Source organism: Paenibacillus curdlanolyticus YK9, from assembly GCF_000179615.1.
In the GTDB taxonomy this organism is placed as follows: Bacteria; Bacillota; Bacilli; order Paenibacillales; family Paenibacillaceae; genus Paenibacillus_T; species Paenibacillus_T curdlanolyticus.
On record NZ_AEDD01000013.1, the window covers coordinates 57,672 to 173,014 of the forward strand.

Consider the following 115,343-nt stretch of genomic DNA (forward strand, 5'->3'; position numbering starts at 1 on the left):
TAATTTCTGCCAATGGGACAAGACGTTTTGATTGATGCTGTTCCAATTCATGTCGGAACGCGTTCCCTGCTGCGGATCGGAACCGCCGTTACCGAGCGCTCTTGCCGTTTCATCCCCATAGAACGTCTGCACGCCGCCAGGCAGCAGCAGCATGGCCGTCCCTGCTTGGATCAGATTGCCGCGATCATACAGCGACGTATCATGCGAGGACAGGTAACTTAGCATGTTGTAGTTCGGCGCACTGCCGTTCAATTCCGTTGCATATCTGGAGAACAGCCCCTCCAAATCCGTCATCGATGATGTTTGGAAGGAGAAGTTGATGACCGAATCAAATCCGTTGTCAAAATAGCTGCTTCTGCCGAGGCCGTGCCCGAATACTTCAGCCGTCATCCAGAAGTTGTCTTTCCACTGCGCACCCGGCTTGGTCGGGTTATTCTGTCTCCACTTCTGGAGCGCCGCGCTCGCCTCTACCTTCAGCTGTGCCCAACGGTTCGTTTCGATATGCTTAGCGGTATCCGCGCGGAAGCCGTCAATACCGAATTCCTCGACCCAAGAGGATAACCATTTCACCATGTAATCTTTAGGCGCGATGTTCAAATCTTTGCGGTACTGTTTCGCCGCCGGAACGATCCAATTGTCAAAGCCCGTGCTCTCCGCTGCCCATTTGTTTTTCAACAATGGCGGCAGCGCCACGCCGCTCGTCGACTCCGTCTTGATGTCCGGCAGGAAGCCTACGCACATCGTCAGATCACCGCCGCCGCAGCTGTCATAGCCGGCGATGTTCGATGCGCGAATCCAGTCCTTGCCCCACCAGGAAGCCCAAGCTGTGGCATTTTGCGTATTCATGATTTCGTTGTGGGTATGAAAGTTCTGTCCCTTGCTCTTATCCGGTGTCCATGTTCCCGTTAATCCGCCCATGTCGCCGTAATGGAAGTCGGACATATCCTTCAATGTTGGATAGGCTGTGTGATTCATGATCACGTCAAGAATAACGCGTATCCCTTTGGAATGGGCGAGATCGACGAACTCCCGCATTTCATCGATGGTCCCCATATTTTTATCCATTGCCGTAAAATCAAGCCCGTAGTAGCCATGGTAGCCGTAATGGGCGAAATCGCCGTCCTTACCGCCGACCCAGCCATGCATCTGCTCCCAAGGCGCTGAAATCCAGATCGCATTCGTGCCAAGCTCGGTAAAGTAACCTTCCTGCAGCTTCTTGGTCAAGCCTTTAATATCGCCGCCATGGAAGGTACCGATGTCAGTCCCCCATGCATCCTTGTTCGATCTGCCGTACGAATTGTCATTGCTCGTATTTCCATTGTTAAAGCGGTCCGTAAGCACGAAATACACATTGGCATTATCCCAACTGAACGGCTTATCCACCAATTCAGCTGCCTCAGCCCGCTGGGCTGGAATGAACGACATTGTGCCAATCGCGGAGAAGAATACGATTAAACTAAGCAAAGCATAAACTGAGCGTCTGAACTTATTAACCATTTTGAATGAATTCCTCCTACTTCTTCATCGTATTGCTTTGGACCCCATTGCATCCGAAGCGAAAGCTTGCAAACGTGTAAAACGCGCCTCCTTCCGATTTTCGATAACGCTTTCATCACAAACATCAGTTATCTTATCAGCCCAACTTAAAGCGCTGTTAAACTTTGCAAATTTAATTTTCAGGTCAATATTTTCCACATTTTCGTTCAATATTGTCCCATGTTATTCCAATCGGTTGAACTCTATAATAAAAGTTGGACTGTTAGGAAAGCGGTTTCCTACTTGGCTGGATTGCAGGCTTGCAATTAGGGGTGGGGAAGCTGTACATGAATGTGAAAACGTTTGCACAAAAGGTGGTGCGTTCATTGCGCGAGAAAATAATCGTGATCGACGATAACCGTGAGGTGTGTCACCATGTTGCCCGTTATTTGACCCGCCATGGATTTGAAGTCATATGTGAAACGTACAGCAATCCCGTTCTGTCCAACGTGTTTCATCAGCATAAGGCGGATCTGCTTCTGCTCGACCTCAAGCAGCCGCATTTGGCCGGAATCGAATTATGCGAGGAGCTTCGCAAGTCTACCGATACGCCTCTGCTTTTTATTAGCAGCCATCATGAGGATCAGCTCAAAATCCAAGCGCTCACGTCCGGCGGGGATGATATTATAACGAGGCCGTTTAACCAGGACGTGCTGCTCGCCCGCATCCGGGCGCATATCCGAAGAAATAAGCGTGCATTTCCGACTCATCAGCAGCATCTGCTCGTCTTGCCCGATCTGGAGATTGATCTATTAAGCCAGCGCGTGCTCGTAAGCGGGAGCGAGGTGAGCCTCTCCTCCAAGGAATTCGGACTGCTTGCTGTTTTGGTGAAAAACCCGAATCGCATTTACTCCGTCGAATCGTTATACGAGCTCATCTGGACGGAGAGCCGCATGAGCAGCTTGCAGACCGTGATGGTGCACATCTATAACCTGCGCCGCAAAATTGAAGCCGACCCGCATAAGCCGCGATACATTCACACGGTGAGAGGAGCCGGCTATAAGTTTCAATTTGAGCCATAACAAGCAGCAATCCAGCCTGACAGGCATGCTCCGCCCGCCGCATCGTTAGCTATGGAAAGCTCGCCTCCATGCCGTCTAACGATTTTCCTCGCGATCGTAAGCCCCAAGCCCGCTCCGCCTGTTGACCGGTTTCTGGATTGCTCGCCGCGGTACAACGGCTCGAACGCACGCTGCAGGTCCTCCGCCGAGAAGCCTGGACCCGCGTCCCGAATCGCAAAGGTGACGTTATCGCCATCCTTGCCGCATTGCACGCGAATCTGTCCATGCGCTGGCGTATGTCGGATCGCATTGTCCAACAGATTAGCTATCGCACGCTCCAGCAAATGCGCATCGCCAGCAACAGCAGCATCACCTTGGGCGAAATCCGTCATGATGGACAGTTGCTTTTGACGCGCTAGCGGCAGCAAGCTGTCGATTGTTGTCTGCAGGATGACTTGGAGGTCAACCCTGCTGCAGGGCAGCTCCGCTTCCACATACTCGATCTTCGTGAACGTGAACAAGTCCTCGACAAGCCGATCCAGCTGCACGGATTTTTCCTTGCAGACCGCAAGATACTTCTCCAGCTTTTCAGGCGAATTCGCGATTCCCTGTTCAATGCCGTCCAAATATCCCCGCAATGCGAATAACGGCGTCCGCAAATCATGCGCGACCGCCGCGATGACGAACCGCCGTTCCGCCTCAAGCTCCGCTTGCTTCTGATTGGACGCTTGCAGTCCCTTCACCATCACATGAAAGCTGTCTCGCACTTCGGCGATTTCTTTAATTCTGGACAAGGGAAGCTGCTGCTCCCAAGCTCCTCCGGCGATTTCCCTTGCGGCCGCGCTCATTTGCTCAAGGGGCTGAAGCAGCCGCCTGCGCATGGCGCCTCCGACGAGTACGAAAGCAAGCACCAATCCTGCAACGGCCGCACTTATGGGCACTATCAGACGCTCCCCCGGGGAACGCTGCTCTAGATTCAACGTACCGGTTACCGTAAAGTGGGCCGCAACATAAAACAACCACGGAATCGTCAGAATCAGAAACAAGCTGAATAAGGTAAACGTACGAATGCGTACCGTTCTCATGTTAACCCTCCCTCAAAGCGGTACCCGACGCCCCATACGTTAATCAAATAGCGGGGCTGCGCCGGGTCCGATTCGATTTTATCCCTAAGCCGACTAAGATGGACGCGAACGGTATGCTTGTCGCCCACGCCTTCCCACAGCTTATCGATCAAATGGTCATAGGAAAAAACTTGCCGTGGGCGCTCCACGAACAATTGCAGCAGCTCAAATTCCCTAGGTGTTAGCGAAATGCTAGTCCCGTCAACGAATACTTCGCGCGTGGACAAATTTATCTGAAGACGCCCCTCATCATAATCCAGCACAGCGAGGCTTCGCTCCTGCTCCTGCTGAGCGCTTGAGCGCCGCAGCACGGCCTTGACTCTGGCAACAATTTCGCCGGGCGAAGCCGTCTTGACGATATAATCGTCGCCGCCGAGGGTCAACCCTCGGATCTTGTCTACATCCTCGCCGCGCGCGCTCAGGAACAGAATCGGAACGCTGCTTGACGATCGGATGGTTCGGCATAATTCAAAACCGTTTTGTCCCGGCATCATCACGTCAAGGACGATGCCATGCACGGGATGCTGCTGAAATAAGGCAAGCGCTTGCGCTGCATCGCAGGCCGTTAGAACCTGAAAGCTTTCATATTCCAAAAAGTCTCTTAATAGCTCAACGATGCTCGGGTCATCATCTACGACTAGAATCGTTCTCCATTCACTCACGACTATTCCACCTTCAACATCTGATCTTGCGATATGCATCTTAGTCTATCATCTTTACTTCAGGAAATAACATCGTCACGCAATCTGTGATCGTTTGTTTATTGTTTTGTGATGTTTGTATGCCCTCGTTTGTGAGCTTCCCTCGTTATGATGGCAGCAGAGCCTGACTCACAAGGAGGATTCATTCATGTTACCTGTTCAAATCGTATTGTTTGACGGCTTCGATCTGCTGGACGCCATCGCGCCATATGAAGTGTTTAGCGCCGCCGAAATATCTGCCCCCGGCGCCCTTCGCGTAACATTCGTCACCGCCGAAGGCCCGCGAGCCGTGACCAGCGGGATCAACGGCGTAAAGCTTGAAGCGAGCGGAAAGCTGGCTTTGGAGCATCCCGGCATCCTTGTCGTGCCTGGCGCAGCAGGCGGCATCGAAGGGGACGGCCCCGATTCGATCCCGGCTATTCTAGCTCGCACAGCCAACACCGAGTTAACCCCGCTGCTTCAGCAAGCACTGGGACAACCCGATGCGATCGTCGCCACCGTTTGCGGAGGGTCCCTCGTGCTGGCGATGGGAGGACTAATCGAAGGCCGACCGGCAGTAACGCATCATCTGGGCATGGAGGCGCTGGCGGCCACTGGCGCGGTTCCGATCCAAGCGCGCGTCGTGGACGACGGTAATTTGGTGACGGCAGGCGGCGTAACATCGGGGCTTGATCTTGCGCTTTATTTGGTCGAGCGAGAGCTTGGGCCTCGTATCGCGCATGCCGTAGAGCAGTTGTTCGAATACGAACGAAGAGGCACCGTTTGGCGCGCACAGGGCATTACCCCTCACCAGCCAACGGCTGTCGAAAAGCCGCAGCATGCAACAGCTCCTCCTGTCGCCCAACTAGACGACGCCATGCAGCCCTCCGCCTTCGACGGCGAATGGGACACGAGCATCGCTACACCGGTCGGAAAAATGCTGGTCAAGCTGCGGATCGCAACGACCGATGGAGCCATTCATGGCACGGCAACGCAAGGGGACGATGTGTCCGAGCTGCTGAATGCGGAGCTGCGGGGCAACCTGCTCTGCTGGTCGCTGCGCATTGCCAAGCCGATGCACTTGAACCTGAAGTTTGAGGTTAGCGTCGATGGGGATCAGATGAGCGGCATTGCCAAAGCCGGATTGCTGCCAGCATCCAAATTAACCGGCATGCGGATTTCATAATCGCATGATGGATAATCGCAAATGGCTGTACCGTTTACTGGCGTGCGTAACGATTCTGTTTATCCTTTATGCTTTAGTGGACAATTATATCCTCGACCCCCAAGCCGAAAGCTTTCTAAGCCATAAGGCCGGTTTAACGCGTCAGCCTGCGCTGCCCGTCTGGCTAAACGTGATGCGCGTTCATGTGGCATGCGCGTGCATCGCCATGGCGTCGGGATTACTCAACTTTTCATCGCGCATTCGCGAGAAAAGCCATCGGTTCCATCGCAGCAACGGCTACGTTTATGCAGGGGCCGTCCTGCTCGTCGTGCTGACTTCCGGATACATGGCGCCTTACGCCACCGGAGGTAAAATCAGCAGCATGGGCTTCAATGCGTTGAATCTCATTTGGCTGTTCATCACGATAACGGCAATTGTCCAAATCAAAAGGAAACGAATCGTCGCGCACCGTCATTGGATGATTCGAAGCTACGCCTTTTGCTTTACCAATCTGTTGATCCATCTGCTTACGACGATTCTCCATCAAGGATTTGGGCTCGTTTATGCAAGCAGCTACACGATTGGCATCTACGGCTCAATTGCGCTGCTGCTCATCGTGCCTGCTCTTTATTTAAAAAATAATAGATCACATGTCAAATAGCGGCGAAAAATGGAAAGGAATTCGGTCTTCCATGTCGAATTCACCCCGAACGAACGCTACAGCGAGCATTCGCCGTATTTAAAGTAGCCGTTCATACACATTACGGGTTGGGAGAGATTTTACGTGTCACAATTTGATTCGATTCAACAATCCATTCAAGCTGCAAATGTCCAAATTGCAGAGCTTAATCAGCTGCTGGCCCAGCTTCGGGCAATCTGCCCCTCTGATGATCGTACCGTCGTAGACGTACCGGAAGATCTTCAAGCCGAGTTGCAGGCTGCGGGGATCGTGATCGATCCGACGCAGGATATAACGGGCACTGTCATCAAGACGTGGATCGATCAAATCAAAGATCAAATCGATGCGCTCAACAGCGCACAGCAATTAAGCATGATCCAGCTGCAGAGCCAAATGAATAAACAAAATGAAGCCTACGATCTGCTATCGAGACAAATCAAACAGATGCAAGATGCGACGAATAGCGTGATCAACAATATGCGATAAGCAGTAGTAGGCCCGGTAAATAACGAAAACCGCATTGCCATGACGGCAATGCGGTTTTTGAAACATCATCAACCTAATGGTCTTGTAGCAGCCTCTAGATCACCCTGTTCATCCAAATGTTTCAACATTTGTTCTACGTTGCTTACTTCAAGCGATCTCATGATCATCAAATGCTTGGAACTTAGGTAATCGTCACCTCAACAAAATTGTTCGTAGCAACATCATCATCAAATTTCCATGCTTTCATGATTAAATTGGAACTTGCCCTAACTCAAAATACGATTTGCCAATCCATATGCGTCTACCATGGTAGCCAATAATGCGATATTTATCGGCATCCATTCCAACAATTTCATACGTTTGGCCTCGGGTTAATGCGTGTTTATACACGCCAACGCAGTTACACGTGACGACCTGATCTTCCATCCTACAAATCCAACCAAATCAGCTCTACAACAGCGAGACATACGCCCACCGCGTTCGCAACGATGAAGAACCACTTCCGCGCCGTCTTGCTTACTGGCTCCGATGACCAGAACCATTCCCATAACACGATTCCGTTCAATACAGCGATAATAATAAGAGCTAACCACCAATTGGCTGCCATGTCTCTTATCCACCTCATTATTATATTTATTTGTTGTAATTCTCATCTACGATCGTGCGAAATTGATGAAATGGAAGCAAGTCTTTCTCTTTTTCTTTATATAAGTTATAGCTTATTCCCCCTACTCTAGTTTCCACCTCATATTCTCCTATAGCGTTATCCATTAACAAAAATAAAGCAGACTCGATATCGTCATTCATCTCGTTAACCCCTGAAACGAATGTTTCTATTCCAATCTTTCCACCCTCTTCTTCTTCCCATCTGAAATAAACTTGCTCGCTTTTTAAAGTAATATTTCTATACTTCACTTCTGTTATTTCTGTTCTTGGCCTAAAGGCAATAACATTAAGCTTATCAACCCCGCTGGCTTTTTCAACGATTCTCTTCACATATGGAAATGCAGTCAAAATGCCATCGGCCGAAATGATGAAATCTCTCTTACCTTCCCTTAAAGGGCCGATCATAAAAGTTAAATCGGGATCAAAGCTTTCAAGCTTCGAAGATAATTGAATACGTGTAGCTTCATTATCCGGATCCCTATCATAGTTATAGATCTTATCTTCATGCTCGGAAACCCACCGCCAAAAAGCTGCTAGTTTCTTTTCATCCAATTTTATTTCAACATTCTCAGGTCTAACCTCTTCTTTCTCAAGTTTAGTTTCCGAAGCTATTTTTTCAGTTTCACGATTTGAGGTACAGCCGATAATAAATAACAGACTACTAATCAAACAAAAGACAACCACTATTTTCTTCAAAAGACATCCTCCCATACCTGCAATAATCAACTGTTTTAGTCAAAGCATTTCTAAATCATACCAGTGTATCACTGTTCCATACAGATATTTCTTGTCACTTGAACGAAATATAAAAAGTCCACGATCTTCATCGTGGACTTCTCACTTGCCAACCCCTACATTAAAACTTACCCAAATAAAACTACGATTGCAGCAGCGATCAGAAGGTTCAAAATGGCCGGGAACGTTTTTCCAATCGGATGCTTGACTCTGAAATGCGAAAGGCACGCCAGCAGCATCATAATGCCAATCATTACGCCAGTCCAAGCGGCAACTTCTGGATACCAGTAGCCGATAACGAGGCCTACGGCTCCAGCGATTTGCACATAGCCCGTCACGATGCGGAACCATTGCGGAAGCTTAATTTCCTCGAACAGGTCGACTTGATGTTTTGCTCCTGCAATTTTGCTTCCCCCGAAAAATGCCATGGAGAAAAGCAGCCAGCTTTGAAGAATGATAGATAAGATATACATAATAAACTCCCCTTTTCTCATTCGCTTTACTAACAGGACACCATTAGGTGTCCTATTACATGATAGGACACCTAATGGTGTCCTGTAAAGCAATAATTATGTTGATTTTGAAAAGGAATAGGCAGGGTTTTGTCGAATCTAGTAGTTTGTTGTCGGAGCCTTACATTATAACTAAAGGTGGATCTAGAATGGCTGCGCTACCCCGATCTAAAAACAATGCGCTTCAACCTAAGCGAAGCATTAAGCATCTCATCATTACGGCGTTCTGTATCATTATCGGGATGGTTCTGTTAATTGGCGCCAGCGCTTATTACGGAATGGACCGATTAAACAGCGTCAATGAGCGCAATAACGACTCGAACATGGTGCTTCTTCATATGAATGGGATCGAATCCGCCATTAAAGAAGCGGAGGATACCCTCACTTACTATTACTCGGGCAACGGCTGGAAAACTTACGTGGATAACGGAACCAGCGGCTCTGCTTTCTTTAATATGGCGGAAGGACAGCTGATGACGAATGTGATCTATAACGGGACGCAGTTTTGGACGATCCAAATTATGCAAGGTTCTTTCAGGCTGATCCACAACAACACCTATACACTTACCTTCGAAGCCAGCTCGACGATTGATCGCGATATCGAGGTCCTGCTTGAGAGCAGCGTCGATTATAACAAGCACCTCGTGCATCAATTCCATTTGACGAAAGAGCTGAAGACGTTCAGCTTGCCATTCCGCATGGACAACGCTACGGATAAGCTGGCACACATCGTCTTTGCGCTAGGAAATGTGAATAATGCTGCATCCGGCCTGCCCGAGCACAATGTTGTATTGCGCAACGTCTCGTTGATGCATGTGGATTCAGGCCAAGAATTAATTAATAATGGCCAATTCCTTCGACAGGACATTGACGGCATTCTGGCGGATGTAAAAAACAAGTTCGATCTAGCTACGAATACATCGCGAATGCTGACTGCCGATAGTCAGGAGCAATTGGATGCGTTAAAAAAGCTAGCGGATTTGGAGAAAAAGTGGCTGGACGAAATGCAAGGCATGATCACGGAATTAAATTATAAAATCAAAATTTCCGGCGTGACGAACACTGACACGGAGCTTCAATCCTATCAATCCAATCGGGATATCGAAACAGCGATGAAGTCGGTCATCAGCCAAATCAAACAAACGGAAGCAGCTCGGCTGGAAATACGCAAGAAAGAGTCGCACAGCATCTCTCACCTGATTTATATCGCGTTCGGCGTCGTTGTCGGCCTCTCGGTCGCGCTATCCGTGGCCATTTATGTATATTTCAATAAAGCCATTACACGGCCAATCATCCGAACCTCCATCCTGCTCAAGGAGATGGCAGAAGGCGACCTCTCCCGCAGCAAGGGACTAGAGATCAAGCAGGAGCAGGTGTCCCTGGCCATCCAGGAGGTAAGCGAGCTCTACACCCACGTTGTGCAGGTGCATCAATCGTTCCAAACCCAAATCCGCCATGACAGCTTGACCGGGTTATTTAATCGAAGGATGTTCGATAACGTCATTCAGGATTGGGTGGATCAACGGCTCCCCTTCGCGTTGCTCTTGCTCGATGTCGACAACTTCAAGACGATTAACGATACGTTTGGCCATCTGACAGGGGATGAAGTGTTAAAAAAACTGGCGGAGACGATGCTCGCAGCTTCGCGAGAAGAGGATGTTTGCTTCCGATACGGAGGCGAGGAGTTCGGCATTCTGCTGCAGCGCGATACGGCGGACGAGTTGTATGCGCTGGCGGAGCAGCTTCGCCAAAATGTCCATGGGCTGCGCGGGAAGGATTTGGATTTGCCGCCTATTACGGTTTCTATTGGCATTGCCAGCTTGCATGTGATGGATGAGAGCCCTTCTTCGGTTATTGAGAGGGCGGATGCGGCGTTGTATGAGTCGAAGGCTCGCGGGAAGGATCGGGTGACGTTGGCTTAGCTATATACTAAAACCATTTGTCTTTAACTTGAAGTGCCCCCTTGCAGTAGACATCGGAAACCACCTCAGGTGTAGACCGATGAACACTTTAGGGGGTCTTTTCAATTACGACATGCTGCTCGTCTAAATGATTACGGATTGCGTATGACATTGATCTCATCCGCCACAAGATATTTATTTATATGATTAGCTGGCTCGGTATGCACTTGTTTCTGCTCTGCGAGATATGCCCAGAACTCGACTGACGCCTCCTTGTTTTCCGTTAAGTATTGAAGAAACTTTTCGATATCAACTGCATCTTTTTGTTTCTTATCATTTGATAATATGAAAAATCTCGTTTCTTTTGTAACCGTTAATATTCTATCCTTCGTGCTTTGATCATACTGTTTGTTATATAACTCAAATTCTGATTCTGAAACAACAAATCCCCTTAATATCATCGTATAATTCTCTTCTAAATTATTTTCCAGCTGTATAGGTTTTTTTTGATGAACTGCATCACCTATAGTACCTGAGAAGGAATAATAATGGGATACTGAACTTCCTTCGAGATTCTTTTCTTTGCTGGAACATGCGGAACATAAAAGAAAAATACAGATACACGTGAGAAAAATAATGCTTTTCATCCTATACCTCCTATTAAATAATAATAATCGCCCCCTCCTTAACAGGGACGATTACCATATATTTTGTATTAAATTAGTGCTAGCTTACAAAATTGTCTTGGTGCTCGTTTATGAATTTCAATTGGAGCTCTAATAAATCCTCTTTATATTCATAAAACTTGTCATCCAACTCATCTAATCTCTCTCTTTGTATTTCTGTATATTCGTCATCTTCATCTTCTTTTGTACCCGGTGGATTCGGATCCTCGACGATCCTTATTGCCTCTTCCAATAAACTAGCTGTATAACTGGCACCAATTTTTTTCAATGATTCTAATGTTTCGAGTTTATACTCACCTGCGCTATTCAAGAAAAATTGGTCAAATCCACCGTTATTAACTTCTCTCTCTATTCCCATCAGACACAAAATTACTTGTTCACTTTCTGTGAGTACGTGAAACCCTGCTTCATAGTATTTTTTATTTATTTCATCTCCTACTGCAAACAATAGTTCTAGATCTTCCTTTGTCTTCAAAAACTCTGTGGCGTATTTCTGCATTGCGAATGCCTCCATTATTATAAATGATTTTCATGTAACTATATGATATGCGAATTGCACGATGAATTTTTTACTTTCTTTACTGATTCGATCAACTGAAGTCCCGCCAAACAAAAACGCAGCCCCGAGGGACTGCGTTTTTGTTTTTGATAAGCCTTCTAATTCCCGGTTTGGAGCTGCCACATTGTAGGAAGAATCGACGGGAGCCAATTTGGTTGCGACGTATGTGCGATAAGACATTTATACGTTTGACCAGCATAAGTCACAACATCGTTAACCGCATAATAATGATACGCTTCCCAGCTTGACCCTGTAGAAGTCGCACTTGTCGTAATATTAATCGAATTACTAGTCGAGGATACGTTTCCAGCAGCATCTTTCGCTTTGACCGTAAAATTGTACGACGTATTCGGGAGAAGGCCATTCACTGTCGCAGAACTAGTCGTCCCGTCGACGCCTAGCACCCTAACACCATCTTGGTAAACATCATAATTAGTTACGCCAATATTGTCGCTGGACGCATTCCAAGCAAGCGTCACAGAATTACCCGTCTTTCCCGTCGAGATCAGATTGGATGGTGCAGTCGGAGCCTGAGTATCCTGCGTTGTCCCTCCGAGTGTTACATTATCCGTGAAAGAAATGGACTGCGTTCGGTAATTTTGTATTTCCGCATCAACCTGTGCTGGCGTGAGGGCCATGTCTTTTGCATGGTAAACCCAATCGACGTCCATCTGATAACTTCTCGTTCCGCCAGTAGTCATTAATGCTTCAGCCAAAAACCACTGATTAAAATCAATGGCCATATTGGCTCTTGGATAGTATTTGCCGGAATGCGTCGCAAGTAAGTTCCCATCCGCATAATATTTGATTTGACCATTTTTCACAATCAAGACCAAAGTATGCCATCCGGAAAAACTACTATTACTGTAATTATAAACGTTATCCTTGCTCCATGGATTGTTGCTGTAGGTGTACCATGAGGTGGTCCACAAAGTAGGACCTGAAACGCCCCAACCTCCGTTGGATAGATATTCAAAGTCCAATTCGCTATAGGTAGGATCATTATCATATCTTAATGGAGAAATCGTGAAAAATGTTTGCGCGATACCATCACCGTCGTTTCCGGAAACAGGCGTGTCCGAGAACTTTACTCTTGCTGCATAAGTCCCTTCAAAATACTTCGTCGGAGTCAATATTTCAGCCTGGCTTGTTCCTGACGGAGTGCCATTCGTACTTGAAGTTAGCCTCAATAACTTGTTACTCGCTGTGTTGGAATCATTTACGAAAGTAATATTGTTCGCAGACCACGTGGCACCTGCAGGGCCAGGTCCAGCTACCCCTGTCTTTACAGACCATTGGTGTGCAGCAAGGTTAGAATCGTTGGAACTTGTATAATTAAAATCATCAAACATCGCATAGGTTGTCGTTGGAGACGCTTCGGAGACGTTCGTGAATATGAGAGCCATTAGTAAAGAAGCCAACAATAATATAGTGTACTTCTTATTAAACTTAATCGAATATACGTCGCTTGTTTTCATACTAACATCACCTTTCATTGTTTTATTTGATAACAAAAAAAGAAAGATAATAGTTAATCCATAGCGATAAACCGTATTGGCACTCCCTCCCCTTATTGATATAGAAGAAACATGATCAAATCTAAAATGCCAAGGTTCTTTCTTCATTCAACCTCCTTTAGAAAGCAAATATTTATAGACAAGACGCATGTCTCGGCTATCATGAATAAAGAGAACGGTCCGCAAAAAAACTTGCATGAATCCGTCTCGTTTGCGGGCCCTTGCATGGTTATGGCAAATGGTAGATCCTATTCATCAAGACGGCAGTTTCCGCCCGAGTTACATGTTACAAACGATATTCGTTTTATCCGTAAATGGGGCCCAATCTTCCGCGTTACCGAAGACGAGATCGGAACGTGTAAGCTTCATTGCTCTCGCCAGCACTATCATCATGTCCTGCCTTTATTTAATTTGTTCACTGGACGAATTAAATATAATACGAGTTCCCATTATTAGTCAACTAAAATTTCACTGTTTAAAGGTGCCTTCACAGCTCTCCTAGGACACTCCTGCTTAGCGTCTCCGATCCTCTCCATCCAAGTTTCTATATCCTTATTGAGTTAATGTATCCCTAGGTTTGGTGGTGGGTTCACCCTTCGAGAGAGAACCATATCTCTCACCTTAGATCCGCACTAGTAAACCAGAACAAAATCGCAGCCCCGTGGGACTGCGTACGTTTATCGTGTTTGGTGGAGCCTAGGGGGCTGTATGATTCTTGATCATAGGCTGACGAAGCATACTCATCGAGGACTTTTAGCGTTAGATTCAGACGCCTTGCTCCTCCATTCGATGCCTTTCTTCGAAGCCAACTCACTCCACTCCGTCCGCGCGGACTGAACCCCGGGGTTCGCCCCCTTCAGTGGCTCCAACTCGCACAGCTCGTCTCCGCGTCATGAGATGTCCGAAGCATGATTGTAGACTGACGAAGCATACTCATCGAGGACTTTTAGCGGTATATTCAGTCGCCGTTCTCCTCCATTCGAGGAACTTCCTTCGAAGCTGCTCACTTCACTTCGTCCGCGCAGGTGAACCCATTAGGAGTTCTCACCCCTAGGCAGTCCACAAAAAAAAAGTCCACGAAATTTAATCGTGGACTTGTCTTTATTATATGATGGAGCCTAGGGGGATCGAACCCCTGACCTCATCGCCGCCAGCGATGCGCTCTTCCACGGATGGTCATTTACACAGCCATAATAAACACTTTTACTGGGGTGCCTTATTTGCAATAGCATCTTCAATTAATTGCTCAATCTTATCCTTGATATCATCATACACGTATTTACTTGAAGAGTACACTGAATCAAAACAAGTCACATATTTGGATAACCGCTCATTATTTTCACCGATAAATATATTATAAAAGGGGTTACTTCCTTTTGTAGTTTGTTTACCTTGGGAGTCCTTTAGATTATGGATATGAATACCCACTATCCCCTTATTTAACTCGTAAGCTTTTTCAATTTCATATTTAATCCATTTTCTTCCTGATGTCGTGGCACCAATCAACACAACCAAACATGAGCGCATTACCATTTGGCTGTCAATCCATTCTTTAATTTTTGCATCGCTTTTTTCTTTTACTTCTTCCCAATCATTCGCCGAGAATGTAGAACTACCATCTACTTTCCCCATTTCTTTTATCTGAGAAGCTCTCCATGCATCCTTATTATATTCAAAGCTGAAAAACACTTGGCGTTTAGCCATTTAACATCTCCCTCTCTATCATCGAGTTTTAACGATGTCATAACCTTTTGCATTATTTTCACTCTTATCGAATGCATTATTTATATATTTCTCTGGATTAGACAGAAAAGTCTCTTCTTCAACATACGCAATATACGATCCAGTTAATGCATCTACTGTCTTACACGTATCACAACTATATACTTTAGGATTCTGATTAAAACGATTATTGTTAATAATTCCATATACCTTATTTTCATCATAACTGGAAGAAGAACATCCGTCAGACTTATCCGAAGAAGTTTTAAACCAACTATAACCTCCATTATGTTTCATAATGACACCAACAACTCCATTAGTATGTGAGGTTCGACCTTTTCGAGAAATGTTCTTAAGGCTATACTCGATCTCCCATTCAATCCATTCACTTTTTTTTATGTTAGGCGAGATTATTACAATTGTGACACTTGTATCATACATCATATCTGTCAGCTTTCTCTTAATATTCTCGGTCGATGTATCCGTTAAGTCAGGTGAATCGGAGGTTTCACCTTGATAATATGTAGCATCTTCACCTAGTGATTGAATTATCAAATCGCGTAAACTTCTTGCCTCACTATACTTATAGGATATAAACGTTTTATGAGCCATTTCAGCTTCCACCACCTTAGATAATCTGCTGGTTTTTAATAATACTATATATTAAATCAATGAGTGAATCAGCTTCGGTTACTTCTGCCAACTTATCTAAGTATCCATCTAAATACGGATACTGTTCACTATTTTTAATCACTTCATTGTAAATAATTGCAGATGCACCACCAGTACTGCAAACCGGAATTATTATTTTTCCTTGTTTTTTTGCAATTTTGAACTCTTCAATCATTCCATCTGCCACAGTTATGTCCCCGTTCTCATCCTTCTTGTTGCCGAAAATAAACACTGCAATTCCAGCTTGCTGAATCATATCCACACGGTATTCCTTAATAAGTTCATTCATAGGCATTTCCCCTGATGAATATTGAGGGAACGGACGCAAACACAGATGTTCATCGACATGCTTATATTTGCTCCTCATAATTTCTTCTAAAGCGCCATTTATAATTGTTGAACCGATACCAAAACCAAAACCAGAAACAATTCTGTAATCTTCAAGAACTAATTTTTTTGCCAAGTTATGAGTAAAAAAATTAACTCTCTCCCTAGTCCATTCCTCCCCAAACTCAGCAATACTTCCTGAGATAAAAATATTTTTCAGGAGATATCCATGCTCAATATCTTGAAGTATCTCAGTAATTTCATCATAACTATCTAAAATAACAGCTTGTATCCCATACCGGCGTAGATCCTTTATCCTTAGATCCTGACGGGCTAAATTATATTGATAATCGGCTTCGCTTTCGCCATTCTGCTTAGAAATTTTTTGAAAGAAACAATAATGATCTCGTTGCGACTCCCCTAACAGTACACGTATTTGGCTTAATACATAATCAAGATTAGGGTCTTCAAAGCTAAATCCGATAAATAGAAACGTTTTTGAAATCAAATCACCTTGAAGGGCTGTTCTGAAAAGAGGACGTTCATTTCCATATAGTTCATAATCATCCTTAGTAAGGACTGCGTTTTCGGGGGATCTTACATCCCCATGCATCTTATAAACAACTGCATCTCTATCGTATATATTATTTGCCAGTGATTCTTGGGTCGTCTTTACATCAGCCTTTCTATTATTTCTTCTGAGGTTCTCTTCCAACAATTCATCATAGTTTGTTGTCCAATATGTAGATATAGGGAGTCTGGTAAGAATCTCAATATTTTCATTGTCTACGGCACCACGTGTAAATTCATTTAGAATTCTTTGATTAATAGCGTAACGCGTACCTCGTTCATTACGATAATATTGAGCAATTGCAATTAAATCATGCTCCTTATCCACATTTAAGCCAATCTCTGATGCTAAAGGTCGAACGAGCTCTTTCCAATTAATATAGCCTGAACCGCGAGATAGACCGGCACCAGCAAAAATCGCTGCATAACCCTCAGAAACAGCTCTTACAAATTCACGAACTAATTCTTGTTTGCTAGCCAAAATACAATCCACCCTTACTCAGGATTCTTTGAAACCATGGAATAAAATCTATCAAACTACCAAAATAACTATAGTCGACAGCACATCATAGCTATTTACAAATACTTATTTGGGTCTTCAATTGATTCTTAGGAACTATAATATAATGATAGCCTTTTCACATAGCAAAATCAAGAAATTACTTCCATTTACGACAAAAAAAGACCCCTGCCAACAAGCAGGAGTCCTATCTCAATTTTTATTCTAATCCGCATGAACTTGACCGCCAACCTCCAAACCCATTGTAACATCTGAAATAATTCAGCACATTTGTCGGTTAGCTGCCTCCTGAATCATTAACCTTCTTCATCATCCATAATGCTAAATCGAAATCGATTAGTTGAACACCTGCAGACGCCGTGCTCTTCCGTGAAACCTGCACCAAAAGCCCCTCATCCACTCCGTCCGCGCAGACGAACCCATTAGGGGTTCTCACCCCTAAGCAATTCACTAAATAAAAAAAGTCCAGAAAACTAATCGTGGACTTGTCTGTTTTATTATTGTGGAGCCTAGAAGCTCCGACTCGCACAGCTCGTCTCTGCGTCATGGGATGTCCGAATCCTGATTGTATGCTGACGAAGCCTATCCTTCGCAGACTTTTAGCGGTAGATTCAGACGCCGTGCTCCTCCGTGAAGCCTACTCAAGAAGCCCCCTCATCCACTACGTCCGCGCGGACTGAACCCCGGGGTTCGCCCCCTTCAATGGCTCCACCATATAACAAAAAAGCACGCCAACTAAGGCGTGCTTCAAATTTGTTATATGGTGGAGCCTAGGGGGATCGAACCCCTGACCTCATCGCTGCCAGCGATGCGCTCTCCCAGCTGAGCTAAGGCCCCTAATCGGCTGTACCTGCCAAATATAGGCGGGACAGGTTAGATCGTACCACGCGCAATCGCGCAGTGTCAATCCTTTTTCAACCCGTCCGTGGCGCCGGCGCCGCCTGTGAGCGGATGCTTGGAGAGCAGCAGATTGAGTTCCTTCATAAACATGTCGATATCTTTGAACTGGCGGTACACGGATGCGAAGCGTACGTATGCGACTTCGTCTACCGGGTACAGCTGTTGCATGACAAGCTCGCCGATAATGCGGCTTTCGATCTCGGCGTGAGCCGTTGTGCGGAGCTCCTTCTCGACCTCGGAGACGACGACTTCCAGTCGGTCTGCGGGGACGGGACGCTTCTCGCAGGCGCGGATCAGACCGCGCAGCAGCTTCTCGCGGCTGAACTCTTCGCGGCTGCCGTCTTTTTTGATGACAATCAAGGGCGTTTCTTCGATCATCTCGAACGTCGTGAAACGGCGGCTGCATTTTTCGCATTCGCGTCTGCGACGGATCGATCGGTTTTCGTTGGCCGGTCTTGAATCGAGCACTTTGGAACCGGAATAATCACAATATGGACATCTCATTTTGGTTACCTCCATGACCCTGCGGGGCCATCTCAAAATTCCCATACCTTACCTGTAATGAAGTTCGCAAAAACGCACATAATACATTTACCAACCGCAAGGAGGTGAACGACAATGAGCACAAGTAACCAATTGGTTGTACCACAAGCTTCTGCAGCACTCGACCAACTGAAATACGAGGTTGCACAAGAATTGGGTATCGCGATTCCACAAGACGGTTATTACGGGAACATCACGACGAAAGACGCTGGCTCCATCGGGGGCAGCATCACGCGTAAACTCGTACAAATCGCAGAACAATCGCTTGCAGGCCAAGCAGGCCACTAAACGTTGACTTCATCACCAAGCTAGGGCGAACCCGCCGGGACATTAGGTCTCGGCGGGTTTGTCCGACGTCATTTTACCCGAATGTCGGATATAAGTCTTTGTACTTATTATAATAATAAAAGACGCGTTGTACATAGTGCCTTGTCTCTCCGAACGGCACATTGCTGACGGTGTCCATCGCGCCGTCCCATACCCCGTTTTCCATCCACTTCTTTACGTTGCCCGGACCTGCATTATATGCTGCAACGGCCGCCACCGCATTTCCATCAAATTGCTTATGCAAGCTGCTAAGGTACCATGATCCAATCTGTATGCTAATGTCCGCCCGATGGCGGAGCGTGTCTTCGGTTACGTCGGAGAAACCGGCCTTGTTGATTACCCAATCTGCGGTATCAGGCATAATCTGCATGAGCCCCAATGCGCCCTTATGCGATTCCTTGCCTGTCTTGTAGTTGGTCTCTACTCGGATGACTGCTGCAATCAGGAGTGGATCAAGACCATAATCCCATGCGCTGGCACGTATGTCTTCCTGGTAATGAATCGGATACATCCACCGAGCCATCCAGTCCGATTTGATGAAAAGAAAGGCGACGAATCCCACTATCAGCAAAAGCAGCAGCCGTTGGCGCTTCCTTCGTTTCATGCGTCAGCTCCTTCTCATCTGCCGATTGCCCGCCAGAGCGCCGCGACTTGCTCGCGTGTCTGCTCCAGCGTCCCTCGATTGTCAATGACCCACTGCGCGCGCTCGCGCTTGCGCTCGATATCAATCTGAAGCCCAATGCGCCTGTCCGCTTCTTCAACGGATAGCCCATTGCGGCTCATCAGCCGCTCCCGCTGCACGTCCTTGGGCACATAGACGACGATGACGCCTTCATACGCCTCGTCTTGTCCAGTCTCGTACAGTAAAGGAATGTCTGCAATAACGACCGCATTCGGATCTTCTTTCTCGTAGGCTTCCATCTGTTCTTTCATGTGCTGTCGGATAGCAGGATGCAAAATCGCTTCCAGCTCCTTCAGCCGCTCCGCTTGTCCGAACACGACAGCGCCCAGCGCTTGCCGATTCAAGGAACCATCCTCATGGAGCATAGCTTGTCCAAACTTCGCAACGACGGCGCCCAGCGCCGGCTCGCCCGGAAGGACGACATCTCTGGCAGCCTGATCGGCATCGACCAGTCGCGCGCCGAGCTCGACCAGCATCGCCGCAACGGTGCTTTTGCCACAGGCGATGCCGCCAGTTAACCCGATTCTCATCGTACGCCCCTCCGAATTTTCGTTCATCAATCATGAATCCCAGTCAGTCAATCAGAACATCTTAATAATGCCAATAATGATCAACATCATACCTGGCACAGCGGATAAAGCCTGCATCCCGCGCAAGCCGGCATATTTGAGCCCGACTCGCAATCCGGCCAGCAGAAAAATCGCGCTCGACAACGAAATCGCCACCGAGGTTACGCCGGGCGACAGGCCGATCAGCGCTGCGCCAAGTCCCGCTCCGAATGCGTCAAATGACAAGGCTACGCCGAGTAAAACCGCCTCCGACGACGAAATGCTGCCAGATCGGTCGACGTCGGCGACCTGCGGCTTGCGCAAGATTTGAATCACGATGCCCAGTCGCTTCAGCTCGAACCGAATTAATGTATTTTCGCTCGGCTCCAGCTCCAGCACGGCATGCTCATTCTGTTGCTGTTCCAGCTCGTCAACGGCTTCCTGCGGACGGCTTTTCTGGCGCCGCAGCTGCAGGAGCGCCCAAATCCCGATAACGATCAGAATCGATGCGCCAATCATGCGAGCAACGATCGGTGACAAATACGCCGTCATCCAGCCGCCTACGGCCATAGATAGCCATATAATGATGCCGGAGCACGCCGCGATGATGAGTATGGAAATGATAGGTATGCGGATCCGCCGCAGCCCATACGTGACGCCGACGCCGAATCCATCCAGACTGACGGCACAAGACAGCAACAGCAGCGATGCGAAATGCGCGAACAACTGATGTCCCTCCCCGCAGATGACTGTTCCTGACCGGAACATTCGCCTATGTTCGATAGGAACATCATATGCAGGGAATCCATTCTCGTGCTTCTTAGTTGCTCGATTCGTTACGAATGGATCTTAGGCGAAACGCCCTCCGGGCGCTTCTGGCGTGCTGCCGGCTTCGCCGATGCGCCGCTTGGCCTAGGCTGGCAGCGCGGGCACACATGCGTGCCGCGCCCGCCGACGACGAACTTCTCGATGACCGTTCCGCAGCTCGTGCACGGCTCCCCGCCGCGTCCATAAGCCAATAATGCATGCTGGAACATGCCCATCTCGCCCTGCCCGTTCACGTACGACTTAATCGAGGAGCCGCCTGCGGCGACCGCTCGGCCCAGCGTGTCACGGATCGCTTCATACAATCGCGTCCATTCGGCCCGCTTGAGCGTGTCCGCTGTCCGTTCCGGATGAATGCCCGCTTGGAACAATGCCTCATCTACATATATGTTGCCGAGCCCGACAACATACGCCTGATCGAGCAGCAGCGGCTTAATCTTCGTCGTGCGGCTGCTTAACCGCTCCCGAAGCGCCTTCTCTGTGAAGTCGTCATCCAGCGGCTCCATTCCCAGCTTGTTCAGCGGCGGCAGAAGCAGATCCTCCTCCGGCGCAAACAGGTCCATCGTACCGAACTGGCGAACATCCTTATAACGAAGCTCGGTCCCGTCTGTAAAATGAAAAATGACATGCGTGTGCGTCTCGACAAGCTCGTCCTGCCTGTACACGCCGTAGCGTCCCTCCATCCGCAGATGGGAGACGAGAACAAGCCCGTCGAGCACCAATCGCAAAAATTTTCCTCGGCGCTCAACGGACGTAATCGTATGGCCAGCCAGCGCAGCTGCGAACTGCTCCGGCTCGGCAGGTCTTCTTATAATACGCGGCAAGCTCACCGTTACACGCACGATCGTCTTGCCTGCGACCAATTCATTCAATGTTCGGCGGACGGTCTCCACCTCTGGCAATTCCGGCATGCTGTCTTCACCTCATTGCCCATTATAACGCATTATGCCGCGGGATGCTCCTACGATAACGCATCTCGCTTTACTTTGCCTCGTACCAATTGTCGCCAAAACTAACGTCTGCCTTCAGCGGCACATCCAGCTTAATCGCACTCTCCATCACCTGCGGCACGAGCTCCTTCATCAGCTCCAGCTCATCGGCAGGCACCTCGAACACGAGCTCATCGTGCACCTGCAGCAGCATGCGGCTTCTTAAGCCCCGCGCGCGCAATTGCTCATCCATGCGAACCATCGCCAGCTTGATGATATCCGCAGCCGTTCCTTGAATCGGCGTATTCATCGCCGTCCGCTCCGCGAAGGAACGAATGTTGAAGTTGGACGCTTTAATTTCTGGCAAGTAGCGCCGGCGTTCCAGAAGCGTCGTTACATATCCATCGGTGCGCGCTTGCGCCACGATGTTGTCCATATAGCGGCGAACCCCTTGGAATGCGGCAAAATATTGCTCGATAAACTGCGCCGCTTCCTTCCGCGTAATGTTCAAGTTGTTCGATAAGCCGAAGTCGCTAATGCCGTAGACGATGCCGAAGTTAACCGCTTTGGCTTGACGGCGCATATTGGCATCAACGTCCTCCGGCCGAACGCCGAAGACATCCGAAGCGGTTTTCGTATGAATGTCGAGATCCTGCACGAATGCTTCCTTCAAGCCTTCATCGCCCGAAATATGCGCCAGCACGCGAAGCTCGATCTGCGAGTAGTCGGCTGCCAGCATGAACCAGCCTGGCTCTGACGGCACGAACGCTTTGCGAATCTGGCGGCCTTCCTCCAGGCGGATTGGAATGTTCTGCAGGTTTGGATATTGGCTGCTTAAGCGACCCGTTGCCGCAATCGTCTGCCGGTAATAGGTATGGATTTTGCCCGTATTCGGACGAATCTCCTTCAATAACCCTTCCACATAAGTGGATTGCAGCTTCGCCAGCTGTCGGAACAGCAGGATCGACGGGATAATTTCATGATACGGCTCAAGCTTCTCCAGCACGTCCGCGTCAGTCGAATAGCCTGTCTTTGTCTTCTTGATAACCGGCAGGCCCAGCTTCTCAAACAGCACCTCGCCCAACTGTCTTGGCGAGTTAATGTTAAACTCCATTCCCGCCAGCGTGTATACCTTCGTCATAATGTCCGAAATGCGGCTTTCCAGCTCAGCGCCAAGCTGCTCAATGACGCTAGCATCGCAGCGGATGCCCTGCAGCTCCATTCCTGCAAGCACGCGGGACAGCGGCTGCTCCAGATCATAGTACAGCTTATGCATGCCGGTCTTCTCCAGCTCTTCGCGCTGGATCGCCGCAATGCTGCGGACCGCATCCGTTTTCGACGCGATATGTCCGTGCAAAACGCCAGCCTCCGGCAGCTTGAATTTCGCGCCTTTGCCATAGACAGACTCGTCCGCCTGTACGGTCGGCAAGCCATATTTGCCGCATAGCCCGCTGATCGATTGCGTCGAGTCCGTCGGATCGAGCAAATAAGCAGCCAACTGAATATCGAAGCTGATGCCCTTCAGCGCAATGCCGTGCCATGCGAGCGATAGCTCCGTCCGGTGCAGGTCGAACCCTGCCTTCTCCATATCGGCGTCCGCCAGCCACTCGCGTACAAAGCCAAGCGCCGAGGCTTGAAGCTCTGCCATCGGTACGACAAAAATAACATCCGCTGTCGCCAATGCGACCGCAATCGTCTCGCTCTGATGCGGGTTCTCGCCGATTACCTCGACATAAACGCTCTCCACCGAACGCAGGCCAGCCGCCAACGCGGAAAGCGCGTCTTCGTCGTGGGCTGCAACGGAAACGACGTTGAGCTCGGCTGCCGCTACTGTACTTCCCGTTCCTTCTCCGGTCAGGTCGAGCCGCTCAAGCAGCGACTTGAATTCCAGCTTGCGAAGCGCACCGGCAAGCGTTGGCCGATCATAGCCGCCGTACGCCATTTCCGAGGTGCCCCGGTCAAGCGGAACCTCGCGGAAAATCGTTGCCAGCTTCTTGCTCATGATCGCATCGTCCTTGTGCTGCTCAACCTTCTCTTTCATTTTTCCTTTGAGATCAGCTACATGTTCAAGAACGCCCTCGACCGAGCCGTATTCATGCAGCAGCTTAAGCGCCGTCTTCTCGCCGACACCCGGAATGCCCGGAATGTTATCGGACGTATCGCCCATCAGTCCTTTCAGATCGATGATCTGCAAAGGCGCAAGTCCGTAACGCTCGTGAATGAGCGCTGGCGAATACCGATCGACATCGCCTACACCTTTGCGCGTAATCGCAACGGTCACTTGGTCGGACGCAAGCTGGAGCATATCTTTATCGCCCGATACGACCAGCACCTCAGCGCCCTGCTCGTCCGCCATGCGCGTCAATGTGCCGATAATATCATCCGCCTCATAGCCGGACAGCTCAAACTGGCTGATGCCGAACGCTTGCAGCAGCTCTTTAATAAGCGGGAATTGCTCGGATAGCTCAGAAGGCGTCTTCTGCCGTCCGCCTTTATATTCACTGTAACCCTCATGACGGAACGTAATTTTGCCCGCATCGAACGCGACGAGCATATGCGTCGGCTGCTCTTCCTCCAACAGCTTCAGCAGCATCGTCGTAAATCCAAATACGGCATTCGTATGTAATCCGCTAGCATTGGTCAACAAGGGCAACGCGTAAAATGCACGGAATGCAATGCTGTTGCCATCGATTAATATCCACTTTTCCATTAGCGGCATCTCTCCTGCGATTCATATTGATGGGACTGCCTTTTCCTGCCTTCTATCATACCATAAAACGACAACCCTTTTTTGCATTGCGGCGGTCGGCGTGGCGTTATGTTTCTATTGCGAGCTTCGAGTGTACGTCGAATTTAAGCATGCACCAACCTGCCAACTTGCTCATTGCAGTTCGTGCAATGGAATCAACTCGAAGGCGGAAGTAAGGAGGCATCATTGCATATGGTGCAACGAGCAAGGCGGCTTACTAGGCTTTGGGCACATTCGTGCTCTTCAGGACAGCACCTCGTTGCATGAACTGCAACGGGAACCTTCGGGGCTGGCCGCTTCTGCCTTTCCCGTTGTATAGAATGCAACGTACGGTAATGAGAGTCGGGGAAGGATAGAACACAAAAGTGTTATTTGGGGGATACCGTACCGTTCTTCATCCTTTTGAAGCAAATAAAAAAGCTATTCCAAAAGTCCATTGATTCTGACTCTTGGAACAGCTCTCTTCAAATCCCCTATACATGACGAAAGTTAGTTCAAATCCGGACGTTTGCCCGTGACGAGATACACGACGCTCTCGCCGATATTCGTTGCGTGGTCGGCAATCCGCTCGATGTAGCGGCCAACGAAGCTGAGCTGCATCGATTGCGAGATCGTCAACGGATTTTCGAGCATAAGCGAGAACAGCTCTCGCGTAATTTGCTTATACAAGGCGTCGACCTGATCGTCGTCCTTGGCCATTTTGTAAGCCAGATCGACATTCTCCTGGACGAACGCTTGAATCGACTCGTAAATCATCGTCTGCACGATATCTGCCATGCGCGGCAGGTCGATCAACGGTTTAATGAGCGACTGACCTTCCAGGCGCATCGTGACTTTCGCGATATCCAGCGACAGATCGCCCATCCGTTCAAGGTCACTTGCAATCTTGAATGCGGACAAAATGCGGCGAAGGTCCTTCGCGACAGGCTGCTGCGTCAAAATAAGCTTCGAGCCCAGCTCCTCGATGCGCTCCTCCAACCGGTTAATATCCGGATCGGAAGCGATGACCTGCTTCGCTAAATTCGTATCCAATTGCTGCAGGGATTGCATCGACTTCGCCAATGCTTGCTCTACGCGTTCGCCCATCTCAACGAGCATCTGATGCAGCTCACCGAGGTACTGATCAAATTCTTTGCGCGGCGACATCTCTACACTCTCCTCTGTCTTAGCCGAACCGGCCGCTTATATAATCTTCCGTACGCTGGTCCGACGGGGTCGAGAACAGCTTTTCCGTTTCGTCGTATTCGATAACTTCCCCGTTGAGGAAGAATACGGTTTGATTCGATACGCGAGCCGCTTGGTGCATGTTGTGCGTAACCATGACGATCGTATAACGATCTTTGAGCTCCTGCACCAGCTCCTCGATCTTCAGCGTCGAAATCGGATCCAGTGCGGAAGTCGCTTCATCCATCAGCAAAATATCCGGGTTAACGGCAAGCGCACGAGCGATGCAAAGACGCTGTTGCTGTCCGCCGGACAAGCTGAACGCCGAACGCTTCAGGTGATCCTTTACTTCATCCCACAATACAGCGGAACGCAGGCTTGTTTCTACGATTTCATCCAGCACTTTGCGGTCGCGAATGCCGTGAAGGCGCGGACCGTAAGCAATGTTATCGTAGATCGATTTCGGGAACGGATTCGGCTGCTGGAACACCATGCCGACCTTCTTGCGAAGCGTCTCTACATCGACATCGCCAGAGTAAATATCCGTGCCGGAGATCGCAATCTCGCCTTCGATACGCGTGCCTGGAATCATGTCATTCATCCGATTCAGCGTACGAAGCAGCGTCGACTTGCCGCAGCCCGATGGTCCGATGAACGCCGTGATGGCTTTCTCCGGAATTTTCATCGACACATTCTTGAGCGCATGAAAAGCACTATAGAAAAGGTTCAGCCTGTTAATTTCAATTAAGGTTTGCATCGCGTATCCCTCCGCAATCGATTCGTTCGTATCGTAGATTAAATATGCTTGTTGTATTTGTTGCGCAGCATGATCGCCGAGAAGTTCATGAGCAGCAGCATCGCCAATAGGACGATAATGCCTGCGGCTGCAAGCTCCTGGAACGCTTCCTGCGGACGAGATACCCAGTTGTAAATCTGAATTGGCATAACGGTGAACGAGTCCATCGGACTATCCGGCAAGAAGGCGACGAACGTCAGCGCGCCGATCATGACGAGCGGGGCCGTTTCTCCGATTGCCCGCGACATCGCGAGAATAACGCCTGTAAGAATGCCTGAAATGGACGATGGCAGCACCGAGCGGGCAACCGTCTGCCACTTTGTTGCGCCAAGGGCGAACGAAGCGTCGCGTCGCGACTTCGGAACCGCGCGAATCGCTTCTTGCGCCGATACGATGATGATCGGAAGCACGAGCAGCGTCATCGTGAACGCGCCGGAGAGCAAGCTGCGGTCCAAGTGCATCATGCGAACGAAAATGGTCAGGCCCAAGATGCCATAGACGATCGACGGCACGCCGGCCAGCGTACTGATGTTGAGCTGAATGATGCGAGTAAGGCGATTTTTCTTCGCATATTCTTCGAGATAAATCGCTGCGCCTACGCCGAGCACGAACGAGAGCGGCAGCATGATAGCGAGCATATAAAGCGTTCCGACGATTGCGGACTTCATGCCCGCTTGCGTCGCTCTGCGCGATGGGAAGTTATTGAACAATTCCGGCTGCAGCCGGGAGAGGCCGTCCATCACGATATCCGTTAAGAGCGCCATTAGCGCCAGCACACCGATTGACGTTGCGAACAGGAACAGGATGCGCAATACCCAGTCGATGCGGCGGCGTTTGGCAATCTGCTTGCGGTTCGCATCTTCGAATATGTTCATGTTAGTACTCCTCCCGGAACCGTCTAGCCACATACTGGGCAAGGATATTCAATAAGAACGTAATGACGAATAGCGTCATCCCTACCGCAAAGATCGTGCCGTACTCTACGCTGCCGTGCGGCGTATCGCCGAGGCTCACCTGTACGATATAAGCGGTCATGGTCTGGATGCTTTCGAGCGGATTGCCCGTCAGCTTAGGCGTCGAGCCTGCAGCTACGGTAACGATCATCGTCTCGCCGATAGCACGGGAGAACGCCAACACAGCCGATGCGACAATGCCAGAGAAGGCAGCCGGAACTACGATTTTGAGCGCGACTTCGAATCGGGTAGCCCCTAGCGCATAAGCGCCGTCACGCAAGCTGCGCGGCACTGCGGACATCGCGTCCTCGCTCAGCGAGCAGACCATCGGAATGATCATAATGCCAACGACGATACCGGCGCTCAAAGCGTTGAACACGCCAGCTTGCGAGAACATCGCGCGAATGACAGGCGTGATGAGGCTGAGCGCGAAGTAGCCGTATACGATCGTCGGCACGCCAGCCAGCACCTCAAGGATCGGCTTCACGATTTTACGCAGGCGCGTAGGCGCATATTCGCTCAGGTAGATCGCGCTTGCTAGCCCGATCGGCACCGCTACCAAACATGCGATGACGGTGATCAGCAGCGTACCGCAGATGAGCGGCCAAATGCCGAAGCTCTTCGGCTCAATAAGCGGCGACCATTTGGTCCCTGTGAAAAATTCGACGATCGATACTTTTCCGAAGAACGAGACCGTCTCCCCGATCAGGGTGAAAACAATGCCTATCGTTGTCGCGATGGACAAGCCTGCGCAGAGAAACAGAAACACTGGCATGATTTTATCCATCAAATGCTTTTTCCGGTTTTTGAACAGCCCTTGCTGCTTGACGGCTGTTGCCTTCTTGTTGGCGGTTTGCACAACTTCGCTCGGCATGCTGGATTCTCTCCTTGCCTCTACATTTACAATTCGTTAACGTATATTTCGTGAAAAATGTGATGTCTGTTTTAGACATCACATTTTTCTGGATGTTAAGTGCTTATGGTTTAATTATTGAAGTTTAGCCGCTTCTGCATCGTACTTCTCGTCTGGCAGCGGAACATATCCTACTTCTTTTGCCATATCGCCGATGTTGTTGATGTAGTAGTCGACGAATGCGCTAACTTCAGGACGTTCCAGCTCTTTTTTGTTCACATAGATGAACAGCGGGCGGGACAATGGCGCATACGTGCCGTCTTTGATCGTTTCAACCGTCGGCGAAATTGCGCCTTTGCCTGCGTCAACCGGAACCAGCTTGAGCTTATCAGCGTTCTCTTCATAGTAAGCGAAGCCGAAGTAGCCAATTGCGTCTTTGCTGCCTTCTACGCCTTGTACAAGCGTATTGTCATCTTCGCTGAACGAGATTTGCGTATCGTTGCGAATGCCTTTTTTCTCAAGAATCTCTTCGTTAAAGTAGTCATACGTGCCGGAATCAGCGCCTGGGGAGTACATTTTGATTTCTTCTGCAGGCCAGCCAGCGCGCACATCAGCCCACGTTTTAACTGTCGAACCCGTTACAAAGATTTTGTTCAGCTCTTCAACCGTCAGATGGTCGATGAAGTCGTTGTCTTTGCTTACTACGATCGACAGGCCGTCATACGCGACTTGCAGATCCGTGTACTCGATGCCTTTCGCTTTGCAAGCTGCTGCTTCTTCGTCTTTGATCGGACGGGAAGCATCGCTGATTGCCGTTTCGCCGTTGCAGAAGCGCTTGAAGCCGCCGCCTGTGCCGGATACGCCTACCGTTACGCGAACATCCGCGTTATCTTTGCCGAACTCTTCCGCTGCCGCTTCCGTCAACGGATATACCGTACTCGAGCCGTCGATTTCAACTTCGCCTTTAAGGCCAACTGCCGCTGTTTCTTCGTCGCCGCTTTGCTCATTCGTTGCCGTTTGATCCGTCGATTGTTCCGTATTTGCAGGCTCTGTGGAGCCTTTCGTTTCTTCTTTGTTACCGCATGCTGCCACGAGCATCATGAGCAGTGCGACCATCATCACCAATACGATTCCTTTACGACCTTTCCCTTTCAACAACTCAACCACTCCTCTATCCTCTGTTTTATGGCACGTCCTTCTTGGTTTTTATATTAAAGGGCGAATGTAAATCGAGTATCTTTTGTTTGTTAACGCCATGTTAAAAATATTGAACTGATGCATGGCTAGATTAACATTTGCCCCCTATCTGCAAAATGACATAACAAAGGACGGCCGAAGCCGTCCTTTGGCTGATCGGGAACGCCGTGCGGCGCTCCGATCTGTATAGTGGACTAGTCCAATTTGCTAGCTTGCGATTTGTACCAGCCGGACGAGAGCGGAATGTAGCCGACTTCCTTCGACAGCTCAGCGCCATGCGCCATGTAGAACTTCGCGAACTCTTTCACTTCTGGACGAGCCAGCTCTTTTTTGCTCACATAGATGAAGATTGGACGCGACAGGAAGTACTTGCCTGTAGCAATCGTCGTAGGCGTAGGGCCTACTGGCGTTTTACCGTTAGCCATATAAATCGCTACCGATTTCAGCTTCGCTTTGTTTTCTACATAATAAGCGTATCCGAAGTAGCCAATTGCATATTTGTCTTTCGTCACGCCTTCTACCAGAACGTTATCGTCTTCGCTGAACGTAATTTGCTTGTCGCTGCGGCTCTCTTTGGCTTTGCCGTTTACTTTCTCCGTGAAGAAGTCGAACGTGCCGGAATCAGCGCCTGGCGAGTAGATGTTAATTTTCTCGTCCGGGAAGCCTTTGCGAACGTCTGCCCACGTTTTCACTTTGGAATCCTTCTGGAAAATCGACTTCAGCTCAGCTGTCGTCAGCTTCGAAGCCCATGTGTTGTTTTTGTTGATAACAACTGTGATGCCGTCATACGCGACTGTCAGGTCCGTATACGTGATGCCTTTAGCTTTGCAAGCGTCCTTCTCGGAGCTGGAGATTGGACGCGATGCATCTGAGATAGCGATCTCGCCGTTGCAGAAGCGTTTGAAGCCGCCGCCCGTACCCGATACGCCTACCGTTACGCGAACGTCCTTGTGCACTTTGCCGAACTCTTCAGCGACTGCTTCCGTGATCGGATATACCGTACTGGAACCGTCGATTTCAATCGTACCTTTGAGATTGCTTGCTGCGCCGGCTTGTGCCGATACCATCAGCGATAAGCATGCAGCAACGACTGCAAGCTTCAATGTTAATTTCTTAAACAAGAATGACCACTCCTCGAATTAGGTTCGTTTCTACAAGATTGATCTTAGAGCTTGTCTGTTAAGAGAAAATTATCTTCATATGAAGGTCTAGTAAACTTATCCATTTGTTTTCATCGTTCCCGCTAATGCCGACATCCGCTCTTGCACGCTTGCTGAACGAACATACGCTTGATCAGATAGGGAAGCGACTTGCCTGCTGCTCTCACTGTTATGGACGGCAGAGCGGAAGAGCCGTTCGAAGGCCGCTGCTGCCGACAGAACCAGCTCGCTGCTCTGCGACGTTTCCAATTGGCTTTGGCTCGTCAGCTTCGCGGTCTGCTTAATCGCCTCCTGTATGCCGTGAACGAGCCCGGCAATCCGATCAGCCGAACGTTTGGTCTCGGTTGCCATTAAGCGCATATGGTCCGCTACGACAGCAAAGCCCTTCCCATGCTCTCCTGCTCTCGCCGCTTCAATGGCAGCATTCACCGCAAGCAGATTCGACTGCTCCGCCATATCGCGGATCAGCACGGTGACATCGCCCACATCGTTCGCGACGTGCTGGAGCTCATTAAACTGCTCCGCTTGCTCCTGCGTCTGATCGATTAGCCGCTCGAATGCGCCTTTTACCTGATTAAGCTCGGTTTTCCCTTGCAGCGTCATCTCGACCATCTCGCCCGACATTCGCTCCCCTTCTGACGTCGATGCCTTCACCTCTGCAATCGCTGAGTCGATCGCAGCCATCAGCTCTCTGGCTTCGCGGAGCGTCGCCGACTGGCGCCGAACAGCTTCCTCCTGAACATCGCGGGAGAGACGCAGCAGGTCGCCAACCGTCAACACCCCGTTTACAGTGCCATTCTCCGTAACGATTACACAATCGTATAAGGTCGCTTCATCCCGTCCTAACGCTTCGCTGATGAGAACGGACGGCGACATTCCGCCTTGCGCTAGCAGCGGGCTGCTGTCCATCAGCTTTGTGATCGGCTTGTCATAATAAAGCTCCGCACCGAATCGTTGGCTCAAATGCGTATAAAACCGATTGCGCATAATGAGCCCCATCGGCTGCTGCGCTTGATTCACAACAACTGCGCATTCTGCAGCCGCATTTCGCTTGAATGCTTGAAGCAGCGCAAGACATGTCATGTCTGCCTTCACCGTCGTGCAGGGCCTGGTATAATTTCGAAGCGTTATTTCACGCAGGGCAATACGGGAAGTTTTGTCCACCTCGGTGGCAAATGAGTCGTTAGGCGTAATATCTGAGCGAATTTCCTCATTTTCTGCTGCTTCCGACCTTTTTTTCATGTTGAGAGCCATCAAATTCACCACTCCTCCGATTAGAAAATTCTGTTTGTCTAGCTACACTATAGGCGAAATAGTTCAAATGAACTCCACACTTTTGTTTGGGGAATGTAAACTTTCGACAATATTCGATTAATTTCTAACGATTGTTAGCTGTGAAGCACACATGATTCCGGTCATTCGAGAAGAACCTAGAGGGGCGATATGCTTCAAAGGATAATCGCGAACATGAACTCATCATCAGAATCGAAAGGGTTTACGCCAACATGACTACGTCCAAAAACCGCCGCGTCAACGCCTGGCACCAACGCAAGCATAACCAGCATCCGCACGGTAAAATCAAATCGTTCGCGGAGCTGGCCGAGGAGCCCGGCACGCTGCCAGCCTCGTTAGCGAATGCCAAAGGACCAAGCATGCCGGACCAAACGCCCGACAAAGCGCACTAACGGCAAAACGGCTGTCGCGCTTACGCAGCTCAACTTCCCTGCGTAAAGCGGCAGCCTCTAATTTTTGACTCCTCCCCCATACAGGGAAGTATAATGAACGTATAACTGTTCAACTCTAAACGTACGGGGAGGCAAACGAAATGACCATACCGAAGCAAATCGTCGATACGATCGATGCGAATGCGCAGCGTTGGACATCGCTCTCGCTGGATATCGGCGCGCATCCTGAGCTTGGCCATGAGGAATATCGTTCATCAGCGCTGCTCGCGGAGGAGCTGGAGCGACATGGCTTTGCCGTAGAACGAGGCGTGCTTGGACTGCCGACGGCTTTTATCGCCACTTATGATTCGGGCAAGCCCGGCGCAACCGCTGCATTTTTGTGCGAGTACGATGCATTGCCGGAAATCGGCCATGCATGCGGCCATCATATAATCGGCGTGATGGGGATAGCCGCAGCTGTTGGGCTGAAGGCGGTCATTGATCAAACCGGCGGTTCCATTCGCGTATATGGTACGCCTGCGGAGGAAACCAAAGGAGCCAAGGTGACGATGTCGCAGGCAGGCTTATTCGACGATTGTTCGTTTGCGCTGATGGCGCATCCTTACCATACATACGAGAAATCAGGCCAATCCTTGGCCATGGATGCTATCCAGTTCGAGTTTTCGGGCAAAACCGCGCATGCGGCAGCCAATCCGCATGAAGGCATTAATGCGCTCGATGCGGTCCTTCTGCTATTCAACGCATTGAACGCGCTGCGCCAGCAAGTCCGCAGCGATGCGCGTATCCATGGCATTATCGATGCTGGCGGACAAGCGCCTAATATCATTCCGGATTACGCGTCGGCCAAGTTTTATTTTCGTTCTGCGCAGCGCGCTTATACGAATGAATTAACGGCGAAGGCAATCCGCTGTGCCGAAGGGGCTGCGCTGCAAACCGGCTGTACGCTCAAAACGAATGCCTACGAGTTCTCATATGACGAGCTGCTGACGAATGAGACGCTGTCCGAACTCTTCTCGGCAAATCTAGTCGAGGGCGGTATCCCGAGCTCCGCTATTACGTCCGGCAAAGATAATGGATCATTAGATCTAGGCAATGTGTCCGTACGCTGCCCTGCCATCCATCCGTATATTCAAGTCGTAGATGAGCCCTATCAGCTCCACACGACTGAATTCCGCGATGCCGCGATGCAGGATCGTGCGATGCAAGGCCTTATCTTCGGGGCGAAGATACTGGCTTCAACCGCTTATGATGTGTGCGCGGATCCGAGCCTGCTGGCGCGTGTGCGCAGCGAGTTCGAGGAGAAGCGGATCTAAGCGCTGCTGCAATAACGACGTAAAAAAGGCTGTCGAGACGTTCTCGACAGCCTTCCTTTGTATAACATCATGCAGTCGTTTCTGATTACTCCAAATCCTCAGGAGGACGCGACGGCTGCTTCAGCCTGCCTGACTTAGCCAGTGCTTCGCGCAGCAAAAATTCGATATGCCCGTTTACGCTGCGAAACTCATCGCCCGCCCATCTCTCCAGCGCCCGGTACAGCTCCGGATCCAAGCGGAGCGGAAACGCTTTTTTGTCCTTGCTGGCCATCTGCTGCCCCTAACTGTAAAGCGAGCCCGTATTAATGACCGGAGTAGCCGCCCGATCCGATACGATGGACACCATCAAATTGTTGACCATCGCCGCACGCCGCTCATCATCGAGTTGAATCCCATTCGCCTCCAGCTGCTTGAGCGCTGCATCCACCATGCCGACGGCGCCCTCGACGATTTTCTGACGCGCAGATACGATGGCCGTTGCCTGCTGCCGCTGCAGCATTGCGCTTGCGATCTCCTGTGCATAGGCCAAATGCGTCAAACGTGTCTCAATCACTTGAACGCCAGCTACGACCAATCGCTCTTGAAGCTCCTGCAGCAGCTCAGCCGCTACTTCATCGGCGTTGCCGCGTAGCGAAGCCATTGGCTTGTCGCCAAACGTATCATAAGGATATTTAGCCGCGATATGGCGAATGGCCGTCTCGCTTTGAATTTCAACAAACCGTTCGTAATTGTCCACGTCAAAGCTCGCTTTTGCCGTATCCAGCACTTTAAATACGACGACGGCGCCGATTTCGATCGGATTGCCTTCCTCATCGTTCACTTTCAATGTCTGGCTGTTAAAATTGCGAACTTTCAGCGACACCGTCGCTTTATTCGATAACGGGATAACCATCCAAAGCCCGCTGTCGCGAATCGTTCCTTTATACGAGCCGAAGAACGTTACAATCTTGGCTTGGTTCGGCTGGACAATCGTTAAGGACGAAACGCCAACAATGAATACCACGAACAAAATAATGCCAGCAACGATCAATCCAACGTTAGGCTCCGGCTCCGTCGTACCGCCTGCAGCAACCAGCACCACACCGCCAACAATGGCGATAAGCGACAACAGCAGCGCTAAATATCCGTTAATATGCCAAGCTTTGTATTCCTTCATCCCTTCAACACTCCTTCAACTATGAATGCAAAACGGTATCTTTTTGATATTTTTATGATATCACTTTTTACAGAAATAAACAACTGTAAATTCCTAGCATTCGTATCCCGATCTTGGTCATGCTAAAATGTAGAGGAAATCGGAATCTCCGGAGGTATCCCCAATGAAACAAGAACTCATTCAACGCTTCACCTCATATGTAAAGATCGATACGCAAGCCAACGACGCGAATCCCGAATGCCCCTCCACCCCCGGACAATGGGTGCTTGCGCGCCAGCTCGTAGAGGAGCTAAAACAAATCGGCATGCAGGAGGTCACGATCGACGAGCACTGTTATGTCATGGCTACCCTGCCGTCCAACACCGATATGCCGGTTGATACGATCGGCTTCCTCGCCCACATCGACACGGCGACTGACTTCACAGGCCTGAATGTAAAGCCGCAAGTCGTTGAGAACTATGACGGCAGCAATATCGTGTTGAACGAAGCGCTCGGCGTCGTGCTGTCCACACAGGATTTTCCGGAGCTCGCGGGCTACGCTGGGCACACGCTCGTCACGACGGATGGCACGACCCTGCTCGGGGCAGACGACAAGGCTGGCATCACGGAAATTATGACAGCGATGCATTACCTGATTCAGCATCCCGAAATTCCGCATGGCAAGATCCGCGTCGCCTTCACGCCAGACGAGGAAATCGGCAGAGGACCGCATAAGTTCGACGTCGCTGCCTTCGACGCCAAATACGCCTATACGATGGATGGCGGCCCGCTTGGCGAGCTGCAATATGAAAGCTTTAATGCGGCGCAAGCACGGATTACAGTGCATGGAACGAACGTCCACCCAGGGACTGCAAAAGGCAAGATGGTGCATGCCGCCAAGATCGCAATGGAGCTGCATGCGAAGCTGCCCATACAAGAAGCGCCCGAGTATACGGAAGGCTATGAGGGCTTCTATCACCTCATTCATATGGAGGGCGATGTTTCGCAATCCGAGCTCATCTACATTATTCGCGACCATGACAATGCCAAATTCGCTGCCAAGAAAGCTTATTTGGAGCAAATCGTAAGCGAACTGCAAGCAAAATATGGACCGTCGCGTATCGAATTGGCTTTGAAAGATCAGTATTACAACATGCGTGACAAAATTGAGCCCGTCAAACACATCGTCGATATTGCTGATCAAGCGATGCGCAATCTCGGGATCGAGCCAAACATTATCCCGATTCGCGGCGGAACGGATGGTTCGCAGCTGTCCTATATGGGCCTGCCTACACCTAATATTTTCACAGGCGGAGAAAACTATCACGGCAAATACGAATATGTGTCGGTCGACAATATGGAGAAAGCCGTGAAGGTCATTATCGAAATCGCCAAGCTGTTCGAGCAATCGGCAGTGAAAGCTTAAACAAGCCCGCTCCTATTAGTGGAATCGCAACGCAAAAAAACGAGGCTGCCCGCGCGGGCAGCCTCGTTTTTCATGTACAATCCTATTCCATCAAATGACGGTGCAGGAACCGTTCCAATGCCAAGTAGAAATCCAATTGATTTTCTGGCAATGCAAAGCCGTGTCCTTCATTCGCCTTCAGCATATACGGCACATCGATGCCGCGGTCGGTTAGCGCTTTGACGATACTGTCGGATTCCGCTTGCTTCACGCGCGGATCATTCTGTCCTTGCGCCACGAACAGCGGAGCTTTGATCTGGTCAACATGGAACAATGGCGATACGGCTGTCAACAAATCCTTATCCTTCACAGGATCGCCCATCCGCGTATAGAACTCTTGCAATTGGGTCGACCAGTACGGAGGAATCGTGTCCAGCAGCGTAAACAGGTTCGATGGCCCGACATAACTAACGCCTGCCGCATAGACATCCGGCGTGAACGCCAAGCCAGCAAGTGCCGCATAGCCGCCATAGGAAGCGCCGTAGATCGCAACTTTATGTTTGTTCACGATTCCCTGGCCCACCAGCCAGTTGACGCCATCCGTCAAATCATCCTGCATCGCTTTGCCCCACTGCTTGTTGCCTGCATCGAGGAAGGCTTTGCCGTAGCCCGTTGATCCCCGGAAATTGACTTGCAGCACGGCATAGCCGCGATTCGCGAGCAGCTGCACTTCCGGATTAAAGCCCCATTCATCGCGTGCCCAAGGCCCGCCATGCGGATTGACGACGAGCGGCAGATTTTTCGGATCAGCGCCCTTCGGCAGCGTGAGATAACCGTGAAGCGTCAAACCGTCCCGCGACTTATACGTGACAGGCTTCACCTCTGCAAGCGACTCCTCCTTCAGCCATGGCGCGGTGTCCGCGATCAATGTCAGCTTGTCAGCCTTCGCATCATAAGCATAATAAGTTCCCATCGCCCGGTCGCTGTAAGCGAGCACCATAATGTTTTCCAAGTTGTCGTCGATGCTCAAGAACGAGATCGATTTGCCTGGCAGCTTGGCTTGCAGCCTTTCATACTTCGCTTTCCAATCCGCATCAGTGAATTCATAATGCACCTTATCGGATATGTAGTACCCGCCGGTTATTTGCTTCGTTTTGTTGGAGAAGAAAATGCCCGAAACGTCGACGTCCGCATTCTCATAAACCGTCTTCACTGCTTTCTTAGAGACAGGATCAAACTGCACGATTGCCGCCTTATCGCGGCCAACATTGCTAAGCGCGTACAGCTGCTTGTTATCGTACGTAAACATAATTGGAGAAAATTGATCCCCGACATTCGTCGTATACAGCTCCTCGAACGGCTTATCCTCGGTTTCCCGATACAGAATCGAAGAGATGATGCCATCAGACGCGATAGCGATTCGAAGCTTGCCGTCATGGTCGGTCATCCACCCGCTAATATTGCCCGGGTTTTCTGCAACGAGCTCAAGCGCGCCGCTCTCCATATTCAATCGATACACATCAAACACGCGCGGATCGCGTTTGTTCAGCGCCACGAGCAAATAGCCGGGCTGGTCCGCAAGGCCATCTACGAGCAGCGCCCGTGTATTCTCGTATGGCGTCAGATCCTTGCGGCCGGTGCCATCCGCATTGATTTTGTAAATATGATAGTTCTCGTCGCCGCCCTTATCCATCGCGTACAACAACGTATTATCCGTCTTCCAAGCGAAGCCGGCGATATTGTTGTCCGTCTCCTTCGTCACTTGGACCGCCTCGCTGCTGCCCGCTTGCTTCACGAACACATTAAGCCGGTTATTCCAAGGCTGGATATACCCGATTTTCTTCCCGTCGGGCGATGCCTGGAAGCCGAACTGGGCTGGCTGGCGGAATAAATCCGTCAGCGGAATCGAGCCTTGCTGCTCGACATCAGAGCCGATTGCGCGCTCTAATGCGGTTACAAATTCATTCTTATTGACACGATGCTTCGGATCGAACGTCAAGCCATCCACAATAAAATATTGCTTCAATCGAACGGCGTCGACTTGATGGGCTTTCCCAATTTTCTGCGCATCCTTGTAATTTACCTGTATCCCATTATCATGGAGGCCAAAAGCCCGAACGATTAAGGATGCCATCTGTTCGCGTGTTAACGGATCGTTAGGCTTGAAGCCTTTGGCATCGCCTTTGACTATCCCCTGCTGCTTCAGTGCAGAGATCGCTGCTGCCGCTTTATCGCTAACCCCAACATCCGTGAAGCTGTCCAGCGCCTTAGGCGACTCCAAGCCAAGCGTTTGCTGCAGCAGTACAGCGGCATCGCCGCGAGTAATAGCCCCGCTGCCACTTTCTTGCGCTGCCGCTGGAATGGCTGGAAGCAGGAGTGCCAGCGCCAACAACGCAATGACCCATTTTGACAATCGTTTGCTGCGAACCGAATTCATGATCCCTCTCCATCTCCTCTCATTCATACTCTCTTATTCTATCAACGATTAGATCATTCTTCCAATTTTGGTATGACAATTTAGGGAATCTTTAGGTTATCCGTTGGTAAAAATAAAAAAGACGCCCGCAATCGCGCGAGCGTCTGTCAAACGAACTAGCTTCTATTCAAAATATACGGCTTTGCCCGTACGGGACGATTCGTAAATTGCTTCGAGAATCTCGGAAACGACAAGCGCTTGCTCCGGTTTCACAACAAGCTCTTTATCATTAAGAACATGCTCGACCCAGTTGCGCTGCTCCAGTACAGCCGGATCATCGGATTCGCCTTCATAGAAAGCAACGCCGCCGCTGCTCAGTTCGATTTCCTTCGTGTACAGACGGCTGTTGCTTTCGCCGTTGATGCGAAGGCCGCCTTTCATATCGGCTCCTGCTTCTGTACCGCAGAGGGTAACTTTTGCTTCGTCGATTTCGAGCGTGTTCAGCGCCCAGCTGGATTCCAGCACGAGCGATGCGCCGTTCTCCATTGTGATCATCGCAAATGCGGAATCTTCAACCGTAAATTGTTTTGGATCCCACGGTCCCCATGCATTCGCCGCGTTCTCGCGCTGCGACAGCTTGTGGTAAGCGCGTCCGAGAACAGCCTTCGGCTTGTAGTTGTCCATCATCCAGAGCGCGAGATCAAGCGCGTGCGTTCCGATATCGATAAGCGGTCCGCCGCCTTGCTTCTCTTCGTCCAAAAATACGCCCCACGTTGGAACAGCGCGACGACGAATCGCATGCGCTTTCGCGAAGTAAACTTCGCCAAGCTCGCCGGCTTTAGCTGCCTCATTCAGATAGCGGCTATCCGCGCGGAAACGGTTTTGATACGCAATGCTTAGCTTCTTGCCCGTACGCTTCGAAACTTCCAGCATACGGCGAGCGTCTGCTGCCGTCTTCGCCATTGGCTTTTCGCACAGCACATGCTTGTCAGCTTCCATTGCAGCAATGGCAATCTCAGCATGCGAATCGTTCGGCGTGCACACGTGCACCGCTTCGATTGACGCATCCTTCAGAAGGTCTGCATAGTTCTCATATACTTTCGACTCGGAGGAGCCGTATTTTTCTTTAGCTTGCTCTGCACGCTCCAATACGATATCGCAAAATGCAACGATTTCAACTTCATTCACTTTAGCGAGCGCTGGCAAATGTTTACCGTTCGCGATGCCGCCGCATCCGATAATACCTACACGTAATTTAGACATTGACAAATCCCCCTTAAACAATTCCATGTGTTGTTGACTAGCTCGAACACTAGACTTAGTATAGTTCAGCGCGTATGATAATGGTATGTTTGTTGTAGCGAAGCTTTTATGCGATTTTGTCATTCGGAGGAAATGCCATTGGAAATATACAACGAGAAAGTCGCTTATGAAAACCCTTTATTGTCATTGCGCATCTACTCGACAATGCGGGATCACGATGCTTACATCAACTGGCATTACCACCGCGAGGTGGAAGTGCTGCTCGTCAACGAAGGCGGGCTTGAGGTCCATGTGCAGGACGACCAATTCCAGCTCGATGCCGGTGATCTCATGCTAATAGGTTCCTCTCAGCTCCATCGCGATCGAAGCTATAGCTCTCCGCTTAACTATATCGTGCTGCAATTTGACCTTGAGCAATTTTTTGATGGCAGCACCATTCCGTTTATGCGCTATTTTGCCGAGGCCCAGAACCCGCTCAGCCAGGCCAATTATATTTTTCGCGAGAACCCGCAGGTTCGACAAGAAGCGGCCGACTGCATACGCGCGATTCTTCGCGAAGCAACGGACAAGCAGATCGGCTATGAAATCGCCGTCAGCATGCTGATCAAGCAGCTGCTGCTGATCGTCCTTCGGAACGATACGCGCAATGTGCTAAGCGAGCAAGACGACTTCGACCGCGCGCGGCTTCGCCCCGTGCTCACGTTCGTCGAGAATCACCTGACGGACCGCATTCAGGTCGAAGAGGTGTGCAAGCTTGCGAACATGAGCTACTACTACTTCGTCAAATTTTTCAAAAAATCGATCGGTTTGTCCTTCACCGAATATGTGAACTATCGGAAGATCAAGTGGGCGGAACGTATTCTGCTGACGAAGGATCTCAGCATATCGGAGGTTGGCGAACGGATTGGCATGCCGAACATGGCGCATTTCTACAAGATGTTCCGCAAATATAATGACTGCTCGCCGAAGGAATTCCAGAAAAAAATGCTTGCCTGGGGCCGCGGATAATCGCTTCACCAGAAGCCAGTCAGGGCAACTTAATAGAGATACAACACAAAAAGAGGTGTCCCCAAGCAAGCCCGCTTGAGAGGCGCCTCTTTCCTAACGGACCCCACAGCCCTTATTTAGCCATTTTGCTGTCTCACGAATGCTATATTGGCCAAATAGCGGCTGCTCCGTCCGCTAGAAAACAAATGTGCCTGATTTGGACCATATAAGGGCTGCTCGGTCCGTTAGAACGTTCAAGAAACGGATTTCTCTTTGTTTTAAAAATGGAAAAAGGGTGTCTCCAAGTTTACGCTTAGACTGGTACCCATACTCTGGACACTTAAAAAAGTGTTTAGCGTGTGGGTACCAGTTTTTTGTATACTGAAGTGAACAGTGGGGGCGAATTTATGAGCAGAAAATACTTCAATCAGAACGAACAGGAGCTATTATCGAAAAATTCACATGTCTTACGAGTCAGTGAAAAATCCATTACATATGCAGATGAATTCAAGCGTCTGTTTATCGATGAGTACATGTTAGGGCGGTCGCCAAGAGAGATTTTCGAAACATGTGGTTTTCAAGTAGATATCCTCGGGATGAAGCGCATCGAACAATGTGCAGATCGGTGGAAGAAAGCTTACGAGAAAGACGGGATCACTGGTCTTGCGGATTCGCGAAAAGAGGCCGTTCTACGCCCTGCAAGGCGGGAGCTATCCCCTGCCGAAGTCATTGCCAGACAAGAGGCGAAGATCAAACTTTTGGAGGCTCAACTGGCATTCGTAAAAAAGTCAGACAGGAACGAAAGGAGGCTGTTAGCAAACGGGAAAAACCTAAACCAAAGTGAATGCTTTAAGTTAATCCAAGAGGCTGTTCAACAAGGCTTGGAGCGTATGACACGTTATCTTTGCCAACTCCTAAACGTGTCTCGCTCTGGTTATTACAACTATCTAAACTCTGCCGACAAGCGCGAGGAGCGAGCTTCAGCCGATGAACGAGCAGGCGAGCTCATTAAGAAAGCTTTTAATCGAAGAGGCTACAAGAAGGGCTCACGGTCCATTAAGATGACGTTAGAGAACGAGTACGACACTTGTTACAACCTAAAGCGTATTCGAAGAATCATGAAGAAACTAGGCTTGGTGTGCCCTCATCGGAAACCTAACCCTTATCGACGTATGGCTAAAGCTACTCAGGAACACCGAACACTTCCCAATAAGCTGCAGCGGGATTTCAAGAAGAACCTTCCAGGTCTTGTGCTGCTCACGGACATCACCTACCTTCCGTATGGCAATTCGCAGACGGCTTATTTGTCGACCATTCTGGACGCTTCCACGGGCGAACTGTTGGCCCACAACCTCTCCGATTCCCTCCAACTACCGTTAGCTACAGAGACCATTGAATCACTAATGAAGCAAAAACGTTTGAAACTCCATAAAGAGGCCTTTATCCACTCCGATCAAGGAAGTCATTACACAAGCCCTGCCTATCAAGAGTTATTGAAGAAGAAGGGGTTAGGGCAGTCGATGTCCCGACGTGGAAACTGCTGGGACAATGCCCCTCAGGAATCCTTCTACGGACATATGAAAGATCATGTAAAGAGTCGACACTACACGACTTTTGCTGAAGTAAAACGTGAAATCGATCGCTATATCCGATATTACAATCATCATCGATATCAATGGGGACTAAAAAAGATGACTCCTGTACAGTACAGGAATCATCTTTTAGGTGTGGCTTGATCTTCTTTTTTTGAATCTGTCCTTGACTAAGGGTCTAGTTTAGCTCTTGGGACACCCTTTTTGCCTTACCTTCTATTCAAATCGCAAGTTTTCACCAGCGCTTTCACAGCTCTGCGAACAACTGGCTTGCTGTGCCCGGCATAGGCTTCTGCTATTATACGAACCTCGTCTGCTAGCTCTGGAACCATCGTTACCACATGAAGAAGCCCTGCAAGCGCTCGCCCGGCATGCTTCCCGTCCGCAGCAAGAAGCGCCTCCTGCAATAAGGGATAGACTGCCGACGCCGATTCCCGATCCGCTCGAGCCAAGTTCCCCAACGCATCCGTTGCGTAATCTCGCACAATGGTGCTCTTATCCGTTTGAATCATCGCCTGCAGCTGCTCAAGCACCGCTCCTGCCGCCTCTGGAACAAGATGCGCTACGAGGGAAAACGCATGCATCGCTTCCCATCGTACTTTCGTCGTTCGGCTTGACAACAGCGGCACAATGCATGTAATGTAAGGCGCCACAAGCCCCGGCTTTTGTGAAGCCACGATAGTCATTACCTCGGCGCAGTCGCCAAGCAGGGCGGCTTCCTTGCCGCTCAGAGCCTCTGCCATCGCTGCAAGCAAAGAAGGGTCTTCCAAGCATCGTTCCGCAGTCGATCGATTGGATTGCTGCGTCTCATCTCCTGTTCGAGAGGACAATGTATCAAGAATGGCCATTAATGTGTCATCCGTATCCTTCATCATGCGCGCCGCGCAGCCGCTTCTAACAGCGGCAACGCCGTTCGAATGGATTGAAGCACTGTAGCCAGCTGCTTATCCAGCGCGTCCAGTAGCTGCATCGTGCGCTCAACGCCCTCGTTATGCAAATCTTGCTGAAGCCATGCCGCCGCTTCCATTAGCTCGTCTGCCCCTATGTTGCCTGCGACGCCTTTGAGCGTATGTGCCAAGAGCTCCGCATGGCGATTGTCGCCATCCGTAAGCGCCGCTTTGATTTTCTCAGCATCCCCTGCGTGATCGCTCGCAAACCGCTGCAGGATTCCTAGATAGAGCGCCTTGTTTCCGCCCAGCCGATGAACGGCTTCTGTAAGCTGGAGCCCGGGCAATCGATCCGGCACCGCTGCCGTTTCCTCAACTAGCCCCGCAGCATGCTCGTGTTCTGGCATCAATCGCTGCAGCAGCTCGTACAGCGAGGCCGGGTCAAACGGCTTCGTCAAATAAGCATTCATTCCGTTTTCCAGCACCTTTTCCTTCACGCCCTTCATCGCATCAGCGGTCATCGCAATTATCGGCATATTGTTCAAGTCCTCCCGCTCCCGAATCCGTCGCGATGCTTCCATTCCATCCATTACCGGCATTTGCAAATCCATCAGAACGACATCATATCGTTTATGTTCCAGCAGCCTTAACGCTTCGACGCCATTGGATGCAAGGTCGACGGCGGCGCCCATACCGCTTAGCATTTCGAATGCGACCTGCCGGTTTATTTCATTATCTTCAACCAACAAAATACGCTCGCCGTGAAGCGCTGCGTACTTCTCGGTATGATTCTGCTCTTGTCCTAGAAGCTGCTTATCCAATATGTGCTTGCGGAAAAATCCTACCAGCTCATTGTAAAGCTGCGACTGGCTCATCGGGTAATACAGCACCTTCTCGATGGACGTGTTGCGAATCCGCTGCTGAAGCGCCAAGTCATGATACGCGCTAACAAGCACAATCACCTGCAGCGACGATGAGCCGAACTGCTTCATTCGTTCCGCCAGCTGGATCGGGTCTGCATCCTGCAGCTTCCAATCGACGATGACCAGATCATACCGCGTCCCCTTGTAAAGCTGCTCGATTGCCGCATCCTCCGTTTCCGCAACGGTGATATGAAACTGGAATTGCTCCAGCTGGCTGCGCAGCACCATCAGCATTTCCGGCTCATCGCATACCAGCAGCACGTGCAGGAAGCTTAACGGATTCTCAGGCTGGATGTTAGCAAAGGTGCGCGAGCATGGCGCAAGCTTAGCCGTGAAGCTAAAGCAGCTCCCATTTCCTTGCTCGCTCTTCACCGTTAACGTGCCTCCCATTAACTGTACGAGCTCCTTGCTTATGACCAAGCCAAGGCCTGTTCCGCCGTATTTGCGCGTGGTCGACATATCCGCTTGCGTAAAATGACGGAACAGCTTTGACTGCTGCTCTCGCGTCAAGCCGATGCCTGTATCGCTCACCGCGCAGCGAAGCAGCACGGACGAGCCTGTCGAGGGCAGCTGATCAATTGCCACGGATACCTCGCCCCGCTCCGTAAATTTGACCGCGTTGTTCAATAAATTGACGAGCACCTGCGCGAATCGATGCGGGTCTCCCACCAGCATCTGGGGCACTTCATGATGAACCGAGAAATGAAAGTGCAGCCCTTTCTCGTAAGCTTTTACATTCACAATATTGGAGACGTTATGCAGCACTTCAAATAGATCAAAATCGATCTGCTCAAGCACGATTTTATTCGCTTCAATTTTGGAATAATCCAATATGTCATTAATGATCGTGATGAGATTGTTTGCGGACAGCAGCATTTTATTCGAATAGTCCTGCTGCTGATCCGTCAGCTCCGTCTGACGAAGCAAATGGTTCAAGCCAATGATGCCATTCATCGGCGTACGAATCTCATGACTCATGTTCGCAAGAAACTCGCCCTTCGCCCGACTCGCCTCCTCAGCAGACAGCTTCGCTTCCACTAGCAGCCGATTGTTCGAAGCGAGCTCCTGCGTCCGCACCTCCACCAGCTCTTCCAGATGCTCCTTATAATGCACAAGCGTCTGCTCCGTCTCATAGCGCTTAATCTCATAAGCCATAACGGAATAGAAGACTGGCACGGCAATCGTATGAAAAATGATGAACGTTGTAGCAAATTCGCTTTGAAACAGCTTCATGCTATCTGCCGGGGCCAGGAACGACCATAGAACGGTCTGAACGCCGATAACCAAGCCAAGCCCCCAAGCTATGTATAAGAAACGCTTTTCGTTGCGCAGCCGTATGCGATAAGCGGCCGCACTCAACAAAGCGGTAACAATTAAAGCGCCCGTCGGGAAAATAATGGCGCCCCCTAACGAGATCCGATAAACGCCGACGACAACTGACGTAATCAACACCGACCACGGACCGCCAAAAATGCCGGCTAGCGCCACGCTGACAAGCCGGACGTCCATATGCAGCCCATGCTTCGTTTCCAAGGGCATCTGCATAACGAGCAGTCCCAACAAGCTAAAGAGCAATCCATAGCTGATTGTTTTCCAACCGACGACGGATTTTGATAGATAAGGATAAATCCATCGGGTAACGATGATCAACACAATCAGCAGCGTGCTATATTGACCGAAATAGACTAGTACATTGGTATTCATTCGAACACGCCCCTGCTCCCAAAAATGGATGAATAAGTTGATGGTAGCATGGGCATCAAAACAAATGCAATGAAAGTCCGACTGAATTCGACGCAATTCTACTTAAAGATAATAATAGATTAACTTACAGCAGCTCGCTTGCCTCCTCCGCTGCCACCGGACGGCTGAACAAAAAGCCTTGGGCATATTCGCAGCCCATCCGCATCAGCGCGTCCAATTCCTCGTCCCGCTCAACGCCCTCTGCAACGACATGGAGTTCCAGTTGAGCGGACATCGTTAATAACGCTTGGACGATCGCCGCATGAACGACATTTTCTTCTATATGCTGAATGAACGAACGGTCGATTTTGAGCTTGTCGACCGGCAGTTCCTTAAGGTATTTGAGCGAGCTGTAGCCCGTGCCAAAATCATCGATCGCCAGTTGGATGCCGCGCGCGCGCAATTCTCTTAAAATCGGCAGCGTCGTACGAATGTCCATCATAACGCCTTCCGTTATTTCCAATTCGAGCCACTGGGGCGCAAGGCCGGTACGCTGCAATATGGCATTAAGCGCTTCAAGAAAGCTCGGATCGTAAAACTGGCGGGAAGAAAGGTTTACGCTCATGACAATAGGAGACAGTCCCGCGTCCTGCCACCGTTTATTTTGAAGGCATGCCTCTTCCAGCACCCACATGCCTATCGGGGCAATCAGCCCGGTCTCTTCCGCTAACGGAATAAATTCGCTCGGCGGAATCGCGCCTAACGTCGGATGAAACCATCGAATAAGGCACTCCATCCCGATGGCCTGTCTATTCTTCAGCGAAATAATCGGCTGGTAATAAAGCGTGAATGGCCAATGCTGTACGGCTTTAGCCAGCTCCGCGTGGATCAGCAGCCTTCGTGCCAGCTTCTCGCTCAGCTTCGGATCATACATCTGTACGCGGCTTCCCATCTGCTCCTTGATGTCCACCATCGCCATCTCCGCCTTTTTCAACAGCTGGTCTGCACTGCTCGCGTGCTCCGGGAATCGGCTTACGCCGATGCTTGCTCCAATATAAATAGATTGGTCGCCCAGCCGGAAGGGCAGCCTCAATTGTGCATTAAGCTGGTCGATCACCTCATGAATATCGCTAACCGTGCAATACGTAAACAGATACACGAACGAATCCCCGCCGATTCGAACCGCATGCGCATCCTGTGTTACGAGCCGATGCAATCTTCTTCCTATGCTGAACAAGAGCTGATCGCCAATATTGTGCCCGAACGATTTATTGATTCGTTTAAAATGATCCAGTCCAATGTACAACAACGCAATTGTTCTCCCCTGTCCGCCCTGAACCTCCAGCACCTGCTGGATATATTGCGTTGCAGCATCGCCCCCCCTGTACGGATCCACATTCAGCCCCCTCACACGACTTTATCTTGCCTCCTGCAATGATCATTCGCGCCAGTGAAATCGATTTTCTGAGCGATTTCGCTCCTCGCTTTAAACATAAACCGCAGCACGGAGCCGCCGATTTGCTCACATTCCATCGCATAGGTAAGCAGCATAAACTCTTCATTGCACCGAGCAGACATCCCCGACAGCTGCTCCAAGCGAATGTACTTCTTCGGTATCGTGATGGAATATTCAAACCATACCTGCTGATCTCGAATCGACATCTGAAACAGCTCGTCGTATCGATCTCTCTTGCGATGCCAGTGGCTAACTTCGCCTGTCAGCAGCTCTTCGCTCCAATCCGATTCATGATGTATACAATTGGCAATGAATTGACTCCTGTAGTAAGGTAACAAATTCATCGTTACACCTCCGTGTTCTCTTTTTGCAGTATAAGCACTAATTGTTAAAAAAGTTCATCTGTAACTATTTGCTCTTTATTAATCTGAACAACCTAAATAAGCCGTCCCCCGCACGAAAAAGGCAGCAGGTAATAAAAAAGGCGTCCCGCAAGTGTGAACTTAGGGACACCAAAATCAAGCGCTTAACGCTAGGCGGCTTATTCTAACGGACCGAGCAGCCCTTATTTGGTCAAAATCAGCCACTTTCGTGCGCTAACGGACCCAGCTGCCGCTATTAGACCAAAATCATCTCCACAAGGCGCCAAAATGGCGAATTAACGCCCGTGGAGTCCGTTACATTGGCAACTTGCGCGTTTGGAGCTTTCTAACGGCTCTGCGGTCCGTTAGAAACCATGCTCCTCGACCATTCCCTACAAGCTCTCCGGCATGGATGCGATAATGATCGTGATTTCAGCGACGACTGCATCCAATACAGCGCGGTACGCCACCGGATTATCGAGCAGCGTGGCCTCCAGTTGGATCGCTGTAACGGTCAATCGATGCGCGGACAAGTTTTTGGCTACGCCAATCAGCGTATGCGCTTCGCGCTCGGCATCGCGGAATCTCCCTGCCTCCATGTGATCCGTCAAACGATCGGCGAACGTGGCGTACTCCTTCTTGAACAAATGAAGAATATGCATCAAGATAGAAACTTTGCCTTCTAGCCGCTGCAGGACGCTCCCAATCTCAATGCCTTGAATGCCTAATTGAATAACCTCATCCACCGTGCGCTGCTCCGAAGTCCTTCTGCTGCTCGGCCTTGGAGCCAGCCATTTGTTCAAGCAATGGTTTAACCGTTCGGCTTCAAGCGGCTTAAGCAAAATCTCGTTAATGCCAATCTCGTAATAAGTTTCATGATCCTGCTGCATCGCATTCGCCGTCAACGCAATGATCGGCACCTCTGCATAAGCTGCATCTTCGCGAATGCGCTTGGAGGTTTCGTATCCATTCATAAGCGGCATATACATATCCATTAGAATCAGATCAACGGCATGATGCTTCAGCAGCTCTAACGCTTCAAGGCCATTACTGGCAACATGAATGTCCAGCCCTCTCATCTTCAGCAGTTCAATTGCCACTTGTTGATTGATCATATTATCCTCTACAAGCAGCACGCTTCTACGATCTGTTGCCGCATGTGACATGTCCAATCCTTCTGATCCGCCGTCATGAACACCTGCAATCTCATTCTCCAGCGCTCGTTCCTTACGATGGACAATCCGATGCAGCGACCGGAACAGCTCCAAGCGGCTAGTCGGCTTATTAAGCAGAGCATCCGCACAACGCTCGCCCATAATATGAACGATTTCCTCCCGCGCGTAAGCCGATGTAACCGTAATGACGCCAATGTCTTTATGCTCGATCCGCCCCATGACCTGCTTCCACGAATGCTCGCCGTACATATCGTCCATCTCCATATCCAATAGGAGGCAATGAATTCGTTCCCCTGTCCGTTCCGCTTTATCGAGGAACCGATAGAGCGCTTCCCAGCTCGACGATGCCGTCACGCGGCAATCGAATGAGTTTAACGAACGCATCAGCACCTCTCGCATCAGTGGATAATCTTCTACAATGTGCACATGGTAAGGCCCATTCTGTGACGGAAGCAGCCACTGCTGACGGTCTCCTTGCTGGCGTACTTGAAAATCCAGCTCAAAGCAGAAGCAGCTGCCAATTCCCGGACTGCTCTCGACTTGAAGCTCGCCGCCAAGCAATTGGACAAGCTCCTTCACGATTGGCAGCCCGAGCCCCGTTCCAGCCAGCTTGCTTGCGCTTGCATACTCGGCTTGCCAGAACGGCTCATACAGCATATCGATCTGGTCTTCCGTCATCCCGATTCCGGTATCCCGGACCGTAAACCGCAGCCGAACGATTCCGTTCATTTCAATTACGCGTTCAACACGTACCAAAACGTGGCCGTGTTCGGTAAATTTAATCGCATTGCTGCACAAATTCATCAAAATCTGCTTTAAGCGCAGCGGATCGCCAATTACTTTATCCGGCAGCCCGGCTTCCGATTCGAGAATGACTTCAATTTGTTTAATGCCCTTGAGCACCCCGACCGTGCTCGTCAGTTCATACAGAAGCTCGTCAATCTGGAATTCGAGCTGCTCCATATTCAGCTTGCCGGCTTCAATCTTGGATAGGTCAAGAATGTCCGTAATAATGCCGAGCAGCAGATGGGACGATGATAAAATTTTATGCGCATAGTCCTGCTGCGTATCCGTCAGCTCGGTATGCTGCATCAGCTGCGTCATGCCGATGATGCCATTCAGCGGCGTGCGAATTTCGTGGCTCACCCGCGCCAGGAACCGGCTCTTCGCCCGGTTCTCCTGATCCGCTTGCTTGAGCTCCGTAATTTCGTGCATGCTGCAAATCATCGACTTGGAGCTTTCCATTGGCCCCTTGATCTCCGACAGGGTCACATAATACTCGCTCACGCGCCCATCCATAAGCACGATGCTCGTCTCAAACCTCGATTTCTTGCCGGACGTTGCCGTTTCATTCAAATGCTTGTTCCACTGGGATTCGTTAACAATGAGTTTCAAGCCGAACAGATGCTGATCAGCGGCCAGCTCCGGCCCAATTCCGGCAATTTTGCAAAAATAGCTGTTTGCGAACAAAATGCGCCCTTCCTGATCCAGCTCCAATATACAATCCTGCGGATTTTCGGCAAGCGATCGATACCGCTCCTCGCTCTCAATCATCTTGCGCTCCGCTGCTTTTCGCTCCGAAATATCGACGACGCCACCGATGATTGCAGTAACGACGCCGTCCTCGATAATCGGCTCCAAGGTGGCCCATACGTTGGTTCCCCCCAGCATGCCTTCGAATGCATAGGGAGCGGCGCTTTCCCAAACCCGTTCATAATACCGTTCGAGCCTGCCGGAAGATTCTGTTGGAAGCAGAGAGAAGGGCTTAATATTCTCATAAAAATGCTCCTCCGAGCCGAGCGGCATCCCCAGCAAACCGAGCAGCTTTCCGCTAATCATCTTATAATGAAACTGTCCATCAAGACGAACCAGCTTAAACGTAATGCCATGCTGAAGCCGAAGCGTGCTGCTTAGCTCATCCTTCGTTTCCTTCAGCTTCGTCTGCCAATCGTCAACCTTCATCAGATAACGCAGCAATGCCGCCATGAACAAATTGCCGAATAAGCTTGTCAGCAAAAACGCCACGAGATTCCGATCGAACTGTCCTGAGCCTGCGACGCAGCAAGCTGCCATAAAAATAAAAACAAGCATGAAAGATTGCAGAATCCATCGGTACCAATACGACCGGATATGCTTCTTCATGACGACCGCTCCGAACAAGATGATCGTGCCGACCACCATCGATCTTACCCACACCGCGGGGTCATTCAGCTCGGGTATGGTCATTACGGCAAGCGTGATGAACCCGGAAACGCCTCCGCCGAAGTGAACGGCAACCAGCAGCGCGATCGAGCGTAAATCCAATTCCGCATCCAAATGATAAGGCACGCCAAAAAATAACAACGATGTTCCTATTAATCCGATATAGATACCGACCGATATCAATTTTATGGCATTTGACCGGCGGCGGACGAAATTTTGTTGATAGAGCTGTACACCGATAAACGTAAAGATGGCCAATAAGGAAAGATTCAAAATAAAATGCTCAAACATACGATTGGGGTGCCTCCTATCGGATTCCAACTAAAGTCTTATTCTATTATAGCCAAATTATAATAGACGAGCATATTTCGACATTATATAATGATCTTACCTATGAAATATTAGGAAAGTATTAGTTTTGCTAACAATGTTTCATTTAAGGCGGGGGCATTCATGACAAAAGTACTAATTATTGAAGATGACAACATCTTTGGTGACATGCTGAGCCTGTATCTAACGGAAGAGCAGTATGAAGTCACGCGCGTACCAAGTGCCGGCGAGGGGCTGCGGGCACTGCAGGAATTTGCTCCTAACGTCGTTCTCTTGGATTTGATGTTGCCAGACACAGAGGGCATTAACGCATGCGCAATGTTAAGAGGATTTACAACGATTCCGATTATCGTGATCTCAGCAGAAACGAAGGTGTCCGAACGCATTCTCTCGCTAAGCGAAGGGGCAGACGATTACTTATGCAAGCCGTTCAGTATGCAGGAGCTCAAAGCACGGATCGAGGCTGTGCTGCGGCGCACCAATATGCAATCAGCCGTTATCGCTCCGCCAGCAGCACCTAACGCCGACGAATGGACGCTTGTCCTCGATATGGCCAGGCGGCTGCTGATCTGCAACGGAAACGAGATCGAGACGACTTTCTCCGAATTCGAAATCATTAAGCTGCTCTACCACAATCCGGGCAAAGTGTTCAGCCGTGAAGAGCTGATCAACGCGATCCGAGGCATCGATTCTTATATTAACGAACGCGCGATCGACGTACACATTACGAATCTTCGCAAAAAAATCGAACAGAACCCGAAAGAACCGCAGTATATAAAGACGGTTTGGGGCGTTGGCTACAAATATATAAAAAAATAGAGGGGATGCCCCTCTATTTTTTTTGTTTGTTCTATGATGCCTGGATCGTTTTCTCCAACGCTATTTTCAACTGCGCCTTCCGGCTCTCTGCCGTGCTGCCGCCGATCTCCTCTATCGTTAACAGATTGCTCATGCAGATGGACATCAGCTTCCGTATGCTGTTAATATTCATTTTACGAAAAATGTTAGCGACATGGTTTTTTACCGTCTTCTCGCTAATGCACAAATATTCCGCTAGCTCCTGATTCGAATACCCATTGAACACGAGCAGCGAAACAACCTCAAACTCGCGCTTCGTCAGCCGACATTGCTCATCTTCCAACTGTTCAATTCCGTTCATTCGATCCTCTTTCCCCGAGTGTATTGTTGTTGGGAACTGTTAGCCCTTTTCCGGTCGTTATCTTCTACGTATCTACTATAAGCCAATACTATTAGATTCCAAATCGAATAATCATTAAATATTGCTTTGTTTTCCTAACACCGGCTTAACAATTACCTGCAAACGAAAAACTCGGTCCCCTCATCATTTCGATGAAGAACCGAGTTTTTTAGGCATGACCAGCTTGTAGCCGACTCCGCGAATCGATTCGATCTGTACCGACTGCTGACCAAGCTCCAGCTTTTTGCGCAATGAGCTAACATGAACATCAACCGTACGCTGGCCGCCGATATAGTCGAAGCCCCATACAATATTCATGAGGTCATCTCGCGTAACGACCATGCCTGGGCGCTGAACGAGATAGAGCAATACTTCGAACTCCTTGGGGCGAAGCGGAACGGATTCGCCGTTGAGGATAACCTCATACTTCTCTGGAAAAATCGAAAGCTCGCCAGCTGAAATCACCTTTTCATTCGATTCGACCGTTGCTTTCCCCTCATCCAGCTGCGTCCGGCGCAGCACCGCAGACACTCGTGCAAGCAGCTCCGCTACACCGAACGGCTTCGTAATGTAGTCATCCGCTCCATGCTTCAGCCCTTGCACGACTTCCTCTTCGGCGTTGCGTGCCGTCAAAATAATGATCGGCGTACGAATGCCGTTCTGGCGCAGCTTCGTCAAAATCTCGAAACCATTCAGCCCTGGAAGCATGATATCGAGAATAATCAAGTCAAAGCTGCGCTGCAGCGCAGCCTGCAGCCCCTCGGCGCCATGATCGATCACTGTCGTTTCATAGCCTTCTTGGGTCAGGTTATACGACAACAGACGCGCTAATGTCGGTTCATCTTCGATGACAAGCACCTTGTGCGACATGGAAACCTCCAACTCGCGTATCGCCGGCAAGCGACAATTTGCGTTGATTACAATTTTATATCTATTTTATCACGTTTTCGTAAAGAGCGGTCAAGCTTTTCTGCAACAGCTACGGGTGCAGCACTGGAAGCTCGATAATAAATTTGGTACCTACCCCCACTTCGCTCTCTACGGCTATTGATCCGTTATGCATCTCAACCAAATGCTTGACGATCGACAAGCCAAGTCCGGTACCGCCTGAACTCCGGGATCGCGCCTTATCCACCCGATAGAACCGTTCGAATATGCGAGGCAAATCCTTCTTCGGAATGCCGATACCCGTATCCTTGATCGTAATTCGAATCCGGTCATAATCGTCGCGTTCTTCATCGGTGAGCAGCGACCTGCCTGTCGATGCCGGCCACACAGGCTCGACCGTTACCGTCACCTTACCGCCTTCCGGCGTATAGTTAATGCCGTTCGATAACAGGTTCATCATAATCTGGCGCAGGCGATCCTCGTCAGCCTCCACGTAGATTTCGTCATCTGCCTTCAGCTCCAGCGTAATCCGTTTGCGGTTCGCCTCAGCCTCCATTAACTGGACCGTCTTCGCGGCGAAAGAGTCCATTTCCACCGGCGATAGCATGAGCGGCACTCGACGCGATTCGATTTTGGACAGCTCAAGAATATCGCCAATAAGCCGATTTAACCGTTCGCTCTCATCATAAATAATTTGCAGGAAGGAGCGCGCCGTCTCTTCGTCGTTCACAGCGCCGCCCAGCAGCGTCTCGGCAAACCCTTTGACCGCAGCGACCGGCGTCTTCAGCTCATGGGAAACGTTCGCAACGAACTCGCTGCGCATCCGCTCCAGCCTGCGTATCGCCGACACGTCCTGCAGCACCAGCAGCACGCCGACGAAATCATCCTTGTCCTGCAGCATCGGCACAATATTAAGCTCAAGCAGCCGTTCCTCCGGATAATAGAACGTCATTTCTTCGTGAATGTAAGTCTGCTTCTCGAACGCTTCCGCTATAAGCTGCGACAACTCATGCTGCTGGCGTGCTTCCGTATAGTGGCGGCCCACTAGCTCGCGCGCCGAGATGCCGAGTATTTCTTCCGCCCGGCGGCTTAAGAGCACGATATGACCGCTTCGATCGATCATGATGATGCCGTTAATCATGTTGTCGAGCACGCTCTCCAGTTGGCTTTCATTTTGCCGGATGCGCTCCATCTGCACCTGCAAGCTGTCAGCCATCGCATTAATCGCGTAGCCCAAATCCCCGATCTCGTCGCTCTTCTTCACATCGACCCGCGCGCGGTAGTCCATCCGCTGAATCCGCTTGGCCACCTTCGTAATCTGCTCCAGCGGCCTTGTCATGCCGAGCGCGACGCGATAGCTGACCAAGGCAGCTACGACGAAGAGGACAAGCAGCCAAATAATAAGCGCCGTCCACAGATCGCGAATGCTCTGCTCGACATCCTGCAAACTCATGGCAAGACGGATAAAATACTGATGGTTATCCATCGTGATCGGTACAGCAACGTACAGCATGTTCTGATTGACCGTATCGCTAAGGCGAATGCCGCGCCCAACGCCCTCGTGCAGCGCTTGCTGCACCTCTACCCGTTGAAGATGGTTGTCCATGCTGCGCGGGTCATGATCCGAATCGCCCAGCACGATGCCATCGGAGCGTATGAAGGTAACGCGCGAGCCCGCATCCTTCTTCAAGCTTTTGGCCAGCTCGGAATAGTAATCGTACTGCGCGTTCATTTCTACGTTATCTGAAGCCCACTCGGTATTAGACGCTATAATATGAATTTCCCGAACCATGCTTTCCTCTAAGGCATGGATATGATTGCGTTTGAACGTCTGCGCCATAATCAAGCCCGAAGCCAATACGGAAAAGCCAATTAGCGCAATCATGATCAGCGTCAGCCGCGTGCGAAAATGATTCATTCTTCGTGTCATCCCCCGTTCGTCACCTCTCATCAGCATACGATTTCTATCGTACATGCAGGGGCGAGGATGCGCCAGCTTCGCGTTTGTTAAGTTTTTGTAAAACATAGTGATGCAGCGTCGCCATCGGCTGTTGAATTAGAATCGACAATACGACCGGAACCGCTGCCAGCGGGCTGAAATAGCCCATCGCGAGGACGATGCCGAGCGAAATGTTCCGCATGCCCGAAGCGTAGGACATCGTAACTTGAATCTCCTGGCTACGCAGCGGCATTGCGCCAATATAGCCAAGCGCATAGCAGATCGCCACAAGCAGCAGACAGAGCGGCACTAAACGTACCATATCATGCTTCAATTGCTGCACATGCGGTTCGATCGCTGCGGCATTAAGCGCCACGACGCCGACAAAACAAAGCTTGGACAGCGGAGCGGTATACGGCTGCACCTTAGCCTGCAAACGACCGCGCGACAGCTCGTGCAGCAGTACGCCGACGACGGTAGGCGCCACGATAATAAGCACAAGATCGCGAATGAGGCTCATCGTATCGATCTGTACCACCTCTCCGAATAGCAAATGAATGCCAGCGGGCACAACAAGCGGACTAAGTGCCGAGTCCAACACGACGAGCGCCAGCATAAGCGGAACGCTGCCCCCGGACATCCCGACCCAAAGCACGGACGATACGCCGAGCGGAATAATGGCGAACAGAACAAGTCCCACGACGTAAGGCGAATGCGGTCCGAAAATAGCCGAGCCGATTCCGTAGGCGATCAGCGGCGCTATCGCATGCGTCAATGCAAATGTCCAAACCATGATGACCGGTCGGCGCATCACATGCTTAAGCTGCGTCAGTCCGCACCCGATCGCCATCGTTAACGTTACGTATGCGAATAAATAAGGCGCTGCGCCTACATATGGCGATAAGACAGACGAGCATAGAAAACCTAGAACAAGCGAGCCGGGAATCAACAAAAACATCCATTTTTCAAACCATCGATTAAAAGCCACTAGCGTATTCCCCTCTCGAACTCCATTCTGTTCAGTATAGCAGATTCGCCTATTGACCAGAAGCTGGATGACGCTTATAATAGCACCAACTTCATTACATGCATTATGCCGATGACGAGCATCCAACTCCGAGGCGTTTTCGCCAAGCGGTCTGCGCCTTCCGCGCATGCTGTCCTAAGTTAACCGGGCCCGCCCGTTACAGCGGATCAAAGATGGAGAACGCGCAAGGTTCTCCGAATTTGGGTGGCACCGCGAGCACACGCTCCTCGTCCCAATGGGATGAGGGGCGTTTTTTGTTCATTATGAGGGAGGCGCATAGGAATGAAGGCAAAGGAAACGTTGCATACGAGGCTTTACAATTTCAATCCGGGTCCGGCAGCTCTGCCATTAAGCGTGCTTGAGGAAGTAAAGCATACGACGGTGGAATACGGGGGACGCGGCATATCCCTGATGGAAATGTCGCATCGCAGCAAGCCCGTGGAGGCATTGGTCCATACCGCAGAGCAGCAGCTGCTGGAGCAAATGGAGCTTGCGAGCGGGTATCGCGCGCTGTTCATGGGAGGCGGCGCGAGCATGCAGTTCGCGATGCTCCCTTTAAACCTGCTCACGAAGGGCGCCGCAGCCGACTACATCCTATCGGGCAGCTTCTCGGAGAAGGCCGAGCAAGAAGCGCGTTATATCGGACAAACTCGCATTGCTGCCAGCACGAAGGCGAGCAATTGGCAGCAAGTGCCCGATGTACGCGACATCTCGATCCCGGCTGACTCGGCTTATGTGCATATTACAACGAACAATACGATTGAAGGCTCGCGTTTTAACGCTTTTCCACGGACGGGCGACGTCCCGCTCATCGCGGACATGACGAGCGATCTGCTAAGCCGCCGGATCGATTATCGCCAATTCGATATGATCTATGCCGGGGCGCAGAAAAACATCGGCCCAGCGGGAATTACCGCTGTCATTATTCGCGAGGAGCTGCTGGCGCGCTGCTCGCAGCAAATTCCGCTAATTTGGCGATATGAAACCTATGCGAGCAACGATTCGTTATATAATACGCCCCCTGTTCACACGTTATATGTGCTGGAGCGTATGCTCCAATGGACGAAGCAGCAAGGCGGCATCGACCAGATTGAGGAGCGAAACCGCGCCAAAGCCGCGCTGCTGTACGCGATGATCGATGGAAGCGACGGATTTTACAAAGGCATGATCGACGCCGAGCACCGCTCGGATATGAACGTCACATGGCGTCTGCCAAGCGAGGAGCTTGAACGGCAATTCGTGCTGGAAGCAGAGCAGCGCGGGTTTATAGGTCTGGCGGGGCACCGCAGCGTCGGCGGGCTCCGCGCTTCCGTATACAACGCTGTTCCCGTTGCGGCATGCGAAGCATTAGCTGATTTTATGCGGGAATTCATGAACAAGCATTAACATTTTATTGCCAAATGGTTCAAGTTTCCTTATAGTATTGTCTAATTATAGGAATGGAGGAGTAACCGATGTCCACGAACCAACGTCTTCAGCCAAACGAGTACGCCCCTTATTTTGAACGTTACACGAAGCTTGTGCCTGAGGGCAGCATAACCGATATTCTTGCTCAGCAGTCGAAACAGCTATCCGCGCTGCTCGGGCCGATTAATGAAGAGCAGGCTGAGTTTCGATATGCCGAAGGCAAATGGAGCATTAAGGAAGTGCTCGGGCACATTACGGACAATGAACGAATCTGGGCTTATCGGCTGCTCCGGATCGCGCGTGGCGACAGTCTGAATTATGCAGGCTACGACGAAAACCAATTTGTTAGCGCCGCTGATTTTGACCGCGTGCCATTCCATGATTTGTTGGATGCGTTCGACGCCGTCCGTAGAGCGACGATCCATCTGCTGCGAGGGCTTTCGGAGGAAGCTTGGCTGCGCACGGGAACGCTGTATGACCATCCATTGACCGTCCGGGCGGCGGCAGCCGTCATAGCGGGGCATGAGTTCCATCATTGCCAGGTGCTGAAGGAGCGTTACGTTCCGCGGCTGCTGGTGGATTAGGGAAGGGGATTCCAAAGGTAAACGCTGGCGCTCCTGCAGGCGATGCTTCACCTTCTAATAAGAAATAGAAAAAGAGAGGATTGATTGTTTTGTTCAAGAAATTTGCATCTGAGGCTTTCGGCTTAAGCGATATCGGCCAAATCGTATCTCCCGCTGATTATGATAAAGTAGATTCGGACGATTATGTGTTCCATGAGGACGACGAGAAGATCTTCTTTGTAATCAAGTCCAAAAAAGACGAGTACTGCTTCACCAACCTCGCGCTCATCCATCTGGACGGCGACAGCGCGTTGAGCTCCAAACGACTGCTTAAGCGTTACGCCTACAGCTCGTATAGAATTTCGGATGTATTCCTCGAAACGGCCGGCACGGTCGATATGGACGTTGAGATCAAATTCATGGTCGGCGATACGCCGTTCTCCATCGATGTAAAGAAGAGCCAACTGGAATCGCTGAAAGACCTGTACAAAGCGTTATACAAAATCTCGGAAATTAAAGCGCATAACAGCACGTATTTGAAAATTGCCGATGAGAGCATTGAAGTTGCCAAAGCAACGTTGAGCCACTCGATGCCGCAGAATGCTGCGCTCTCCACGCAGTTTGATCAAATCAATCTGATGGTGTTCGAATGGAAGAAAAATAAACTCGACGAATATAAAGTGAAAGACTTCGGGTTTGTTTTTGAGAAGTATATTAATAACTAGGCTAGCTATTATTTATTTATATAGATGACAAAGCGGTGCAGGGAGATCTCCCTGCACCGCTTTGTTTTGGTCGCCCTTGACACGAATAGGGCAGATTTCTATTCCCTATTCTCCCGCTTGGCCGCCCTCAACGCGGATAGGGCAGACTTCTCTGCCCTATTCTCCCGCTTGGTCGCCCTCGACACGAATAGGGCAGACTTCTCTGCCCTATTCTCCCGCTTGGTCGCCCTCGACACGAATAGGGAAGATTTCTATTCCCTATCCGCCCGCTTGGCCGCCCTCGACACGAATAGGGAAGATTTCTATTCCCTATTCTCCCGCTTGGTCGCCCTCAACGCGAATAGGGCAGATTTCTCTGCCCTATTCTCCCGCTTGGCCGCCCTCAACGCGGATAGGGAAGATTTCTATTCCCTATTCTCCCGCTTGGCCGCCCTCGATACGGATAGGGAAGATTTCTATTCCCTATCCTCCCGCTTGGCCGCCCTCGACACGAATAGGGCAGATTTCTATTCCCTATTCTCCCGCTTGGCCGCCCTCAACGCGGATAGGGAAGATTTCTATTCCCTATCCTCCCGCTTGGCCGCCCTCGATACGGATAGGGAAGATTTCCTTTATAGCCCCCTAATCAACTTGGACACTTTCACCACTTCATATAAACTTAGAAGAAGTGGAGGAATTGTCCATGAAAAGAAGGTTTCGATGCCCCGTTACGGTGAAGAGGGAGCTGGTAGCCGAAGTGCTAGCCGGGGCAGTTGCCCGACAGCACGGTATGTCTCCGAGTACACTGAGCACGTGGGTTCGTCAATACCAGGATGAGGTGGGTGATATAGTGGTACGCAAACAGGACGAAGCAAAGCAGATAAAACTAGATGCAGCAAGCCTTCATGAGTTACAGAATAAATACAAGGAAGCTATGAAGCTGTTGGGTGAGAAAGAGCTGGAAAACAACATTCTGAAAGACCTTTTAAAAAAACGAACCCAGCCGCGCTGAAAGACTTGAAGTAGCGATTCGTTGGATTGAAAAAGGTTATCCCGCTCGTACGGTGCTACGGATCTGCCAGGTGCCTCGGTCAACCTACTACTATCGCTTACAGCATCCTGAACGCATGCAACCCGTACGACCGGGGCGCCCCATTCCGGGCTATTCGTATGATCAATCGGGCGATAAGGTAGCAGACAAGCGTATTCAGCGTTACATTCGAAAGCTAATTCAAGGGCCTGATTCATCTTTTGGTTATCGGAAATTAACCGTTCTTTTGCGGCGGAGATATAGGCTTGTCATTAACAAAAAGAAAGTTTACCGCATCTGTAAAGAGATGCTCATTCTCCTCCCACAACGCGAACAAGTAACGCGGGTGCCAAAACGAGTCGCCAATAACCGCATCGTTACAGGGGCCAACCAGCTCTGGCAAATGGACATTAAATACGGATATGTAGCCGGACAACGGCGGCACTTTTATTTGGCTAGCATTATTGATGTGTTTGATCGCGCGATTGTTGCCTACCACAGAGGAAAGGCATGCAGCAAGGACGATATTATACTAACGCTCCAAAAAGCCTTGTTAAAACGAAGTGCGCATGGCCCGATTAGTCCGGTTATTCGAACAGATAACGGGCCACAATTCACGAGCCATGCGTTTCACGCGTTTTGTGAAACAGCCGGAATTGAACATGAGCGAATCCCAAACCAAACTCCTAACAAAAATGCCTACATCGAGTCCTTTCACAGTATTTTGGAACGAGAGTGCTACCAACGTAACTGCTTCGAGAACTACGAAGAGGCATTTAAGGAAGTGGACCGGTATTTGCATTACTACAACTGGGATCGCATTCATGGCAGTCTTAATGATTGGCCTCCCAGCGAATATCTGCGATTAGTTATGCAAGGTGCCATAAAACCCAGAGATATAGCGCTATGATGAGATTTGAGCAATGTGAGTGTGAAAAGTGTCCAATATTGAGGGGTTAAACCGTTTCTATTCCCTATCCCCTTGCTTGGCCGCCCTCGACACGAATAGGGAAGATTTCTATTCCCTATTCTCCCGCTTGGCCACCCTCTACATGAATAGGGAAGATTTCTATTCCCTATCCTCCCGCTTGGCCGCCCTCGACACGAATAGGGCAGATTTCTCTGCCCTATTCTCCCGCTTGGCCGCCCTCAACGCGAATAGGGCAGATTTCTCTGCCCTATTCGCCCAGCCGCCGTCCTTATTTAAACACCGGCTCCTTGAATTGCTCCAGCTTCGTGCGGGAATCCGCGTCCACTTGCGCGTGGAGGCTGTTGCCGTGCGAATCCATCGTTACGATTGCTGCGAAACCTTCCGTTTGCATATGCCACATCGCTTCGGGAATGCCGAACTCATCCAGGAAGTGTACGCCATTCACTTTTTTGAAGCATCTCGCATAATACTGCGCTGCGCCGCCGATCGCGTTCAAGTACACGCCGCCGTGCTCTTGCAGCGCCTTCAGCGTTTTGGCGCCCATGCCGCCTTTGCCGATAACTGCCCGAATGCCGAACTTCTTCATCACGTCGCCTTGATAAGGCTCCTCGCGAATGCTTGTCGTCGGCCCTGCCGCCTTCACATGCCACACGCCTTCGCGATCCTTCATCATAACCGGTCCGCAGTGATAAATAACGCCGCCATTGAGGTCAATCGGCGAATCATGATTGATCAGGTAGCTATGCAGCGCATCGCGGCCTGTATGCATCTCGCCGTCGAGGACAACGATGTCGCCAACGCGAAGGGAACGCACCTGCTCTTCCGTAAGCGGCATCTTCAAACGAACCTCGCGCGGCTCGTCCTCTCCCTCTTCCGAAACCGCAACGGCTTGCACCGCTTCATTCTCCGGTGCAGCGTTCATCGGCAGCTCCGTGCCTTGCGGATAAATCCAGCTCTTCAGCTCGCCTGTTGCGGCATCAAGCAGCAAGCCCTGGCGGCGATATGCCCAGCAATTGTAAGCAACGGATACGAAGAAGCTGGCTGGCAGCCGATTCATGACGCCCACTTTGCAGCCGAGCAGCGTAACCGCGCCGCCAAAGCCCATCGTGCCGATGCCGAGTTTGTTTGCATTTTCCAATACGTAATCTTCCAGCTTCTGCAGATCCTCGATCGGATTCACATCGTCGACATGACGGAACAACTGCTGCTTCGCCAGCTCATAGCCCGTCGTGCGGTCGCCGCCGATGCCTACGCCGATGAAGCCTGCTGAGCAGCCTTGTCCTTGCGCTTGATAAACCGCGTGCATGATGCATTTGCGAATGCCGTCGAGGTCGCGGCCTGCTTTGCCAAGCCCTTCAATTTCAGCCGGCAGGCTGTATTGAATATTTTTGTTCTCGCAGCCGCCGCCTTTGAGAATAAGACGAATGTCGATGTCTTCCTTCTCCCATTGTTCAAAATGGATAACCGGCGTGCCCGGCCCGAGATTATCGCCCGTATTCGCGCCCGTCAACGAATCAACGGAGTTCGTGCGCAGCTTGCCATCCTTCGTTGCACGCGCAATTGCATTGCGAATCGCTTGCTTCATAACGATTTGATTCGCGCCAACTGGCGTATGCACGAAGAAGGTTGGCATGCCCGTATCTTGGCAGATTGGCGAAACATTGCATTCCGCCATCTCAATATTTTCTGCAATCGTAGACAGGGACAAGCCTGCGCGCGTTGCGCGGTCCTCCGCCTCTTGAGCTGCCTTAATGGCAACGCGCACGTCGCCTGGCAGGTTCGTAGATGTTTCGACAATCAGCTTGTATACGCTATCCTCAAAATGTTGCATAATCGTACGAAATCTCCTCTCTAGTCGCTTTACTCCCTAACCATTATAATAGCATACATAACATCACCCCCGCATGTCCGGAAGGGCGGGAGAATCGAACGAAAAAGGAGAGATTTCGCGTTGGAGAGCGATTTTTTTGCTTATATGTACCGATTGAAGTATATCGAACGCTGGAGCTTGATGCGCAACACAACGCGCGAGAGCGTAGCGGAGCATTCCTTTCATGTCGGATTGCTTGCGCACATGCTGTGCGAGATCGGCAATCGCGTATTTGGCCGTTCATTGAATGCTGACCGCGCAGCAGCAATGGCGCTGTTTCACGATGCGACGGAGGTGTTCACAGGAGATATTCCAACGCCCGTCAAACATCATAATCCCAAAATGCTCGCCAGCTTCCGCGAAATCGAAGCGATGGCCGCAGAGCGGCTGCACAGCATGGTGCCTGAACCGCTCCGCGCCGCTTATGGGCCGCTGCTTGGCATTCCGTCCGAAAGCAATGACAGCCATTCGACAGCACAACGTGAAGATAATGAGCTGCACGTCATGCTCAAAGCCGCCGATCTGCTCGACGCTTATCTCAAATGCTTATCCGAGGTTGCCGCAGGCAATCGCGAATTTGCTGTAGCGAAGGTCGAAATCGAAGCGAAGCTAGCTTCGCTGGACATGCAGGAAGTGAACTGGTTCCTCGACCATCTCGCGCCAGGGCTTGGCCGGACGCTTGACGAGCTGAGCCGCAGCGAATCTTAACCAGAGAAAATATTGGAAGGTATATTGAAAATTATACATGTGGTTCATTCCGGGCCATGTCGTGTATAGTGTGATAGGTAACTTTACACGTTTAATAAGGTGGTGAGCTACATGAGATTGATACGAAAATGGGGAATACTGCTCGTCCTTGGCGGAATACTTGGCGTTTTTCTAGGGTACAACGGCGCCGAATTAAGCGGGAAGACGCTGCTGATCATATTCGGCTGTGTGCTGATCGTCGCACTCGCGCTGAATATCATTCAGACGAATTACGTGCTCCGCTATTCGAGAAACGATCATACTGTGGCCAAAACCTTGCAGCGATTAAGCCGCTCAACTCCCTATTTTGCCGCAATCTCCGATCTGCTTGAAGGTCGAACAGAATCGGCAGCCGCAAGACTGGGCAGCATAAAAAATGACAAGCTCCGTGCTGTTGTAGGCGCTGCTATTGCCATGGAGAACGGACTGTGGCATGAGGCCGAGAAGCATATTCATATTCAAGATAACAATGATGCACGCAATACGAGCAAAGCGCTTCTTCGCCTTTATCAAGACGATTGGAAAGGCTATGAGGAAGCGAAGCGCTTGGTCGACCATCAAGGGCTTCAGTATGCGCTCGAAGCAGATGCCGCTTTCCGCCGGGGAGACCTCGCAAAAGCCGATGAGCTCGGCGAGCTTGCGATTGCGCATACCGCAGGGATGCAGCGGTACGCGCTGATCCGATATCGGGAGTTGCGCAGCAAGGAGCCGCAGCGGCGGAATTATTTTTAAACTTTCAAGAGACTATCCAGTGCTGTCCTAAAAGTCATGATCAAGAGACTTTCAGGGCAGCTTTTCATTTTTTCAACCGCGCAGAGCGAGCGGCCTTCCGATCACAGTCGTCACCGGATTGCCCTGACGTTGCACTTTGTACAACGAGCAAGGGATAATCTCCCCTTCCCCGTAGGCCTCATTGCAGTTCATGCAATAGTATCCGATTCGGAAGAGATACGAAGTGCCCAAGCCAAAGAAACCTGCCTTTCCCGTTGCGCAATATGCAAGGACACCCCTTTCACTTCCGCGTTCGCGTTGATTTTATTGCATAAACTGCAAGGAGCAGTCTGCTGCGCGTACCAAAGCGACCTCAAATCTGACACGCAGCGCAGGGATTGCTTTCCTCTTGGTCAAAGCAAACCATCGTTCCCGAACATAAGTAAGCGAAAAAAATAGACATCCAAACGATAAGTCGTTTGAATATCTATTTCATCACCAATCTTCCATTCACCCAGCCGCTACTCCTGCCTCCAGCCAAACGGATAAGTCGGCGATACGCCGAGCGGCAGGCGCCCTTGCGGCACAAGCGCGCCTGTCAGCGCTTTGGCTGCGGAAGACAACGCCAACGGCCGGCATTCGTACACAGCGATATAAGCGGAAACCTCTGGATATACGTTCAAATCAAGCGGGTTGCGCACCGACACCGCAACGGTTCGATCCGCTGCGCGGCGGAGCACGTCTGTCGCGATCGTCCGCTCCAGCTCATGCTTCACTGCGTCATACGTCACGAGCACGATGCGCTCGAACGCCTCCAGCCCCTCAAGCGGATCGCCGTCGTTCATTCGACGCTCCACCACATTCGGCATCGACTGGGCCAAATAGCCGCCCAATGTGCCGTCTCCTTGCAGCAGCTCATCGGCTTCCGACACCGCTACGATCTCCGGCCACAGGACGAGCGTCTGCGCTTCGGTAGGAAGCGGCAGCAATTCGGCATCATTTTTGACCAATGTAACGGATGCCTCGCTCCAACGCTTCGCCGTTTCCCGATTCTCAGGCGTTCCAATCGCGTGCACCACCGTATCCCAAGGCGCGAGCGCAGTGCCGTACTTCGCCTTCAGCGCCATTACGCGAGCAAGCGACTCATCAAGCCTCTGCTCGGACAACTCACCCCGTTCAACCGCTGCAACGACCGCTTCGACGGCTTGCCGTTGCTTCTCATATGTGTGGCATACAAGCACAAGATCCGCACCAGCTTGCAAGGCCATTACAGCTCCCCGCCCCGGGCCAAAACCGTCGTCAATCGCTTTCATTTCTAGGCAATCCGTAATAATAGCGCCTTCATAACCGAGCTCCTCGCGCAGCAGCCCTGTCAGTACCGCATGCGACAACGTCGCAGGAACGCCCGCTGGCTCCAGCATCGGCATCGCAATATGCGCCGTCATCATCACATCCACGCCTGCCGCAATCGCAGCTTTGAACGGCACAAGCTCAATCGCATCAAGACGCTGACGATCATGCGGGATTACCGGCATGTCCTGATGGGAATCTACCGCGGTATCGCCATGGCCGGGAAAATGCTTCACAGTTGCGGCAACGCCCGCTTCCGTATACCCTTGCACTGCCGCTACGCCCAATCGCCCAACGACGTCAGGATGATCGCTGTACGAACGAACATTGATCACCGGATTATCCGGATTGTTGTTCACATCGAGGCATGGAGCAAAGTTGACATTAATGCCGAGCTTCAGCAGCTCCTCCCCGCATATCCGCGCCGTCTCGCGCGCCGCCTGCTCCGTGCCCGCAGCGCCGATTGCCATGTTGCCAGGCATTAAGGTAACGCCGTCCACAATGCGCGATACCATGCCGCCTTCTTGGTCGATCGACACGAGCATTGGCGGTCTCCCCGCTTGCTCGGCAGCCTGATGCAGCGCAGCCGACAAGGCATGCACCTGCTGCGCGCTTTGCACGTTACGGCTAAAGTAGATGACGCCGCCCAAGCCATAATCGGCAATATGCGCTAATACCGCTTCATCCGGCTCATAGCCGTGGAATCCGAATATGAATAGCTGACCCGCCTTCTCCTTTAAGCTCCATTGCCGCCAGTCTTGCTCCCCCATCATGCTTTCCCCTCTTCCCTTCGCTCCTCATGCTAGCCTTCCTATGCAATAGGCCTAACGTCAGCCCTTCATTCCTGCTCGGCCTCTACCGACAAGGCGCCAGCAGGCATCCGGCTGTTCCGATAGTCCGTCGGATTTTCCCCTGTATACTTCATGAACACTTTCGTAAAATAGCGCCGCTCCGAGTAGCCAACTTCCTTCGCAATCTGCGCAACGCTCTTCGGCGTCTCTACGAGCAGCACCTTCGCTTTGTCCATCCGCTGACGCGTTACATATTCGATGAAGGTGCAACCGAACGTTTGCTTGAATAACAAGCTGAAGTACGATGCGCTCAGCCCGACCTGCGTAGCCGCTTCCTCGACGCTCAGATCACGGAACAGATTCCGATCCATGTAAACCTTCGCTTCAAGCATCGATCGCTCGGATTGCTTGCGCGTGTCGCGCTCCAGCCCTGCATCCGATAGCTGGCGGATCATCGCGATCAAATCCTTCACGCCGTACAGCTTATCGAGCTTGCGCCACAGCTGATCCTCCTGCTCCCGGCGCAGCAGGCCCGTTTCCTTCATCTCCCGAAGCACATGCAGCGCAAAAAAATGAAGCATCGGCCGCAATCGGCCATAAGCCGCCTCGTCGATCCGCTGCAGCTGAGCGCTTACTTCTCTCAGCTCCGCATCGACCGCCACCCCATCGCCGCGCTTTAGCCCGCTGACAAGACGCTCGGCGATGCCCCACATCGCCTGCTCTGCACCCGATTGCCCCGGCGTATCCTGCGTATGGAACCGAATCGGCTCGTCGCCGCACTCCGTCGCCAGCTGCATGCCGCGCTGTACAGTCTTGTAGGCGTCCGCTAATTCAACAGCCGAAACATAGTTGGGATAAATCCCTGCCTCCAGCTTCAGCTTCACATGCTTCTTCACCTGATCGAGCAAATCTTGCGCCCAGCACTGGACCGCCTCACGGTCGAAGGGAACGGATGAACCGGTTTGTCCGCCGCCCGCCTGCTCAATAAGCACGCACCATTCGCCGTCGCGTGTTTGGATGACCGCATGGGCTTGACCGAGCTGCTCCATCGATTCGCGCAATACGTTGCAGATGGCAAAATTCCACAGCTTGCGCTCCTTGTCGCTCCACTCCCGCCAATCCTTCGCAGCCTCCGCCCCGACATCATAATTGAATAAGGCAAGAGCGTAGGTCCGGTCCGAAATCCGGCTCTCATCCCCGTTAAGCAGCCAATGGTCAGACGAGAGATCCGTATAATCCATCAGAATGTCATACAGCATCTTCTCTCCCGCCAAGCCGATCATCCGCCCCAGCTTGCGTTCTTCTTCCTTACGCTGAAGCCGCTTCTGACGGCGCTCATTCATCACGCGGGCGATGACCCCTGTCAGCTCATCGTACGGAATCGGCTTGAGCATATAATCCTTCACGCCATATTGGATAGCCATCCTCGTATAGGCAAAATCCTGATAACCCGACAGCATAATGATATCGACGTCCAGCTCTTCCGCACGAATCCGTTTGACCAGCTCAAGTCCGTCCATAACGGGCATCCGAATGTCACATAAAAGCAGATCCGGCGACTCCGCCTGAATCAGCTCATGAGCCTCAACGCCATTTCGAGCGGTGCCCACGACCTCCAAGCCGAGCATATCCCAAGGGATAACCTTCTCGAGGTTACGCGAGATATGCGGCTCATCATCAACGATAATTACTTTGCCGTTCACAGACGTCCCTCCTTGCTTCTAGGTATCGTGCACCGGATGATCGTGCCTTTTCCTTCTTCGCTGCATAACCATAGTCCGTATGAAGGGCCGTAATGGATTCGCAATCGTTCTGCAACGCTGCGAAGGCCGAGTCCGCGGCGTTCGCCCAGCTCCGCGGCTACCGCTTCCCGATCCCGATCTAGTCGGCCATCGACCAATCGTTTAATGACGTCTGGCGCCATTCCGATTCCATTATCCGAAATCGTAAACACAATGCGATGCTTCTCAAGCGTTACATCAATTCGGATAAGGCCGGTACGTTCCAGTCCATCGAAGCCATGCTGGATGCTGTTCTCAACCAGCGGTTGAAGCGTGAGCTTCAATATCGTATAATCAAGCGCTTCCTCTGGAACGTTCAACTCGTACGTGAACAGTTCCTCGAATCGATACTTCTGAATTTCCAGATAGCTGCGCACATGTTCAATTTCTTGATGGACCGAGTTTACTTCGTTGTCGTGCATGCTCGTTCGCAGCAAATTGCCCAGCCTGCGAACCATCATCATAATTTTTTTGCCTTCATTCTGCGCGGCCAGAGCATTGATCGACTCTAGCGTATTGAACAGAAAATGAGGCTTGATCTGCGCCTGCATAAGCATCATCTCTGCCCGCTGCTTGCGCTCCTGCTCCTGCCTGACTTCGGTCAGCAGCTTGCCGATCCGATCGACCATGCTATTGAAGCTGTTGGCGAGCATAACCGTCTCATCCTTGCCGCCTGCAGAGATGCGGATATCGAGCAAGCCTTGCTCGACCAGCCTCATTTTGCGCACGACGCGAACGATCGATTTGGCAACCCGCCCAACAAAGAACTGATTGAACAAAATGGCCGATAACAAGCAAATCGCCGTAATAGCGGCAATCCACTGGATGAACCGCACATTCTCATTCGTTAGCGAATCCCATGACTTCACAGACACGAGCACCCAGTCATTCAGCTCCAAATTGTAGGAGGAAACCAAGCTGTCCTTTCCATTGAAAGCTTCACGATTGCTCGTATAATGCGACGTCTCTTGCGGCGTCAGTGTCGTTAACGTGTTAAGCGGCTGGCCATCCAGCTCCCGCTTGCTGTCCAGCATGACCATCCCTGCCCGGTTGACGAGCATATAGCGCGTGTGGTCATCCTCCTGCGAGGATTTGCCGAACGTCTCCAGAATGCTCGCGACATCCGAGGTTTTGAACTGCATAACGATAACGCCAAGATCGCTCAGCGTATCGACATCCTTCACGATGCGCAGCTGCGTAAACAGCGGCGGATCTTGTCCGGTAATTTCCTGATGCTCATAAGGCCCAATCCACAGCGGACGTCCGGCGCGTTTCGTCACTTCCTTGAATACCGCATGGTTTTGCAGCAAGTCATAAGAAATGGGACGATACGTCGTCGGATCATTCCGGTAGGATTGAAACATCGTTCCATCCTTTGCATATAACACGATCAACGAGATCGCAGGGTGCTGGAACAAATTGCGGCTGATCGATTTCTCCGCGAGGTTGAGCTTAATTTGATAGCTCGCATCCTTCGGGCTTTGCATGCTGGACTTCAGAATGTCCTGAATGGTGCTGCTCGTAACGCTAGCATCCGACAACTGGCCGAGCTCCTTGAAGAAATAGCGGATATTGCCGCCGACAGCCGTCAGCGTCATCTCCGTTTGTTCATTATATTTCTTCTCAAGCAGCCGCTCCGAGTTCAGGAACGACGCAATGCCCAGCGAGAAGATCGGGATGACGATTAGCGCAATGAATGCGACGAGCAGCTTCAGTCTCAAGTTCATGTCCGGCAAGCCCCTTTATGCCGCTGCGGATTATCCCTTCACGCTGCCAGCTGTCATGCCGTCGATAATTTGCCGCTGCAGGAACATATAAACGACAAGGACGGGGACGATACTCATAATGACTGCTGCAGACAGCGACGCGAAGTTCGTCCGATAGCCGTCGTTGAACGTTGCCATACCGGTGGTGAGCGTTCGCTTCGCCTCGGAAGAGATAAACAGCTGCGATAATATAAATTCATTCCAGTTGGCGATAAAGTTCAGAATCGTAACCGTAACGAGCGAAGGCAGCGAGATCGGCAGAATGATGCGGAAAAATAACCCGCTGGCACCCAGGCCATCCATAATGCTTGCTTCTTCCAGCTCGTTCGGAATCGAGATCATAAACGCATGCAAAATAAAAATGGTTATCGGCAACGCATACGTGCAGTATACCAAAATCAACGACCAATGTTTATCGTACAGGCCCAAATCGTTGATCAGGCGATACAGCGGAATGAACAAGGCGCTTGGCGGAACGAGCAAACCGAGCAGAATGAACTGGTACAAGCCTTTGTTCATCAGCTTGAATTTCATCCTTGCAATGGCGAAGGATGTCGCTGCCGCAAAGAGCAGTGTGATCAGGCAAGAGACGATCGTAATATATAAGCTGTTGAAAGCATAGCCGCCAATATTGGCGCTCTCCCACGCTGCTCGATAGTTATCGAAATTAAACGTCTTCGGCAAGCCCCAAGTATTGACCGTAATTTCGCGATTCGTTTTGAACGAAGACATCAACAGCCAGAGCAGCGGGAACAAAATGATCGCCACATAGACCAAGAGGAACAGGTGACCCGGCAATTGCTTCTGGCGAATGCGGTACCATAACGAGCCTGTGTGGGTAGAGCTTGCGGTGCTGCTGCTCATTGTGTGCAACGATTGCGACATTTTCGCCATTAGTACTGTACCTCCTCACGCCGTCTGGAGATCAATTGAAGAACCCCGGTCATGACCAAAATAATGATAAACATCGCGACGCCAATCGCGCTTCCGTAACCAAGCTCCATCGAACGGAAACCGACCTTCAGCATGTAAGTCGACATAACCTCCGTGGATTGGAATGGACCGCCGTTGGTCATAATTTGAACGATATCGAGCACCTTCATCGTACCGGACACGGAAAGCAGCAGCATGACGAATAGAATCGGCCGAATCAGCGGCAAGGTGATCAATCGCGTCTCACGCCAGGAAGTCGCCCCGTCAATGTTGGCGGCTTCGACAATTTCCCGGGGAATATTCAGGATAGCGGCCAGGCACAGTACGATGAAGAAGCCGATATTTTGCCAAGCATTCGCAATCAGGATCGAGAGCATCGCAAGCTTAGGGTTCGACAGCCATTCCTGTGCCCAGCTTTCCGGCCCGATCGCGCGAAGGACTTGGTTAATGAGTCCAGATTCGTAGTTATATAGTACGCCGAACAAGATAGCCACTGTTGCCGTCGAGATGACGACCGGTACGAAAACAGCCGATTTATAGAAATCGCGCATCCGTCTTACTTTGCTAATCAGAATCGAAATGAGCAGGACGAGCGGAATGTTAACCACGAGCGAGAAAACGAGGAAATACATGTTATTCCAGAACGATTTAATAAACACTTCATCCTTCAACAGTCGCGTAAAATTATCGAACCCAATGAATACTTTGTCCGTAATGCCGTCCCATTGGAAGAAGCCATAATACAACGAGACGATTACCGGATAGATGAAAAACAACACATAGAGCGCGAGGGTCGGTAAAATGAAGGCGGCGTATGTCCAAGGATTGCGCAGCGCTTTATTCATGAGGTCAGCCTCCTGTTCCTTCAGTTAAGCATGAATGGCATTAAGGAGAACAAAAGGGCGCCTTCCGGCAGGAAGGACACCCTCTCGTCCCAATCAATCGTTATTTTTGAGCGTTTGCTTTCTCTTGCGCTGCTTGGATGTGCGCCGCTACGTCAGCCGGTTTTTTCACTTTGCCGATGAGCTCTTGCAAGCCTACGCCGATATCAGCCGTAACGCTTGGTTGTACGATTGCGTCGAATGCTTTCCACGAGTTCGATGCGTTGCCCATAACCGTCAGCACTTCGGAGATCAGCGGATCTACGCCCGACAGATCGGACAGCTTCATGGAAGGCAGCAATTTGTCTTCTACGAGCGTACGTTTTTGCACTTCTTCCGTGAAGAAGTTTTTGATGAATGCTTTCGCCATAGCGACTTGGTCTGCGCTTAGGTTAGCCGAGAAGCCGAAGCCGTTCGAGTAGCTTGCGTTGATCGACGTTTGGTTGCCTTTGCCGCCCGCTACGCTAGGGAATGCGAAGTAACCGATGTTGCCTTTCAGGTCGCCAGCTTCATCGCTCGTGAAGCGGTTAGCATCCCAGCTGCCCGTGAAGAGCATAGCTGCTTCGCCTTTGAGGAACTTAGCGCCTTGATCTGCATATGGCAGGCCGAGCGCGCCTTTCGTGAAGTAGTCATTGTTAACGAGCGTAGCGTACGCTTCGAAGCCTTTGATGAAGTCAGGATCGGTCCATTTCGTTTCGCCCGTTACCACTTTGTTCAGGGCGTCCATGCCGACATAGCGCTCCATAACCGAGTTCCAGAGCATGCCGTTAACCCAAGCGTCCTTCGCAGCGAGTGCGAATGGCGTGAAGCCTGCGCCTTTTACTTTATCTGCCGCTGCGATCAGCTCATCCCACGTCGTAGGAACGGCGATGCCAAGGTCAGCAAACATTTTTTTGTTGTAGAATATTGCTTCGCTATATCCGCCGAACGGCAAGCCGTATACTTTGCCATCCACCGTGAACTCGTCAAGGCTTGCGAATTTATCTTTAATGCCCAGCTCTTCAATGATTGGCGTCAGATCAAGCATGCGGCCTGCTTTGACGTACAGGTTAAGGTCAGCGCCGCCGAATACTTCGAAAACATCTGGCGGGTTGCCTGCTGCCATCTCCGCTTTCAGCTTCTGGTCGCGGTTGACGACTTCGTCAATGCCTTCCATCTCGATTTTCAGGCCTGGATTTTCTTGCTCCGTCTTCGCTACCACGTCTTGGAAAATTTTGAGACGCACTTTGCTCGTTTCTTTAATTTGCGTGTGGCGCAATTTCAAGGTGACGTCTTTCTTCGTTTCCGTAGGCGTGTCTGTCGTCGTTGCCGTTTCCGTGCTCTTGTCTGGCGTTTTCGTCTCCTCTTTGTCGGACGAGCCACAAGCGGATAGGAACATCGTGCTAGTAAGCAGCATTACAGCAATCAGGGATAGATTTCTCTTCATCATAGTAAGACCTCCTCAAGAAAATGGCGTTTCCACTTCCGTTTCGTGTTTCCCTTGCAACTTGATTATATAAGGGGAACGGTACATGTCAGGAGGTTGAAAAAAACGTGAGATAGGGAGACTTTTATATTGTGGACCTGCGAGGGGGATAAAAATGCACGATGGGACGGATACTTTTCCTTTATGTATGTTACATAATATAACACATTGGTATCGCTTACATGATTATATACGAAAATATCTTGGGTTTCCAATCAATTTCTCGACAAAACCTGACATGTACATGCCACTTTCTGACCAGAACACTAGGCCATTAGTGCCAACGTAACCTAAACTCACGCGAAAAAGAGGAGGAACATAAAATTGTCCCCCCTCTTCGATCACCCTACCCTTACTTCGATTCATCCTGACGATTCCCGCTGTTAAGGAGATCCGCCTCTCCCGCGCGCAATCGCTGCATCGCATCGCGAACGGCGGCGTAGAACGGCCGCCAAGCAGGCAGCGCATCAACCGGTCCAACCGCCGCCTGCTCACTCTCCGCTTCCGGCTGGCGTTGAACCTCTTCCTGTCCCTCTTCTAATCGTTGCAAGAACTCCCCTCCTTAGGGATGATGCTCTGACGCCCTTCCACATCGGCTGACTATCGCGCGAAACGGTCGCTTCGAAGCGCAAACAGCTCTCGCAGCTCGTCGGTTGACAGCTCTGTTACCCATTGCTCCGACTGGCTCACGATCTGGTCGTTCAACGATTGCTTGCGATCGATCATCTGATCGATCCGTTCCTCCAGCGTGCCGAGCGTGACGAATTTATGAACCTGCACCTTCTTCGTCTGTCCGATACGAAACGCCCGGTCTGTCGCTTGATTCTCCACCGCCGGATTCCACCAACGGTCGAAGTGGAACACATGGTTGGCCGCTGTCAGGTTAAGCCCCGTCCCGCCTGCTTTTAACGAGAGAACAAAGGCGCAGCCCGGCGCGTCCGAATGCTGGAACCGCTCAATCATCGCATCTCGCTGCGCCTTCGGCACGCCGCCATGCAAATAAGGAACCGGCAAGCCGATGCGCTCCTCCAGCAGGCGCTGGAGCGTCAAGCCCATATCGACAAACTGCGTAAACACGAGGCATTTCTCGCCTTCGGCAGCAATTTCTTCGATCATTTCAACTAAGCGAAGCGTTTTATTCGAACGCTCAATGTCCCATGCGTCACCCGCTACGCCTTCTCCAAGGAGCAGCTGCGGATGATCGCATAGCTGCTTCAGCTTCGTTAAAGCAGATAAAATGAGCCCCCGTCGGCGCATCGGCCCTTCTTTGTCCAAGTGCTCCAGCAATCCCGAAACGATGTTTTCGTACAGTGCGCCTTGCTCTGCCGTAAGGGAAACGAACATCTTGGCTTCATTCTTATCCGGCAGCGAGTCGACAATGGCTGGATCGCTCTTCACCCGCCGCAGCATGAACGGCCTCGTCCACCGCTGCAAACCTGCGATTGCTTCTTCGTCCCGCGTCCGTTCGATCGGAGCAACGACATGCTGGCGAAACTCGCTAAGACGGCCGAGATAACCCGGATTAATGAAGTCGAAAATCGACCACAGCTCCGTCAGGCGGTTTTCCATTGGCGTACCCGTCATTGCAATCCGATGGTAGGCCGGCAGTCGCCGAATGGCGGCCGATTGCTTCGTATTGACGTTCTTAATGTTTTGCGCCTCATCCAGGCACAGCGCGTTCCATTCAATCGACTCAAAATCCTCTTCATCCAGCGGCACGAGCGAATAGGACGTGATGACAACATCCGCAGCTTCAGCAGCTTCAACGAATGCCGCTCCTTTGTCCCGCTTCGGCCCATAATGGAGCATCACCTTGAGCTCAGGCGCGAACCTCTCAAGCTCCTTCTCCCAGTTGCCGATGACTGAGGTTGGGCAAACGAGCAGCGCAGGCCCGCCACGACCCTTGCCTTGTTCATACATCTGTTTCATGTACAACAGATACACAGTGAACTGTACGGTTTTGCCTAGCCCCATATCGTCTGCAAGAACGGCGCCCAGGCCGAATCTTCGCAGAAAAACAAGCCACGACACCCCTTGCAGCTGATAAGGCCGCAGTTGCCCCCGGAATGATTCCGGCACAGTAATATCGGGAATTCCACCCGCCTGCTGCAGCTGCTCCAGCCATTGAGACAGATGGCTATTGAGCTCCACCTCTGCCGCGAGGGAGATGCCCTCGTCCTCATCCTCGCCCATAACCGGCGAGGCACCCCGCAGATGAATTTCGAGAATATCGCGCAGCGTCAGCCCTTTTTTGCGTCCGACCTGCTTCATCCACCGTTTGATCCGTTCAATATCCTCCGGCTCCAGATGCACCCATTCCCCGTTGATCCGCGTCAGCTTCCGATTATCTTCTGCCAGCTTCATAAACTCCGCTTCCGATAGATCAAGATTGCCGACTGCCAGCTTCCAATCAAATTGCACCAGCTCGTTCAGACCGAACATGGGCTGCTCGGAGGAACCGACGGAAGATTTCATCTTAGCTTTCAGGCGGAACTTCCGCGTACGCACCGTCTCCCACCAGGAAGGAAGCAGGACAGGACAGCCCGCCTGCAGCAGCCTCAGGCTCGTTGATTCGAGGAAGCTGTACGCTTCCGAGTCGGTAAGCTCGGTGCGAAGCTGTTCGCTGCCAGGTTCGACAAGATCAGGCGCGGACGATTGCCACTTGCGCTGCTCGCGTTCCAGCCGCTCGCCGAGCAGCGGCAGCCATTCATCCGGCAGCGCTTCTTCTCCTGCCGAGACATATGCGCCTTTGCGATTGCGCTCTAGCGGCAGCCACGTCCCGCCATCCCGGTGCTGCACAGCTGGACGCAGCCGCCAGCCATGCTGCTCATCCGGCTCAGCCAGCTGCAGCGCCGTACGGAAAGGGAACACGTCCTTGCGAATTCCGGCCGCCACGAGCCAATCCTCTTCGTCTGCGGCGCCTCCTCTAAGCACGGCGGAACCGATGTCCGCCAGCGTAGAATGCCATGCAGCCGCAACCGGTTTATCCGTCTCGATCAGCTGGTTAACCGCAAGCGACAGCCACTCGTCTATCGCGCCCGGCTGGCCTGCTTTCTCCCAGCTTCTAAGCAGCTCAAGAAATTGCTCAGCGGCTGTCGGCTCGATATGCGCCGGTACATCGGCTTTCCAGGCCGGCTGTTCCACCGACCAACGAATGCTATCGGGTACAAACCAACCCTTCAGAAGCGCTTGGCGCAGCCATTCGGCTGTTGCCCGAATGCGAGCGCCGTCTTCTGTCCAATCAATGTTAAGCAGCCGAACATGCTGAGGCGCATCCAAATAATCGATAGCGAGCAGCGGCGGAAGCAGCAGCGTCGTACGACCGAAAGCGTCTTTATTCTCAATCTCTGCCCCATACCAAGAGGAGGTATGCCATGCGAACAGCAGCCGTTTCAAACGCGAGCCGTACGCGGTATGACGCTCCTCCATCACATACACGCCTTCGCCGGATGCAAAGCGCGCATCCAATACGAGCGGCTGTTTGACGTCAAGTCCCCTCATGGTCGTATGTTTCCTTTCGCCATTTCTTCCTGAAGCGCGCGCAACCGATAATATTTATCCGATAGCAAGGTGACATATCGGCTCCAAGTGCTCTGCTGATTGATTGCTTTGTACAGCTTCTCCATCTTCTTCATCAGCTTGACGGCTGTTTTATAACCCTGTCGATTACGCGAATTGATGGCATCGTCGATCGCCTGATGATAAATCGGCAGCAGCGCTTGCGGCTCCGCATTCGCGGCCTCCCGCAAATCCTTCGCATCCAGATCCTCCGGCGACATGCCCATGAGCAACTGAAGATCCGCCCATTCGTTGAATCGGCCCAGCTCGATCCAATGATCGGCTAGCGAGCTGTACGAATAAGGCAGCAGCGCTACCATCCACTGCATCCATTGCGGATTGTCCGGCTGCGCAAGATCAGCTTCGCGGCACAAGAACAAGAAAGGCACAAGCGCCCGCGTATTGGCCGCCTTCGAACGGCGTTCGAAGAAAAATTGCATCCAGACTTGGAAGCTATCCCAATTGCGTTCGGTCAGCCTCGTCTGTGCATACATCTGAACGAGCGGCTCGATCGGGTCGATCGGCGCTGCAGCCAGTCGGCCGGCAGCATCGCTGTCTCGGCCCTCGAACATATCCAGCGCAGCGAGGGCGATGGGCGGGAAGGGCGCCTTCTCCTTGCTTTTCGCCGCATCGCCGCTCGCGCCATTCGGCTGCACCGCAGCCGCAAGCGCAACCTCCGGTTGCCCGTTTGCTCGGACTTCCGATTCCTTGCGTTCCAGTCGCGAACGCTCAGCGTCTCGCCAATAATCATCGTCCAGCCTGCCGGAAGTCAGGCTTAAATAAAGGAAATCCCAGCGAAACAGCTCATTCCATTCGTCACACGCTTGATTGCGCGCGTATTCCGTGACGACGTCAAACCAGTTGGACTGTTCATCCGTCCAATCCCGCCAATGATGCTGCTCGGCCGCCAACGATTCGTATTGCTCGATCCATGGCTCCGCCATGCGGGTAAAGCTCATCTGTTGATAATATTTGCTGAATGGATCCACCAGCGTAAACGCCTTCTCCGCTTGGCGCAGCGTAAACAGGATTGCGAGCATCCATTCATATTTTTGAATCGACTTATCCCAATCTCGCGCGTAGCCCTTCAGACCCAGCAAGACGGACTGCAGCGGATGAAGCGTGTACCGGCATTGCCGCCATGCTTCGCCAAACTGCTCCTCCATGCGGCTAACGATCTTCCGATGATCAGCGCCATTCACTTTGCTTTTCTCGGAAACCTCTTGCGCTGTTGATGACTGCTCCGGCAGCTTCTCTGGCGCAGCTAATCCCAGCAGCCGCCTGCGCGCATCTTCCGGCGTTCGCATGCCTGATTTGGAGCATGCCGCAAAATAGACAGCCGCCATATGCTTGCAGTAATCCGTAATCGGACAAGTGCATGTACTATAGCCAAAATGGCCGACGTCCAGCATTACGCTGTACATGTCGGTCCCACGGACAGCACCAATCAACGTATCGCCTTCCACCAGCTTAACGCTCTGTACTCGCCCTTTTATATAGTAATCCCAGCCTCGTTCCGCAACTGCGGGGAGCATATGCTCCGCGAGCTCCGACTCTAACGATTGCAGCAGCAGCTGTTCCGTCTGAAATAAGGAGTCCATCCATCCACTCCGTTCTTCGTGCATTCCATACATTATACCATAACCGAATCACGTTTCGCGCCAATTCACGCAAAGCAAAAGAAATGGGCTCCCGCAATCGCTCTCGATTGCTGAAGCCCTGTTTATAAATGATTAATAGTGCGGGATTCGTACGGAGAATATGATACATTCTTCGGAATCGGATGTGACCTGCAGCGTTCCCTTATACATCGAGACGATCTGCTTCACGATCGGAAGCCCAAGCCCCTGATGGCCCCCATCCTTCTGCTTCGTGGAGTAGCCGGGATCAAACAACTGCTGCGCGCTCAGCACCGTTTCCGGCGAATCGCATGTGTTGCGTATAACAAACGCGAGCTCCCCATTTTCCAGAACGCCCTCCAGCCTGATTAAACGACGCTCCTCCGGATACTTCATAACCTCATCGAACGCATTGTCGATCAGGTTGCCGATAATCCGAGTCAAATCAAGCGATTTGATGCCCAAATCCAGATTATCGAGCCCTCGGAACGAGCTTTCGAACTGAATCTTCCGTTCGACGGCTTGGGCAAACTTGGAACGAATCAGCGCCGCGATCGCGGGATTGCCGATGTTGATAAAATCGTTCGTCAGCTGCACATCGCCCGCCAATTCCTTCGTATAAGCTTGCAGCTCCGCCGTTTTCCCAAGCTCGGCAAGCGAATGGATCGTCTGCACATAATTAAGAAAATCATGCCGCTGCGCGCGTACGGATACGAGCAGCTGGTTCATTTCATCCACGTAGGTTAATTGGGCATGCTTCGCAATCTGGTCCTTGGATCGGCGGAAATAGCTCGTAACGATCACGACGGCGATCATGCAGAGAATCGTAATCACCGTAATAATGAGGCCGATATTCAAAAACTGCTCATCGAGCGAATCTTGAACGAATTGATAATCGGACACAATCGTCAAAATATACCGGTCAAGCGACTCGCCTTCCTTGCCCAAAATGCTCGAACCCTTCGGGATTTGGACCGGGATAAACGTTTTTAGCACATGCTTGCCGTTCGCATGCGTGTTCATCGTGACGGTGCGCCCCGTTCGATAGGACTCCTCCACGCTCTTCACATCGCCATCGTTTTGGTACGTATACTTGCCGTAAATGACCGGCTGCTGCGTAATATGTTCAACCCATTCGCCTACATCGTTTTTGGTGAGCACAGGCCCGCCTAGCGAAAACGTCGCTGGATTAACCGCTGTAATTTCAAGCAGCGAGGCATTCTCCTCGACCGCCCGCTTAATTAAGCGATTCACGCCGGTTGCGTCCTCGTATTGCTGCATCATGGCATTGCTAATGTAAGGATCGATCAAATAGTTGGTCGAGCCGTCATAATAATAGCCCCACTTATAAATCTTATCGACATCTGTCGAGGCACTCTCGAAAGGGCCTGTCCAAAACTGCGGCAGCGTCTGTCCCCATTTGACGGAAACAGGCTTAAGCGCCAGCAGCTGCTGGAATGCGTCATACCAAGGGTCCCATGTTTTGGAACCGCGATTCAGCTCCTTCGGATCGGACGACTTCTCAATGATGATATCGTCTTTCTCACTGTTCTGCCGGAACAAGGAGATGTGCGTGACGTCCAGCTTGTTCGACAGCTCGGCGAGCTGGTCGTTCGTCACTTTGTCGATATCAGGATCAAGCGCATACTCCGCAGCGATCGACACTGCGCGGAGCTCCCGTCCGATCTGATTCTGGAACACCTCGCCCCCTAGCCGCGACTGTTCAATGGATAGCTGAATTTGCTTGGCAACCGCCAGCATCTCGTGGCGCATCCCGTTTTCGAGTGACCGTTTGGCCATGAAGTAGTAAACTGTGTTGTTAATCCCGATCAGGACGATGACTAAGATAATGGCCAGCTGCCATCTATTGCGTCGCATCATTCGTTCGTTGCTCCTCTTTGAAGGATATGGCGCATCTGCTGCCGAATCGAATCGTACTGCTTATTGCGTCCAGCGCGCGAACAAGCTTAACAAGGCCCAGCGGCGCTCCTGCCGTTTCTTGTATCGCGGGAGCTGTCGGTAAAGCCGTAATGAATCGTTAAGCGCTTGTTTCGCCTCCGCTTTGCGGCCCAGCAGCTGATTCAGCTTCGCCAGCCGGTAATAGCCCTCGCAGGAAGACGTCTGAATTTGCTGGAACGCTTCCAAGTCGTCTAACGCCTTCCCAGCATCCTGCTTGCCTATCTTTGCAGCTAATCGCAAATACGGCTGCCCATATTTGACCCGCGGATTTATCGAAAGCGCTTTACGAATTGCCGCTTCTCCCGCTTCCGGCTCGCCTGTATGTAACAAGCTTGTGCCAAGATCATCCCAATATTCAGCGGATTGCTCGACAGATTCTCGTTCTTGAAGCGGCTCTAACAGCTCTCTGGCTTGACGATAGCTGCGTTTGTCGATCAGCAGCTTTGCCAGTTCAAGCTTGGCAGACAAATCATTCGGATTCATATCCAGCAGCTGCCTAAGCTTGCGGATTCGTCCAATACGCCGGATCGGTTTGACTAAACTAGGTGATAAGCCGACGAATCGGCGGTCGATGATGTAGAGGATAACGACAAACGCGATGATGGCAAGAATCGGATTTCCAAAAATCGAAAGCAATAGTCCGAACAGCAAAAATTTTCCGATCATTGTTTTCCTCCTGCGCACAATAAACTCAGGCTCTATCATAGCATAAAAACTTGCTCCATCGAGATAATGTCCGCACAATTTAAAGTCAAATCATACAACCATGCGCTTCATTTCTCGTAAATACAATTTAATATGCAGCCGACTGGATTAATAAATATGTTATTAATTCATTACCGTCATTTATTCTCGCAATTCTATTACGTTTCATTCAAATAACAGAATAAATTGATTACCATAATAATCAAATTCCAAACTTTAGCTTCCTCTTGTTATTGCTTGTTTCCCCGTAAACCGTACGTTATATTGTTCATATGTACATTAATTGGCTTTTAGTACAAATCTCGTTTCCAGCTTCTGTTCTATTCTATTGATACTAGGAGAGTCGTTCATATGAAAATTGATACTACCTTGCATTCGCTTCCGATTTACGAAGCGCTGGCCAGCAATGTTCGGCTTCAGGTCATCAATTTACTAGCTCGGCAGGATATGAACATCAAGGAGCTTGCGCAGGCCACAGGGCTCAGCAGCGCGATCATGACGATGCATGTGAAGAAGCTCGAGAAAGCTGGCATTGTTCAAGCAACGATGATTCCGAGCAAAGGCGGCATTAAGAAAGTGTGTTCATTGGTCGCCGAAGCGATTACGATTGATTTTCCGCGCAAATGCGATTCCTCCTCAGGGCGTACCTATCACCAGACCGTCGTGTCTGTGGGCCATTATACCGACTTCGAAATCGAACCCACCTGCGGTCTCGCGACGACAGAGAAGGTAATCGGCGAATTCGACGAGCCTCGCTGCTTCCTCGATGCCCAGCGGTTTAATGCCAAAATTGTATGGTTCGGCCGCGGCTTCATCGAATATAAGGTGCCGAACTATTTATTGAAAGATGAAATGCCGGAGGAGCTTGAAATTTCAATGGAAATTTCATCTGTGGCCCCTTTCGTGAGCCAAAGCTGGCCTTCGGACATTGCTTTCCACCTTAACGGCGTCGAAGTTGGCATCTGGACAAGCCCCGGCGACATCGGCGGCAAACGCGGCAACTTTACGCCCAACTGGTGGTCGGACGAAGTGAACCAACATGGTTTGCTCAAAGTGATCAAAATAAATGAAAGCGGTACCTCCATAGACGGCAATCAAATCTCGAATGTTTCGATTAACGATCTGAAGACGCGAGAAAAGCAGTGGAATTTCCGCATCAGCGTCAAGGAGGACTCCCCGCGTGCCGGCGGCGTTACGCTATTCGGCTCCGGCTTCGGCAACTACAACCAGGATCTCGTGTTTAAGCTGTATTACCAGCAAAGCGAAGTGCCTGCTGCGAAGGCAATTGATGAAGCGGCGGATCGAACCGCAGCTTGCAATTAACCTCCATAGGTCAAAAAGCTGTCTCACAACCGGGATCCCCCGGATGCAGAGGCAGCTTTTTTGTGCGTGGATGCTATTGGACCTGTTTGAAACGCGCGGCATGGGCAGCAGCAACCATCAAGTATCACCTCGGATGCGCAAACGGACCGGAGTGCCGTTATTCGATATGTATAGCGCAACATTTTGAATCTAACGGACACCACCGCCGTTATTGCTCGGTTTTCTCAGCTTGATCAGCCCTATTCGCATCAATAAGGACGCCTCAGTCCGTTACAATTTCATAACGGCGCAATTTAGCCAAATAGCGGCTCTGGAGTCCGTTACGACGGCTGGCTGCCGGTCAATGTTGAGACAATTTTACAATCGAATTCGCGATTCGTATTGCAAGCGACTCCCCCTTCCGACTAGACTAGCAGTAAGATGACAAATCATGTAATTAAACGTATCGTACAGGGGCTGAGATGATGAACGAGCAATGGAGACATTTGACCACGAAGTTACCGGAATGGCTGGACGATTGCCGCCAATACGCCAAGGACGGCGAAGCGGCCTCCTACATACCCGAGTTAGCGAAGGCGCCAGCCGATGCGCTGGGCATCTCCATCCTTACGCCGGACGGCAGCATGATCGCAGGCGGAGACAGCGGCTTGCAGTTCACCATGCAAAGCATATCCAAAGTGTTCACGCTGCTGCTGGCGCTCGTCGATCATGGCGAGGAGCATGTGTTCAGCAAAGTGGGGATGGAGCCGACAGGCGACGATTTCAACTCCATTCTCAAGCTGGAGCTCGTGGAGCCGGGCATCCCGTTCAATCCGCTGATTAATGCAGGCGCCATCGCGGTAACGTCGCTTATTAAAGGAAGCAGCGTCGCAGAACGTACGGAACGCGTGCTGGCCTTCATCCGCTTGATGGCTGGCGATGACGCGATCGATTATAACGAAACGGTAAGCCGCTCCGAATCGGTTACCGCGCATCGCAACCGTTCGCTCGCTTACTTCTTGAAGGAAAACGGCGTGTTGGACGAGCAAACCTCCGTCGAAGAGGTGTTGAGTGTCTATTTCAATCATTGCGCGATTGAAGTAACCTGCGGCCATCTCGCCCGCATGGGCCTCATCCTCGCCTGCGGCGGCTTCGATCCGCTATCCGGACGCCAGCTAGTGCCGCGCCGCTACGTGCAGATCGCCAAGACGTTCATGCTCACCTGCGGCATGTACAACGCCTCCGGCGAATTCGCCATTCGGGCGGGCATTCCTGCAAAGAGCGGCGTCGCGGGCGGCATCCTTGCCGTCGTGCCCGGACAATACGGCATCGGCGTCGTCGGCCCTGCCCTCAATCGCAAAGGCAACAGCATCGCCGGCATCCGCCTGCTGGAGACGATGTCCGTCGAATGCGATTGGAGCATTTTTTAAGCAAAGCGTGTGGGGCGACGTTTATATATTAGAAAAACAAATGGCCCATTCTGCTGATTGAATCAGCGGATTGGGCCATTTTGAAAATACAACGATCTGAGAAATAATTTTTTATCTATTATTATAGTTCAATGTTAAGGTTTGACTTCACTTCTTCATTCGACGGGTCTTCTGTTACTATTGATCGAACTTTAGTAACAACGGATCAAAATCAGTTAGTTCCTCCACCTTAAGAAGTGTTAACTCATGATTGATTTTGTTTTTATATTTATGAACACTACGTTTTACCATCTTCTCTTGTTCATCAAACTCGACGGTTTCTACATCATTTTCATATGTAGCTTTCTTTGTAATCTTCATAATTCCTCTTTTTTGATCACTCTTAACTCTTTCTGCAATTTCTGGGGAAAGGAATAAATGTGGGATAGGAGAAACATCAACTCCTAACTTATTTGGAATTACATTAAAATTACCCATGTCATTACGATACTGATATACGTTTTCTCCATCCCAAATCTCATAATCTCCTTTATATGGCCCAGAAACTACATTCATTCTATACTCCCCAAGCTCATTAAACCAAACTTCAAAAGTTGAGGTTTGTAAATTACCATCTTCGGCTGCTGAGCGCTCTGAGAACACGATATGTTTATTTTGCAAACCCACATTTGCATTATTAGCAGTTTGGTCCCCCTTCATGGCATACGTAACAGTCGCAACAGTACCAAGAGCAATAATGCCAACAACTAGAGATACAAAAAGAATAAATTTTCTCATGTTTCTTCCTCACTCCTTAACTTAACTAAAGTTTTTAAGATTTCGTCTAGGATAGTAATGACTAGATGGTGAACCGCCAGATGTATATAACTGTATATCAAAAGTCCCAACTATATAATTATTACCTAATGGAACAGTGACATTTGGATTAAACGTCTCATAGTAACTAGATGATCCTGCTGTTTGCTTTAAGTACTGATATGCGTAACTATTGTACACTTGATTTGCAACGCTTAAATCACTCCCGCTCTTCATAATCTCTAATCTTTGCAGAGTCCATTCATCTCCGTTTTGATTAAAATATGTATAAGTAGCAGAGGCATGTTTAATATCCGCACTATTTGAACTAGAAATTTTATTCCAATAAATTTTTAATTCAAAATGGTCAGCATAGTGATCACCACAAGTAGCTGAATTAGGGTCTGAACAATTATAAACATAAAGCGCCTGAGTATTGGTTTTGTAAGTTGTGTCATTAAAAGGATCTGTTGCGTGCGCGATACTAAATGAAGCGATAAACAACATAAAAGACAGCATAATAATTACAATTTCCTTCTTGCGAGATAAGATATTCATAAATAACCCCTCTTTTTATATTGTGATAAAAACCAATCACTCCCTAAAGATTGATTTTTTATCCATAGCAATATTAACACATATTCACTTTAACAGTAAATTAATTTATTTATTTCTTTAATCGCCCAACAACCTTACCTTTAATTAATTCTTGGTTAATTGCCCCAAAAATATTGCTTGATACAGAACGATGCAGCGCATCGCCTAATACGTAATAGCTGTTTTCTGGAATTTGAACTTCTTTTACATTTTGTGAAAAGTACTCATTAATAAATTTCCTCGTATCTTCGGTATCAACTAATCCTGACTTAGGATCTTTTAAGGAATCTAGTACTTCCTTTTTAGTTTCTCCCCAATACATGACATGCCCATAAAAAGTATCCAGCTTCTTGCCGTTGATATAATATTGACCGTTTTTTATCGAAAAACGTTCACCCGGAAGTGCAATAACTCGGGCAATTTCAAATTCCCGCGGCGTTGCTTTTATTTTACTAGAATCAAAACTAGGCACTTTATAATAAACAACATCCCCCCGGGAAATCTTATGGGAACTGTAATAACCCCCGTCAATCACTAATTCCCCTTGATATTCGCCATGACTTCTCGACATCCAGTCATTCACTTCATTATTAAATATCCACTGATCATGATTTGTGTTTCTGATCATGTCCACTTTTTCATTTGTAACCGTATCTTTAATCGTTGCATCTGAACAAGATAATAAACACAATACAATCCCAACGTATAACATTAACATCCTCATAAAATACCTCCCATTTTTTGAATGAATCAAAAAAACGCTTCTCCTTCAAATAAGCTAATGAACCAAATAACATTAACAAATATCTCATGTCGAAATACCAAAAAAAATGACGAGCAATAAATTATTTTGTGGATGAGTTCCTCTCAAAACTACCGTCATACGGTTGTATTACCTTAGCTACCTAATTTCGTTTAAATCCTAATTTTGGAATGCAATATATAAAACGGATTGTATTGCACATTTGTTGCATAGGAATTAAAAAAACGTCCAAGTATGTAAGTACTTGTGGTTCCTTAGTCTTTTTTAATTGACGAATTGTAATATGAAGTGCGACAGCTAAAAACAAAGAAGCCCATGAATGGATTCGTGTAAAATGGAAGTTACCACACCACCATCTAACACAGGAGAACCCAACATGAGCTACTCCCATCTTAGCATAATCGAACGCGGACAACTAGAGACATTGAATGAGCTTGGCTGGACGACTAGAGCGATTGGTCGAAAGCTTGGTCGCCATCACTCCACCATTGCGCAGGAGATCCAGCGCGGTTGTACCGAGAAGGGCTACGAAGCCGAGCCATCTCAACAGGCGTATCATGAGCGAAGAACCACTTGCGTGCCTTCCGGGAAATACTCTCCTGAGCTTGCAAAAGAACTGGGCCAGCAATTGAAGCAACCGTGGTCACCCGAGCAAATCGCGGAGAGACGAAGAGCGGAAGGAAAGTCGTTCGTATGCTTTAAGACGATCTACAGGTGGCTCTATACAGGACTCTTGGCAGATGGCAAGGCAACGGTTTTGCGGCATAAAGGCAAGCGTCAGAAACCGATGGAAACACGGGGACGCTTCCTTGTTGGCACTCCCATCACCCAGCGTCCCAGAGAGGTACGCAAGCGTTCGTCTGTTGGCCATTGGGAACTGGACACGGTGGTCTCCAGTCGAGGTAAAAGCCGCGCCTGCGCAGCGACCTTCATCGAACGGAAGACACGTCTGTAGGTAGCTGTCAAAATGCCTGATCGAACAGCTCATTCTATGGAAGTCGCTTTTGGTGTGGTAGCTAGCCAGTATCCTCAGGGGACCTTTCAAACGGTGACAACCGACCGTGGTAAAGAGTTTGCTTGTTACCTAAATATGGAGGCATTTCACAGTGTGAAGGTATACTTTGCGGATCCGTATTCCTCCTGGCAGCGCGGCTCCAACGAGAACGCAAACGGTCTCCTTCGGGAGTTCTTTCCCAAGGGTCACGACTTTGCAGAAGTCACAGATGAACAACTCGCGGACGCGATCCGGTTAATTAATAACCGCCCCCGCAAATGCCTTAGCTGGAAATCCGCTCACGAAGCTTTCATGAACGAGGTGTCGCACTTAGCTTGACAATTCGTCAATTAAAAAAACGAGCGCACCATCCGGTCGTGAACCGAACAATTCGCTCGTCTTTCTATACGCTCACCGTCTATCGTCCCGCCTCACCGCTTATTCCGCTTCCGGAACTCCTGCGGGGTGAACCCTTCCTGCCGCTTGAACAGCTTGGAGAAATACGAGAAGTTGCGGTAGCCCGTAATCTCCGCCACGTCGCTCACCTTCAAATCCGACTCGCTCAGCAGCCGCTTCGCCTGCTTCATCCGCTGGTCCATAATGTAATCGGACAGCGACAGCCCTGTCTCCTTCTTGAACAACCGCGACAGGTAGGCCGGGTTAAAATGCAAAAAGGCCGCGAGCTCCTCGCGCGTCAAATCCTGCGAAATATGCGTCTGTACATATTGCTCAATCAGCTCAACGACCGATGGGTCGCGCTCGCGGCGCTTCTCGACGGCCTGAATGGCGGCTTCGATCATTCGTTTAGTCCAAGTGCGCAGCTGCGAAAGCGATTTCGTTGCTTGGGCCATGTCTTCGTGCCTGCTCAACGAATCAAGCGAGGAATCCACGGAGATGCCGCTTTTGTGAAACGTCTGATAGACCATTGCGACAAAGTGATAATAAAACGCTTTCAAATGCTCCTTTGATAACGATTTCTGATTCTCATAAGCGGTGAATAATTCATCGAGCCTCCGCTGCAGCTCATCTTTTTTCCCAGATTCGAACAGTACAGCAAGCTCCGATGGCCAGGAGAAAGGAAGCATGCCTTCCTGATCCTCATAATATTCGCCCTCAATGAAAATCGCATCAGGCTTGTTTACATTGCGCCGTTCCATGTCCAGCAGCGTGGCGCAGCTCGCAGCGATTCGCGCGATGGACTCGGGCAGGCCGATATAGCAGGACACATGGCTGTAAAAATAATGATTGCAATCCGCGATGAACCTTCTGCAGCGGTATTCCAGCTCCTTCAGCTGCCCATTCAGCTGCGCGGCTTCATAGATAATAAGGAAAATCGCGCCGCTCCTGCATTGGACCACAGTGCCCGGCCAATCCCGCAGCACCGTCTCGCGAGCGGAGTTCATCATCGCGTACTCCAAAATATGCTCATCCTTGCTGCCGAACCTTCGCTTCCACCGATCGACGCTGATCAGCACCGAAATAAAGACGTCATTGGCCGAAAACTCGGGCTGAATCATCGACAGGTACGCCGTATGCGGCTCCGTAGCGTACGATGGCCCGCTCGGCTCAATAAGATCGGTCCAGAATCGGTCGACCAGCACATGCTTTTGCGACTTCATCAAGTTCTCGTAACGTTCCGCCCGATTGTGCATCGACAGCTTCTGCCGGACATCCTCCAGCTTCGTAAGCGCTCTCAATACCGTTTCCTTTAAACGCTCGTGCCGGATAGGCTTCAGCAAGTAATCGAAGCAGCCCATCTGGAGCGCCAGCTGTGCGTAATCGAACTTATCGTGGCCGGTTAGAAAAATCGTTTCCGTGGCAATGCCTTCATTTCTCATCCATCCTAGTAAATCCAGCCCGTTCTCTCCCGGCATCTCGATGTCGCATATCATCACGTCAACGGCATGCTGGGCGAGCAGTGCCTTCGCTTCTTCCGCATCCATTGCTGCTAACACCTGCGTGATTTGCAGAGAATGCCAATCAATCGTATCCACGACGCTTTTTAATGCGAACGCTTCATCATCGACGACCAGAAGCTGATACACCATCGATACCCCCTTCTCATCATGGATGTGAATAAGGAGATTGCCTGTGACTAGTAGCATGAAGCCGCTTACACTTTCAGTCTATCAAATTTCGGATTATCGTACAATAATTGCCTTCATTGATTAACAACCGCACCGTGTCCCCCTTCAAAAAGGCGCATACGGTGCGGTTGTTTGGCAATCTGCTGCGTTAAACGTTCGTTAACCTCTTGGCGCGATTACGGCTCCAAGCCCCACACGAGCGAGCCGCTCTGATACAGCGTCACTTTGCTCCAATCGGCATAAGCCGTCTGCGCGCCATTGTACGAGTAGTCATTCGCTTCATTAAAGTTCGACCAGTCAGACTTCGCGATCCGAATTTGAATATCCCCGCTTTGGCCGCCTGCGGCAATCGAACCGGCTGCTGCGCTGAATGACAGTTCTACGTACGTATCTGCATTCGTTTTCGCCGGACTTACGGCAGCGAACGTCCCGCTCACATTGCTCGATCCGACCTGCGCATAGTCCGTCCACATGCTCAGCCCTGCGCTAGCGCTGTCCTTGGTCAAATAATACCGCAGCTTCAGCGTGCTTAGGCTAACCGCGCTTGTTCCCGTATTTTTGATGTTCAGCGTCGCGTTAATCATGTTGTCCGTCGCATTGGCATTGTTCACTTTGTATTGGACAATCAAACTGCCGGATGGCGTTGGCGGCGTGCTGCCGCTGGTCGGCGTTGCGCTTGCTTGCGCTGAGTTCGCGCTCTCGCCCGCGCTGTTCACTGCACTGACAACATAATAATAGGCCGTGCCATTCGTCAGTCCCGTATTCGTATAGGTCGTGCCTGTTACGCCCGTCGCAACCGTCGTATAAGGACCGCCGCTAGACGTGGCGCGCTTCACGTTGTAGCTCGCCGCGCTTGTCGATGCCGTCCAATTCAGTACAACTTGGGCATTGCCCGCCGTTGCTGCAAGCGTTGCAGGCGCTGCGGGTACCGTTGGCCCAGGCGGATTCGCCGTGCCGAGCGGCTTCATGATCCGGTCCAGCATCGCTTGCTTCGGCGAGTTCCAGGTGAGCCAATCATCCAACAGCAAGCCGCCTGTGTCCCCGCTGTTCGGATTTAACGACCAATAGGTCCAGTACAAATCGTTCGTTTTAATGTAATCGACCAGCTTGTTTTGCCAAACCCCTTCCGTCGTCGTCAGATCGACGCCGCGGCCGCCGAACTCGCCGATCAAGATCGGCGCTATATTTTCTTTGCTGATATAGCCCCAATACGAATCCCATAACGCAGGCATATTATTCGGGAATGCCGGATCGCTGAACCATGTCTGAGTGGCAACGCCCGGACCATAATCATGCGGGGAATACACAAGGCGATTCGGCACATCCAGACGAACCGGATAATTGCGTGCCCCCTTCAGATTGCCGCCCCACCAGTAATTGCTGCTTTCGCCTTGCACATTGGAGGAAACGCCCTCCACGAGGATGAGCCAATTCGGATTTGCCGCCAGAATCGCATTGCCTGCGCGTTCGGCCGCCAATCGCCAGTCCGTGGCAGCAACGCCTGTTCCCCAAGATGCCGTGCCATGTGGCTCATTGTGCAAATCCGCGCCGATAACGGTCGGATTATTCGCATAACGCTGCGCCAGCATGACCCAATCGTTGATCCACCGCTGCTCCGAGTATTGCGCCGTATACCATAGCTCCGATTGGCCGCCCGAATCCGGACGATGCCGATCGAGAATAATTTGAATGCCGCGCTCGCCTGCCGCCTGCACGACGCGGTCCATCAGCTGGATCGGCGTCAAGCCGAGCAAATCGGGATTCGTCGTCGTATTCAAGCTGGTCGGCATGCTGCCCGCGTCAAACATCTGGTTGCTGTAAGGCAGCCGAATCAGGTTGTAGCCATGCGCTTTGATTTGATCCATGACGCTGTTCAGCGAATAGGACCATAAGCCATGCGGCGAATAGTTGGCTGTCTCAAAGCCGAACCAGTTCAGTCCGTTAAAAATAGCCGGGTTGCCTCCGGCATCCACGATCCGGCTGCCGGAGGTGTGATAGTAGCCTAAAGCAGCTGCCTCTGTTTTGCGTGCCCCGACGATCGTAAGTAAAGAACAGGCAAGCGCCGCTGCCAGCAGCACCATGCTCCATCTTTTGAACGTTGCTGTCGCTGTCGTCATCTCAACTCATCTCCTTAAGCTTGATACGCATCGAAGCGCCCCGAAAGGCGCTCCGATCTTGCGTGATTATGGCTCGATGCCCCATACCAAGGAACCGCTCTGGTAGAGCGTCACTTTGTTCCAGTCGACGAATGCCGTTTTGGTGCCGTCATACGAGTAGTCATTCGTTTCGCTGAAGTTCGACCAGTCGGACTTCGCGACGCGGATCTGAATGTCGCCGCTTTGGCCGCCTGCCGCAATCGAGCCAGCCGCTGCGCTGAACGACAGCTCCAAATACGTGTCAGCCGTCGTTTTGGACGGGCTCACCGAGGCGAATACGCCGCTAACGTTGCTGGAGCCGATTTGTGCATAATCCGTCCACATGCTCAATCCTGCGCTCGTCGTATCCTTCGTCAGATAATAACGAACCTTCAGATTGCTCAGATTAACCGCGGTCGTTCCCGTATTTTTAATATTCAGCGTCGCATTGATCATGTTGTCCGTCGCATTCGCATTGTTCACTTTGTATTGCACGACAAGATTGCCTGTTGGCGGCGTGATGCCGCCCGTTGGCGTTGCGCTAGCTGCTGCGGAATTCGCGCTCTCGCCTGCGCTGTTCACGGCGCTGACGACATAGTAATACGTCGTGCCGTTCGTAAGTCCCGTGTCTGTGTAGCTCGTTGCCGTTACGCCTGTCGCTACCGTCGTGAACGCGCCGCCGCTCGTCGTCGAACGCTTCACGTTGTAGCTTGCTGCGCCTGTCGATGCGCTCCAGCCCAGCGTCACTTGTGCACTGCCAGCTGCAGCTGTCAGGCTGCTAGGCGCTGCCGGAACCGTGACGACAGCTGGCGTCGTTGCGCTTGCTTGCGCCGAATTCGCCGATTCGCCTGCGCTGTTCACCGCGCTAACGACATAGTAGTATGTCGTGCCGCTAGCCAAGCCTGTGTTCGTGTAGCTGGTTGCCGTTACGCCAGTCGCTACCGTTGTGTATGGACCGCCGCTCGTCGTTGCGCGCTTCACATTGTAGCTCGTTGCGCCAGTCGATGCTGTCCAACTCAGCGCTGCTTGCGTGCCGCTCGCCGTTGCATTCAAGCTGGCAGGCGCAGCTGGCACCGTCACCACTGCCGTTTGCGGCGTTGCGCTCGCTTGCGCCGAGTTCGCCGACTCGCCTGCGCTGTTCACCGCGCTTACGACATAATAGTACGTCGTACCATTCGTGAGCGCCGTGTTTGTATAGCTCGTTGCCGTTACGCCAGTCGCTACCGTCGTGTATGGGCCGCCGCTTGTCGCAGCGCGTTTTACGTTGTAGCTTGTCGCACCTGTGGAAGCCGTCCACGTCAACGCAACTTGCGCATTGCCGCCTACAGCCGTCAGCGATGCCGGTGCAGCTGGCGTCGTAACCGTTACCGGGCCTGCTGGGATGGCAGGATAAGCATTCGTCACCAATTCAACGAATTGGGCATGGAACCAGTGGCCCGATACTGGCGCATTCGCCAGTGCGCCCGTTGGCTGGCCGCTTGCGCCGATGTAAGTCGGATCACACATCCGGTCGAAGCCTTTGCCTTCATTGTTCGGGATCATGGAGCTGGAGCCGTCGGAGTCGCCCGGCGGTTTCACCCATACGAGTGCATCAAGATGGGAGGCTTCATAGCCAGCTGGCGTTACTGTAGGAGGAAGGCCCATGCCCGCTCCCGCTTGGTTGCACCAATTGCCGCGATGGTAACGGCGGTCGATTCGGCCGGAATCAGCATACGCGCTCACCGTTGTGCCGCTTGCCATCGTCGGGCGGTTCGGTCCGCCCCAGCCATTGCGGGACGTGTCAACGAGGAAGCCGATCGTCGATGGCCAGCCTTTGGCAACGAAGCCGCTGTACAGCGCAGCCGTGAAATCAGCCTCGTCGAAGTACGGGTTCCACTCATAGTAAGAAGCGGATCGCAGCGGGCTTCCGCCGATGGACAAATCCGGATTCGGCAGATTCGGCTCGACGAGCGGCGTCGTGTTCGCCGTGTTCGTGATGAAGCCGTCAACGCTTGCCAGACCGGCTGGCGTGCCGCTGACAACCGTCGTGAACAGGTCGATTGCCGGTCCGCGGTTGGAATCCCAGCCCAACCAGCCGGAGTGGCCGATATCCATGTACGTGTACACGTTAGGAATCGCATGGAGCTTTTCCAGTGCGTAGCGCGTAGCCGATACATAAATGCCGGAGGAATTCGCAGCCGCACAAGCAGGATCGCTCAGGTTGGTTACGAGGTTCGGAAGCGAATCCGGCTCGATGACCGTCACGATGCGAATGCCTGCGTATTTGGATTTCGACAATACGCTCGTAATGGCGTCGATGTATTGCGTTTTGTACGTTTCCAAGCCAGCAGCCGTCAGCGGCAGCTCACCATTGGAAGCCAGCGCATGGCAATCGCGACCTGGCAGATCATAGATAACGAACGTGACAGCGATTGGCGTATCGCCTTGCTTCGTCGCAAGGACCGTATCCATCGTCTGCTCCAGGCTTTTGCGCCCGCCGTTCGCTTCTCCGCCTTGGATGGCAGCGATGCGGTCGAGCCAGATCGCCGTCGGGTACGTTTTGACCGTTTCCATCTTCGCTTTCAGCGTTGCATCCGTCACTTGGGCAATCGACGTGTCGACCAAAGCGGCATAGTCAGGGTTCACATATTGCGTAGCGCCAACGAATGGATTATCGACATGCTCCACTGCAGCCGAGCTCGTCGCGGCACCGAGGGTGACGAACAGATTAAAGACGACTGCAAATACAATGAACAGCTTTACCGCGCGTTTCGTAATGGGCTTAATCAATGCCTTTCAGCTCCTTCTTTTATAAAATGCTTGCCTAATGGCTTGGCATGTGGAACCCGATTGCTCGGGTTCCGCTGCCTGCCGTACCGTTCTAGGGCTCAATGCCCCATACCAGCGTGCCGTTCTGGTACAGCGTCGCTTTGCTCCAGTCGGCGAACGCTGTTTTCGTGCTATCGAAGGAATAATCGTTGGTCTCGTTAAAGTTCGACCAATCCGACTTCGCGATCCGAACCTGAATGTCGCCGCTCTGTCCGCCTGCGGCAATCGAGCCCGCTCCTGCGCTGAACGACAGCTCCAGATACGTGTCCGCAGTCGCCTTCGCCGGGCTGATCGACGCGAATGCGCCGCTCACGTTGCTAGAGCCAACCTGCGCGTAGTCGGTCCACATGCTCAGCCCTGCGCTGGCGCTGTCTTTGGTCAAATAGTACCGAAGCTTCAAGCCGCTCAGGCTAACAGGCGTCGTGCCCGTGTTCTTAATGTTGAACGAGGCGTAAATTTGATTGTCCGTCGCATTGCTGTTATTCAGCTTGTATTGGACAACCAGATTGCCCGTCGTCGGCGTACCGCCTGATGGCGTTACGGAAGCGCTGTTGGAATCTGTCGTGCCAGCGGCATTCACTGCTGTAATCCGGTAGCTGTACGTCGTGCCATTGACCGCTGTCGTATCCGTGTAAGCGAGGCCCGTCAAGCCCGTTGCGATATTCGCATACGAGCCGCTGCCCGTTGCGCGCTGCACGTTATACGTCACTGCGCCTGCCGACGCCGTCCAAGCGAGCGCTGCTTGCGCATTGCCCGCTGTGCCCGTCAGCGTGAATGCGCCCGGAACGGCGATTGGAGCCACAGGTGTAACCGACGCTGTATTCGATATCGTCGAGCCCGCCGTATTCGTCGCAACGATTTTGTAGTAGTACGTCGTGCCGTTCGCAGCTGTCGCGTCTGTGTAGCTCAACGCTGTCAAATTGGACGCAAGCGTCGTGTAAGTGCCCGTGCTCGACGTTGCGCGCTGCACCGCATAAGTTGCTGCGCCGCTCGAAGCCGTCCAAGCGAGCGCCGCTTGCGCATTGCCTGCCGTGCCCGTCAGCGTGAACGCTCCCGGAACGGCGATTGCTGCCGTAGGCGTTACCGTCACTTGCACGGAATTCGCAGACTCGCCGACCGTGTTCACCGCAGATACGACATAGTAGTAGGTCGTGCCATTCATGAGGCCGGTGTTCGTGTACGACGTGCCCGTTACGCCAGTAGCTACCGTCGTGTACGGACCGCCTGCCGTCGTCGCGCGCTTCACATTGTAAGATGCTGCATTCGCGGATGCTGTCCATGTCAGCGTCGCTTGCGTGCTGCCCGGCGCTGCCGTTACGGTAGCTGGAGCAGCAGGCGCCGTAATCGGTGCCGACGAGCCGATCAGGCGATCATATTCGGCGTATGCCGTCGCGATATCGACCTGCGACCAGAAGCGATGATACGTAAAGGTCGGCGTGCCTTGCTCCCATTTTTTCGTAGCCGGGTTGTAGGAGGTTTGATACAGGTTAGACAGGTACGACCACATTGGATCAAGCGTAATTTTCGGACGCAGATCGGTGTAGCTGATATAAACGCCGTTGCCGCCCTTCGCTGGATCCGACGCGACGCCGTTCGCGCCCGGAATGACGTTGCCTTGGCCCGTCGTGCCGGACCAGCCTGCTGGCAGATAGATTTCTTTCGTAAAGTAACGGAAGTAGTCCGCGCGCGCCTCCGGCTTCACGATGCCCACGCCGTCGTTCAGCGTCCAAGCGACGTTCAGCAGCGATTCCGCTGTGTTTTTCGCCTGCGTGCCTAGCGCCGAGTACGAGCCTGTTTCCGCTTTGGTCGCTGCCGCGAAGAACGTCAACGCTTTCACATAGCTGCCGAGTACGCCAACGTCTTGGCCTGGATCTTTGGTAATCGTTTTGTAGGAAGGGTTGCCCGTGAAGGCGGATAAGCCGTTCCACGTATCCGGCTGGCCGGACCACTCCAGCGTGCTCGGCAGGTAGAATTCGCCCGGCGCCGACGTCGTTGCGATGGATGGATTGAGGCCGCCCAACACTTTTTGGCCTGCAGCGTTCAAATAGTAGCCGCTCGCATCCGTTACCGGCTTCTGGTTCACGAACACGTAATCAAGCGAGTAATCGACCCACTTGGTCATGATTTGCTTCGCCATCTTGTAGTTGTCGCTCGTCAGATCGCCGCTGGAAGCCAAAATGTAATACATCTCCGCTACGCGCTCGAGCGGCCATGCCTGGAAACCGAACCATCCGTTCGAATTCGGGTCGTGATAGACTGGCGCTTCCTGATACGCCATGCCATAGAACGTGCTGACGCCCGATGGATAAGCGGAATATTCGCCATTCCAGCTGTTCGTTGCGCCGCCGCCGACAGCGCCTTCCGCGGAAAGCAGCCACGTATAAAATTCCAGCTGACGTTTCAGCGACGTGTTCCAATCCGCTTGTGCAGTCGGGGAAGTTGGAATTAAGCCGCCCGCTGATGTCGACAGCGCGTAGGCTGCTACAGGGTTCTGGTACGCTTGATGCGCATGGCTCGCACCGATCCGCCAAGCCCAGTTGCCGCTGCCATTCTCGCCAAGGCCGCCGCCCCATGCAGAGTACCAGGCGAGCAGATACATGCTGGAATCTTTGCCCGTGCCCGCTGTCGAGCTGCCGGTTGCGGAGCTGCCGATTTTTTGGAAATATTTGTCGTACATATCGTAACGAAGGTAGTCGCCCATCTTCTTCGCTTTATTCAAATACACTTGGTTGCTGTAGCCGAGCTGCTTCGCCCAGTACATGACCTGAATGACGCGGGCATCCGCATCCGAAGCGTTCGTATACCGCCATTGCGCCGCTGGCGCTTGGCTTTCTTTGTTGAACAAGGACATGAAGCCCTCGTTCGCTTTGCCGAACGTTTTGTTATCTTGGGATGGATGGGTCACCGTCTCGAAGACGGATTCCTGCTCGCCCCGTTGGAACGTATTCACATACGTCGAGGTGTGGGTAGGATTCAGCAGGTTGCCGTAGCCATACCAGTTATCCACGTCGATCAACCAGTGCATGAGGTAGGTCTGGTTGTTGCCGTACGTCGATTTCAGCTCCGCATCGAGCGGGTCCTTGCCTGCAGCCTTGCTCGAGCTGAGCAATACGGGGTATTGATCCGGCTGCGGTTTTTCCGGGGCATATGTTGCGGGGCTGTTCGGATTGTAATAATTCATCGTCGGCTGCTCTTCCTTGCCGTCGCCTTCATTGATCGGGATGATGTACTTCTCCATGTTGTCCCAAGCTTTCTCCAGATGCGTCCAATCTCCGGAGTAATAGCCATACAGCGTTTCTAACCAGAGCCAGTAGCTGTACGCCTCCGATGTGCTCATATGTCCGTAATCCGGCGCTTCGCTCAGCAGCGTCTCAATTGCGTGATACGGAATTCCTTCCGGGGAAAAATACCCGCTCGTCGGGCTCGTCAGCTGATTGTACAGCTGCAGAAACCGTTGTCCTTGCACCGTCTGCGCGGCGGCTGCCGCCTCTGCTTTCTTGGGAGCCACGCTCGCTGTGCCAGCGAAGGATGTTACTGTCAGCGCCGCACCGAGAACGAGCGCCAATCCCTTGCGGGAGGCCGATCGTACCATGTTCTTTATCCTCCTTTTAAACGATTGTTTTGTAAGCGCTGTCATTCAAGACCGAACGCTTATGCCTTTCAACACGTATTGCCCACTTGCGATACCGCGCTTAACAAGCCATGCTGCGCTAACTATCCTCTACTGTTACTGCTTTCACCGCCAAATAAGTCGGATCCGAGCTGCCGTAATAGAAGCATCGAACGCGTTCCCAAGCTTCGCGTCGGTTCATTTGTGCTAACCCAACTCCTTCCCGTCCCATCTGATCTTGGCGCTTATGCATTCATGCTGGCTTCATGCCTCCTCCTTCCATCGATGTGTTGGCAGCCATGTGGCGGTAGTTCTAATTTATAGCATCCTGCATGACCGGACTAGCGACTACCATGACTTCTTAGCTGTCACTTTGATGACCTTCGGCGTAAGGATGGATTTGTATAAAAAGGTGGCCCCCGTCGGTTGGCGGCTGCGCTGCGCCCGGTAACTAATCAGCTCTTGATCGCAAAGTGTGCGGACGTACACGCTGCTGTGCCGCGGTCCGCCTTCGGCGTCGGCGCTAGGCGGCGGCTAACGGACCGAGTCCTCCAACATCGTCGGCCAAGGCGGCTAATAGACCGAGCCGATTCCAGCATCACCGCCAAGGCGGCTAACGGACCGTGCGGGCGTTATTTGGCCAAAAAAGCTGCAATTGCTGCTCTAACGGACTCAGATGACCTTATTCGCTCGAAAACAGCTGATTAGTCCGACAAAATGGCCAAATAACGACGCTGGGGTCCGTTACGTTTCGAAACGTGTGTTTTTTCGACGAATAACGGCTGTGGAGTCCGTTACAACATCGCCGTCACGCCAACCAATCGTATGCAGCAACTCATTCAACGTACTCTCACACAGTCGTCGCACGCCTGCTGACGGAACGATTCACTTCCAGCATCGTCGCCAGACAGAAGCGGCTAACGGACCGAGCGGGCGTTATTTGGCCAAATATGCGGCAATTGCTGCTCTAACGGACTCAGGTGACCTTACTCGCACGAAAACAGCTAATTAGTCCGACAAAATGACCAAATAACGACGCTGGGGTCCGTTACGTTTCGAAACGCGCGTTTTTTCAACGAATAACGGCTGTGGAGTCCGTTACAGCATCGCCGTCACGCCAACCAATCGTATGCAGCAACTCATTCAACGTACTCTCACACAGTCGTCGCACGCCTGCAAACGAAGCGACCTATAGACGTTGATGCGCCAAACAAACATGCCAAACGCCAAAAAAGCCGCGGGCGATCCGCGACTATACTCAAGTTTCTCCATGCTCACTCCGCTTTACAAAAAGGTTACTATTACAGGACGTTCGCCCGCGCAGCAGCAATCGTCTCGCTTTCCACCATCCGCGATATTGCCGTTGTCCCAGCCTATGCGAGCCCGATAATCATTCGTTCAGATTGGAGTGCCCATTTTAACCGATGGACCGCACCATCCGTCCTTGGTTTTCATAATATAAGTTGACTGTATCCCTTAACCTTGTTAAACCATACAAACCCGAGCAAGGAGGGGTGACAAACTTTGAAGGGCAGCGACCACAAGAGCAAATTTTTATTGACGCATCGCGAACGTGAGGTATTCGAGCTGTTAGTACAGGACAAAACAACGAGAGATATCGCACAACAACTGTTTATCAGCGAGAAGACCGTACGCAATCATATCTCCAATGTGATGCAAAAGTTGAATGTCAAAGGTCGTTCACAAGCAGTTGTCGAGCTGATCAAGCTTGGGGAATTACAGATCTGATCATCGTTGATCGTATAGATCCTGATTCGGTTTTGAATCGGCCTTCTAGCCAACCTTCCCTTCATGGGAAGCGCGGCGGGAAGGTTTTTTTGATGGGAAACCGGTCCGGGATCTAGATCTAATAAGTAAAAAATTCATCTCGTGATACGCGCATCAACTGATTATCTTTATACACGCCATCGAATATTTCATGTTCATGCAATATCTTCACCTTTTTAAACCCACACTTCTCATAGCTTCTGATTGCTCTTGTATTCGATGTTTGGGGATCCACAAAAAGGTCTGTTGCCCCCTGCTCTGTAAATAAATAATTAATAATTAATTCCAGCGCAGTAGTGCCCATTCCCTGCCCCCAACAATCCGTCTCACCGATAAATAAATCTATTCCGTATTGCAGTTGGTCAGTTTTCGCTCCATACTCTTGAATTTCAACCTCTTGCAGCTGATAAAATTGTAAATAACCAATCGCCACATTGTTATTTTTAATAATACAGGGTGTGACATAATGTTCGCCTCGTGCCCTGGGGCCATACTTTTCAACAATCTGGCTTCGTGTATATGTGGTACTTGTACCTTCAATAAAGTTGAGAAGCTTTTTATCATTTAACCATTTAAATAGCAAAGAAAAATCATCATCATTATTCTGCAATCTTATAATGGATACATGACCTTCCGAAACTAACATAAATGTAATCCCACCTTATTTTGTAAAATTAGTGCTACTAAAAATAATTCTTACGTTCGTATCGTTTCACTACAGTATTCTCATCAAAACCACCTTATTCGAGGAATCGACATTGGAGGTATCATTTTTCCTGCACACAAACATTAATTGAGCCACTCGAAGCAGTACCTCCCATTGTTCAAGTCGCTTCCGCACCATCTAATAAGAATTTCATACTAGCTATCCAATGCTTAACCTAACGATATGGGCGGTGTATTCTATACATACAGCGGTGACATCGGCACAGCTTGAAGATCGAATGAACGGGTGGCTGCATGGCGACTGGAAGATCGAGATTATCAACAAGACGAAACAATAAGCGGCTATGCTGTCTAGCAATCCCTTCCCACACAGGGGCGAAAAAGCAATAGATGTACTGGCATTAATTCGGCTTACACTCGCATGCACCTATAACCTCACCCTACGACGAAACCAACCGCATCACATGCTTATCCAAATCCGGCTTAAAACGCAGCGTGCCTTTCGCTTCGCTGCCAGCAGCTTGTCCTTTCTCTACGACCAGCTCATTCTCTACCACACGCACTTCGGTGTTTGGGGCATAACTGAAGGAATTCGAGGTCCCTTCTTCGGTTACGAATGTAAACGGGTAAGCTCCGCTATCATCTATCCCTATTAGATAAAAAGCAACGCCGTGGCAATCCGTATATTGTGGCGCAATGACAACAGCCTGTAATCCCTGAAAAGATAGCGTCTGAAGCGCGATCGGCTCCTTCCCCGGCGCAATAAACCTATGAACCTCAGTAAGCGCCAGTACAGTCTCCTCGCCTTGATGATCCTTAAATACGACGCTGTAATCCGCTTCTATCGCATAGTCCTCCGCCTCGCCGAAGCAGCTGGGCGCGCCTAATTGCTCTATCGTTTCGTCGTTCGTCGGAATGACCAGTAATTTGCCTCTATCCGTTGTTCCTACCGCTCTTGGTTCCCGCTGCGCCAACGACCCATCCGGCTCAGACGGCACTGCTGCTTCCAGATGATCTGTCACTTCCGATTGCCCCGAAACAGCCGGTCCATCCGACGCCTTCTCGCTGCAACCCGCAGCCACCAATAAGCCAGCTAGAATAAGCAGCACCGTTATCCGTCTAATCATCATCCTAACCACTCCCCATTGCTTCCCTCTCATTAAAAATAGTATACCACCCAGCCTTTTCCATCGAAAGGACTGCCCCTCTATACTTCTATCCTTATCTTCTTGTCTCTAGTTCCCTAACATCCTCGCTTCTAACATCGCGCTTCACCCTTGTCTCTAACTCTTTCAACTCCCCTTCAGCTTCGTTTTATGCTCCTTTTAGATTCATTTAAGACTCGATTAAGGTTCCGCCCTCATGATTAGGGTATCAAAACGTTGGACGATCACCAGACGGTCGATGACGATACCAACTCAAGGAGGAATCAACCATGAAAGACAACCATAACGATCAGAACCGGAATTTCCTTACACATAATTGGGTAGAAACGCATCAGGATGACAATGGTACGTATGTAACCCGCGTCGGCAAAGGCTTTGAACAGCTCGCTGCCGAGCATCAGCAAGCACAGCTTCAGCACCACCAGTTGCTCCAAGGCCAATCAACGGCAAAACCGCGCAAAAGCTTGTTCGTGCCGATCGCTGCAGCTTTTCTGGCGGGCGTGCTGACGATTGGCGGGATGATGTATTCTGCCGATCGCTACAACTGGTTCAGCTCGCCTGCGGTTGTGCAGGCTGCGAACGAAGCGGCTGGCCAGACGACTGCTGGCCAGGGCGCTGGCATTACGACTGCATCCGCATCTGCGGCAGTAAGCACAGGGAATATTTCCAGCATCTATAACGCTGCCAGCCCAGCAGTCGTGAAAATCGAGACCTTCGTGCAGCAGCGTCAAAGCATGCGGACGCGCGGCGGCATCTGGTTCGATCCGAGCAATGGCGGGCAGGACCAAAGCCAAGGCCAAGGTTCATCCCAATCCGATCAAAGCAATCTGCAAGCGGTCGGCACGGGAACTGGATTTATTTTCGACAGCTCAGGGTATATTATGACGAATCAGCATGTGGTCGCTGATGCAGACGAGGTGCAGGTAACCCTGCAAGGAGAAAGCACGCCATACACGGCCAAAGTCGTGGGCGCACGCGAGGATATGGATGTAGCGATTCTTAAAATCGAGAAGACAGACGGGACGTCCAGCTTCCCAACAGTACAACTCGGTGATTCGGACAAGCTCAACATCGGGGACATGGTCGTTGCGATCGGCAATCCTTACGGATTCGACCAAACGCTTACCGTCGGTGTTTTGAGTGCGAAGGAACGCCCGATTCAAATCCAGGACGGCAATACCGTGCGCAACTATGAGCATTTGCTGCAAACGGATGCTTCCATCAATCCTGGCAACTCCGGCGGACCGCTGCTGAATGCGGACGGGCAAGTCATTGGCATGAATACGGCTGGCGAGTCGGAAGCGCAGGGCATTGGCTTCGCCATCCCGTCATCGACGATGAAATCCGTCATTCAAGAGCTGTTGCAGACGTCAAGCGGAATGAACACGAACACGAACTTATAGCTTTTATAAATTTTTATAAACAGGATTATATAGACCTTATCATCCCCCATATCGCTTCAAAAAAAACAGAGCCCTGCACCGCCATCGGTGTCAGGGCTCTATCTAACTCCATTCTCAAACGAATGTTATCGGCGCGTGCCCGCTTCAGCCGGGAACAAGCGCTCAACCATTGCATTAAACTCGGCAACGAAGCCTTGAATCGGATGGCCGGCCTTCACATCATTCCAATACCCGCTCATCCGGTCAACGAAATCCGGATTGGCCGATACATACACATTGTTTACATTTGGCGCAATCCGTTTGACTTCGTCTGCGATGCGGTTTTTCAAAGCGTCGGTGAGCTGAATATCCGCATTGGCAGCCGCACCGCCATTCGTGCTGTACATGCCATAGCCATGCCCGCGAACGCCGCTCATTCCGTTCATGCCGTAGCTGTTTGTCGCGTTCGTCGAATAGGTGTGCTGGCGGGACGGCGTTATATAATCTGTCGCCCCATTATTGCTGCGAACACGGTAAGGCTCATAACCCGGCGTTGCTGTTTGGCTGTCGAATCGCGTAATATCGCGCGAGCCTACGCCATTCATTTCTCCTACATAATTCGTCCCGCCAATATTCGAGCGATGAATCGTTCTGGAGCCGGCGCCACTTGCTGCGCCTAAGCCGTCGCGCAGCGATACCGCGACGTAAGCATTGTGATTGGTCAGCATCACGTTCGCGGTCTTAACCTCTGGAATCGTCGTCAGCTTATTGGCGATGTTCTCGCTCATGTCCAACCGATAATTGTCATGCTTTCCGACAATATTATTGCTGTTGAGCCTGCGGCCGTCGACGCGGTTCATCTCATTCATTTGATCATTGGCGAACCGTTTGTCCAAGATCCGATTGCCATTCATGTCATATCGGACGCTTTGGGAATGATAATTGCTGCGATTGCCCAATTCTCCTTGATTAGCGGCACAACCAGCCAGTACAGCACCAAGCGCGACAGTCGTCGCAATCACCTTGAACTTACGTTGCATGTTGTTCCTCCATTCGGATATGAGGTGATGATGAATCAATGAGTAACTGCGACCCGTCTATTATCGTTGGCACATCGGCTTATCGGTATGCTGGTGGTCGTATGGCAATCGGCATCATGGCAAAAAAAGAGGACGCGATTGTCATCGCGTCCGCAAGAGCCATTGCACAGCTTCGCTTGCTTTAGGGGAGTTCGAGTTCCTATAGAACCGGAACTACTTACAACAATTGAAGCAAAGGATACAGCATAACCGCCGCTTGCGCGCGATTGGCCATATGCTGCGGCGCAAATCTGCCGTCAGCCATGCCGTTGATGAGGCCTGCTTGCTGCATCGCGGTTACTGCCTCTTGCGCATAGTCCGCAATGGCGAATTGATCCAGGAATGCAGTCATTTCGCGATTGGCTGGCTCCATTGCCGCCCCCGCTGCATGCAAGGCGCGGAAAGTCATTACCGCCATATCTTGACGGCTGATTGTATCCGAAGCTCCGAATGCTCCATCCCCTCTGCCATTAATAACGCCGAATTGTTGTGCGGCTTGAACCGCATCATAATACCAGTCTCCTTCCTTAACATCGCTAAATGCCCCACTGCTTGGGCTATTAACGGCGCCGTTCGGCTGAAGATTCAGCGTACGCACGAGCAACTGCACGAATTCCGCTCTCGTTATTTCCTGCTTCGGCCCGTATGCTTCGGCTGATAAGCCGCTAATGATGTCACGTGCGGCCAACGCGAGGATGCTGTCAGCAGCCCATGCCGCCTGATTCAGGTCAGCGAAACCCGATTTTACGGAAGCGACTGCGTATTGGCCGACATGGTCCATTTTAAATTCAACCCTGCCCGTCGCGGCATCATAATGCCCGTTTCGAATTACTTCAAGGTCCCCTTCCTCCGAAACGGAGTAGACGACCACTTGCCCTGCTCGTTCTCCAGGCTGAAGCGTGTAGGGAATAGCTACCTTGACCGATTGTTTGGCGCCGATCAGGCTTTTCGCTTTTCCACCTATGCTAATGCTTAGGTCTACAACCGCATATTGGCCCATGCTGCTCCGATTCCCGTCCGGCAAACCTGCCTCGTCCGCTTTGCTTACGCTTAGCTCGATTTTATCGCTCCGGCTCGCGCTTTCGAATAAGGAGATTGGGAGTTCAAACGTGGCAAGTCCTGTATCGATCACAATCCGATGAACGCCAGCATCCGCCGCATCCTTCACTTGGCCGGCTGATAACGCAACGGCGACGCTTGCAGCGCTGGCAGGCGCTTCGATAACAAACCCGATGCGCCCCGCTTTGGCATGATGCAGCGCCTCAGTGAAGGCTTGCTCGCCTATGTTTGCTGTCGCCCTGCCTTCGTTATCGACAATGACTGTAATCGAGCTCGAAGGGATAGATGGTCCCGAACCTGAACCAACGCCTGGATTAGCGCCTTGGCCCGCTGCTGCCGCGAACTGTAAAACGCCGAAGCGTGACGTATTCGCATAAGATTGACCTGTCGGATCATTCCAAGAAAATACGCTGTCTCGCGTGCTTCCATCATCGTCATTGTTCACTTGAAGATCAAAACCAATCATGGTCCCAGCCGCTGGCGAAATCGTATCGAGTGCAATTGCCGTTTCCACAACGTAGCCTCCGTCAGCCTGCCTCGCAGCTGACGTATAGTTATCGTTGGTCGCATGCCCGCCAACCGTCTTCCCATTCTTGTAGTTAATGCGATATTGCCCGTCATCGCCTTGGTAACCGTTCGTCTTGCCATTGTTCTGGTCAACGAATATTTCGACCGAATCCTGCTCCCAAGCATTCGCGATCGCATCGCTCAATGCGCGATCCGCCACTTTGGCGTAGACGTATAGGTTGTGCTCATCCCACATCGTACGAAACTCCGCTTTTGCCACCGCGTCATTATGCTGTTCAACCTTCACATCTGTCGTATATACTGGGGCATTCGCCCAAGCCGCATCCAACTCGCCATCAATGGCAGGCGTTCCGTATATGGCGCTGGCGAGTCGGGTTTCCTCGATGTAAGTCAGCACGCCATAGCCTTGATCGTCGCTATCCTGCGCGTTACGCGGATCGCTCCAGGAAACGATCACGCCGTTGCCGCCCTGCTCCGAGCCGTCGTTAATGCCCTTGTCGGTTACCCGCGCATCGAACTTCACCTGCTTGCCCAGCGTCCCGTTGAGCGGAATTGCCGTTTCCAGCACGTAACCGCCGGATACTTCCGTTATAGAGAAATCGTTGCGAGCAAATGCCCGCTTCTGCGCGCCATGGTCATCGACGACGAACAGCTCGATTTGGTCCGTGCTGGTTACGGTCGCATCCTTAGCTGCTACGCGTACATAGAGGTTATTCGCATCCCACAGCGTCTTTACATCTGCTTCCAGCGTGCCTAATTGCTCGGTTTTCATGGCCGGCACCGTGCTCCAGACAGAATCGGTGACATGATCGACAACCGGCGTGCCTTGGCCCGTGTTCGCTGCTTTCGCTGTTAATGGAAGATGCGAAGGATTAAGCGTCTTCACGGCTTCGATCATGCCCCAATATGCGTATTTCGCTTGGTACTGCTTGTCGAATGGGAACGGCGCGTCTTGTCGTGTCGTTCCCCGATTATGAAGCCAAGTGTGATCGTCGGCAACGCCCCAAAGCGTAACGTTGCTGATCCAGCCGTCGGGGTTGCCCGATTGTTTGCCCATTTCGTCGAGTCGTACCAGCTCTTTGAACAGCTCCTTGAAGCGGTAGCCCTGCTTGACGAGAATGTCTTCGGGAATCGGCTCGTAGCTCGTGCTGTTATTCGTATAAACCGACACATCGAGCTCGGTCAGCTGGTTGTCGAAGCCAGCTTCCCCGAATTTGCGGATAGAATCGGAAATTTGCCCGATGGAAGGCCCGCTTATGTTTATATGCGTTTGGTGGCCGATGCCATCAATCGGAACGCCATCGGCTTTCAGACTTGTGACTAACGCATACAGGAAATCTCGTTTCTTCGGGTCTTGCGTATTAAAATCGTTCAAATACAGCTTCGCATTGGGAAGCTCCTGCCTTGCAACGGTAAAGGCTGTCTTGATGAAATCGGTACCTGTCAGACGGAACCATTCGCTCCTCCGCATGCCATCCGGCTGGCCTTCGTCAATGACCTCGTTGACAACGTCCACGGCATTGATCGTAACGCCTAAGTCCTTGAAGTGACGCGTAACGGTTTGAATATAGGTCGTCAGCCGGTCGAGAACGAGCTGCTTATTCGCTGGCGTTGCGGCTAGCGGTTGGTTGCTAGCATCCTTGAACATCCATTCCGCAGCCTGCTCATGCCATGCGAGCGTATGCAGCCGGAAGTCCAAGTTGTGGTTTTTGGCATATAACGCAACCTTATCAGCCGCCGCCCAGTTCCATACGCCATCTGACGGATTCAGGGATCCCGGCTTCGTAGAGTTCTCAGCAACGATAGAGTTGTAATGATAGTCCAGCAGCGCATGCACGTCGCCTTCGAGCTGTGCCGGTTCAACCGCAGCGCCGATTTTGAAGTGATTGGAATAGGCGTCTTTCAAAGGATCGAGATCCGTTTGAACCGGTTTTGGCCCCGCTACTGGTCCGATATAGGTCAGCGCAAAATCATCGATATAGAACGCTCTGCTATCGTTAATGACATCTGCAACCTCCACATAGGCGTTTAATACGCTTGGCGTAGTCGCAACGGTGAACGTACCGGTTAGCTGCACCCAGTCGTCAGGCGAAACTTTACTATTCGGCGAAACGTTCGTGAAGGCGCTGTCGCCGGATTGAACGGAAATCCGCAGATTGGTCGCCGTCTGGCCAGGCGCCATTTTGACCCAAGCGGAGAGGCTGTACTTATATCCCTTGTGCATTTTCCCCATCACGTCCAACAGCGGGCCGTCATACTGCTGGGATACGGTCGTCAACAAGCTCTGCACGCCGCTCGTCGTATGATTATCCGCCGTCGTCACGCCGATATTGCCTGTGCCGTTGCGCCGTACCCACGCGCCTTGCCCGCTCTCGAAATCGGACAGCATGCCGGATTGGTCCACATTGCCGGGATCAGGCGTTGTATTCGGCGTTACATCCTTAATCATAACCTCGTCGATATAGATGTCCGACTTCGATGTTGAGCTAGAAACGGATTCCAGCCAAATGCGGAGCTCCGCCGTATTCGCCGGAACCTCGTAATTTTTCAATTCGAAGGCTGTCCAGTCACTGGAGGTTACGCTTTTATCTCCGATCAGCCACGGATATTTGTTCGTAAGCAGCGGAGAGTCAACCTTCGAGGCGACATGCAGCGTATCGCTGCCTTCGCCAAGTCTGGCTTTTAACGATACATCATAGACATGCCCTGATTTCATCAGGCTGGTCAGATTGATCGTCGGACTGCTTGCTCTCGAATCTCGGCCGCTGAATTTCAAAGATTTGGCCCCTTCGGACGCATAAGCCGAGGAAACCTCCGTCGTGCCGGTCCCGTTCCAAGACAGGTTTTCCCAGCCGCTAGTTAGGCCGTCTTCGAAGCTTTGTTGAAAGATAATCGAACCTGGCGGTACAGAGGGCGGCTGAGCAGCCGGTAAAGAAACAAGCTTTACAGAAAACGAATCCACATAGTAATCAACCGTCGCATTGTCCGTAGATTGCACGTACACCTGATAACCGGCAGCTCGCTCATCAAGCGTCCATTGGCCTTGAAGAAGGGTCCAGTCCGCTGCTGTTACCGATTGCGCATCGATGGCTGCGTATGTCGCAGGGTCGTTGCTCGGCAGGCCTTGCTGGTTTATATCCAGCTCTACGGTCGCAGAACCGGTCGTCCCTTCTTTCAATTTGGCATAAATCGAAAATTCGTACGTAGCGCCCGGCTGCAGCGCGCTTGCATTGACGCCCGGTCCGTTCCAGGATGCACTGCGGCCTGTCGTTAGCAAACTCCCCGCCCCGCTTTGGGCCGTGACGGCGCTCTGCGACACCGTTTCGCTCCCGCGCTTGAACCAGCCGTCGGCTCCTGAATCGAAGCTGCTGCTCATGACCGTATCCCCTACGGCTGAAGCATAAGCGTTCGAGGCTCCCCTGCCTTGCGGCATGCAAAGCATGACGGCCATTATAATGGCTAATACAGCATTTCGCTTGCTCGACATCTCCTTTGTCCCCCTTAACCTCGTTTGATGTAAGCGCTTACTAATCTCGCATCATTTATTATGACTAGTTTCGTTTCTGGCCGGTACCCTACAAAATATAGACAATACTGTAAGAAATAAAGATCATCCATAGGCGTAAAAAGGCATAAAAAAACCGCCGTATCGGCGGTGGTCGTGCGCTATTGCGCGCCCGGCGCTGCAAGCGAGCCCATAGGGCAGATTTTTATGCCCTATTGCGCGCCCAGCGCTGCAAGTGAGCCCATAGGGCAGATTCTTATGCCCTATTGCGCGCCCAGCGCTGCAAGCGAGCCCATAGGGCAGATTTTTATGCCCTATTGCACGCTCAGCGCTGCAAGCGAGTGCATAGGGCAGATTCTTATGCCCTATTGCGCGCCCAGCGCTGCAAGCGCGCCCATAGGGCAGATTCTTATGCCCTATTGCGCGCCCAGCGCTGCAAGCGAGCGCATAGGGCATGTTTTTATTAGCCTTCGTAAGGCTCGATCGTTCGAATCGTGCCGTCCTCATTGTATTCAAGCTCGGTGAACTTCACGGAGCGCTTATTATCGGCACCGCCTGACAATGAGCTGTCATGGTAGAACAGGTACCATTTGTCGCCGAATTGAACGATAGAATGGTGCGTCGTCCATCCGAGCACTGGCGTTAGAATCGTCCCTTGGAACACGAATGGTCCTTGCGGATTGTCGCCGATAGCATACACAATCTTGTGCGTCGTTCCCGTGGAATAGGACAAATAATATTTCCCCTTGTACTTATGCATCCATGGCCCTTCAAAATATCTGCGTTCCTCGTCTCCCGCGAGCAAAGCATTGCCCTGCTCATCCACGATCGCGATCTCGACCGGACGCTCTCGGAACGTGAGCATATCCTCGCTCAACTCCGCCACTCTTGGTCCAAGCGCAGGCTGATCAGGCTCGATCTCTGCCGGTTCGGCTACATACGCATCCGTTTGCCACTTCTCCAACTGGCCGCCCCATAATCCGCCAAAATACATATACGCGCGGTCGTCTTCGTCCACGAACACCGCGGGATCGATGCTGAAGCTCCCTGGAATATATTCCGGCTGAGGCTCAAACGGGCCCGCTGGCGACGGGCTCGTCGCGACGCCGATTCTAAAAATATCATCGTGGTCCCGTGCAGGGAAAAACAGATAATACGTATCATTCTTAAAAGCGGCATCCGGCGCCCACATCTGCTTGGAAGCCCATGGCACGTCTTTGACATGAAGCGCTTGGCCATGGTCTACGCATGCCGAGTCGGGGCCATCCATCGATAACACATGATAATCCTCCATATCATATTGGTCGCCGTTATCGTTGGATTCCTTCACGTGATCAAGATCGTGGGAAGGATAAATGTAGAGCTTGCCCTCAAACACATGCGCCGACGGGTCAGCCGTATAAATATGGGTAACAAGCGGTTCGTTGCGATTCGTCAATTTTGTCATGGATTAATCTCCCTTTCCAGTATGCTAATATATTGTTCGTCCCCAAGCATCCGCTATGCCGCTTTTGCGGTAAAAGTACGTATTGATTCGATCGCGCCATTCCTTCGCATGCTCCGCTTGCTCAAGCAGCCTGGCCTCTGCCGCAAGATAAAGACCGTCAGGCATCAGATGCCGAAGCGATTGCCACTTCCGGGCCAGCTCTCCCGCACGCTCCGCACCGTCGAAATGCGTATTGTAAATATGCTGGATGACCGTCACGCCCGACTGAAGCTTATGCGTATAAGGCACGTGGTGGAAAAATAACAGCAGCTCATCCGGACAACGGTCCAGCGACTCGAATGCCTTCGCATTATCGCCAATATATTGACCCGCATACCCGGTTCCCGATGCTACCGTTCTGTCCACGCCAATGCCATATCGATCAGCAAAATGATACGTTCCCCATTTGTCGTACTCATAACCATCCACGTTCGGGCCATAATGATGCTCCGGATTCACCATCCAGCCTACCCCAAGCGGCGCCGTATAGGACTCGTAAATATCCAGCGACTCCAGCAGCATCGTGCATATCGTATCAACGGCTTGCGGATCCGGGCCTATCGCTTGCGCAGCCCATTCAGCCGCAATCGTCTCTGCGGACAGCTCCGGATTCCAAGCCAGCCGCCCGTAACCATACAGGTTCGCTTGCGCCAGCGGATGTCCGGTCCAGTTCTCGTCGCAGCCAATATTGGATACAGCCGCGAACCCGCCATAAGGCCTTCCGAAAACCGTGCCATCGACGATCCGCTTCACCGGCGCACCCTCATGACATGCGAATGTTTCGAAGTCAAGCACGGCCTTCCACTGCGGAACCAAATAGCAAAGATGCCGCTGCTGCCCGGTGTACTCCTGCGTTATCTGAAACTCGATCAGCTGATTCGTCCGCTCCATAGCGCCAAACAACGGAGAAACCGGCTCCCTAACTTGAAAATCCATCGGGCCGTTCTTGATTTGCAGCAGTACATTCGGGTGAAAAGTCCCATCCAGCGGCATAAAATGGTCGTAAGCCGCCCTAGCTCGGTCGGTCGTCCGATCCCGCCAATCCTGCTTGCAATCGTAGACGAAGCAGCGCCAGATCACGAGCCCGCCATAAGGCGCAAGCGCCTCCGCAAGCATGTTCGCGCCATCCGCATGATTGCGCCCATACGTGAACGGACCCGGCCGATTTTCCGAATCCGCCTTCACCAGGAAACCGCCAAAATCGGGGATCGCCCGATAAATGTCATCCGCCCGCTCCTTCCACCATAGCCGGACATCCTGCGCCAGCGGATCGGCTGTCGGCAAACCGCCAACCTCAATTGGGCTTGCAAAGTTAACGCTTAAATAGAGCCGAATGCCATAAACCCGGAAAATCGCAGCTAGTTCAGCAATGCGTGACAACAACGGCTCCGTAATAAAACCAGATTCCAGCCGATGCACGTTAACATTGTTGATGGCAATTGCATTTAAGCCTACGGAAGCCAACAATCGTGCGTAATCCCGCACTCGCTCCGGCTGGAAGGCGATCGCGTCATTCGCGTAAAAAATCGATTGTCCCGCATACCCGCGCTCGATGCTGCCATCAATATTGTCCCATTGATTGATCATGCGAAGCCCATTGGCCGGACGCTCCATCACGCTGAGGTTCTCAGTGAGTTCTCCAAGCGCAAGCAGCCGAAGCAGATGGAAAACGCCATACAGAACGCCCGAAGGCGTGTTCGCGCCTATCGCCATGAGCCCCTCCGACGCTCGGATCGCGAAGCCTTCCGCTCCAAGCTGCTCGGAAGCGTCTCCGCACAGCGCGCGAATTCGCTCATTTCCATCGAACGTTCCGATGACAATCCCCTGTTCGATGCGATTCGGATCGATCTCACGCAGCTCTTGACCAAGTATGCTCCTGATTCCGTTTCTTAGCTCGGATACAGCTGCTGCTATCGTATCGTGCTGCTCGCATGCTGCAAGCCAATCGTATCGCGCAGCCTCACGCTTGCGCTGTGCCTCATCCGCTCGGGCATGCAGCGCAAGCCAAGCCTTGTAACCGCTCGTGTCCTTCGCCTGCTGACTACCCATCTTCAAATCTCCTTTTCTCTAATAGCTCCCGAACCGTGACCAGCCGATAGCCGTCTGCCGCCAATTCGCGGACAAGCGTTCGAACCGCCTCTACCGTTTGCGAACGATCGCCGTATCCATCATGAAATAGCAGAATGCTACCGTTTGCGGCATACGCCCTCGTCGTGCGGACAATATGCGCAACCCCCGGCTCTTCCCAGTCTCGCGCGTCCAGATTAAGGGCGCCAATCGTCGTATATCCAGCCTCTTCCGCTATGCTTGCAATATCATCGTTCATGTCCAAATAGGGCGGACGAAAGCACTGCACTGCCTCGTGCGTAATGGAACGGATAAGCTGCTCGGTCTTGTTCAGCTCGTCCGCTGCTTCCGCCCTCGTCAGCTTTGTTAAATAAGGGTGACTATAGGTATGATTCGCAAGCTCATGCCCCTGCGCGTAAACCGCTTCGGCAATCGCTCGATTGGCTTCGATTTGCTCGCCAATCATGAAGAACGTCGCTTTCCCCGCAGTCTCTCGAAAAATCGCAAGCAGCTCAGCCGTATAGACGGGATGAGGCCCATCATCGAAGGTGAAGGCGATCACCTTCTCGCTCGTCTCCACCTTGTCTATAATGAACGGCCTATTCATGCTCCTTCACTCCATTCCAATCCAATCCGATTCCCCCTGCCCCTGCTGCTATCCCTTCACGCCGCCAAGCGTTAAGCCCTTCACGAAATACCGCTGCAGGAACGGATAAACCATAATGATCGGCAGGCTTGCGACGATCGTCATCGTCGATCGAATCGACGTCGGCGTCACGAAGTTTGCCGAGGACGAGCCCGAGCTTGCGAAGGCGCCGCTCGCATCGGTGCCGCTGACGGATGCATTCGAGTTCTGAAGCATCTTCATCAGCTCGTACTGCAGCGTGCTCAGCTCCACATGCGAGGAATTGTACAAGAACACGTCGAACCAAGAATTCCAGTGAAAAACCGCCGTGAACAGCGAGGTTGTCGCCAATACCGGCAACGTCAGCGGAAGCACAATGCGCAAGAAGGTCGTAAATTCGCCTGCGCCGTCGATACGGGCCGACTCCATGATTCCATCAGGGAGCCCTTCGATAAAGGAACGAATGACGATAATGTTAAACACGCCTAGTATGCCGGGAATGATATACACCCAGAAGCTGTTCATAAGGTGAAGCTCCCGGATGAGCAGGAAATTCGGAATGAGTCCGCCGTTGAAATACATCGTCAGAATGAAGGCCAGCGTTACAAACCGGCGAAGCACGAACTCCGGACGGCTGATCGCATAAGCGACCATCGCCGAGCAGAACGTCGAGATAATCGTGCCCAGCACGGTCCGCAGAATGGAAATGCCCGTTGCATGCAAAACCGTCGATTCCTTAAATACGTATTGATAGCTGTCGAAGGACAAGACGCGCGGCCAGAAGTAGATGCCGCCTTTTACGGAATCGCTCGCATCATTCAATGAAACCGCCAGCATGTTGATGAACGGATAAATCGTCACGATCATGAGGCAAATCATGAACACGATGTTGAAGATATCAAAAACACGATCGCCTATCGGTACGCGACGCTTATATGCTTTTACTGCTGCTGCTGCCATAGTGGTCCCTCCTAGAACAGTCGATCCTGGCCGAATCGCTTGGCTATGTGATTCGCCGAGAATAACAGAATGATGCTAATGACGGTCTTGAAGATTCCTGCGGCTACGGATAAGGAATAATTGCCAAGATTCATGCCGTATTTCAAAATGAAAATCTCCAGATTTTCAGAGTAGTCGATATTAAGGCCGTTCCCGAGCAAATACTGCGGCTCGAAGCCTGTCTCCAAAATTTGGCCCAAATTCATGATCACGAGAATGACGATGACCGGGCGCAGCCCCGGCAGCGTAATATGCCAAATGCGGCGAAGCCGGCTCGCGCCGTCCATCTCTGCCGCTTCATACTGTGAAGGATCGATCGTAGTCATCGCTGCTAGATATATGATCGTGTTCCAGCCGATATTTTTCCAAACCTCAGAAGCACCCATGATTCCCCAGAACAATTGCCCTTTGCCCAGCCATAATACCGGCTCGTTGATGAACCCAAGCTTCATAAGCAGCACATTGACGATGCCGCCGTCTGCCGAAAGCGCCGTCTGAATGATCGTGGCCGCCACAACCCAAGAGATGAAATGCGGCAAATAGCTGATCGTCTGAACAAGACGCTTAAAGATGGCATGCCGCAGCTCGTTAAGCAATAAGGCCAGCACGATAGCGGTTACAAAACCAAGTATGAAATTAATGAGGCTCATCGCCAGCGTATTGCGCAGCACCAGCAAGAATCGGTCATCCTGAAACATGAATCGGAACTGCTTCAAGCCCACCCATTGCTGATCGCCGAACGCTTTAGCCGGCTTATAATTCTGAAAAGCGATCGTCCAGCCCCATAGCGGCAAATATTTGAAAATAAACAGCCAGATCAAGAACGGTACCGTCATTAGCACAAGCACGCGCTGGCTAATCAACTTTTTCACCAGATCATTGGTTTTGCTCATCATTCCACTTCCTCTTCATGATGCTGGAAGGCGAAAGACGGACAAGCCGCCTCTCGCCATCGCCATACTTGTACATCGCTGTTTTATTTGCCTTGAATTTTCGCAACCTTCTTCTTGATCTCGTCGCTCATCGTTTTCTCATACTCGTCGACTGGCGTCTTTCTGTATTCCTTCACGTAATCGTTCCAAATGCCATCGAATTCCGCAGGCTTGGCAAGCACGAGCTTCGCAAAATATTTTTTCTGCAGATCCGTTTGC

At 51.3% G+C, this 115,343-nt stretch carries 93 protein-coding genes, 2 tRNA genes and 1 pseudogene (2 of these 96 cut by a window edge); 27 read left to right on the plus strand and 69 right to left on the minus strand.

Annotation, left to right across the window (positions count from 1 at the left end; translation table 11 throughout):
* On the minus strand, nt 1–1,497 hold the 5' end (the start) of the coding sequence (locus PAECUDRAFT_RS26490) for a carbohydrate binding domain-containing protein (RefSeq protein WP_006040248.1). The gene continues 3,537 nt to the left of window position 1, outside the view; only the first 1,497 of its 5,034 coding nucleotides appear in the window; its start codon is at nt 1,495–1,497; its stop codon lies off the left edge, out of view.
* A gap of 326 nt (nt 1,498–1,823) precedes the next feature.
* Here PAECUDRAFT_RS26490 and PAECUDRAFT_RS21415 point away from each other — a divergent pair, with 326 nt between their 5' ends.
* Nucleotides 1,824–2,558: a response regulator transcription factor gene (locus tag PAECUDRAFT_RS21415; RefSeq protein ID WP_006040249.1), complete on the plus strand. Its 735-nt coding sequence runs from the start codon at nt 1,824–1,826 to the stop codon at nt 2,556–2,558.
* Here the strand turns inward: PAECUDRAFT_RS21415 and PAECUDRAFT_RS21420 are convergent.
* Nucleotides 2,543–3,622: a sensor histidine kinase gene (locus PAECUDRAFT_RS21420; protein ID WP_006040250.1), complete on the minus strand. Its 1,080-nt coding sequence runs from the start codon at nt 3,620–3,622 to the stop codon at nt 2,543–2,545. The genes PAECUDRAFT_RS21415 and PAECUDRAFT_RS21420 overlap by 16 nt on opposite strands.
* A complete protein-coding gene (locus tag PAECUDRAFT_RS21425) occupies nt 3,619–4,323 on the minus strand; it encodes a response regulator transcription factor (protein WP_006040251.1) in 705 nt (234 codons plus the stop codon). The genes PAECUDRAFT_RS21420 and PAECUDRAFT_RS21425 overlap by 4 nt, the downstream gene beginning before the upstream one ends.
* 187 nt (nt 4,324–4,510) lie before the next feature.
* Between PAECUDRAFT_RS21425 and PAECUDRAFT_RS21430 the strand changes: the two genes are divergently transcribed.
* From PAECUDRAFT_RS21430 to PAECUDRAFT_RS21440, 3 genes are all read left to right on the plus strand, one after another.
* On the plus strand, nt 4,511–5,527 hold the full coding sequence (locus PAECUDRAFT_RS21430) for a DJ-1/PfpI family protein (RefSeq protein ID WP_006040252.1): 1,017 nt from the start codon (nt 4,511–4,513) through the stop codon (nt 5,525–5,527).
* A 7-nt stretch (nt 5,528–5,534) separates the two neighbouring features.
* Complete coding sequence (locus PAECUDRAFT_RS21435) at nt 5,535–6,167, plus strand: DUF2306 domain-containing protein (protein ID WP_040713877.1); 633 nt, start codon at nt 5,535–5,537, stop codon at nt 6,165–6,167.
* A 123-nt stretch (nt 6,168–6,290) separates the two neighbouring features.
* Nucleotides 6,291–6,671 carry a hypothetical protein gene (locus tag PAECUDRAFT_RS21440; RefSeq protein WP_006040254.1) on the plus strand — a complete coding sequence of 127 codons (381 nt, stop codon included), beginning with the start codon at nt 6,291–6,293 and terminating at the stop codon, nt 6,669–6,671.
* 427 nt (nt 6,672–7,098) lie between these two features.
* Here the strand turns inward: PAECUDRAFT_RS21440 and PAECUDRAFT_RS21445 are convergent, their stop codons facing one another.
* The 3 genes from PAECUDRAFT_RS21445 to PAECUDRAFT_RS21455 all read right to left on the minus strand — a co-directional run bounded on the left by PAECUDRAFT_RS21445 (nt 7,099) and on the right by PAECUDRAFT_RS21455 (nt 8,545).
* Nucleotides 7,099–7,278, minus strand: coding sequence for a hypothetical protein (locus tag PAECUDRAFT_RS21445; RefSeq protein WP_006040256.1), 180 nt, complete (start codon nt 7,276–7,278; stop codon nt 7,099–7,101).
* 26 nt (nt 7,279–7,304) lie between these two features.
* Nucleotides 7,305–8,033 (minus strand): hypothetical protein, encoded by a 729-nt coding sequence (locus tag PAECUDRAFT_RS21450; RefSeq protein WP_006040257.1) that lies wholly within the window; start codon nt 8,031–8,033, stop codon nt 7,305–7,307.
* 167 nt (nt 8,034–8,200) lie between these two features.
* Complete coding sequence (locus tag PAECUDRAFT_RS21455) at nt 8,201–8,545, minus strand: DoxX family protein (protein ID WP_006040258.1); 345 nt, start codon at nt 8,543–8,545, stop codon at nt 8,201–8,203.
* Nucleotides 8,546–8,733: 188 nt separating this feature from the next.
* Here PAECUDRAFT_RS21455 and PAECUDRAFT_RS24990 point away from each other — a divergent pair, with 188 nt between their 5' ends.
* On the plus strand, nt 8,734–10,506 hold the full coding sequence (locus tag PAECUDRAFT_RS24990; protein WP_006040259.1) for a diguanylate cyclase: 1,773 nt from the start codon (nt 8,734–8,736) through the stop codon (nt 10,504–10,506).
* 131 nt (nt 10,507–10,637) lie between these two features.
* On the opposite strand, the gene PAECUDRAFT_RS21465 is transcribed toward PAECUDRAFT_RS24990, so the two are convergent.
* The 9 genes from PAECUDRAFT_RS21465 to nrdR all read right to left on the minus strand — a co-directional run bounded on the left by PAECUDRAFT_RS21465 (nt 10,638) and on the right by nrdR (nt 18,462).
* Nucleotides 10,638–11,132 (minus strand): hypothetical protein, encoded by a 495-nt coding sequence (locus PAECUDRAFT_RS21465; RefSeq protein ID WP_006040260.1) that lies wholly within the window; start codon nt 11,130–11,132, stop codon nt 10,638–10,640.
* Between the two features lie 79 nt (nt 11,133–11,211).
* On the minus strand, nt 11,212–11,670 hold the full coding sequence (locus PAECUDRAFT_RS21470) for a DMP19 family protein (RefSeq protein ID WP_006040261.1): 459 nt from the start codon (nt 11,668–11,670) through the stop codon (nt 11,212–11,214).
* 158 nt (nt 11,671–11,828) lie between these two features.
* Entirely contained in the window at nt 11,829–13,355 is a 1,527-nt protein-coding gene (locus PAECUDRAFT_RS26495) for a fibronectin type III domain-containing protein (protein ID WP_006040262.1), read from the minus strand.
* A 1,004-nt stretch (nt 13,356–14,359) separates the two neighbouring features.
* Nucleotides 14,360–14,437: transfer RNA gene (locus tag PAECUDRAFT_RS25835), tRNA-Ala, on the minus strand.
* A 13-nt stretch (nt 14,438–14,450) separates the two neighbouring features.
* Nucleotides 14,451–14,951 (minus strand): TIR domain-containing protein, encoded by a 501-nt coding sequence (locus tag PAECUDRAFT_RS21485; RefSeq protein WP_006040263.1) that lies wholly within the window; start codon nt 14,949–14,951, stop codon nt 14,451–14,453.
* A gap of 18 nt (nt 14,952–14,969) precedes the next feature.
* A complete protein-coding gene (locus tag PAECUDRAFT_RS21490; protein WP_006040264.1) occupies nt 14,970–15,581 on the minus strand; it encodes a TIR domain-containing protein in 612 nt (203 codons plus the stop codon).
* A 16-nt stretch (nt 15,582–15,597) separates the two neighbouring features.
* Nucleotides 15,598–17,019, minus strand: coding sequence for an SIR2 family protein (locus tag PAECUDRAFT_RS21495; protein WP_006040265.1), 1,422 nt, complete (start codon nt 17,017–17,019; stop codon nt 15,598–15,600).
* 800 nt (nt 17,020–17,819) lie between these two features.
* Nucleotides 17,820–17,895, minus strand: a tRNA-Ala gene (locus PAECUDRAFT_RS21505).
* 66 nt (nt 17,896–17,961) lie between these two features.
* Nucleotides 17,962–18,462: a transcriptional regulator NrdR gene (nrdR, locus tag PAECUDRAFT_RS21510; RefSeq protein ID WP_006040267.1), complete on the minus strand. Its 501-nt coding sequence runs from the start codon at nt 18,460–18,462 to the stop codon at nt 17,962–17,964.
* Nucleotides 18,463–18,576: 114 nt separating this feature from the next.
* On the opposite strand from nrdR, the gene PAECUDRAFT_RS21515 reads away from it, so the two are divergent.
* Nucleotides 18,577–18,789 (plus strand): alpha/beta-type small acid-soluble spore protein, encoded by a 213-nt coding sequence (locus tag PAECUDRAFT_RS21515; protein WP_006040268.1) that lies wholly within the window; start codon nt 18,577–18,579, stop codon nt 18,787–18,789.
* A 73-nt stretch (nt 18,790–18,862) separates the two neighbouring features.
* Here the strand turns inward: PAECUDRAFT_RS21515 and PAECUDRAFT_RS21520 are convergent, their stop codons facing one another.
* The 12 genes from PAECUDRAFT_RS21520 to PAECUDRAFT_RS21575 form a co-directional block, all read right to left on the minus strand.
* The gene (locus PAECUDRAFT_RS21520; protein WP_006040269.1) at nt 18,863–19,432 is read right to left on the minus strand and encodes a lytic transglycosylase domain-containing protein; all 570 of its coding nucleotides are present in this window, start codon (nt 19,430–19,432) and stop codon (nt 18,863–18,865) included.
* A 14-nt stretch (nt 19,433–19,446) separates the two neighbouring features.
* Nucleotides 19,447–20,040 carry a dephospho-CoA kinase gene (gene coaE, locus PAECUDRAFT_RS21525; protein ID WP_006040270.1) on the minus strand — a complete coding sequence of 198 codons (594 nt, stop codon included), beginning with the start codon at nt 20,038–20,040 and terminating at the stop codon, nt 19,447–19,449.
* 51 nt (nt 20,041–20,091) lie between these two features.
* Complete coding sequence (gene ytaF / locus PAECUDRAFT_RS21530; RefSeq protein ID WP_006040271.1) at nt 20,092–20,784, minus strand: sporulation membrane protein YtaF; 693 nt, start codon at nt 20,782–20,784, stop codon at nt 20,092–20,094.
* A 110-nt stretch (nt 20,785–20,894) separates the two neighbouring features.
* Nucleotides 20,895–21,794, minus strand: coding sequence for a DNA-formamidopyrimidine glycosylase (gene mutM, locus PAECUDRAFT_RS21535; RefSeq protein ID WP_006040272.1), 900 nt, complete (start codon nt 21,792–21,794; stop codon nt 20,895–20,897).
* 70 nt (nt 21,795–21,864) lie between these two features.
* Nucleotides 21,865–24,522 carry a DNA polymerase I gene (gene polA / locus PAECUDRAFT_RS21540; RefSeq protein WP_006040273.1) on the minus strand — a complete coding sequence of 886 codons (2,658 nt, stop codon included), beginning with the start codon at nt 24,520–24,522 and terminating at the stop codon, nt 21,865–21,867.
* A gap of 528 nt (nt 24,523–25,050) precedes the next feature.
* Complete coding sequence (gene phoU, locus PAECUDRAFT_RS21545) at nt 25,051–25,707, minus strand: phosphate signaling complex protein PhoU (RefSeq protein WP_006040274.1); 657 nt, start codon at nt 25,705–25,707, stop codon at nt 25,051–25,053.
* A 19-nt stretch (nt 25,708–25,726) separates the two neighbouring features.
* Nucleotides 25,727–26,482 carry a phosphate ABC transporter ATP-binding protein PstB gene (pstB, locus tag PAECUDRAFT_RS21550; RefSeq protein WP_006040275.1) on the minus strand — a complete coding sequence of 252 codons (756 nt, stop codon included), beginning with the start codon at nt 26,480–26,482 and terminating at the stop codon, nt 25,727–25,729.
* A 38-nt stretch (nt 26,483–26,520) separates the two neighbouring features.
* Nucleotides 26,521–27,396 carry a phosphate ABC transporter permease PstA gene (pstA, locus tag PAECUDRAFT_RS21555; protein WP_006040276.1) on the minus strand — a complete coding sequence of 292 codons (876 nt, stop codon included), beginning with the start codon at nt 27,394–27,396 and terminating at the stop codon, nt 26,521–26,523.
* A gap of 1 nt (nt 27,397) precedes the next feature.
* A complete protein-coding gene (gene pstC / locus PAECUDRAFT_RS21560; RefSeq protein WP_006040277.1) occupies nt 27,398–28,348 on the minus strand; it encodes a phosphate ABC transporter permease subunit PstC in 951 nt (316 codons plus the stop codon).
* A 114-nt stretch (nt 28,349–28,462) separates the two neighbouring features.
* Complete coding sequence (locus tag PAECUDRAFT_RS21565; RefSeq protein ID WP_006040278.1) at nt 28,463–29,485, minus strand: PstS family phosphate ABC transporter substrate-binding protein; 1,023 nt, start codon at nt 29,483–29,485, stop codon at nt 28,463–28,465.
* Between the two features lie 233 nt (nt 29,486–29,718).
* Nucleotides 29,719–30,645 carry a PstS family phosphate ABC transporter substrate-binding protein gene (locus PAECUDRAFT_RS21570; RefSeq protein WP_006040279.1) on the minus strand — a complete coding sequence of 309 codons (927 nt, stop codon included), beginning with the start codon at nt 30,643–30,645 and terminating at the stop codon, nt 29,719–29,721.
* A gap of 96 nt (nt 30,646–30,741) precedes the next feature.
* Nucleotides 30,742–31,926: a methyl-accepting chemotaxis protein gene (locus tag PAECUDRAFT_RS21575; protein ID WP_158306263.1), complete on the minus strand. Its 1,185-nt coding sequence runs from the start codon at nt 31,924–31,926 to the stop codon at nt 30,742–30,744.
* Nucleotides 31,927–32,189: 263 nt separating this feature from the next.
* On the opposite strand from PAECUDRAFT_RS21575, the gene PAECUDRAFT_RS26675 reads away from it, so the two are divergent.
* Complete coding sequence (locus PAECUDRAFT_RS26675; RefSeq protein ID WP_006040281.1) at nt 32,190–32,369, plus strand: DUF6254 family protein; 180 nt, start codon at nt 32,190–32,192, stop codon at nt 32,367–32,369.
* A 140-nt stretch (nt 32,370–32,509) separates the two neighbouring features.
* Nucleotides 32,510–33,682, plus strand: a complete 1,173-nt coding sequence (locus PAECUDRAFT_RS21585; RefSeq protein WP_006040282.1) for a M20 family metallopeptidase — start codon at nt 32,510–32,512, stop codon at nt 33,680–33,682.
* A gap of 85 nt (nt 33,683–33,767) precedes the next feature.
* On the opposite strand, the gene PAECUDRAFT_RS21590 is transcribed toward PAECUDRAFT_RS21585, so the two are convergent.
* Entirely contained in the window at nt 33,768–33,953 is a 186-nt protein-coding gene (locus tag PAECUDRAFT_RS21590) for a hypothetical protein (RefSeq protein ID WP_006040283.1), read from the minus strand.
* Nucleotides 33,954–33,962: 9 nt separating this feature from the next.
* Nucleotides 33,963–34,838, minus strand: a complete 876-nt coding sequence (locus PAECUDRAFT_RS21595; RefSeq protein WP_006040284.1) for an SPFH domain-containing protein — start codon at nt 34,836–34,838, stop codon at nt 33,963–33,965.
* 163 nt (nt 34,839–35,001) lie between these two features.
* Here PAECUDRAFT_RS21595 and pepT point away from each other — a divergent pair, with 163 nt between their 5' ends.
* Nucleotides 35,002–36,243 carry a peptidase T gene (gene pepT / locus PAECUDRAFT_RS21600; protein ID WP_006040285.1) on the plus strand — a complete coding sequence of 414 codons (1,242 nt, stop codon included), beginning with the start codon at nt 35,002–35,004 and terminating at the stop codon, nt 36,241–36,243.
* An 82-nt stretch (nt 36,244–36,325) separates the two neighbouring features.
* On the opposite strand, the gene PAECUDRAFT_RS21605 is transcribed toward pepT, so the two are convergent.
* Together PAECUDRAFT_RS21605 and PAECUDRAFT_RS21610 are read right to left on the minus strand one after the other, a co-directional pair.
* A complete protein-coding gene (locus tag PAECUDRAFT_RS21605) occupies nt 36,326–38,659 on the minus strand; it encodes a S9 family peptidase (RefSeq protein WP_006040286.1) in 2,334 nt (777 codons plus the stop codon).
* A gap of 162 nt (nt 38,660–38,821) precedes the next feature.
* Complete coding sequence (locus PAECUDRAFT_RS21610; RefSeq protein ID WP_006040287.1) at nt 38,822–39,901, minus strand: Gfo/Idh/MocA family protein; 1,080 nt, start codon at nt 39,899–39,901, stop codon at nt 38,822–38,824.
* A 132-nt stretch (nt 39,902–40,033) separates the two neighbouring features.
* Here PAECUDRAFT_RS21610 and PAECUDRAFT_RS21615 point away from each other — a divergent pair, with 132 nt between their 5' ends.
* On the plus strand, nt 40,034–40,909 hold the full coding sequence (locus PAECUDRAFT_RS21615; RefSeq protein ID WP_233516798.1) for an AraC family transcriptional regulator: 876 nt from the start codon (nt 40,034–40,036) through the stop codon (nt 40,907–40,909).
* 386 nt (nt 40,910–41,295) lie between these two features.
* Nucleotides 41,296–42,624, plus strand: a complete 1,329-nt coding sequence (locus PAECUDRAFT_RS21620; protein ID WP_006040289.1) for an IS3 family transposase — start codon at nt 41,296–41,298, stop codon at nt 42,622–42,624.
* A gap of 65 nt (nt 42,625–42,689) precedes the next feature.
* On the opposite strand, the gene PAECUDRAFT_RS21625 is transcribed toward PAECUDRAFT_RS21620, so the two are convergent.
* From PAECUDRAFT_RS21625 to PAECUDRAFT_RS25000, 5 genes are all read right to left on the minus strand, one after another.
* On the minus strand, nt 42,690–43,328 hold the full coding sequence (locus tag PAECUDRAFT_RS21625) for a hypothetical protein (protein WP_144266623.1): 639 nt from the start codon (nt 43,326–43,328) through the stop codon (nt 42,690–42,692).
* A gap of 23 nt (nt 43,329–43,351) precedes the next feature.
* Nucleotides 43,352–45,994 (minus strand): response regulator, encoded by a 2,643-nt coding sequence (locus PAECUDRAFT_RS21630; RefSeq protein ID WP_006040291.1) that lies wholly within the window; start codon nt 45,992–45,994, stop codon nt 43,352–43,354.
* Nucleotides 45,995–46,118: 124 nt separating this feature from the next.
* Nucleotides 46,119–47,369 carry a putative bifunctional diguanylate cyclase/phosphodiesterase gene (locus PAECUDRAFT_RS21635; protein WP_006040292.1) on the minus strand — a complete coding sequence of 417 codons (1,251 nt, stop codon included), beginning with the start codon at nt 47,367–47,369 and terminating at the stop codon, nt 46,119–46,121.
* Nucleotides 47,370–47,380: 11 nt separating this feature from the next.
* Nucleotides 47,381–47,773: a hypothetical protein gene (locus PAECUDRAFT_RS21640; protein WP_006040293.1), complete on the minus strand. Its 393-nt coding sequence runs from the start codon at nt 47,771–47,773 to the stop codon at nt 47,381–47,383.
* A 410-nt stretch (nt 47,774–48,183) separates the two neighbouring features.
* Entirely contained in the window at nt 48,184–51,459 is a 3,276-nt protein-coding gene (locus PAECUDRAFT_RS25000) for a hybrid sensor histidine kinase/response regulator (RefSeq protein ID WP_006040294.1), read from the minus strand.
* A gap of 162 nt (nt 51,460–51,621) precedes the next feature.
* Between PAECUDRAFT_RS25000 and PAECUDRAFT_RS21650 the strand changes: the two genes are divergently transcribed.
* A complete protein-coding gene (locus tag PAECUDRAFT_RS21650; protein WP_006040295.1) occupies nt 51,622–52,317 on the plus strand; it encodes a response regulator transcription factor in 696 nt (231 codons plus the stop codon).
* A gap of 31 nt (nt 52,318–52,348) precedes the next feature.
* On the opposite strand, the gene PAECUDRAFT_RS26605 is transcribed toward PAECUDRAFT_RS21650, so the two are convergent.
* The 4 genes from PAECUDRAFT_RS26605 to PAECUDRAFT_RS21670 form a co-directional block, all read right to left on the minus strand.
* Complete coding sequence (locus PAECUDRAFT_RS26605; RefSeq protein ID WP_006040296.1) at nt 52,349–52,657, minus strand: response regulator transcription factor; 309 nt, start codon at nt 52,655–52,657, stop codon at nt 52,349–52,351.
* A 183-nt stretch (nt 52,658–52,840) separates the two neighbouring features.
* Complete coding sequence (locus tag PAECUDRAFT_RS21660; RefSeq protein ID WP_006040297.1) at nt 52,841–53,566, minus strand: response regulator transcription factor; 726 nt, start codon at nt 53,564–53,566, stop codon at nt 52,841–52,843.
* Nucleotides 53,567–53,675: 109 nt separating this feature from the next.
* Nucleotides 53,676–55,502 carry a two-component system histidine kinase PnpS gene (gene pnpS / locus PAECUDRAFT_RS21665; RefSeq protein ID WP_006040298.1) on the minus strand — a complete coding sequence of 609 codons (1,827 nt, stop codon included), beginning with the start codon at nt 55,500–55,502 and terminating at the stop codon, nt 53,676–53,678.
* 46 nt (nt 55,503–55,548) lie between these two features.
* Nucleotides 55,549–56,511 carry a bile acid:sodium symporter family protein gene (locus PAECUDRAFT_RS21670; RefSeq protein ID WP_040713809.1) on the minus strand — a complete coding sequence of 321 codons (963 nt, stop codon included), beginning with the start codon at nt 56,509–56,511 and terminating at the stop codon, nt 55,549–55,551.
* A 321-nt stretch (nt 56,512–56,832) separates the two neighbouring features.
* On the opposite strand from PAECUDRAFT_RS21670, the gene serC reads away from it, so the two are divergent.
* From serC to PAECUDRAFT_RS21695, 5 genes are all read left to right on the plus strand, one after another.
* Entirely contained in the window at nt 56,833–57,936 is a 1,104-nt protein-coding gene (gene serC / locus PAECUDRAFT_RS21675) for a 3-phosphoserine/phosphohydroxythreonine transaminase (RefSeq protein WP_006040300.1), read from the plus strand.
* 68 nt (nt 57,937–58,004) lie between these two features.
* Entirely contained in the window at nt 58,005–58,541 is a 537-nt protein-coding gene (locus PAECUDRAFT_RS21680; RefSeq protein ID WP_006040301.1) for a DinB family protein, read from the plus strand.
* A gap of 89 nt (nt 58,542–58,630) precedes the next feature.
* Nucleotides 58,631–59,245 carry a PH domain-containing protein gene (locus PAECUDRAFT_RS21685; RefSeq protein WP_006040302.1) on the plus strand — a complete coding sequence of 205 codons (615 nt, stop codon included), beginning with the start codon at nt 58,631–58,633 and terminating at the stop codon, nt 59,243–59,245.
* A 682-nt stretch (nt 59,246–59,927) separates the two neighbouring features.
* Nucleotides 59,928–60,236 (plus strand): transposase, encoded by a 309-nt coding sequence (locus tag PAECUDRAFT_RS25415; protein ID WP_006040303.1) that lies wholly within the window; start codon nt 59,928–59,930, stop codon nt 60,234–60,236.
* 25 nt (nt 60,237–60,261) lie between these two features.
* Nucleotides 60,262–61,164 (plus strand): IS3 family transposase, encoded by a 903-nt coding sequence (locus tag PAECUDRAFT_RS21695; protein WP_040713813.1) that lies wholly within the window; start codon nt 60,262–60,264, stop codon nt 61,162–61,164.
* A 289-nt stretch (nt 61,165–61,453) separates the two neighbouring features.
* On the opposite strand, the gene PAECUDRAFT_RS21700 is transcribed toward PAECUDRAFT_RS21695, so the two are convergent.
* Nucleotides 61,454–63,016, minus strand: a complete 1,563-nt coding sequence (locus PAECUDRAFT_RS21700; RefSeq protein ID WP_006040305.1) for a FumA C-terminus/TtdB family hydratase beta subunit — start codon at nt 63,014–63,016, stop codon at nt 61,454–61,456.
* 120 nt (nt 63,017–63,136) lie between these two features.
* Here PAECUDRAFT_RS21700 and yfbR point away from each other — a divergent pair, with 120 nt between their 5' ends.
* Together yfbR and PAECUDRAFT_RS21710 are read left to right on the plus strand one after the other, a co-directional pair.
* On the plus strand, nt 63,137–63,763 hold the full coding sequence (gene yfbR / locus PAECUDRAFT_RS21705) for a 5'-deoxynucleotidase (protein WP_006040306.1): 627 nt from the start codon (nt 63,137–63,139) through the stop codon (nt 63,761–63,763).
* A gap of 111 nt (nt 63,764–63,874) precedes the next feature.
* Nucleotides 63,875–64,534: a hypothetical protein gene (locus tag PAECUDRAFT_RS21710; protein WP_006040307.1), complete on the plus strand. Its 660-nt coding sequence runs from the start codon at nt 63,875–63,877 to the stop codon at nt 64,532–64,534.
* A 500-nt stretch (nt 64,535–65,034) separates the two neighbouring features.
* On the opposite strand, the gene nagZ is transcribed toward PAECUDRAFT_RS21710, so the two are convergent.
* The 11 genes from nagZ to PAECUDRAFT_RS21765 all read right to left on the minus strand — a co-directional run bounded on the left by nagZ (nt 65,035) and on the right by PAECUDRAFT_RS21765 (nt 81,282).
* Nucleotides 65,035–66,636, minus strand: a complete 1,602-nt coding sequence (gene nagZ / locus PAECUDRAFT_RS21715) for a beta-N-acetylhexosaminidase (RefSeq protein ID WP_006040308.1) — start codon at nt 66,634–66,636, stop codon at nt 65,035–65,037.
* A 65-nt stretch (nt 66,637–66,701) separates the two neighbouring features.
* Entirely contained in the window at nt 66,702–68,357 is a 1,656-nt protein-coding gene (locus PAECUDRAFT_RS21720) for a response regulator transcription factor (RefSeq protein WP_006040309.1), read from the minus strand.
* Nucleotides 68,354–70,162: a cache domain-containing sensor histidine kinase gene (locus tag PAECUDRAFT_RS21725; protein ID WP_006040310.1), complete on the minus strand. Its 1,809-nt coding sequence runs from the start codon at nt 70,160–70,162 to the stop codon at nt 68,354–68,356. The genes PAECUDRAFT_RS21720 and PAECUDRAFT_RS21725 overlap by 4 nt, the downstream gene beginning before the upstream one ends.
* Nucleotides 70,163–70,192: 30 nt before the next feature.
* A complete protein-coding gene (locus tag PAECUDRAFT_RS21730) occupies nt 70,193–71,095 on the minus strand; it encodes a carbohydrate ABC transporter permease (RefSeq protein ID WP_006040311.1) in 903 nt (300 codons plus the stop codon).
* Nucleotides 71,095–71,979: a carbohydrate ABC transporter permease gene (locus PAECUDRAFT_RS21735; RefSeq protein WP_006040312.1), complete on the minus strand. Its 885-nt coding sequence runs from the start codon at nt 71,977–71,979 to the stop codon at nt 71,095–71,097. Before PAECUDRAFT_RS21735 ends, PAECUDRAFT_RS21730 begins: the two co-directional genes overlap by 1 nt.
* Nucleotides 71,980–72,079: 100 nt before the next feature.
* The gene (locus PAECUDRAFT_RS21740; protein ID WP_233516799.1) at nt 72,080–73,444 is read right to left on the minus strand and encodes an extracellular solute-binding protein; all 1,365 of its coding nucleotides are present in this window, start codon (nt 73,442–73,444) and stop codon (nt 72,080–72,082) included.
* Between the two features lie 388 nt (nt 73,445–73,832).
* Nucleotides 73,833–74,030, minus strand: a complete 198-nt coding sequence (locus PAECUDRAFT_RS21745; RefSeq protein ID WP_006040314.1) for a hypothetical protein — start codon at nt 74,028–74,030, stop codon at nt 73,833–73,835.
* 50 nt (nt 74,031–74,080) lie between these two features.
* Nucleotides 74,081–76,981 carry a DEAD/DEAH box helicase gene (locus PAECUDRAFT_RS21750; RefSeq protein WP_006040315.1) on the minus strand — a complete coding sequence of 967 codons (2,901 nt, stop codon included), beginning with the start codon at nt 76,979–76,981 and terminating at the stop codon, nt 74,081–74,083.
* Nucleotides 76,978–78,639 carry an SWIM zinc finger family protein gene (locus tag PAECUDRAFT_RS25005; RefSeq protein WP_006040316.1) on the minus strand — a complete coding sequence of 554 codons (1,662 nt, stop codon included), beginning with the start codon at nt 78,637–78,639 and terminating at the stop codon, nt 76,978–76,980. The genes PAECUDRAFT_RS21750 and PAECUDRAFT_RS25005 overlap by 4 nt, the downstream gene beginning before the upstream one ends.
* A 132-nt stretch (nt 78,640–78,771) precedes the next feature.
* Entirely contained in the window at nt 78,772–80,538 is a 1,767-nt protein-coding gene (locus PAECUDRAFT_RS21760) for a sensor histidine kinase (RefSeq protein ID WP_006040317.1), read from the minus strand.
* A 60-nt stretch (nt 80,539–80,598) separates the two neighbouring features.
* Nucleotides 80,599–81,282: a tetratricopeptide repeat protein gene (locus PAECUDRAFT_RS21765; RefSeq protein WP_006040318.1), complete on the minus strand. Its 684-nt coding sequence runs from the start codon at nt 81,280–81,282 to the stop codon at nt 80,599–80,601.
* A gap of 390 nt (nt 81,283–81,672) precedes the next feature.
* Between PAECUDRAFT_RS21765 and PAECUDRAFT_RS21770 the strand changes: the two genes are divergently transcribed.
* Complete coding sequence (locus tag PAECUDRAFT_RS21770) at nt 81,673–82,644, plus strand: ArsR/SmtB family transcription factor (RefSeq protein WP_006040319.1); 972 nt, start codon at nt 81,673–81,675, stop codon at nt 82,642–82,644.
* 464 nt (nt 82,645–83,108) lie between these two features.
* Nucleotides 83,109–84,053 (plus strand): glutaminase A, encoded by a 945-nt coding sequence (gene glsA / locus PAECUDRAFT_RS21775; RefSeq protein ID WP_040713816.1) that lies wholly within the window; start codon nt 83,109–83,111, stop codon nt 84,051–84,053.
* Nucleotides 84,054–84,230: 177 nt separating this feature from the next.
* Here the strand turns inward: glsA and PAECUDRAFT_RS21780 are convergent, their stop codons facing one another.
* The 3 genes from PAECUDRAFT_RS21780 to lepB form a co-directional block, all read right to left on the minus strand.
* Complete coding sequence (locus PAECUDRAFT_RS21780; protein ID WP_006040321.1) at nt 84,231–84,830, minus strand: hypothetical protein; 600 nt, start codon at nt 84,828–84,830, stop codon at nt 84,231–84,233.
* Nucleotides 84,831–84,851: 21 nt separating this feature from the next.
* A complete protein-coding gene (locus PAECUDRAFT_RS25780) occupies nt 84,852–85,406 on the minus strand; it encodes a hypothetical protein (RefSeq protein ID WP_006040322.1) in 555 nt (184 codons plus the stop codon).
* A 109-nt stretch (nt 85,407–85,515) separates the two neighbouring features.
* Nucleotides 85,516–86,163 (minus strand): signal peptidase I, encoded by a 648-nt coding sequence (lepB, locus tag PAECUDRAFT_RS21785; RefSeq protein ID WP_158306265.1) that lies wholly within the window; start codon nt 86,161–86,163, stop codon nt 85,516–85,518.
* A 421-nt stretch (nt 86,164–86,584) separates the two neighbouring features.
* Here lepB and PAECUDRAFT_RS21790 point away from each other — a divergent pair.
* Nucleotides 86,585–87,541: pseudogene (locus PAECUDRAFT_RS21790) on the plus strand (IS30 family transposase).
* A gap of 92 nt (nt 87,542–87,633) precedes the next feature.
* Here the strand turns inward: PAECUDRAFT_RS21790 and PAECUDRAFT_RS21795 are convergent.
* The 4 genes from PAECUDRAFT_RS21795 to PAECUDRAFT_RS21810 all read right to left on the minus strand — a co-directional run bounded on the left by PAECUDRAFT_RS21795 (nt 87,634) and on the right by PAECUDRAFT_RS21810 (nt 97,824).
* Nucleotides 87,634–89,250 (minus strand): response regulator transcription factor, encoded by a 1,617-nt coding sequence (locus tag PAECUDRAFT_RS21795; protein WP_006040326.1) that lies wholly within the window; start codon nt 89,248–89,250, stop codon nt 87,634–87,636.
* Nucleotides 89,251–89,465: 215 nt separating this feature from the next.
* The gene (locus tag PAECUDRAFT_RS26510; RefSeq protein WP_006040327.1) at nt 89,466–91,406 is read right to left on the minus strand and encodes a cellulase family glycosylhydrolase; all 1,941 of its coding nucleotides are present in this window, start codon (nt 91,404–91,406) and stop codon (nt 89,466–89,468) included.
* A 66-nt stretch (nt 91,407–91,472) separates the two neighbouring features.
* On the minus strand, nt 91,473–94,193 hold the full coding sequence (locus PAECUDRAFT_RS25010) for a glycoside hydrolase family 6 protein (RefSeq protein ID WP_006040328.1): 2,721 nt from the start codon (nt 94,191–94,193) through the stop codon (nt 91,473–91,475).
* Between the two features lie 91 nt (nt 94,194–94,284).
* On the minus strand, nt 94,285–97,824 hold the full coding sequence (locus PAECUDRAFT_RS21810; protein ID WP_006040329.1) for a glycoside hydrolase family 48 protein: 3,540 nt from the start codon (nt 97,822–97,824) through the stop codon (nt 94,285–94,287).
* A gap of 444 nt (nt 97,825–98,268) precedes the next feature.
* Here PAECUDRAFT_RS21810 and PAECUDRAFT_RS21815 point away from each other — a divergent pair, with 444 nt between their 5' ends.
* From PAECUDRAFT_RS21815 to PAECUDRAFT_RS21820, 3 genes are all read left to right on the plus strand, one after another.
* The gene (locus PAECUDRAFT_RS21815; protein ID WP_040713818.1) at nt 98,269–98,550 is read left to right on the plus strand and encodes a hypothetical protein; all 282 of its coding nucleotides are present in this window, start codon (nt 98,269–98,271) and stop codon (nt 98,548–98,550) included.
* Between the two features lie 76 nt (nt 98,551–98,626).
* Nucleotides 98,627–98,854 (plus strand): hypothetical protein, encoded by a 228-nt coding sequence (locus PAECUDRAFT_RS25785; RefSeq protein WP_144266624.1) that lies wholly within the window; start codon nt 98,627–98,629, stop codon nt 98,852–98,854.
* 512 nt (nt 98,855–99,366) lie between these two features.
* Nucleotides 99,367–99,591, plus strand: a complete 225-nt coding sequence (locus tag PAECUDRAFT_RS21820; protein WP_006040330.1) for a helix-turn-helix domain-containing protein — start codon at nt 99,367–99,369, stop codon at nt 99,589–99,591.
* A gap of 118 nt (nt 99,592–99,709) precedes the next feature.
* Here the strand turns inward: PAECUDRAFT_RS21820 and PAECUDRAFT_RS21825 are convergent, their stop codons facing one another.
* Together PAECUDRAFT_RS21825 and PAECUDRAFT_RS25015 are read right to left on the minus strand one after the other, a co-directional pair.
* Complete coding sequence (locus tag PAECUDRAFT_RS21825) at nt 99,710–100,276, minus strand: GNAT family N-acetyltransferase (RefSeq protein ID WP_006040331.1); 567 nt, start codon at nt 100,274–100,276, stop codon at nt 99,710–99,712.
* A gap of 460 nt (nt 100,277–100,736) precedes the next feature.
* Complete coding sequence (locus PAECUDRAFT_RS25015; protein ID WP_006040332.1) at nt 100,737–101,426, minus strand: hypothetical protein; 690 nt, start codon at nt 101,424–101,426, stop codon at nt 100,737–100,739.
* Between the two features lie 305 nt (nt 101,427–101,731).
* Here PAECUDRAFT_RS25015 and PAECUDRAFT_RS21835 point away from each other — a divergent pair, with 305 nt between their 5' ends.
* Nucleotides 101,732–102,865, plus strand: coding sequence for a S1C family serine protease (locus PAECUDRAFT_RS21835; protein ID WP_006040333.1), 1,134 nt, complete (start codon nt 101,732–101,734; stop codon nt 102,863–102,865).
* A gap of 125 nt (nt 102,866–102,990) precedes the next feature.
* Here the strand turns inward: PAECUDRAFT_RS21835 and PAECUDRAFT_RS25020 are convergent, their stop codons facing one another.
* On the minus strand, nt 102,991–103,884 hold the full coding sequence (locus PAECUDRAFT_RS25020) for a YhcN/YlaJ family sporulation lipoprotein (RefSeq protein WP_006040334.1): 894 nt from the start codon (nt 103,882–103,884) through the stop codon (nt 102,991–102,993).
* 38 nt (nt 103,885–103,922) lie between these two features.
* Here PAECUDRAFT_RS25020 and PAECUDRAFT_RS25980 point away from each other — a divergent pair, with 38 nt between their 5' ends.
* A complete protein-coding gene (locus PAECUDRAFT_RS25980) occupies nt 103,923–104,069 on the plus strand; it encodes a hypothetical protein (RefSeq protein WP_158306266.1) in 147 nt (48 codons plus the stop codon).
* Nucleotides 104,070–104,101: 32 nt separating this feature from the next.
* On the opposite strand, the gene PAECUDRAFT_RS21845 is transcribed toward PAECUDRAFT_RS25980, so the two are convergent.
* The 7 genes from PAECUDRAFT_RS21845 to PAECUDRAFT_RS21875 all read right to left on the minus strand — a co-directional run.
* On the minus strand, nt 104,102–108,997 hold the full coding sequence (locus PAECUDRAFT_RS21845; RefSeq protein ID WP_006040335.1) for an endo-1,4-beta-xylanase: 4,896 nt from the start codon (nt 108,995–108,997) through the stop codon (nt 104,102–104,104).
* Nucleotides 108,998–109,478: 481 nt separating this feature from the next.
* Entirely contained in the window at nt 109,479–110,462 is a 984-nt protein-coding gene (locus tag PAECUDRAFT_RS21850) for a glycoside hydrolase family 43 protein (RefSeq protein WP_006040336.1), read from the minus strand.
* Nucleotides 110,463–110,486: 24 nt separating this feature from the next.
* Nucleotides 110,487–112,550 carry an alpha-glucuronidase family glycosyl hydrolase gene (locus PAECUDRAFT_RS21855; protein ID WP_006040337.1) on the minus strand — a complete coding sequence of 688 codons (2,064 nt, stop codon included), beginning with the start codon at nt 112,548–112,550 and terminating at the stop codon, nt 110,487–110,489.
* The gene (locus PAECUDRAFT_RS21860) at nt 112,543–113,175 is read right to left on the minus strand and encodes a polysaccharide deacetylase family protein (protein WP_006040338.1); all 633 of its coding nucleotides are present in this window, start codon (nt 113,173–113,175) and stop codon (nt 112,543–112,545) included. The genes PAECUDRAFT_RS21855 and PAECUDRAFT_RS21860 overlap by 8 nt, the downstream gene beginning before the upstream one ends.
* Nucleotides 113,176–113,223: 48 nt before the next feature.
* A complete protein-coding gene (locus PAECUDRAFT_RS21865) occupies nt 113,224–114,153 on the minus strand; it encodes a carbohydrate ABC transporter permease (RefSeq protein ID WP_006040339.1) in 930 nt (309 codons plus the stop codon).
* Nucleotides 114,154–114,164: 11 nt separating this feature from the next.
* The gene (locus tag PAECUDRAFT_RS21870) at nt 114,165–115,085 is read right to left on the minus strand and encodes an ABC transporter permease (protein ID WP_006040340.1); all 921 of its coding nucleotides are present in this window, start codon (nt 115,083–115,085) and stop codon (nt 114,165–114,167) included.
* Nucleotides 115,086–115,168: 83 nt separating this feature from the next.
* A protein-coding gene (locus PAECUDRAFT_RS21875; RefSeq protein WP_006040341.1) for an ABC transporter substrate-binding protein crosses the window boundary here: on the minus strand, nt 115,169–115,343 show its final stretch. Its footprint extends 1,523 nt past the window's final position; 175 of the gene's 1,698 nt are visible here — the last part of the coding sequence; its start codon lies beyond the right edge, outside the window; its stop codon occupies nt 115,169–115,171.

What these genes read in the sequence shown, in the direction of transcription:
- PAECUDRAFT_RS21810 (WP_006040329.1), bottom strand. Translation starts at nt 97,824, where the DNA reads ATGGTACGATCGGCCTCCCGCAAGGGATTGGCGCTCGTTCTCGGTGCG.
- PAECUDRAFT_RS21435 (WP_040713877.1), top strand. Translation starts at nt 5,535, where the DNA reads ATGGATAATCGCAAATGGCTGTACCGTTTACTGGCGTGCGTAACGATT.
- PAECUDRAFT_RS21430 (WP_006040252.1), top strand. Translation starts at nt 4,511, where the DNA reads ATGTTACCTGTTCAAATCGTATTGTTTGACGGCTTCGATCTGCTGGAC.
- PAECUDRAFT_RS21605 (WP_006040286.1), bottom strand. Translation starts at nt 38,659, where the DNA reads ATGAATTCGGTTCGCAGCAAACGATTGTCAAAATGGGTCATTGCGTTG.
- pepT (WP_006040285.1), top strand. Translation starts at nt 35,002, where the DNA reads ATGAAACAAGAACTCATTCAACGCTTCACCTCATATGTAAAGATCGAT.
- PAECUDRAFT_RS21590 (WP_006040283.1), bottom strand. Translation starts at nt 33,953, where the DNA reads ATGGCCAGCAAGGACAAAAAAGCGTTTCCGCTCCGCTTGGATCCGGAG.
- PAECUDRAFT_RS21680 (WP_006040301.1), top strand. Translation starts at nt 58,005, where the DNA reads ATGTCCACGAACCAACGTCTTCAGCCAAACGAGTACGCCCCTTATTTT.
- PAECUDRAFT_RS21615 (WP_233516798.1), top strand. Translation starts at nt 40,034, where the DNA reads ATGCCATTGGAAATATACAACGAGAAAGTCGCTTATGAAAACCCTTTA.
- PAECUDRAFT_RS26675 (WP_006040281.1), top strand. Translation starts at nt 32,190, where the DNA reads ATGACTACGTCCAAAAACCGCCGCGTCAACGCCTGGCACCAACGCAAG.
- PAECUDRAFT_RS21575 (WP_158306263.1), bottom strand. Translation starts at nt 31,926, where the DNA reads ATGAAAAAAAGGTCGGAAGCAGCAGAAAATGAGGAAATTCGCTCAGAT.
- PAECUDRAFT_RS21855 (WP_006040337.1), bottom strand. Translation starts at nt 112,550, where the DNA reads ATGGGTAGTCAGCAGGCGAAGGACACGAGCGGTTACAAGGCTTGGCTT.
- lepB (WP_158306265.1), bottom strand. Translation starts at nt 86,163, where the DNA reads ATGTTAATGTTATACGTTGGGATTGTATTGTGTTTATTATCTTGTTCA.
- pnpS (WP_006040298.1), bottom strand. Translation starts at nt 55,502, where the DNA reads ATGAATCATTTTCGCACGCGGCTGACGCTGATCATGATTGCGCTAATT.
- PAECUDRAFT_RS21445 (WP_006040256.1), bottom strand. Translation starts at nt 7,278, where the DNA reads ATGGCAGCCAATTGGTGGTTAGCTCTTATTATTATCGCTGTATTGAAC.
- PAECUDRAFT_RS25980 (WP_158306266.1), top strand. Translation starts at nt 103,923, where the DNA reads ATGAGTAACTGCGACCCGTCTATTATCGTTGGCACATCGGCTTATCGG.
- PAECUDRAFT_RS26605 (WP_006040296.1), bottom strand. Translation starts at nt 52,657, where the DNA reads ATGAACGGAATTGAACAGTTGGAAGATGAGCAATGTCGGCTGACGAAG.
- PAECUDRAFT_RS21630 (WP_006040291.1), bottom strand. Translation starts at nt 45,994, where the DNA reads ATGAATACCAATGTACTAGTCTATTTCGGTCAATATAGCACGCTGCTG.
- PAECUDRAFT_RS21420 (WP_006040250.1), bottom strand. Translation starts at nt 3,622, where the DNA reads ATGAGAACGGTACGCATTCGTACGTTTACCTTATTCAGCTTGTTTCTG.
- PAECUDRAFT_RS25015 (WP_006040332.1), bottom strand. Translation starts at nt 101,426, where the DNA reads ATGATGATTAGACGGATAACGGTGCTGCTTATTCTAGCTGGCTTATTG.
- PAECUDRAFT_RS21730 (WP_006040311.1), bottom strand. Translation starts at nt 71,095, where the DNA reads ATGGCGAAAATGTCGCAATCGTTGCACACAATGAGCAGCAGCACCGCA.
- PAECUDRAFT_RS21770 (WP_006040319.1), top strand. Translation starts at nt 81,673, where the DNA reads ATGAAAATTGATACTACCTTGCATTCGCTTCCGATTTACGAAGCGCTG.
- PAECUDRAFT_RS21710 (WP_006040307.1), top strand. Translation starts at nt 63,875, where the DNA reads ATGAGATTGATACGAAAATGGGGAATACTGCTCGTCCTTGGCGGAATA.
- PAECUDRAFT_RS21750 (WP_006040315.1), bottom strand. Translation starts at nt 76,981, where the DNA reads ATGAGGGGACTTGACGTCAAACAGCCGCTCGTATTGGATGCGCGCTTT.
- PAECUDRAFT_RS21620 (WP_006040289.1), top strand. Translation starts at nt 41,296, where the DNA reads ATGAGCAGAAAATACTTCAATCAGAACGAACAGGAGCTATTATCGAAA.
- PAECUDRAFT_RS21700 (WP_006040305.1), bottom strand. Translation starts at nt 63,016, where the DNA reads ATGCAACATTTTGAGGATAGCGTATACAAGCTGATTGTCGAAACATCT.
- PAECUDRAFT_RS21455 (WP_006040258.1), bottom strand. Translation starts at nt 8,545, where the DNA reads ATGTATATCTTATCTATCATTCTTCAAAGCTGGCTGCTTTTCTCCATG.
- PAECUDRAFT_RS21625 (WP_144266623.1), bottom strand. Translation starts at nt 43,328, where the DNA reads ATGGCCATTCTTGATACATTGTCCTCTCGAACAGGAGATGAGACGCAG.
- nagZ (WP_006040308.1), bottom strand. Translation starts at nt 66,636, where the DNA reads ATGATGGGGGAGCAAGACTGGCGGCAATGGAGCTTAAAGGAGAAGGCG.
- PAECUDRAFT_RS25005 (WP_006040316.1), bottom strand. Translation starts at nt 78,639, where the DNA reads ATGGACTCCTTATTTCAGACGGAACAGCTGCTGCTGCAATCGTTAGAG.
- PAECUDRAFT_RS21845 (WP_006040335.1), bottom strand. Translation starts at nt 108,997, where the DNA reads ATGTCGAGCAAGCGAAATGCTGTATTAGCCATTATAATGGCCGTCATG.
- PAECUDRAFT_RS21610 (WP_006040287.1), bottom strand. Translation starts at nt 39,901, where the DNA reads ATGTCTAAATTACGTGTAGGTATTATCGGATGCGGCGGCATCGCGAAC.
- PAECUDRAFT_RS26495 (WP_006040262.1), bottom strand. Translation starts at nt 13,355, where the DNA reads ATGAAGAAAGAACCTTGGCATTTTAGATTTGATCATGTTTCTTCTATA.
- PAECUDRAFT_RS25020 (WP_006040334.1), bottom strand. Translation starts at nt 103,884, where the DNA reads ATGCAACGTAAGTTCAAGGTGATTGCGACGACTGTCGCGCTTGGTGCT.
- PAECUDRAFT_RS21865 (WP_006040339.1), bottom strand. Translation starts at nt 114,153, where the DNA reads ATGGCAGCAGCAGCAGTAAAAGCATATAAGCGTCGCGTACCGATAGGC.
- nrdR (WP_006040267.1), bottom strand. Translation starts at nt 18,462, where the DNA reads ATGAGATGTCCATATTGTGATTATTCCGGTTCCAAAGTGCTCGATTCA.
- PAECUDRAFT_RS21515 (WP_006040268.1), top strand. Translation starts at nt 18,577, where the DNA reads ATGAGCACAAGTAACCAATTGGTTGTACCACAAGCTTCTGCAGCACTC.
- PAECUDRAFT_RS21520 (WP_006040269.1), bottom strand. Translation starts at nt 19,432, where the DNA reads ATGAAACGAAGGAAGCGCCAACGGCTGCTGCTTTTGCTGATAGTGGGA.
- PAECUDRAFT_RS21660 (WP_006040297.1), bottom strand. Translation starts at nt 53,566, where the DNA reads ATGTCGCACAAGGTGCTTGTCATCGAAGATGAACCGACATTAGCGCGT.
- PAECUDRAFT_RS21825 (WP_006040331.1), bottom strand. Translation starts at nt 100,276, where the DNA reads ATGTTAGTTTCGGAAGGTCATGTATCCATTATAAGATTGCAGAATAAT.
- PAECUDRAFT_RS21795 (WP_006040326.1), bottom strand. Translation starts at nt 89,250, where the DNA reads ATGGTGTATCAGCTTCTGGTCGTCGATGATGAAGCGTTCGCATTAAAA.
- PAECUDRAFT_RS21485 (WP_006040263.1), bottom strand. Translation starts at nt 14,951, where the DNA reads ATGGCTAAACGCCAAGTGTTTTTCAGCTTTGAATATAATAAGGATGCA.
- PAECUDRAFT_RS25000 (WP_006040294.1), bottom strand. Translation starts at nt 51,459, where the DNA reads ATGTTTGAGCATTTTATTTTGAATCTTTCCTTATTGGCCATCTTTACG.
- PAECUDRAFT_RS21640 (WP_006040293.1), bottom strand. Translation starts at nt 47,773, where the DNA reads ATGAATTTGTTACCTTACTACAGGAGTCAATTCATTGCCAATTGTATA.
- pstA (WP_006040276.1), bottom strand. Translation starts at nt 27,396, where the DNA reads ATGAACATATTCGAAGATGCGAACCGCAAGCAGATTGCCAAACGCCGC.
- PAECUDRAFT_RS21780 (WP_006040321.1), bottom strand. Translation starts at nt 84,830, where the DNA reads ATGAGAAAATTTATTCTTTTTGTATCTCTAGTTGTTGGCATTATTGCT.
- PAECUDRAFT_RS21650 (WP_006040295.1), top strand. Translation starts at nt 51,622, where the DNA reads ATGACAAAAGTACTAATTATTGAAGATGACAACATCTTTGGTGACATG.
- PAECUDRAFT_RS21490 (WP_006040264.1), bottom strand. Translation starts at nt 15,581, where the DNA reads ATGGCTCATAAAACGTTTATATCCTATAAGTATAGTGAGGCAAGAAGT.
- PAECUDRAFT_RS21595 (WP_006040284.1), bottom strand. Translation starts at nt 34,838, where the DNA reads ATGAAGGAATACAAAGCTTGGCATATTAACGGATATTTAGCGCTGCTG.
- mutM (WP_006040272.1), bottom strand. Translation starts at nt 21,794, where the DNA reads ATGCCGGAATTGCCAGAGGTGGAGACCGTCCGCCGAACATTGAATGAA.
- PAECUDRAFT_RS26510 (WP_006040327.1), bottom strand. Translation starts at nt 91,406, where the DNA reads ATGACGACAGCGACAGCAACGTTCAAAAGATGGAGCATGGTGCTGCTG.
- coaE (WP_006040270.1), bottom strand. Translation starts at nt 20,040, where the DNA reads ATGAGAATCGGGTTAACTGGCGGCATCGCCTGTGGCAAAAGCACCGTT.
- PAECUDRAFT_RS25415 (WP_006040303.1), top strand. Translation starts at nt 59,928, where the DNA reads ATGAAAAGAAGGTTTCGATGCCCCGTTACGGTGAAGAGGGAGCTGGTA.
- pstC (WP_006040277.1), bottom strand. Translation starts at nt 28,348, where the DNA reads ATGCCGAGCGAAGTTGTGCAAACCGCCAACAAGAAGGCAACAGCCGTC.
- PAECUDRAFT_RS21725 (WP_006040310.1), bottom strand. Translation starts at nt 70,162, where the DNA reads ATGAACTTGAGACTGAAGCTGCTCGTCGCATTCATTGCGCTAATCGTC.
- PAECUDRAFT_RS21765 (WP_006040318.1), bottom strand. Translation starts at nt 81,282, where the DNA reads ATGATCGGAAAATTTTTGCTGTTCGGACTATTGCTTTCGATTTTTGGA.
- phoU (WP_006040274.1), bottom strand. Translation starts at nt 25,707, where the DNA reads ATGTCGCCGCGCAAAGAATTTGATCAGTACCTCGGTGAGCTGCATCAG.
- PAECUDRAFT_RS25780 (WP_006040322.1), bottom strand. Translation starts at nt 85,406, where the DNA reads ATGAATATCTTATCTCGCAAGAAGGAAATTGTAATTATTATGCTGTCT.
- polA (WP_006040273.1), bottom strand. Translation starts at nt 24,522, where the DNA reads ATGGAAAAGTGGATATTAATCGATGGCAACAGCATTGCATTCCGTGCA.
- serC (WP_006040300.1), top strand. Translation starts at nt 56,833, where the DNA reads ATGAAGGCAAAGGAAACGTTGCATACGAGGCTTTACAATTTCAATCCG.
- pstB (WP_006040275.1), bottom strand. Translation starts at nt 26,482, where the DNA reads ATGCAAACCTTAATTGAAATTAACAGGCTGAACCTTTTCTATAGTGCT.
- PAECUDRAFT_RS21735 (WP_006040312.1), bottom strand. Translation starts at nt 71,979, where the DNA reads ATGAATAAAGCGCTGCGCAATCCTTGGACATACGCCGCCTTCATTTTA.
- PAECUDRAFT_RS21860 (WP_006040338.1), bottom strand. Translation starts at nt 113,175, where the DNA reads ATGAATAGGCCGTTCATTATAGACAAGGTGGAGACGAGCGAGAAGGTG.
- PAECUDRAFT_RS21760 (WP_006040317.1), bottom strand. Translation starts at nt 80,538, where the DNA reads ATGATGCGACGCAATAGATGGCAGCTGGCCATTATCTTAGTCATCGTC.
- PAECUDRAFT_RS21850 (WP_006040336.1), bottom strand. Translation starts at nt 110,462, where the DNA reads ATGACAAAATTGACGAATCGCAACGAACCGCTTGTTACCCATATTTAT.
- glsA (WP_040713816.1), top strand. Translation starts at nt 83,109, where the DNA reads ATGAACGAGCAATGGAGACATTTGACCACGAAGTTACCGGAATGGCTG.
- PAECUDRAFT_RS21870 (WP_006040340.1), bottom strand. Translation starts at nt 115,085, where the DNA reads ATGAGCAAAACCAATGATCTGGTGAAAAAGTTGATTAGCCAGCGCGTG.
- PAECUDRAFT_RS21470 (WP_006040261.1), bottom strand. Translation starts at nt 11,670, where the DNA reads ATGCAGAAATACGCCACAGAGTTTTTGAAGACAAAGGAAGATCTAGAA.
- PAECUDRAFT_RS21585 (WP_006040282.1), top strand. Translation starts at nt 32,510, where the DNA reads ATGACCATACCGAAGCAAATCGTCGATACGATCGATGCGAATGCGCAG.
- PAECUDRAFT_RS21465 (WP_006040260.1), bottom strand. Translation starts at nt 11,132, where the DNA reads ATGAAAAGCATTATTTTTCTCACGTGTATCTGTATTTTTCTTTTATGT.
- PAECUDRAFT_RS21415 (WP_006040249.1), top strand. Translation starts at nt 1,824, where the DNA reads ATGAATGTGAAAACGTTTGCACAAAAGGTGGTGCGTTCATTGCGCGAG.
- PAECUDRAFT_RS24990 (WP_006040259.1), top strand. Translation starts at nt 8,734, where the DNA reads ATGGCTGCGCTACCCCGATCTAAAAACAATGCGCTTCAACCTAAGCGA.
- PAECUDRAFT_RS21835 (WP_006040333.1), top strand. Translation starts at nt 101,732, where the DNA reads ATGAAAGACAACCATAACGATCAGAACCGGAATTTCCTTACACATAAT.
- PAECUDRAFT_RS21740 (WP_233516799.1), bottom strand. Translation starts at nt 73,444, where the DNA reads ATGATGAAGAGAAATCTATCCCTGATTGCTGTAATGCTGCTTACTAGC.